The sequence below is a fragment of the Brevundimonas sp. Marseille-Q4549 genome (assembly GCF_976940555.1).
The window spans coordinates 941,857-1,051,559 of sequence record NZ_CDRHXG010000001.1 but is presented as its reverse complement, the minus strand read 5'-3'; the positions used below and the strand labels follow the sequence as shown (position 1 = coordinate 1,051,559).

Sequence of the window (109,703 nt, the reverse complement as noted above, 5' to 3'; positions counted from 1 at the left end):
CACCCCATGCCCACAGAACGCACGGTCGAACACCCTGACGGTCGCGTCGAGCGCATCACCGAAAACTCTGGTCCCACCGTGGTCGAACGGCGCGGCAGCGGCATGGGCGCCGTTGTCGCGTTGATCATCGGCCTCCTGGCCATCGTGGTGATCGGCTATTTCCTGATGAACATGAACCGCAACGACGCGATCGAATCCAACGCCGTCGCCGGCGCGGCCGAAAGCGTCGGCAACGCCGCCGACAACATCGGTCAGGCCGCCCGCGACGCCGTTCCGCCGGCCCAGTCTGCGCCGGCCCGCTAGGTAGACATGCCTAGGGCGCGGGCGGGCGCCAGTCGGGGCCCAGGGGCTCCAGCCCGTCCCGCGCCAGCCGGTCCAGCAGGCCGTCCGCCTCGGCCAACAGGCGCAGCGGCGCGATCGCCAGGGTGACGCCCGGCTCGGCCAGGGACCGGTCAACGGCCTGGGTCCAGACTTCGCGCAGCCGCGCCGACTGGCCCATCACCGACCAGTAGGAACAGGCGCTCACCGCCTGCTCCAGCGGCGAGGCCACGACGGCCTGAACCCGTCGCCGCCGCCAGTCCTCGGCCCGCTGCGCGCCCGCCTCCGGTCCGGCCTCGGCCGCCGCCACCGCCGCGACCATACAGCCGTCATAGGCTTCGGGCGGGGTGGTCAGGAAGCGGTCGATGATCTCGTCGCCCCGGAACACGCCGACAGGTTCGGCCGGCTTGCGACCCGCCCGCGCCGCCTTCCTGACGACCTCCGACACCGGCCGCGCCCGCCGGGCGTAGCCGCCCTGCTCCATCAGGTCCGACGACAGCATCAGGAAGCTCTGACGGCTGGGGCCCTGGCCCGTCACCCGCTCCAGCCGCGCCTCCAGCGCCGGCGGCAGATAGTCGGCGCTGGTCCGGTCGTCCGGCAGGCGCGTCAGGGTCCGCACCCGCCAGATCACCCGCCCCAGGTCCGCCAGCGACGCCCGTCCTTCCACGGGGAACAGCACCCGATCCGCCCGCTCGACCGCCGAAACCAGGGCGTCGGTGCGCCACTCCATATCGCGCGGCAGGCCGTCGATGGCGCCGACCAGGATCAGCACGCTGTCCCCGCGCCGCACCTCCCACATCGGCCCCTCGATCCGGCGCGCGGTGACGACGATGTCCTCCACCGTCTCGGCCGGCGCTTCCTGCGCCGCCAAAGGCGTCGCCGTCGCAAGGAAAACCGCAGCAATGATCAGTAGATGATTTCTCATTACATGACGGTAATACACTTTACTGTATTCGACGTAATGAAATCCCTGTAATGATGTCGTCGATTTAATCCACCTTGCCGCCTTGTAACTGGAGAACAGGGCTACGCCCCGGCACATCTCCCTTCGACAAATCGAGGGGAAATCGATGACCAAGACTTTTCTGATGGCCGGCACGGCCCTGTTCCTGACCGCCGGCGTGGCCTTCGCCGGCGAGGCGCCGCAGGTGGCCGAGGCGCCCGTGCCGACCGGCCCGACCAGCCAAGCGCCGCTGTCCGACGCTGCCCAACGCGGCGTCCTGGTCTTCACGCCCGATTTCTTCACCGCCCAGCGCCCCAACACCGCCCTGGACATGGTCAACCGGGTGCCGGGCTTCTCGGTCGACGACGGCTCGGGCGCGCGGGGCTTCGAAGGCGCGGTCGGCAATGTGCTGATCAACAACAACCGCCCGGCGTCCAAGAACGACTCCGGCTCCAACGTGCTGAGCCGGACGCCGGCCGGTCAGGTCGAACGCATCGAGCTGATCCGGGGCGGGGCCGCCGGCATCGACATGCAGGGCTTTTCGGTCGTCGTGAACGTCATCCTGAAGAAGGAAAGCAGCCGCCAGTCGATCCTGACCTGGAACACCACCCAGTTCGAAGGCGCGGGCCAGGACCTGTACGGCGGCAGCTATCAGTTCACCGCCCGCAACGGCGACCGCAGCTGGGGCGTGACCCTGTCCGACGGGATCAGCATGAGCGATTCCAACGGTCCCGGCCGCACGATCCGCCGCAACGCCGCCGGCGTCGTGATCCGCGACGAACTGACCGAGCAGGACGGCTATGGCGGCGGTAACTCGATCCGTGGCGCCTATGCCGGACCGCTGGCGGGCGGCAAGATCGACCTGACGGCCCGTTACGGGATCAACGACTGGCACGGCTCGAACCTTAGCCGCTCGGCGGCGACCTTCCGCGAAAGCCTCGACGATCAGGATTCCAAGGGCGGCGAGTTCGGCGCCACCTGGACCCGCGCCCTCAGCCCGCGCTTCAACCTGGAAACGCGGTTCATGCACGAGTTCGGCAGCTGGGACGGCCTGTCGACCTACAATGTCCGGATCAACGGCGCGGACGCGCCCGAGCAGCGTTTCGCCTATTCCGGCGACAATTCAGAGACCATCCTGCGCGCCATGGTGCGCCAGGAATGGTCGCCCAAGCTGACGGTCGAGACCGGCGCCGAAATCGCCTACAATATGCGCCAGACGGATCAGGCCTATAGCGAAGGCGGCGTCGCCATCCCCCTGCCCAGCGCCTCGGTCAAGGTCGAGGAGACGCGCGGCGAGGCCTTCTCCAAGGGCACCTGGCGGGTGCGGTCGAATCTGACGCTGGAGGCCGGCCTCCGGCTGGAAACCTCGACCATCAGTCAATCGGGCGACGCCGACCAGGAAAAGAGCTTCTTCTTCGCCAAGCCGCGCCTTCTGGCCACCTGGACGCCGCGTCCGAACAACCAGCTGCGTCTGCGCTTCGAGCGCGAGGTCGGGCAACTGGACTTCTCGGACTTCGCCGCCTCGGCCGACCTGAACTCCGAGAACGTCTATGGCGGCAACGTCAATCTGGTGCCCGAGCAGCGCTGGATCTCGGAAGTGGCCTACGAACGTCGCTTCTGGGGCGAGGGCATCGTCTCAATCGGCTATCGCCACGACCAGATCGTCGACGCCATCGACCGCATCCCCCTGGCCGACGGCCTGTCGGCGGTGGGCAACATCGGCGACGGCACGCTGGATCAGCTGTCGCTGAACGTCACCCTGCCCCTGACCAAACTGGGCGTGCCCGGCGCCCGTTTCACCTTCAAGAACGACTGGAATAAGACCGCTGTCACCGATCCGACGACGGGGCTGGAGCGGCCGATCTCCGGCGTTCGCGCCTCCCAGGCCAATGTCGGCTTCGAGCAGGACATCGCCAGCTGGAAGCTGCAGTGGGGCGTCAACTGGCTGCCGCGCCTGGGCCAGGGCAACTATTCGCCGGATCAGGTGTCGAAGTGGAGAGGGGCGAACTATTTCGAGTCCTTCGTGGAGTACAAGCCCAGCCCGACCCTGTCGCTGCGCGCCCAGCTGAACGTCTGGAACGACTTCACCCAGACCCGCACCGTCTTCGCCGACCGCCAGACCCGCGCCGTCCTGTTCACCGAGGACAGCGAAGTCGATCCCCGCACCTTCGTCTCGATCCGGGTGCGCAAGACCTTCTGACCGGGGCTTCGGCGCTAAAAGAAAAGGGCGGCTTCCGCGTGGACGCCGCCCTTTCCTTTTGATCGATCCGTCTTCTGGATCAGCCGACGGTGGAGGTCCGCGGCGCGGCGATGTTGCCGTCTTCCTGACCTCGATCGGTCAGATCGGGGCCGGGATGGTCGCCGCCGCTGTTGGCGCCATGCGACCAGCCCTTGATGAAGAAGCTGACCACGATGAAGGCCACGCCGATGCCCATGCCCCACATCCCCAGCATGCCGAACACCTCGAGCGAGGTGCGCAGCGCCGCGCCGGGGTTCAACACCTGACCGCCCACGGTTTCCGTTCCGGCCAGGCCGGCGATCCAGCCGCCGACATATTGGGCGATGGAGCTGGCCAGGAACCAGACGGCCATCATGAAGCTGACCACCTTGGCCATCGACAGTTTGGTGATCTCCGACAGGCCCACCGGCGACAGGAACAGCTCGCCCGTCGTGTGGAACAGATACAGCAGGCCCAACAGGATCAGCGGCATCTGGAAGGCCGAGTTGGCCATGCCGGCGCCCCACACCACCACCATGAAGCCCAGCCCCACCTGCAACAGGCCCAGACCGAACTTCATCGTCGGATTGGGATCCAGATTGCGCTTGGCCAGGAAGGCCCACAGCGCCGCCATGATCGGCGCGAAGATCAGGATGAAGCCGGCGTTGAACGACTGGGTCTGGGCGGCCGTGATGGTCGAGTCGATCCACAGGCCGCTGGGCGTGATGCCCGCCGCCGCCAGCTGCGCCGGCGTCCCGACCGTCATGCCCAGGAACTTGAAGGCGTGCGGGGTGATGGACAGGTCCACGTTCCGGTCGGCGAACAGGTTCAGCGAGGTGCCGGCCTGTTCGAACAGGGTGAAGAAGACCACCGAGCCGAAGATCAGCACCAGGGCCAGCATCATCCGCTCGCGCTGGGCCTTGCTCTCGCAGACCTTGACGATGACGTAGAGGATGAACAGCAGCGAGGCGACGGTGGCGGCGCCCAGCACCCAGCCCACCAGGGCGTTGCGCTGAACCATGAACCAGACCACGCCGACGCCCAGGATGCTGGCCAGATAGATCGACCATTCGCGGTTGATCGGACCCAGGACGGGCTTCTTCAGATCAGCCTCGGCCGGCGGCTCGCCCTTGCCTTGCAGCAGGGGCTTGCCCAGGACGAAGACGACCCAGCCCAGGGCCATGCCGACCCCGGCCAGGCCGAAGCCCGCCCACCAGCCGACCGTCTGGCCCAGAAGACCGCACAGGACGGCGGCCCAGAAGGCGCCCAGGTTGATGCCGTAATAGTAGAGGGTGAAGCCGGAATCGCGTCGCGGATCGCCCTGCGGATACAACTGCCCGACGATGGTGGAGATGTTCGGCTTCAGGAAGCCGACCCCCATGATGATCAGCGAAACCGCCAGATAGAAGACGTTCACGCCCGCCATGTCGCGGGTCGTCTCGATCTTGTAGTCGGCGGTCGGGATGACGGCCGGCAGGGTCGAGGTCGCCGGCAGGCCCTGTATGGCCAGGCCGTTCTCGGCCGGTTCGAACTTGTACTTCTGGCCGTCGATGACGATGGCCACCTCACGCGCCGCGCCGCGGCCTTCAGCGTCGATCTGATAGGTCTGGCCCGCATAGGTCAGGGTTTCCGTCGCCGGACGTCCCTCGAAGGCCATCATGCCGTGACCGGCGACCAGCAGAAGGGCGCCGAAGGCCACGGCCTTGCGCGTGCCGATGAAACGGTCGGCCATGATGCCGCCCAGCAGGGGCAGCAGATAGACCAGCGAGGTGTAGGAGCCGTAGGTCGACCCCGCCAGGGCGTCGTCGAACAGGAAGTGCTGCGTCAGGAAGAAGATCAGAATCCCGCGCATGCCGTAGTAGGAGAACCGCTCCCACATCTCGGCGAAGAACAGGATGATCAACCCTTTCGGATGGTTCTTCAGGATTTGAAGAAGCACGGGAACGCCCGTGGCGAGGGTGATGACCACCCCCAGAAGAATGACGATATTCATGCCTACCCTTTGTCATCGGGACCGTTCCGGTCCTCGGTCGCATTGAGAGGAGGCGAACGCGCGCCTCCCCGCCCCCGTGGCGAAGGGGTGAAAAGACCACCGGGTCCGTTGGTTTACAAGCGCTAACGCGACGTGACCGGTGGTCGCGGCGGCGCGCGCAATGAATTTACAACCTATGGATGTTTCACTTGGCGCAACCCCTGCAATGAAGGAGGCCGCCAATCCGGCGCGTGTTCATTATGGGATTTCGCCCCTTGTCCTTGCGACCGATCCGCCGATCCGACCATGAGGGGCTGAACCGCCTTCATCGCGCGGTGGGCTGGCCCGAGCGGTCGCCGGCGGGCTGGCGCTGGCTGGAGGACAATCCCGCGCGCCGGGATCTGGATGCGCCGATGGGCTGGGTCGTGACCGACGACGGGGATGAGCCGGCGGCCATGCTGGGCAATTTCGTGCAGCGGTTCCGGCTGGGCGCGCGCGCGCTGCACGGGGCCACGGGCTTCTCCATCATCGTGCCGCCCGAGCGCAAGGGCGCCAGCCGAGGCCTGATCCGCGCCTTCCTGGCCCAGCCGGGCCTGTTCGCCCGCTACACCTTCAACGCCAACGCCCGCTCGGCGCCGCTGTACAAGCTGTTCGGTCTGAAGCCCTGGCCCGACGCGACCCATGATCTGAAACTGTCGTGGATCGTCGATCGGTTGGCCTGCGCCCAGGGGCGGGCGTTGCGTCACCTCCTGGGGCGGACCTCGGCCGATACGGCCGCTCGGCTGGGCGAAAGGTTGATGAACCGGCGCCTGTTCCAGCCCGAGGCGTTGCGCCTGCCCCCCGACATCACGCCGCTGCGCGACCTGTCGGACGGATCGCCCTACGCGGACTTCTGGCGCGCCCTGTCGCAGGAGGATCGCCTGCTGGCGGACCGCAGCCCCGAGGTTCTGCGCTGGCGGCTGGCCGATCCCGACCTGACGACGCCGCCCGTGCTGCTGGCCTGCGTTCGGGACGGTCGGATCGTCGGCGTGGCCCAGGCCCTGATGACCAAGACCAGCCTGATCGAACCGCCCTGCCTGGATATTCTGGACCTGATCGCCCTGAACGACGCGCCCGACGCCGTCGCCCGGCTGGCCCGATGCCTGATCGACAATGCGCGGGGCCTGGGCGCGGCCAAGGCGCGACTGCAGATGGCGACTCCGGCCCTGCTGCAGGCTCTGGGCGACCTGGGCGAACAGGCGCGACGCGAGGGCGGCTGGGGCCACTGTCACGCCATCGTCGACGATCCGGCGCTGGCGGCCGCCTGGGCCCCCACGCCGTTCGACGGCGATTACGGCGTCTGTTCACGCCCCGTCCCCTTGCCGCGCGTCCGGCGCGGGACGGTTCGGGCGGCGACGCCCGCCGGCCGGGTTTCCAAGGCCTAGAGGGCTTGGGACCTCAGGGTCGGGCCTTCAGTTCGTCGCGGATCTCGATCAGCAACTGTTCGGTTGCGGTCGGGGCGGCGGGGGCGGCGTCCGGCTCGGCCGCCTGCTGACGGCGCAGCTTGTTGATCAGCTTCACCATCATGAAGATGACGAAGGCCACGATCACGAACTGGATCAGCACATTGATGAAGGCGCCGTATTCGATGACCGCCGGCGCCCCCTTCGGATTGGTCGGATTGACCGGCAGGGTGATCTTCAGATCGGCGAAGTCGATTCCGCCGATCAGCCAGCCGATGGGCGGCATGACGACCTGATCCACCAGGCTGGTGACGATCTTGCCGAACGCCCCGCCGATAATCACGCCGACGGCCAGGTCGACGACATTGCCCTTGACGGCGAACTCGCGGAATTCCGACAGCAAACCCATGACGCTCTCTCCAGTGTCGTATCGTGTGTGCGGCTTCGCGTCAGGCGTCGCCCGAGGCGTTCAGCCGCTCGCGCAGCTCCTTGCCGCTCTTGAAGAAGGGCACGGCCTTGGCCGGAACTTCGACGGTCTCGCCGGTGCGGGGATTTCGGCCCGCGCGCGCCGGGCGCGACCGCACCGAAAAGGCGCCGAAACCGCGCAGTTCGACCCGCCCGCCCTCGGCCAGGGCGCCGGTCATCTTGCCGAGGATGACGTTCACCAGCCGCTCGACCTCGGCGTGGGTGAGATGCGTGTTCTCCGCCGCCAGTTTCTCGATCAGTTCGGACTTGATCATCAGGCCCCCTTGCCAGCGTCCGACCGGCCGGGCATCGCCCGCCGCCGTCGGAAGGTGGCACCCTAACGCCCGGCGCGCGCATGAAAAAGCCCCCATCGACACCGCAACGCCCCCATGCGGCGCATTTCGTCGCCCATGAAGCAAGAAAAAGGGCGGCGGGATGTCTCCCGCCGCCCTTCGACAGCCTGCCCCTGCGGGCGAAGCCTTACTCCTTGGAGCCGGCGTTCTTCAGCGCGGCGCCCAGGATGTCGCCCAGCGAGGCGCCCGAATCGGACGATCCGAACTGTTCGATGGCTTCCTGCTCGTCCTTCATTTCCAGGGCCTTGATCGACACCGAGACGCGGCGCGAGGCCTTGTCGACGGCGGTGATCATGGCGTCGACGCGGTCGCCGACGGCGAAGCGTTCCGGACGTTGTTCGTTGCGGTCGCGCGACAGGTCCGACTTGCGGACAAAGGCCGTGACCGGCGCGTCGTCTTCACCGAACTTGACCTCGATGCCGCCCGACTCGATCGCCGTCACGGTGACGGTGATCTGCTGGCCGCGACGATAGGTGTCGCCCTCGCCGATCGGATCGCCGCCCAGCTGCTTGATGCCCAGCGAGACGCGTTCCTTCTCGACGTCGACGTCCAGGACCTTGGCCTTGACCATCTCACCCTTGCGGTAGCGCTGGATGGCTTCCTCGCCCGACACCGACCAGTCCAGGTCGGACAGGTGGACCATGCCGTCGATGTCGTTGTCCAGGCCGATGAACAGGCCGAACTCGGTGGCGTTCTTGACTTCGCCCTCGACGGTCGAACCGATCGGGTGGTTGGCGACGAAGGCGTCCCACGGATTGTCCTGCGCCTGCTTCAGGCCCAGCGAGATGCGGCGCTTGGAGGCGTCGACGTCCAGGACGACCACGTCCACTTCCTGAGAGGTGGAGACGATCTTGCCCGGATGGACGTTCTTCTTGGTCCAGGACATTTCCGAGACGTGCACCAGGCCCTCGACCCCGGCTTCCAGCTCCACGAAGGCGCCGTAGTCGGTGATGTTGGTGATGCGGCCCGTGTACTTGGCGCCGACCGGATACTTGGCTTCCACGCCGTCCCACGGGTCCGACTGCAGCTGCTTCATGCCCAGCGAGATGCGTTGGGTGTCCGGGTTGATCTTGACGATCTGGACCTTGACGGTGTCGCCGACGGCCAGAACCTGCGACGGGTGCGAGACGCGCTTCCACGACATGTCGGTGACGTGCAGCAGGCCGTCGATGCCGCCCAGGTCGACGAAGGCGCCGTAGTCGGTGATGTTCTTGACCACGCCTTCGCGGATTTCACCTTCTTGCAGCTGGCCGACCAGCTCGGTGCGCTGTTCGGCGCGGGCTTCTTCCAGGATGGCGCGACGCGAGACGACGATGTTGCCGCGCGGACGGTCCATCTTCAGGATGGCGAAGGGCTGTTCCTTGCCCATCAGCGGGCCGACGTCGCGGACCGGACGGATGTCGACTTGGCTGCCGGGCAGGAAGGCCGAGGCGCCGCCCAGGTCGACGGTGAAGCCGCCCTTGACGCGGCCGACGATCGCGCCGTTGACCGGCTGACCTTCGGCAAACACGACTTCCAGACGGGTCCAGGCTTCTTCGCGGCGGGCCTTGTCGCGGCTGATGACGGCTTCGCCCAGGGCGTTCTCGACGCGCTCCAGGTAGACCTCGACGTTGTCGCCGACCTTGGGCAGCTTGGCGTCTTCGCCCTGGCCGAATTCGCGCATGGCGATGCGGCCTTCGGTCTTCAGACCGACGTCGATGATGACGATGTCTTTTTCGATGCCGACGACGCGGCCGTGAACGACCTGGCCTTCGCCGAAGTCGCGGCCCGACAGTTGTTCGTCGAGCAGGGCGGCGAAATCGTCGCGGGTAGGATTGAGGGTGTCAGTCATGGAGCTGAGAAGCGTCCTGTAGGGGCTAGGGCGCGCGACCGCATGGCCCCGCGCACGGTGGATGTCAGGAAGGGTAGTCGGTCGTCAGATGCGAGGCCGGATCGACCAGAACGCCCGCGGAAGCCGAGGGTGGGTGCGTTGGATTTGCGAGGGAAGGATCAGAGATCCTGTTTCGCGCGCGCCGCCTCGACGATACGGCGGGCCGCATCGAAGGCGGCCTCTATACCCATGTCGGTCGTATCCAGCAAGACCGCGTCTTCGGCCTGGACCATCGGGGCCGCGCCGCGCCCGGCGTCGCGCTCGTCGCGCCGCTGGATGTCGGCCAGCATCGCCTCGAAGGAAATGTCGATCCCGCGCGCCGTCAGCTGCTTCCAGCGGCGGGTGGCCCGCACCTCGGGCGTGGCGGTCACGAACAGCTTGGCCGGGGCGTCCGGGGCGATGACAGTGCCGATGTCGCGCCCGTCCAGCACCGCCCCGCCCGCCTGGGCCGCGAACGCCTGCTGCAGGTCCAGAAGCGCAGCCCGCACGCCGGGAAAGCCCGCGACACGGCTGGCCGCCTCGCCCGCCTCGCCCGTGGTCAGGCGCGGATCGTCCGAAAGGCCCGACGCGTCCAGGCCGCGCGCGGCGGCGGTCGCCGCCGCCTCGTCGTCCAGCGAGCCGCCGTCCTGCAGCACCTTCAGCCCCACCGCCCGATACAGCAGCCCCGTGTCCAGGTGCGGCAGGCCGTAGGCCTTGGCCAGACGCGCGGCGATGGTCCCCTTGCCAGAGGCGGCCGGTCCGTCGACGGCGATGATCAGGGTCAAGCAGGTCTCCGCAGCGCAGGTCGCGCCTGTTGAATCGTCGTCCCGAAGGCGCGGGAGGGCGCACCAGATAGCGAGGATTGTCGCACCGATCCAGCCGCCGCCCCTAAGCCGTCCTCATCCGCCCCGTCCGAACAACCGCCTCAGGGCGATTCCCGCCAGCAGGATCGCCATGCCCGCGCTGATCAGGATCGCCGTCGCATAGAAGACGATCAGGCTCCAGAACATCATCGGGCGTCGGGCTAGATCGACGTCCGGCCCCTTGCGGTTGTTCAGCACCCCTATGTCCAGACCGTGCAGCACCTCGCGCGCGCCGATCACGCAGCCCCAGCCGATCAGGCCCGCGACCGCCAGGGCCACGAGCGCCCCAATCCAGCCGAACCTGCCCCGTCCGTTCACGTCCAGTCCCTCCACCGCACCAGCACCAGAACGGCAAAGGCCGCCAGTCCCAACCAGATCACCGAGGCGACGGCGTTCAACATCAGAGTCGAATAGTAGAAGACATCGCCATCGGCGCGCAGATGGACCACGCCCTGCCGGCCCTTGATCGCACCGCTCGCCAGACCCGACCAGACGATCCAGCCCGTCCATGCGGCCCCGCCCAGGCAGACCAGAAGCGCCAGAACCGCAAGGCCGCGCCGCAGGGCCTCGCGCATCCGCATCAGGCGATCCGGCCGCCCAGCCCGTTCATCATCGCGACGAAGCCGGGGAAGCTGGTGGCGATCATTTCGGGGTCCAGCACCGACACAGGCTGTTCGGCCGCCAGACCCAGGACCAGATGACTCATGGCGATGCGGTGGTCGTGGGCGGTCGCGACCGTGGCCCCGCCACGCACGGGTCCGCCGGCGACGAGGAAGCCTTCGGCCTCCTCCTCGACCTGAACGCCGCAGGCGCGCAGACCGTTGACCATCAGGGCGATGCGGTCGCTTTCCTTGACCCGCATTTCGCCGACGCCGCGCATGACGGTGACGCCCTCGGCAAAGGCGGCCGTCGCCGCCAGGATCGGATATTCGTCGATCATCGAGGCGGCGCGATCCTCGGGCACCACCACGCCCTTCAGTTGGGAATGGCGGGCGGTCATGTCGCCGACGTCCTCGCCCCCGGCCTGGCGGCGGTTATGGATGGTTAGGTCGGCGCCCATTTCGATCCAGGTGTCGAACAGGCCGGTGCGAAGCGTGTTCAGCATCACCCCCTCGACCGTCACCTCCGATCCCGGCGTGATCAGGCCCGCCGCCAGCGGGAAGGCGGCCGAAGACGGATCGCCCGGAACCGCCACATGGGTGCCCTTCAGCGGCTGACGCCCCTTCAGGGTGATCGTCCAGCCCTCGCCCCGATCCTCGACCAGAACTTCGGCGCCGAAGGCCCGCAGCATCCGCTCGGTGTGATCGCGGCTCTTTTCGGGCTCGGTCACGGTCGTCACGCCCTCGGCGTTCAGCCCCGCCAGCAGGATGGCCGACTTGATCTGGGCCGAGGCCACCGTCTGCACATAGTCGATCCCCTTCAGCGCCCCGCCGGTCAGGGCCACCGGCACCCGATCCTCGGCCGCCAGCCAGCCGAAGCGCGCGCCCATGTCGGCCAACGGCCCCGTCACCCGCTTCATCGGCCGTTTGCGAAGGCTGGCGTCCCCATCGAAGGTCGCCGTCAGCGGATAACCCGCCGCCGCCCCCATCAGAAGGCGCACCCCGGTTCCGGCGTTGCCGCAGTCGATCACGGACAAGGGCGTCTTGAACCCGCCCGCGCCGACGATGCGCCATTCGCCCTCGCCGGTCCGCTCGACCTTGGCGCCGAACGCCTCGACCGCGCGGGCGGTGGCCAGGACGTCGTCGCCCTCCAGCAATCCTTCCACCGTGGTCACGCCGGACGCCATGCCGCCCAGGATCATCGAGCGGTGCGACATCGATTTGTCGCCGGGCGCGCGCACGGTCCCGGCAAGCGGGGCGGAGCGGTGGGCGGTCAGTTGAGAGGTCATCTTGGCCCGCTTCAGGCTGGAGGACGGACAGGCGCGCGGGCGGCGCGTGAAGATGGCTTTTGACAGCGGCCCTAAGGGGTGGCAAGGGACCGCCCCGAATTCAACCCGTTGAAAGCATCCCACCGTGGCCAATCCCGAACTGGGCGCCAAACAGGTCTGCCCGAACTGCCAGGCGAAATTCTACGACCTGAACCGCCGCCCCGCCCACTGCCCCAAATGCGGCACGGACTTCGATCCCGAAGAGGCGCTGAAGCTGCGCAGCCGTCGCGCCCGTCCCGGCTATCCGTCCGACGACGAGGACACGGAAGACCAGGTCAAGGACAAGTCGGCCGACGGCGAAGAGGACGAGGAAGAGGACGTCCGCGCCCCGGAGATCGACGAGGAAGGTCATGAGCCGATCCTGACTCCGGACGACGACGACGATTCCCCGGCCGACGCCTCGGAAGAATCCGGCATGGGTTCGACCGACGGCGACGACGACGATCTGCTGGCCGACGATGACGACGACTCCGTCCCCTTCATCGAGGACGAGGACGACGACTCCCTGGAGGACGAGATCGCCAAGCCGACGCGCGACGACGACTGATGCTTTTTGGGGTGCGCCTATCGCGCTTCGCGCTGCTTGAGGCGCGGTAGGTTCAGCCTTCCGGGTAGCCCTTTCGCCTTGAAAAGGCTTCCGATTTTCACCCCTGGAAGCGGAGTGAAAATAAATGTCGAAACGGGCTTGATCGCAGAAAAGGCCTGACATAGTTTCCGCCGCCTCGCCGGGGGCCATCGCAAGATGAACCGGGCGATCCAGACCGCAAGGTCCGGGGCTTTAGCTCAGTTGGTAGAGCGCTTGCATGGCATGCAAGAGGTCAGCGGTTCGACTCCGCTAAGCTCCACCAGTTTCCTGAAACCCGGTTGCGAAAGCAGCCGGGTTTCTTTGCATCTGGACCTTGGACGTCTGGAACCTTGGCCGTTGGCCGAACGCTTGGGAGCCATGTCCGTTTCCATCGACAAATTGAACCTGGCGGCGCTGGAACAGTCTCAGGTGCTGCGCGTCGCGGGGATGAAGCTGACCCTCGGCGGGCTGGTCAGCGCGGCCGTGATCCTTCTGATCGCCTTCGCCGCCAGCTGGCTGGTGACGCGCGCCCTGCGCCGGGTGCGTGAACGGGCCGAACGCAGCCGCCAGGCCCTCTATCTGCTGGAGCGGCTGGCCAGTTACGCCATCATCGTCGTCGGCGTCATGTCGGCCCTGTCGGCGGCGGGGGTGAACCTGTCGTCCCTGGCGGTCTTCGCCGGCGCCCTGGGCATCGGCGTCGGCCTGGGCCTGCAAGGGGTGGTCAAGGAGTTCGTCTCGGGCCTGTTCCTGATCTTCGACCGGATGGTGTCGGTCGGCGACTATATCGAGATCGAGGACATCGGCATCCGCGGCGCCATCATGGAGATCGGTCCCCGCGCCACCCGCGTGCGCACCAACGACAACGTCAATGTCCTGGTGCCCAACTCGCGCTTCATCGAACAGCCCGTGACCAACTGGACGCTGAAGGGCGATACGCGCCGCATTCACGTCCCCTTCACCGTGGCCTATGGATCGGACCGGGGGTCGGTGCGCGACGCCGTGCTGAAGGCGGCCCAGGCCAGTCCCTTCACCCTGCCCGAGACAGAGGCGAGAAAAAGCCAGGTCTGGCTGGTGGCGTTCGGCGATCGGGGGCTGGCGTTCGAACTGGTGGTCTGGCCGACGCGCGAGGCGGTGAAACGCCCCGCCGCCATGCACGCGGCCTATACCTGGCTGATCGCCGACGCCCTGGATGCGGCGGGCATAGAGGCGCCGGTCAGCCAGACCGACCTGCGGCTGCGCAGCGCCTTTGGCCTGGAGGGCGACGCGGCCCTGAAACGGTTGGGCTATGGCGAGGGGCCGCCGCCCGCCGCCGTCGGTCCTGACAGCGGCGTCCGCACCGCCAACGACGCCGCCGACGACGTCATGGCCACCGAAGACGACGAGGAGACGCCGGAGACGACGCCAGCCCCGCCCTCGGGTCGTCAGGCCGGATAGGCCGCCTTGGCCTTCTGCCGCCAGGCGTGCAGCAGCGGCTCGGTATAGCCGTTGGGCTGGTTCACCCCGTCGAACACCAGGGCGCGCGCGCACTGGAAGGCCAGGCTGGCGTCGGGATCGGGCGCCATGGGCCGATACAGCGGATCGCCGGCGTTCTGGGCGTCCACCTTGGCCGCCATGCGCAGCAGCGCCGCCTCGACCTGATCGGCGGTGCAGACGCCGTGCAGCAGCCAGTTGGCCATGTGTTGCGAACTGATCCGCAGGGTGGCCCGGTCCTCCATCAGGCCGATGTCGTGGATGTCCGGCACCTTCGAGCAGCCGACGCCCTGATCGATCCAGCGCACCACATAGCCCAGCAATCCCTGGGCGTTGTTGTCCAGCTCGGCCGTCACCTCGTCCTCGGACCAGTTGGCCCCGTTGGCCAGGTGCGGCGTCAGCAGGGCCTCCAGCCCCGGCGTCGGCTGTTCGGCGACGGTCTTGCGCACCGCGAAGACGTCCACGGCGTGATAATGCAGCGCGTGCAGGGTCGCCGCCGTGGGCGAGGGCGTCCAGGCGGTGTTGGCGCCGGTCTTCGGGTGGCCGATCTTCTGCTCCAGCATGTCGGCCATGCGGTCGGGCGCCGCCCACATCCCCTTGCCGATCTGGGCCTTGCCCGACAGGCCGCATTCCAGGCCGATGGCGACGTTCCTCGCCTCATAGGCCGCGATCCAGGCGCTGGACTTGATGTCGGCCTTTCGCACCACCGGCCCGGCCTGCATGGCGGTGTGGATCTCGTCGCCGGTGCGGTCCAGAAAGCCGGTGTTGATGAAGACGATCCGGTCCTTCACCGCCTCTATGCAGGCCGCCAGATTGGCCGAGGTGCGCCGCTCCTCGTCCATCACCCCGACCTTGATCGTGTGGCGCGCCAGACCCAGCAGATCCTCCACCGCATCGAACAGCCGATCGGTGAAGGCGGCCTCCTCCGGGCCATGCATCTTGGGCTTGACGATATAGACCGACCCCGTGGCGCTGTTGCCGAACCCTCCGAGACCCTTGATGTCGTAAAGCGCGATCAGGCTGGTGACGACGGCGTCCATGATCCCTTCCGGCGCCTCGGACCCGTCGGGCAACAGGATGGCCGGCGTGGTCATCAGATGGCCGACGTTGCGCACGAACAGCAGCGACCGCCCCTTCAACGTCACCGCCGATCCGTCCGGCCCGGTCCAGGTCCGATCCGGCTCCAGGGCGCGGGTCAGGGTCTTGCCGCCCTTCTGGAAGCTTGCCGACAGATCGCCCTTCATCAGCCCCAGCCAGTTGCGATAGGCCGCAACCTTGTCGGCGGCGTCGACGGCGGCGACCGAATCCTCCAGATCGACGATGGTCGACAGGGCCGATTCCAGCACCACGTCCGCCAGGCCCGACGGATCGCCCCGCCCGACCGGATGGGTCCGGTCGATCACCAGTTCGATATGCAGTCCGTTGTTCTTCAGCAGGATGGACGTGGGCGCCGCCGCCTCTCCCGAAAAGCCGACGAACCGGGACGGGTCCTTCAGGGCCGGCGACAGGGCGCCGTCGATCACCGACCAGCCGGTCACATCCGCGTGCGATCCGTCCGCCAGCGGCGCGGCCTGATCCAGAAACGCCTTGGCCCTGGCCACGACCCGCGCGCCGCGCGCGGCGTCATAGCCGGCGCCCGTCGGCGGATCGCCCAGCGCATCGGTCCCGTAGAGCGCATCGTACAGACTGCCCCAGCGGGCGTTGGCGGCGTTCAGCAGGAAGCGCGCGTTCAGCACCGGCACCACCAGTTGCGGCCCGGCCATGTGGGCGATCTCTTCGTCCACCCCGGTCGTGCCGACCGTGAACGGCGCCGGCTCATCGGCCAGATAGCCGATCTGGCGCAGGAAGGCGGTGGAGGCGGCGACGTCATACGGCTGGCCCTTGCGGGCGCGATGCCAGTCGTCGATCTGGGCCTGCAGCCGGTCGCGCGTGGCCAGGAGGGCGCGGTTCTGGGGCGCGAACCGTTCGAACAGCGCCGCCGTCCCCGACCAAAAGCCCGCCGCGTCCAGACCCAGGCCCGCAAGCACCTCCTGCTCGATCAGGGCGATCAGTTCGCCCGCGACCTTCAGCCCGGCGCGATCTTCATGGGTCGTCATGGCGGCCTTTCCGGGCCCGAACCGAGCCCTTGTAACAATGCGTGATCAGCTAAGCCAAGGCGGCGTCGGTCCGCAAGGGTCACGTCGCGTCAGCCGTGTCGCTTTGTGAACAAGGCTTGCCGTCCAGACTTGCGACGGGGCGCGAAGACGTCATGATCGCCGTCATGTCCCTGCGTCGCTCCCTGGCCCTTCACGCCCCTCTGTACATCGCCCTGGTCGTGACCGGTCTGATCGCCGCGCTGGCGCCGATCGGCGGCGACGAACTGAACCGGTTGGCGATCGGTTGGGACGTAGGCGCGGCGGTCTTCGTCGGGGCCACCCTTTATCGTATGGCGCGCGCCGAGGGAGCCGACGCCATTCGGCGGCGCGCGGCCGCCCTCGACCAGACAGGTCGCCTGATCCTGCCCCTCAGCCTGCTGGCGGCGTCGGCCAGCATTGTCGTGGTGATCGGCGAGGCGATGCGGGGCGGCGCCTCGCCGATCGTCAGCGGGCTGTTGTCGTTGCTGACGGTGGCCCTGTCCTGGACCTTCATCCAGCTGATCTTCGCCCTGCATTACGCCCACGCCTTCTATCGCGCCGACGTGGACGACCAGGATCACGGCGGTCTGATCTTTCCGGGCGAGACCGAGCCGGACTACTGGGACTTCCTGCACTTCTCGCTGATTATCGGCGTGGCGTCCCAGACGGCCGATATCCAGATCGCCGACCGGAAGCTGCGCCGCCTGGCCAGCGTCCACAGCCTGACGGCCTTCACCTTCAACACCGTGATCCTGGCCCTGACGGTCAATCTGATGGTCGGGCTGCTGGGCAAGTGAGGCCCGTCGTCGGTGAGGATTGCTTAACCGCGTCCGTGAACGGGACTGCAAGCGCCGGCGCCTAATGTGGGTCCACGGACGACATCGCGTCCGCCCGTTCGAGCGTATTGCCCATGCTGTTTCTTCTGAACGACGTCGTGTTCGATCTGGACGAAGCCTGCCCGGTCACGCCCGCCGACGCCCGTCGGTTCGATCGGCTGGACTTCGACTATGTGCTGGCGCTGGGCTGCGAACTGTTCGCCGAAGACCCGCTGATGCACCGCAACGATCCTGAGCGGGCGCGCCGTCTGGCCTGGCTGATCGCCGACCGCAGCCCGGACGTGAACGCGGCCCTGTTCGCCGCCCCCGCCGCCGCCTGCGATCCCGACCTGGTCGAGCCGCGCTTCTGCGCCCTGCCCGCCGCCGTCATGGACCAGCTTCAGGCCAAGGGACGTCGCCTCAACGCGGTCGCCGCCGACCGCGCCGTCTGGAACCGCATGGCCGCCTGACCGGCGGCGTGCAGCCTGCCTACATCAGCCCGTTGAAGACGACGTGAACCAGCGTCGCCACAGCGATGATGAAGCCGAAACCGATCATGAGGCCCACGGCCGGATGCAACGGTCGCCCGTCGCGGCGTGTGTGGGCGACACGGTCCTGAGGATGGATCACAGCCATCGTTCGTTTCCCTTCCCTATGACCAGGTCGCCTTGGGTGTCCAAGCCGCCCTGGGCCGGCGTCGGGCTCTAACGGCCCGATCCTCTCGACGACCGGAGCATGACTCCGATAACCTCTCTTGGCGAGGGGTTATCGACCGATCGACACAGGCGTTTGAACTGGACCTGCTCCACTCCAGGCTGCAAGACTGCCGCGGGGTTGAATGGGGAGCATGCAAGGTGAAGAGACTTGCGTCGAGCGCCACGCTGGTTTGGGGAATGGTTATCGCCCTCGGCGCGTCGGCGGCGAAGGCGGAGTGGAAGCGGGCGGAAACGCCGCGCTTCATCGTTTACAGCGATGGCGATCAGGGCCAGTTGCGCGACGCGGCTTTACAATTGGAGCTGTTCGAAAGCGCCATGCGAATGGCGCACCGGATGGACCCATCCGGAAAACCCGCCCGCCGGATCGCCATCTATCTGGTGCGCGACCAGGCCGCCTTGAAACAGGTGGAGCCTGAACTGCGTGACGGGGTCGCCGGATTCTACCAGGCGACGGACGACGATATTTTCGCACTGGCAATCCGCGAACGGCGCGATCAGTCCACTCTACTGCACGAATACGCCCACCATTTCATGATGGGTTCGCTTACCGGAGGATTTCCGGCCTGGTTCGTCGAAGGCTATGCGGAGTATTTCGCCAACGCGGAAATCTCATCCCGGCGCGTCGTGGTGGGCGGCGTCAACCGCAACAGCGGCGAATGGCTGAACTACGCCAGCTGGATGCCGATGAATCTGCTGCTGACGCGCCGGCCGTTCGAATTCTCCGACTCCAACGCCGTAACCTCCTACTACGCCCAGTCCTGGCTTCTGGCGCACTGGTTCATATCGGACCCGGATCGGCTCAGGATGTTCTATGCCTATATGGCCAACCTCCGGCAGGGTCAGGAGCCCGTCGCGGCTATGGAAGCCGCGGTCGGCATGCCGATCGGTCGGTTGGAACGTGTGCAGCGGGATTATCTGCGCCAGAATTTCCGTGTCCAGGTCGCGACCAGCGACAACTTCCCGCGCCCGGACGTGCAGATCGCCTCTCTGTCTCCTGCCGAAAGCGATCTCCTCCTGTCAGGCCTGCGCCTGTCGTCGACCTTCGGCAAGGACGACGCCTTGTTGGCCGATATTCGCCGCAGGGCCGCCGCCTATCCCGACGACCCGTTCGCCATTCTGTTGTTGGCCCGTGCGGAACTTCGCCTGGGTGACAGGGCGGCGGCAAGGCGTCTGCTTTCGGCACGTCTGGATGAGGCGCCGGAGGATGCTGTCGCCTTGCGTCTCATGGGGGAAGCCGTCTGGGACGACGCCAAGGACAACGCCTCGGACCAGTTGACGCTGGTGCGCGAGGCCAGAGGCTATCTGGCCAAGGCCTACGCTCTTGAGCCGGACGACTATCGCACCCTCTATCTGCTGGCGGAGACGCGGCAGGTGTCTCCCGACTTTCCGTCGGACAACGATGTCGAGACGCTGCTCGCCGCGCTCGACCTGGCCCCGCAGTCGGCGTCGCTGAGGCTCTTCACCGCCCAGGCGCGCGCGAAACGCGGCGAGTATGACGCCGCAATCAACCTGCTTCAGCCCCTGGCGTCCAACCCGCACAGCAGTGGCGCGACCGTCTTGGCGCGCGGCCTGATCACGCGATACCAGCAGGCCATGGTCGAAAAGCCCTCCAACGAGGATGCAACCGACGATCCCGCACCCTCTGCCGGGTGACTTTCGGCGCGGGGCGGGGTAGTCGCGCGCCATGTCCTCATTGACCCTGCCCGAAGAAGCCGCGCGCCGGCGGACGTTCGCCATCATCGCCCACCCCGATGCGGGCAAGACGACCCTGACCGAACACATCCTGTTGGCCGGCGGGGCCATTCGGGCGGCGGGCGCGGTGCGGGCGCGGGGCGAGAACCGGCGCACGCGGTCGGACTGGATGAAGATCGAGAAGGAGCGCGGGATTTCCGTCAGCGCCTCGGTCATGACGTTCGAGCACGACGGCAAGATGTTCAACCTGCTGGACACGCCGGGGCACGAGGACTTTTCGGAAGACACCTATCGTACCCTGACAGCCGCCGACTGCGCCATCATGGTGCTGGACGCCGCCAAGGGGATCGAGCCGCAGACGCTGAAACTGTTCGAGGTCTGCCGCCTGCGCGACATTCCGATCATCACCTTCATCAACAAGCTGGACCGCGAGGCGCAGGACCCGATGGCCTTGCTGGACGACATCGCATCGCGCCTTCAGTTGGACCCTGCCCCGATCTGGTGGCCGGCCGAGAGCGGCAATCGCCTGCGCGGCATGGTCGAGGTCGGGACCGGCCGGTTCCAGCCCTATACCCGCAAGGCCGCCGGTTCGGCCGAAGACCCCGAACACCCCGCCGCCCTGCCGCTGGATCAGGCGGCTCAGTATTTCGAGGCGGGCGAGCAGGCTGATCTGGCCGAGGCGGTCGAACTGGTCGAGGGCGGCTATCCGGCGTTCGACCGGCAGGCCTTTCTGGAGGGCCATATGACCCCGGTGCTGTGGGGATCGGCGCTTCGCCACTTCGGCATCGACGAACTGCTGAAGGCCATCGGCGACTGGGCCCCGGCGCCCAAGGTCATGAAGGCCAGGAAGGAATTCCCGCCCGAGACCCGCAACGCCCCCGCCCCCGTCGAAACCGAGGTCGAGCCGGGATCGAACGAAGTCACCGGCTTCGTCTTCAAGGTCCAGGCGAACATGGACCCCAACCACCGCGACCGGATCGCCATGTTCCGCATGGCGTCAGGCGCCTTCAAGCGCGGCATGAAGCTGAAGGTGCAGAACACAGGCAAGTCGCTGTCGGTCAACGCCCCGATCATGTTCTTCGCCTCGGACCGGGAACTGGCCGACGACGCCTTTGCGGGCGACGTGATCGGCATTCCGAACCACGGGGTGCTGCGCGTCGGCGACAGCCTGTCGGAAAGCGGCGTGGTGCGGTTCGCGGGCCTGCCCAACTTCGCGCCGGAAATCCTGCAACGGGTCCGGGTCAAGGACCCGCTGAAGGCCAAACACCTGAAGAAGGCGCTGGAGGGTCTGGCCGAGGAAGGCGTGACCCAGCTGTTCCGGCCCGAGATCGGATCGGACTTCATCGTCGGCGCCGTGGGCCAGCTGCAGTTCGAGGTCATGGCCGACCGACTGGGCGAGGAATACGGTCTGGACGTCGTCTTCGAACCCAGCCCCTACGCCGAGGCGCGATGGATCGGCGGGACGGAGGCGGATGTCGAGGATTTCTCAGGAAAATACCGCCCGCAGATGGCGCGCGACATCGACCAGGCCCCCGTCTTCCTGGCCAAATCCAGCTGGGAGACCGGCTATGTCGGCGAGCGTTTCCCCAAGATCGCCTTCACCAAGACCAGGGAACGCGGCTGACCTTGGCCATATCGCCTTCCCTTCGCCACGCGGCGGCGCCATGGTCCGCCTGAGGTGAGGCGCAACCGCGCCGGAGAGACGATGATCGCACTGCTCGCCCTATCCAGCCTGGCTCTGGCGTTTCAGGCCACGCCCAGCGTCGGTCTGACCTCCTACGAGGAGGCGGTGCGCTGCGCCGGCGTGACCCAGGCGGCGTCCGAACTGGAGGGCGGCGAGAGCCGTCAAGGGCGCGCCCTCTACGACGCGGCCCTGTATTGGTCGCTGGCGGCCATGCAGGCCGGCGGCGCCTCTGGCCGCTCGCCCCAGGCCGCCGAGGCCGATCAGACCCGCGCCCGTATCGCCGCCGTGCGCCAGTTCAACACCGACGCCCGCGCCGCGCGCTCCGCGCTTCAGGCGTGTCGGCTTCGAACGCCGAACCTGGGGTGATCCGCCGCGCCCGAAGACATTGTCGATAAAGCCAAGTCGAACCCGCGCGGCGGCGCTGCGTTTGCAATGGTGATGCGAAGGGACGTCCGCCGTCCCGAAGCGGGATGACAGAGGTCCAGCGTATGTTCGAATTCGGCCGTGATCTTCGCAAAATCTTCGCCCAGGCGCGCGAGAGCGAAGACCTGGGCTGGGTCGAGCTGATCGGCGTCGACCTGTTGAAGATCGAGGCGCGTCGGGAGGCGACCGACGCCGGCCGCGTGTCCTGCCCTCGCCCTTTCCAGACCGAATGCCGCGCCGCCGCCCTGTGGCGCGACCACGCCCGCCGCACCGGCGCCGCCGACAGCCTGGCCCGCGCCGACCGTTGCGCCGACAGCCTGGTCCGCACGGCCGTGGGCGACGAACAGATCGCCGTCGCGGCCGTCTCGCGCGCGCAGGGTCTGATGCTGCGATTCGACCTGTGTGGCGACCCGGTCCATCTGGATCGCGCCCTTCAGACGGTGAACGCCGTCGCGCCGCCGCGAAAAACCCGACCGGCGGCCGCCCTGTCGGCCGTCCACGCTCGGATCAGCGCTCGCCGGGCCCGCGTGTCCGGCGAGCCCGAGGCCCTGTTGGACGCCGCCGCCCTGATGGACGTCGCCCGCCACGCCGGAGCGACCGAGGACGTCGATCTGCGCATGGACGCCGCCATGCTGGCGCTGGAGGCCGGGGTGCTGCAACGCGACGTACGCCTGCTGGACCAGGCCGGGCGCGACCTGGGCGAACTGGTGGAGGCGACGTCCCCCGATCATCGCCCGTTGACGCGGGCGCGCGCCCTGGCCCTGTGCGGCGCGGGGCTGGCGGCCCTGGCCAGCGTCGCCGGTCATGCCGAGGCCCAGGTGCAGGGTCGCATCCTGTTCGACGCCGCCGCCGACCAGTTCACCCCCGACCACAGTCCCCTGGACTGGGCCGCGATCCAGACCCTGCGCGCCGGCGACGACGCCCTGCCGATGATGGTTCTGGTCCAGGCCGAGACCCTGACCCAGGGCCAGGGGCTGATCGTCGGGGCCCTGGCCCGCGAACGGCGCGGCGCGCGCGAGGTCGCCCTGGCCGAAACCCTGGGCGATCGGGCCGGTCTGGACACGCTGGAACGACGTCTGCACGCGCGCATGGCGACGGCCGCGCCCCTGGACTGGGTCGCCGATCAGCTCGTCATGGGCGAGATCATGCTGGCGCGCCGCCGCCTGGGCGGCCCGGAACCGCGCAGCCTGGGCCTGATCCTGGCCGAGGCGGCCGGCACGGCGCGCGAGATGGGCGTGACCGTGCTTGCCGAACGCGCCGCCGCCCTTATGGGGCGCGGCTGACCGCGTCTCAGCCGCCCATGGCCACGAAGGCGCCGTTCAGGAAGCCGGGCTTGCCGTAGGCCATGCGCTGGCCGTCATCGGCCAGCACGCGGCCTCCGGCGGCCTCAAGAACGGCCTGGCCTGCCGCCGTGTCCCATTCCGAGGTCGGGCCGGTGCGCGGATAGGCGTCGAATCGCCCCTCGGCGATCAGACAGAATTTCAGCGAGGAATCCGTGCCCTGCCAATGGGCGCAGCCGTGACGGGCGGCCAGACGCGCCGCCTCCTCGTCCGTGACGCTGTGGCTCAAGAGGGCCATCCCCTCGGCCGGCCGGTCGCGCACGCGGATCGGCCGCCAATCCTCGCCCGCGTGGGCCTCGCCCGCCTGAAGAGCGCCGAACTGCCGGCGGAAAGCGCCGCCTTCGGGACGGTCGCTGCGCCAGGTCGTCGCCGTCGCGGGCGCCGTCACCACGCCCGCCACCGGATAGCCGGCGTGCATCAGGGCGATATTGACCGTGAAGGCCTCGCCCCCGCGCACGAAGCCGCGCGTGCCGTCCAGGGGATCGATCAGCCAGAACCAGTCCTGAACGGCGGTCGGAGCGCCGTCGGCGGCGACCGCCTCCTCCGCCACCGTCTGCACGCCGGGATAGAGGGTCTCCAACCGCTTCAGGATCAGGGCCTCGGCGGCGCGGTCGGCCTGCGTCACGGGGCTGTCGTCGGCCTTGGTCTCCACCGCCGTGTCGACCCGCCAATAGGGCAGGATCAGGCGCGCGGCCTCTTCGGCGATGTCGGCGATGGCCAGGGCCAGGGCGCCGGACTTCAGATCCTGGGCAAGGCGGTCGGTGTCGGGGGTCTTCATCGGCCGCTCGATAGACCATCGCGGCGGTTCCATGAACCGGCAAATCACGTCACGCTCGCCTGAGACACGAACTGTGACCCGAGCGCGCCAGCCATCATGATCCCGACCGACGCCGATCCCGCCGCCCCGCTCGATGCGCAAGCCTCCGGCTTGACTGCGTCCGACCTGCCGGTCGACGGCCCCGATCTGGCCGCCTTCATCGCCGGCAAGCTGTGCCACGACTTCATCAGCCCTTCGGGCGCCATCGTTTCCGGCCTGGACCTGATGCGCGATCCGACCGCCCAGGACATGCGCGACGACGCCCTGGCCCTGATCGAGCAGAGCGCCAGGAAGATGGTCGCCCTGGTCCATTTCGCCCGCGTCGCCTTCGGCGCGGCGACCGCCAGCGAACGCTTCACGGCGCGTGAACTGCACGATCTGGTGGCCGGCATGACCGATGGCGGCCGCGCTGCGCTGGACTGGCGCATCGCCGACGGCGAATTCTCGAAGCCCCAGGCCCGCGCCCTGGTGAATCTGGCCTATCTGACGGTCGGCGCCCTGCCCATGGGCGGAAACGCCGTAGTCCAGGCGCGCGCCGAAAACGGCCGGCTGACCATCGAGGGCGTGGCGGACGGCGCCCGCGCCCGACTTAAGCCCGAGGCCGTCGTCGGCCTGAAAGGCGAACGCTTGACCGGGGGCCTGGCAGGCCAGTGGATTCAACCCTACTGGCTGTGGCTGACCGCGACCCAGGCGGGCGGAACCCTGGACCTGACGGTCGAGGAGGGGCGGGTCGTCCTGACCGCAACCCTACCCGCCTGACGCCGTTTCCCAACGACTCGTTAACTGGGGTCTGGGATAGTAAAGGAGCCTGCGCCGGGCCGAAGCGGCCGCGCCGTTCGGGAGCCGAAGTTGGATTTCAGAACCTGCCTGATCGTCGACGACAGCCGGATCATCCGCAAGGTGGCCCGTCGCATCGTCGAGGGTCTGGGCTATGAGGTCGACGAGGCCGCCGACGGCGCCGAGGCCCTGGCCTATTGCACCGGCGTGATGCCGGACGTGCTGCTGATCGACTGGAACATGCCCGTGATGGACGGAATCAGCTTCCTGCGCCGCCTGCGCGCCCTGCCGGACGGCAAGCGGCCCAAGGTCCTGTTCTGCACCATCGAGACGCGGCCCGACCGCATCGCCGAGGCCCTGGCCGCCGGCGCCGACGACTATGTGATGAAGCCGTTCGACGGCGAGATCCTGCAGTCCAAGCTGGTGGAGGTCGGAGCGATCGCCGCATGACGCCGGAAGACTTCGACAAGCTGCAGGCCATCATGTCCACCCGCGCCGGTTATCGACTGACGCGGGATCGCATCCACCTGGCCGAGCACCGGCTGGGGCCGATCGCGCGGCGCGAAGGCTACGCCAATGTCGAGGCGCTCCTGGCCAATCTGTGGGCCAATCCGGTCGCATCCCTGGGCTGGGCCGTGATCGAGGCCCTGCTGAACGCCGAGACCTGGTTCCGTCGCGACCGCGCGCCGTTCGACGTCTTCGAAAACGAACTGCTGCCTGCCTTGAGCCGGGTGCGGCCCGATGGGATCGTCAGGGTCTGGTCCGCGGGCTGCTCGACCGGACAGGAAGCCTGGTCCCTGGCCATGTGTGGCCTGGAGACCCGAACCCAGTTGCATCTGGTCGCCACAGACCTGTCCCAGCGCGCCGTCGATAAGGCGCGTTCGGGCCTCTACACCGGCTTCGAGATCCAACGCGGCCTGACGGCGCGGACCATGCTGCGCTGGTTCGAACCGATGGAGGACCAGTGGATCGTCAAGCCGGAATTGGCCGACGCCGTTCGCTTCGGCCGCGCGAACCTGCTGGACGAGCCGGCCGACGACGCCCGCTTCGACATCATCTTCTGCCGCAATGTATTGTCCGACATGGAGCCGTCGCGCCGCGCCCGCGTACTGGACGGATTGGAGCGCCGGCTTGTCGATGACGGCTGCCTGTTCCTGGGCGCCGACGAACGGCTGGAAAGCGACACCGTGGCCTTCCGGGCCGTCAGCGGTCGGCGCGGCCTCTATGTGAAGGCCCCGTCCAGCCTGCGCCGCGCCGCCTGACGACCGGGCCGCGTCGCCGCGTCGCCGCGTCACGCCGCGTGCAATTCCTGCTTCACCCGTTCGGCCAGGGTCTTGATGTCCAGCGGCTTGGGCAGGAAGGACACGCCCGTTTCGTCCTGCAGCAGGTCCGAAAAGTCGCTCTCGGCATAGCCGGAGATGAACATCACCGGCGCGTCGCCCAGATAGGGACGGGCCTTCTTCAGCAGCGACGGCCCGTCCAGTCCCGGCATGATGACGTCGGAAATCAGCATGTCGATCTGGCCCGCGTGCTCCTCGGCCAGAAGCAGCGCCTCCTCGCCGTCGGCGGCCTCGATCACCTCATAGCCGCGCTGGCGCAGCAGGCGGGCGGCGATGCCGCGCACGGCGTCCTCGTCCTCGACGAACAGAATGCGGCCGGCGCCAGACAGGTCGCGCGGCGTCTTGGCCTTGACCTCGACCGGCTGGACCTCCGCCAGTTCCGCCTCGCCGGCCGCCGGCAGAAAGATGCGGAAGGCGGCGCCCGCGCCTTCGATGTTGCTGACCGAGACGTGACCGCCCGCCTGCTGGGCGATCCCATAGACGGTGGCCAGACCCATGCCCGTCCCCTCGTTCACCGCCTTGGTGGTGAAGAAGGGCTCGAAAATCTTGTCCAGCAGTTCGGGCGGCACGCCGGGGCCGGTGTCCGACACCTCGATCAAGGCGACCTCGTCGGTCGGAGCGTTCGCCCAGCCCAGGCCGCGCGCCTCATCGGCGGTCAGGCGGCGGGTGGTGATGGTCACGACGCCGGCGCCCGGTTCGACCACGCCGCGCATGGCGTCGCGGGCGTTGACGGCCAGGTTCATCACCGCCGTCTCCAACTGGCTCTTGTCCGCCAGGACCACCGGCAGGTCGCGGCCGTAGTCGGTTTCCAGCCGCACGTCCTCGCGCAACAGCCGTCTCAGCAGGATCGAGAACTCGCCCACCAGTTCGCCCAGGTCCAGCCGCTCGCGCCGCACGGTCGATTTGCGCGAGAAGGCCAGCAGCTTGCGCACCAGGTCCGCCGCCCGGATCGCCGTCTGGCGGATCTCGTTCAGCCCCTCGTAGGAGGGGTCGCCGACCGGGTGGCGTTCCAGAAGGCCCGACAGCTGAAGCTGGATGGCCGTCAGCAGATTGTTGAAGTCGTGGGCCACGCCCCCGGCCAACTGACCCACCGCCTGCATCTTCTGGGCTTGGGAAAGCTGAAGCTCCATCGATTTCTGGGACGAGACGTCGAACAGCCAGATGCGGCGCCTGTCGCCCTCGGCCGCCACATAGAGATGCAGCACCTTGTCGGGAAAGGCGCGCGCCACCAGTTCGATCGGCCCGGACGAGCCCGCCGCCAACTTGGCCCGCGCCTCGACGACGCCCGCCGGATCGAACAGATGGCCGAAGGCGGCGTCGCGCGCCGCGGCGGGGCCCGTCAGGACGGCCAGGGCCGGATTGGCCTCTTCCGCACGACCGGCGAACAGGTCTTCGCCCGCGATCACGGCGGAACCAAAGGGCGCGCCGGCGGCCATGGCGCGGGCCTCTCCGGTGGAGGCGGCGGCCGACTGGACCGGCAGGACCGGCAGGGGCAGCACCGCCTCGGGCGCCGCGCGCATCAGGAACCGGCCCTCGCCGGCGCGGCCGATCACCACCTCGACCTCCCGCGATCCGATCTGGACGATGGCGTGACCGGGATGGCCCTGCCGCGCCTGGGCGAAGGCCATGTAGAGGGCCTGGGCCGACTTGCCGCGCGGCAGGGCCGTGGTCGCGCCGTTCGCCTCGGCCCAGGCGGCGTTGAAGGCCAGGACCTGGCCCGAATCCCACACCAGGGCCGCCGGCTCGGCCATGGCGTCCAGCAGGTCGACAGCCGCGTCGCTGGACGGCTGGGCGTGGCCCGCCCGGCGAAAACCGAACAGGGCGATCAGGGCGATCAGCGCCAGGGTCAGGATCAGCACCATTCCCGGCGCCGAGGTCGGATTGGCGCGAAAGGCCGGATAGGCCAGGGCGGCGACCACGGTCACGACGCCGAACGCGATCAGGGCCGACAACAGATCGAACGACGGGCGTCGGGTGGACGTCATGCGGCCTCGCGAATCAGTAGGCTGATCATACGCTCAAATCCTGCCCAGGCCTTACCGACGCCGTCGGGACTGGAAGACGAAGCCGATGATCTTGGCGGCGGCGTCGAAATGTTCGCGGGGAATGACCTCGTCCACCTCGACCGTGGCGTAGAGGGCGCGGGCCAGGGGCACGTTCTCGACGATCGGCACGCCGTGCTCGGTCGCCACCTCCCGGATGCGCATCGCCAGGGCGTCGACCCCCTTGGCCACGCAGACCGGCGCCCCGTCGCCCTGGTCGGGCTCATAGCGCAGGGCCACCGAATAGTGGGTCGGGTTGGTGACGATGACGGTGGCCTTGGGCACATTGGCCATCATCCGCTGACGGCTGCGCTGCATGCGGATCTGTTTCAGCTTGGCCTTGACGTGGGGGTCGCCCTCGGACTGTTTGTAGTCTTCCTTCAGCTCTTCCTTGGTCATCCGCATCCGCTTGGCGAAGCGCATCTTCTGCCAGATGAAGTCGGCCCCCGCCGTCGCGCCCAGCAGGATGATGGCCGACACGAACAGCGACATGGCCATGTCCCGCGCCAGGGGCAGGATGGCCATCGGACTGACGGCCGCCAGATTGCCGAACTCGCGCGCATGGGGCTTCAGCACCATCCAGCAAACCACGCAGACGGCGACCAGTTTCAGGAAGGTCTTCAGGAACTGCACCAGACCGTCGGGGCCGAAGATGCGTTTGAACCCCTGCATCGGACTGACCGACGACCATTTGGGCTTCAGCTTCTCGGTCGTGAAGATCAGGCCGGACTGGGCCAGGTTTCCCCCCGCCCCGCCCAGGATGGTCGCCAGCATGACCGCCCCCAGGAAGGGCGCCACGGCCCAGACCGCCCGTACCATGATCTGGGCGCCTGCGCCCGAGTTCAGCACACCCAGCATCTGATGCGGTTCGGCGATGAAGGGCAGCATCTGCTCGGCGATGGACGAGGCGAACCATCCGCCCGCCATCAGTATGACCGCCGCCGCCCCCGCCAGGGACAGGACCTGGGCGACGTCCGGCGATTTGGCGACGTCGCCCTTCTTTCGCGCCTCCTCAAGCTTTCGCGGGGTCGCCTCTTCGGTTTTCGACTCGGGATCGGCGCCTTCAGCCACCGGCGCCTCCCCACGGACCGCCGAAGACGAAATACTCGGCCAGGCGGCGGTAGCGGTCGATGAAGACCGTGCCCAGGGCGCCCAGGCTCAGGGCGAAGATCGACAGACCCAGGATGACGCTCAGGGGCGCGGCGGCGAAATAGACCTGAAACGACGGCATGACCCGCGCCACCAGGCCCGAGGCCACGTTGAACACCAGGGCGAAGACCAGAACCGGCGCCGCCAGCTGCACCCCCAGAAGGAAGCTCTGGCCCAAGGTCCGCACCGCCATCTGGGCGAAGTCCGCCATGATCAGCGGCTTGGCCGGCGCGATCAGTTGGTAGGAGCCGACCAGTCCGCCGATGAACAGGTGATGGGTGTCGGTGGCGAACAGCAGGGTCACGCCCAACAGGGTCAGGAAGGCGGCGATGGTCGTGCCCGGCTGGGCCTGCATCGGATTGGCCGTCTGGGAAAAGCTGAGCGTGGTCTGCAGCGAGATGATTTCCCCCGCCGTGGTCAGGGCCGCCATGAACATCCGCAGCAACAGGCCGATCATCAGCCCGACCACCGCCTCGCGGATGATCCAGCCGACCATGGAGGCCAGGCTCTCGGGCAGGGGCGGCAGGGTGGTCCGCACCACCGGCCAGAGGGCCAGGGTGATCAGCAGCGCCAGCGACAGCCGCACGCGCGGCGGCACATAGGCCTCGCCGATGCCGGGGATCAGCATCAGGACCGCCCCGATCCGGGCGAAGATCAGCCCGCCGGCCCAGACCTGATCGGCGGTGGCGTAAGCCTCCACCTACATCCCCGCGATACGGGCGGCGATCTGGCGCATGAAGCCGCCCAGCAGCGCCCCCATCAACGGCAGGAAGACGATCAGGCTGATGAAAATGGCGATGATCTTGGGCGCATAGATCAGCGTCTGTTCCTGAATCTGCGTCAGGGCCTGGAACAGGCCGATGACCACGCCGACCACAAGGCCCACCAGCAGCACAGGCAGGCACAGCTGGATCGTCAGCCAGATGGCGTCGCGGCCAACATCCAGAACTTCCGCGCCGTTCATCGGCTTAACGCTCCCGCCAGATACTGGGCAGAAAATGCCGACAGGATGGTTAACGGGACGCTAAGAGGTCGGCCCTCACCCCCGGGCCGCCAGGGCGGGTGAAGTCTTCGCCGCCATGTCGGCCGCTCCCATCCCCGCCAGGACGCCGACGAGAAGCCCCACCCCGATGCTGAGCGCCGCGCCCGTCCAGCTCAGGAATATGGGCCAATGCCAGACGGCGCCCACCACGACCGCGCCCGCGAGCCCGGCGCACAAGCCGATCACGGAGGCCGTCGTGCCCAACAGAATCTGCTCCACCAGAAACTGCTTCCAGATATCGCGGCGCACGCCGCCAACCGCCAGTCGCAACGCTATTTCGCGCCGACGAGCCAGGGTCGTGGAGAAGGTCACGCCCGCATATCCCACGACGCAGGCGATCAGGGCGGCGGACGTGATCGTCACGAGAAGCCGGGTCAAAAGGCGCCGTTGAACATCTTGTTCCCGCACCAAGGCCGCCGGATCGTCGAACAGGAACGGCGCCTCGCGCGACAAGGGCACGCCCGCCAACTGGCGCATTATTCGGTCGGCCTCGTACCGGGCGTCCTCCATGTGGACGTCGGGCTCCATGAAAAACGTCAACCAGTCCGCATCGCGCAGAGCAGGAGGCGTTTCGGACGGCGAATCCGCCAGATACCGTCTCGCGGTGGCGAAAGGGGCGATGACCGCATCGGCGAACCGCGCAGCCGGCCGCGATCGACCTTCTCCCAGCACGCCGACGATCCGGCATTGGACGCCGCCGACGGTCAACCGCGAATCGAGCGTCTCGTCGCCGCGCGCCAGTTCTGCCGCCAGGGTCGGGCCGACCAGACACACGCGCGGCAATCCCAGCAGTTCCTGATCGGTGAACCACCGACCGCCCGCCAGGGGCGCATCGATTTCCTTCCGGTAGTCGCCCAGAACGCCATAGACGGGAACGATCCGGGTCTCGCGCGCGAACCGAATCGACGCGACGCCTTCGACCCAGGCCGCGGAGCTCTGGACGCCTTCCAGCGTCTCCAGCAGAACGGTCCGGTCGTTCAACGTTGGCGGACCATGCCGCGAGGGCGCGAACCGATTGGCGCGCACCACCAGCGCCCGACCGTAGTCGCCGAAAGCGAGGCGCTCCATCTGTTTGGAAAAACCTCCCAGTACGGACGCCGAAAAGGTCACGCAGGCCACGGCGACCGCCAAGGAGGTCACAAGCGCGACCGATCGCCATGGACGCGCCGTCACTCCCCATAAGGCTTGACCGAAGGCGCTCAAGCGTCGGACCCGACGATCCGGCCCCGCGCCATGGTCACGACACGGCTCGCGGCCTGGATCACGAGCGGATCGTGGCTTGCGCAGACCACAGTATGGCCCCGCGCGCACAGGTCGTTCAGGATTTCGACGACCCGGATCGAATTGTCTTCGTCCAACGAGGCCGTCGGCTCGTCGCAAATGAGCAGCGGCGGCGAGATGGCCAATATCCGCGCAAGCGCCGCTCGTTGCCGTTCGCCGCCCGACAGGCGTTCGACGGGCTGGTTCGTCCGTCCGCCCAGCCCCATCTCTTCCAGCAATCGCCGGCCGACCCGATTCCGTTCGGCCGCCGGACGGCCGCGATATTCAAGGGCGAGCGTGACGTTCGCCAGGGCGCTGAGGCCGTCGATCAGGCCTGCGTCCTGGAACAGAAAGCCGACCTGCCTTCGCCTGACCTTTTCCCAGTCTCTTGTCGACAGACCGTCGATGGACCGGCCCGCGAGCCGATAACGCCCCCTGGACGCGCGATCCAGGCAGCCGAGAATGTTCAGAAGCGTCGACTTTCCACAGCCCGACGGGCCGACCACCGTCACGAATTCGCCGACTTCGACCGACAGCGAACAGTTCGACAACGCCTGAACCACATCGCCGTCCCTTGCGGGGTAGTCGCGACAGATATCGACGGCTTCGACGATCGCGCCCTCATCGAGACCGCTCATCGGCTCCTCTCACGACGATCACCTCGCCCTTGGAGATGCCGCTCAGGATTTCGGCGTAGTCGCCCGCCTGCGCGCCGATGCGGACCTCTCTCTGTTCCAGCTTTCCATCCTTCAGCAGAAAGACCAACCGCGTTCCGTTCCTAATATGGCGGCCGTACTCCATGCCGTTGGCGGCCGCCCGGACGTAGGTCTCGTTGTTGTTGTATTCCTTCATGAGCTGTTTTCTTTGCGCGTCGGAAAGGGGCGCGACATAGCCGGGCGGGCGATAGGACAGGGCTTGCGCAGGCACGCGCAGGACGTTGCGGGAATCGGCCTGGATCAGTTCCACCGACGCCGTCATGCCGGGCGTCAACACCCCGGCTCGGTTGTCATAACGCGCCACGGCGCGATAGGAGACGAAACGGCCTTCGCGGATCGGCGCCGTTCCGATGCTTTCCAACGTCGCCTGGTTTCGGATGTCGGGAAAGGCGTCGACGGTGAACATGACCTGGCTGTCGGGTCCCACACGGGCGATGTCGGTCTCCGCGATCATGATCTCCAGCAACATGTCGGTGTCGGCGGCTTCGGTCTTGAAGAGCGGCCGCTCGTCCTCGGGCGCGACCCTTTGGCCCACCTTGGCGAGAACCAGCGTCACCTTGCCGTCCAGCGGCGCGCGGACATCGGACGTCTGCGCCTGGGCCGCGACGGACATCAGACGCGCCTGGGCCGCCTGGTGCTGGTTTCGCGCCCGATCCACGGCGGCTTGCGCACGTTGGGTTTCGACCTCCGCCGTTTCCACGGCCGCCGCGCTGACGAAGCCGCCGCGTTGCAGGGTTCGGCGACGGTCGAGGTCGAGACGGGCGGACCGCAGCGCGATTTGCGCCTCCTCAAGAGAGGCCGAGAACGATCTGGCGTTCGCAGACGCTTCCGCCTCGACCGCCGCTCGTCCGGGATCTTCCATGGTGGCCAGCACCTGGCCGGCCCTTACCGTCTGGCCTTCCGTGACCAGGACGGCGGTGATCACCCCCGCGCGGGACGCCCTGACGTCGGCCCCCGCCATGGACATCAGGGCGCCCGTCGCCGGTACGATATCCCTTATGTCGCCGACCGTGGCGACGAAGGTGACAAGGCCCGACTTCGTGGGCGCCTCTTCCTTCCTCGCGCAGGCGACGACGGAGCCCGCCAGCGCCGCCGCCAGGCAGATATTGAGCAAGAGGGTGCGCATCGCTCCTACTGCATGTCCGTCACAAAAGTGACGGCGGCAGGCGACCGCTCCACTAACCGCCATCCGGTCCGCTCCGACACCGCCCATTCGAACTCCGTCGCCGTCAATTCATCCGCCGCAGGCGGCGCCTGCACAGCGGGCAAGACAAGCCTGTATACGCGCACGGGTTCGCCGGAGATGACGCCGTAACCGTTTGCGATCGTTCGGCAATTCACGAACGTCACGGTGATCGTCGTATCCTGGGCGCGCTCTCCGAACTGGCCCGAGGCCGTATAGAGAATGGGATAGGTTTCCTTTTCGCCGACGGACAAGGTCGTCGGGTCCCGCCGGTCCGCCGTATAGGCGATCGACATCGCCGGCCCCGACAGGGGCAGCACGCCCGCCCGGATTCGCCGAACCTCCGGCGGCGTCGCCTGTCCGTCCGGCGTCACGATACGCTCGCCGTATTCCACCACGTCGCCTCGGACGACGCCGATCGCCTCCTCGCGCGTGACGCCCGGCTGGATTTCTCCCTTGTCGTTCGCCAGCGCATAGGTGAATTTCCGGCCAGCTTCAGGCGGGACATAGGCCTGGGCCTTTCCACAATCGCGTGGCGTATAGAAGACCGCCCCATCTCCCGACAATCGCGTCACCGCGGCTGGTTCCGGATTGGTCTTGCCGGGAGACGGCGCATCCACGCATCCCGCGCAGGTCAGAGCGACCGTCAGAACCGCACGTTTCACATCCGCCTCCCGGTTCCGGATTCACTTATCGGTCGACACCTCTCCCCCAGGTCCGCCCGCATCGACACAACGAACGTGGCAGACCATCCGGGCGCCTCACCACCGTAGGAGGAGGCCACACCCGTGTAAATAACCTTCCATACAACTTGAAATCCATCAAGCCGCGGTGGCCGCTGGCGCGATCTGCACCCGTCGGGGCGTTCGTCACCCAACATGCGCCCCCTCCCCTTTCGCCGTCGGCCCCGCTATGTAGCCCGCCATGACCGACGCTCCTCATGCTCCCAAGATTTCCCAGGCCGACGCCGAAGCCGCCGTCCGCACCCTGATCGAATGGGCCGGCGACGACCCCGACCGCGAGGGGCTGCTGGAAACGCCGTCGCGGGTGGCCAGGAGCTATCGCGAACTGTTCCAGGGTTATGAGGTCGATCCGCTCTCCTATCTGGAAAAGACCTTCGAAGAGACGGGCGGCTACGACCAGCTGGTGGTGCTGAAGGACATCCGCTTCGTCAGCTTCTGCGAACACCATATGCTGCCCGTGGTGGGCAAGGCGCACGTCGCCTATCTGCCGACCGACCGGGTCGTGGGCATCTCCAAGCTGGCGCGCGTGGTGCGCGGCTTCGCGCGGCGTCTGCAGATCCAGGAGAAGATGACCTCCGAGATCGCCGAGGCCATCCAGACCGTGCTTCGCCCCCACGGCGTCGGCGTGGTGATCGAGGCCGAGCATTCCTGCATGACCCTGCGCGGCGTCAATGCGCCCGGCGCCAGCCTGTCGACCAGCCACCTGATCGGCGTCGTGCGCGACGATCCCCGCACGCGCGAGGAATTCCTGCGTCTGGTCCGGGGCTGAGGATGCGCGGCCCGCATCTTGCGGGCCAGGGGTCCAAGGAGGCGTTCCCCATGCCCTGGACCCTGATTTCGACCCGGAATGAGACAGTCCGCATCGCGCGCGGCGGCTGGCTGGACGCCCTGCGTTTCATCGTGGCCTTCCTGATCATACTGCATCATTTCCAGGCCGCCGGCCCGATCCCACTGGCGCAGCTCGTCAATCCGATCTTCGAGCGCGGCGGTTTTCTTCTGACCAACTTCTTCCTGATCGACAGCGGCTATGTGCTGATGCGGGTCTATGGGGCGGCGGTGAACCAGCGGCGGATGTCCCCGACCGACTTCTTCCTGAAGCGGTTCCTGCGCGTCACCCCCGCCCATCTGATCATGGGCCTGTCGCTGGTCGTCCTGGTCGTGGTCGGCACGGCGGCCGGCTTCGCCCCTCGCAATCCGGAATGGTTCCGCTGGGACCAGCTGCCGGCCCAGTTGCTGCTGCTCCAGTCCTATGGCGTGCACGGCGGCCTGGGCTGGAACGCCCCGACCTGGTCCATCTCGGCCCTGATCGGCTGCTATCTGTGCTTTCCCTGGATCATTCGCGGCCTGATGCGGCTGGGGCCGTGGGCGGCGCTGGCGGCAGGCGTCGGCGTCTATCTGGCGGCCAATCAGCTGTGCTGGAGCCTTCTGGGCTATCCCGTCTATCAGATGCCGATGGGCTACGGCTTCATCCGCGCCCTGCCGTTGTTCTTCCTGGGCATGTGCCTGGCCTGGTTCGCCCAGAAGGTCTGGATCGCGCCGCGCCTGGCTGGCTGGGCGGGCGTCCTGGCCGCCGTCGGCTTCTTCGCCCTGGAACTGCACGACAAGCATGCGCTGATCGCCCTGACCCTGATCTCCGTCATCATCCTGGCCGCCGGCGCCGTGCCGGTGAAACGCCCATCCAAACTGGTCGAGACGGCGGCCATGGTCTCCTTCTCCATGTTCATCACCAACGAGGTGGTGCGCATCGCTTGGTTCGGCGTGGTCAACGCCGCCAGCGCCAAGCTGGCCCTGTCGACGCCGATCCAATGGGGTCTGTGGGTCCTGGGCGTGATGGCGGCGGTCGGTTTCGCCTTCGCCTTCCACTTCGCCATCGACAATCCGTTGCAGACCCGCATTCGCGCCTGGCTGAAGCGGCGCAGCGGCGGGCGGGCGACCACGCCGACCCTCCAGCCCGTCGTCTCCATCGACGGCTAGACCGCGATGTCCCGCGCGCTTGGCGTTTTCGCTTGCAGCGCCGGCGTTCACCTTTCATTAACCCTCTCGACGGCGTTGAGCCCGAGGTAGGAATGTTCGACAGCTTGTCCGCCGTCGGCCTCAAGGCGCCGGCCGCCCCGACCCCGCCCACCAGCGCCCAGGACTGGACGCCCCGCTATCGGCGCGGCCCCGGCTCCCTGTTCTGCAAGCGCGCGCTGGACATCGCGGTCTCGGGCCTGGTGCTTCTGGCCCTGTGGCCCGCCCTGGTTCTGATCGCCCTGGCCATCGTGCTGGAGACGCCCGGCCCGGCCCTGTTCCGCCAGCACCGCACCGGCAAGGACGGCCGCGTCTTCGTCATACTGAAGTTCCGCAGCATGACGGTGACGGAAGACGGCGACACGGTGCGCCACAGCTTCCGCCACGACCGCCGCGTCACCCGCGTCGGGGCCGTCCTGCGCGCCGCCAGCCTGGACGAGCTGCCCCAGCTGATCAATGTTCTGAAGGGGGACATGTCCCTGGTCGGGCCGCGCCCGCACGCCCTGGCGCACGATCGACACTACGCCGCCCTGCTGCCCGACTACGGCGCGCGGTTCGCCGTCCTGCCGGGGCTGACGGGCCTGGCCCAGGCCTCGGGTCTGCACGGCGAGATCCATCAGCTGGGCTGCATGGCCCGCCGGGTCCAGGCCGATGTCGCCTACGCCGCCGGCTGGTCGTTCCGCGACGATCTGATTCTGCTGGGGCGCACCGTCCCCGTCGTTCTGGCCCGCCTGACCGCCGATTGATCCCAGTATCGGTTTCGGCGTCGGAACCGCTTGATCTGGCCCCGTCTTGCTGCCTTGATCGCCAGCGTCGCCATGATCCGATGCTGGAGTTTCCTCGCGTGTCCGAACCTGAACTCTATCCTGTCCCGGCCGATGTCGCCGCCCGGGCGCACATGGACCGTCAGGCCTACGAGGCCGCCCGTATCGCCGCGCGCGAGACGCCCGACGCCTTCTGGGCCGAACAGGCCAAACGGCTGGACTGGATCAAGGCTCCGACGAAGATCAAGGACGTCTCCTTCAGGAAGGAAGACTTCCGCATCCGCTGGTTCGAGGACGGGGTGCTGAACGTTTCGGCCAACTGCATCGACCGACACCTGCCGCACCGCAAGGACGAGACGGCCATCATCTGGGAAGGCGACGATCCCGCCGACAGCCGCCGCATCACGTATGGCGAACTGCACGCCGAGGTGTGCCGCATGGCCAATGTGCTGAAGGCGCACGGGGCCAAGAAGGGCGACCGGATCACCCTGTATCTGCCGATGATCCCCGAGGCCGCCTACGCCATGCTGGCCTGCGCGCGGATCGGCGCCGTCCATTCGGTCGTGTTCGGCGGCTTTTCGCCCGACAGCCTGAGCGGCCGGATCGAGGACTGCGGCTCCAATCTGGTCATCACCGCCGACGAGGGCCTGCGCGGCGGCAAGCATGTTCCGCTGAAGGCCAATGTCGACGAGGCGCTGAAGAAGGTGAAGGTCGACACGGTCCTGGTCGTGCGCCGCACCGACCGCGACGTGCCGATGACCGAGGGGCGCGACTTCGACTATGGGCTGGAGGCGGCCAGGGCCGCCGCCGACTGCCCGCCCGAGCCGATGAACGCCGAGGACCCGCTGTTCATCCTCTACACCTCCGGCTCGACCGGAAAGCCCAAGGGGGTGCTGCACACCACGGGCGGCTATCTGTTCTGGGCCGCCTGGACGCACGAGATCGTCTTCGACTATCGCCCCGGCGAGGTCTTCTGGTGCACCGCCGACGTGGGCTGGGTCACGGGCCATTCGTACCTGGTCTATGGGCCGCTGGCGAACGCGGCGACGACCCTGATGTTCGAAGGGGTGCCCAACTATCCCGACGCCGGCCGGTTCTGGCAGGTGGTGGACAAGCACAAGGTCGAGATTTTCTACACCGCCCCCACGGCCCTGCGCGCCCTGATGCGCGAGGGCGACGGACCGGTGAAAGCCGCCTCGCGCGCCTCGCTGCGTCTACTCGGCACGGTGGGCGAGCCGATCAACCCGGAGGCCTGGCGCTGGTATCACGAGGTGGTCGGCGACGGCCGCTGCCCCATCGTGGACACCTGGTGGCAGACCGAGACGGGCGGCCATCTGATCACCCCCCTGCCCGGCGCCACGGACCTGAAGCCCGGCTCGGCGACCCTGCCCCTGCCGGGCGTCGAACTGCAGATCGTGGATGCAGAGGGTCAGGAACTGACCGGCGCCGTGTCGGGCAATCTGTGCATCACCGACAGCTGGCCGGGCCAGATGCGCACGGTCTATGGCGACGACCAGCGGTTCTTCGACACCTATTTCTCGACCTATCCGGGCCGGTATTTCACCGGCGACGGCTGCCGCCGGGACGAGGACGGCTACTACTGGATCACCGGCCGGGTGGACGACGTCATCAATGTGTCGGGCCACCGGATGGGCACCGCCGAGATCGAGAGCGCCCTGGTGCTGCACGACGTGGTCGCCGAGGCGGCCGTGGTCGGCTTCCCCCACGACATCAAGGGTCAGGGCATCTATGCCTATGTCACCCTGAACAACGGGGTTGAACCGACCGAGGATCTGAGGAAGGCCCTGGTCGCCCATGTTCGCCAGGAGATCGGCCCCATCGCCGCCCCCGACGTGATCCAGTGGGCGCCGGGCCTGCCCAAGACCCGATCCGGCAAGATCATGCGTCGCATCCTGCGCAAGATCGCCGAGAACGAGATCGGATCGCTGGGCGACACTTCGACCCTGGCCGACCCTTCGGTGGTGGACGATCTGGTCAGGAACCGCGCGGGGGCCTGACGCAGGATTGAGCAAAGGCCCGGGCTTCACCCCCGCGCCCGGGCGGCCTATCACCACTGCGCGCCCCGCAGCCCGAGTTCGCCATGCCCCGCTTCCTGTCCCGCCTGCCGATCGACGGCTATCTTCTGGCCCTGATCGGCATGGTGGTTCTGGCGGCGCTGCTGCCCGCTGCAGGTCAGGCCGCGGTGGTGCTGGACAGGGTGGTCAAGGTCGCCATCGCCCTGCTGTTCTTCCTGTACGGCGCGCGGATGTCGCCGGCCGCCATCGGCGCGGGCCTGATGCACTGGCGGCTTCAGGGCGCGATCTTCCTCAGCACCTTCCTGCTGTTTCCCCTGCTGGGTCTGGTCATCGTCTTTCTGATGCGCGGGTCGCTGCAGCCCGATCTGCTGACGGGGATGCTCTATCTGTGCCTGCTGCCGTCCACGGTGCAGTCGTCCATCGCCTTCACCTCCATCGCCAGGGGCAATGTGGCGGGCGCCCTGACCAGCGCCAGCCTGTCGAACCTGCTGGGCGTCATCATCACCCCCCTGCTGGTCGCCTGGCTGATCGGCGGGGCGGGCGGGGGCGTCCGCCTGCAGTCCATCCTGGACATCGGCCTGCAGATTCTGGCCCCCTTCGCCGTGGGCCAGCTGTTCCGTCCACTGCTGGTGGGCTGGCTGACGAAACACGCCAAACTGACCAGCATGGTCGACCGGGGTTCGATCCTGTTGATCGTCTACGCCGCCTTCAGCGAGGGCATGGTCGCGGGGGTCTGGTCGCAGGTTTCGCTGAGCGACCTGACCAAGGTTCTGGCGTTGAACATCGCGCTGCTGGGCATCGTCCTCAGCCTGACTCTGCTCGCGGGCCGCGCGCTTAAGTTCGACCGCGGCGACCGGATCGTCATCCTGTTCTGCGGATCGAAGAAGGGGCTGGCCGCCGGGGTTCCGATGGCCAGCATCCTGTTCGCCAGCGCCTCCGTGCCGCTGATCGTCCTGCCGATCATGCTGTTCCACCAGATTCAGCTGTTCGCCTGCACCATCATCGCCCAGCGTTACGCCCGCGAAGATGCGGCCCGCCTGAAGGACGAGCCGCAGGTCGGAACCATCTAGCCGTCCGCCAGGCTCGGCGTCTTAGCCTTGACCGATGCGCCGGCGCGGTTGGCGGCGCCCAGCAGGGCCTTCAGGGAGGCGGTGGCCACGTCCGGGTCCGTCGCCACGCCGAAGATGGCGCGACCGTCCGCCGTCCGACATTCGACATAGGCCGCCGCCTGGGCGTCGCCACCCTGGCCGATGGCGTGTTCGTGATAGTCCGCGATGTCCAGCGCCAGACCGCAGTCTTCGCGCAGGGCGTCCAGCACGCTGGACAGGAAGCCGTTGCCGCGCCCGGATATCCGGCGTTCCTCGCCGTTCAGGCGGATACGGCCGGTGAAGCGGCGCTCCCTGCCGGGCGCCGAGCGGCCCTCTTCATAGTCGATCAGGGCGAACGGGCCCTTGCCGCCGTCCGGCGCATAGACCGAGCGGAACACGTCCCAGATGTCGGCGGCGGTCAGTTCGCGCCCTACCTCGTCGGCATAGGCCTGGACGTGCTGGCTGAAATCGACCTGCATCCGCTTGGGCAGTTTCAGCCCCTTGTCCTGTTCCAGAACCCAGGCGAAGCCGCCCTTGCCCGACTGGGAGTTGACGCGGATCACCGCCTCGTAGGACCGGCCCAGATCGGCCGGGTCGATGGGCAGATAGGGCACGTTCCAGATCTGGTCGTTGCGCTGGGCCTGGGCGGCGAAGCCCTTCTTGATCGCGTCCTGGTGGCTGCCCGAGAAGGCGGTGAAGACCAGTTCCCCGGCATAGGGATGGCGCGGATGGACCGGCAGGGCGTTGCAGTGTTCGACCGTCTGGATCACCCCGTCCATGTCCGAGAAGTCCAGCCCCGGATCGACCCCCTGGGTGTAGAGATTCAGCGCCAGCGTCACCAGATCGACATTGCCTGTGCGCTCGCCATTGCCGAACAGACAACCCTCGACCCGATCCGCGCCGGCCATGACCGACAGCTCCGCCGCCGCCACGCCCGTGCCCCGGTCGTTGTGCGGGTGGACCGAGACGATCACGCTGTCGCGCCGCGAGATGTGGCGGCAGAACCATTCGACCTGGTCGGCATAGACGTTCGGCGTCGCCGCCTCGACCGTGGCCGGCAGGTTGATGATCAGCGGCTTTTCAGGCGTGGGCTCGATCACGTCCATCACCGCCTCGCAGACCTCCAGGCTGAAGTCCAGCTCGGCCGTGGAGAAGGTCTCGGGGCTGTATTCGAAGCGCCAGTCGGTGTCTGGGCGGCGTTCCGCCTGCTCGCGCATCCGGCTCATGCCCTCGACCGCGATGGCCTTCACCTGGTGGCGGTCCATGCCGAAGACGATCTGGCGCCAGGCCGGCGACACGGCGTTGTACATATGGACCACGGCGGTCCGCGCGCCCTCCAGGCTCTCGAACGAGCGGGCGATCAGGTCGGCCCGCGCCTGGGTCAGCACCTGCACCGTCACATCGTCCGGCACGGCGCCCGAACGGATCAGGCCGCTGATGAAGTCGAACTCGGTCGCCCCGGCCGACGGGAAGCCGATCTCGATCTCCTTGATCCCGATCTTCACCAGGAGGTCGAAGAAGCGCTGCTTCTTCTCGGCGTTCATCGGGTCGATCAGGGCCTGGTTGCCGTCGCGCATGTCGGTCGACAGCCAGCGCGGGGCCTTGTCGATGGTCCGGCCGGGCCACTGGCGATCCGGCAGGTCCACGACCGGAAAGGGGCGATATTTGATGGAGGGGTCGCGCAGCACCGTGCGTCTCCTGAACGTCTTGCGATCTTGAAAGGGTTTACGACAGCGTGTTCCGCCGCCGGGCAGCCGTCAGTCCCGGCGGCAGCCGATAAGTCGCAGACCCGCGCAAGAAGGCGCGCAGGGCGAAAGGCTCAGGAGCGAGGCGAAAGAATTTACCACGCCCAAGCCTATCAAGGATCGTCAGGAGAAACAATCCACCTGTAACCGACGATTTTCGGAAGAAGGCGACCGAGTGGAGCGGGCAGCGGGAATCGAACCCGCACGAGCAGCATGGGAAGCTGCCAGGCTACCACTACATCATGCCCGCATCGCGTCGGTCGGGGGCGGCGTGGACACGCCCTCGCCCGAACCCTTAGCCGTCCGCCGATCCCGGCTCAAGCACGATGCGTCATTGAACCGCTTCGACGTCCACGCCGCGCGCCTTCAACTGGGCCTGGACGCTGTCGGGGCCCGCCAGGTGAGCTGCGCCAACGGCGATGAAGGCCGTGCCCGAGCCCTGGAGCAGGGTCTGGATCTGGTTCGCCCAGTCGGTGTTCCGGTCGACCAGCAGCGCCTTGTAGAGGGCTGGAGAGTCGGTCTTCATCTCTTGGACCATCAGTCGTTCGATGGCCGGCACGTCGCCGCGCGCCCAGTCCGCCACCATCTCGTCCAGCTTGACCGTCGCCTCGTCGTAGTCCTTCAGCGTCTCGCGCAGGAAGGCCAGTTGCACGTCGTCGGGCAGGTCGGCCAGAATGCCGATCTGTTTGTCGATCGTCTCGAAGCCGTGGACCGGCTTTCCCGCCGCCTCGGCGCGCGCCTTCAGCACGATCTCCACGCCCGACTTGGGATCGTAGCCCGCCTTGACCAGGGGCGTGACCGACAGCATCAGCCCCGCGAACCACGGCCTGAAGTTGTCCATCTTCACCGCGTCCAGCCCCAGATCATGGGCGGCGTTTGCGAACAGGGTCAGTTCGCCCGTCGTCAGGGTGGTGGCGTTGCGATAGGTCGGCGACACGCCATACTGCTGGATCAACGGAACGATCGCCGCCTGGTCGTCCGGATTGCTGATCTCGAACCAGACGTCCGAGGCGCTGTCGAAGGCGGCCTTGACGCGGGGGCTCTCCCATCCGGTCGTCGGACGCAGCACATGGACCGATCCGAACAGATACAGGGTCGAATCCGCGTCCTTGACCACCCAGAGGGCCGGCCCCTGTCCCTGGATGGCGGGAACGGCGGCGGGAGCCTGGACCGGCGCCGTCGCGGCCTGGCGCGCCGAGGCCGGCATGGCCCCGGCGATCAGGGCGAAGCTTAGGGCCAGGCCGACGACGCCGCGCGCGACGATCGCCGCCGAGGTCTTGAGATGGGACGGAAGGGTCATGCGAAGCTCTTTCGGATCGGGATTGCGAAAAGGATCAGGTCAGCCCGCGTCGCACGCTGACGACCACGGATGCGATCAGATAGAAGGCCATCAGCACGGCGTAGATGTCCCAGGCCGTCAGGGCCGGGGCGAAGCCCAGCCGCTCGGCCGCCGCCCACAGGAACAGCACCCCCTGCCCCAGGAAGAACGTCACGGCCCCCGCCTCCAGCACCGTGCGGCGCACCAGTTCGTCGGCCTGCAGATAGACCCGCACGTTCAGCACCGTATGCAGCGCCATCAGAAGGCCGATGACGACGAACCCGAACAGGGGCGACAGGCCCGCCGCGCTGAAGACAGGCGGCAAGGTCAGCAGCAGGCCGGAAAAGCCGAAAACCAGCGCCTGACGCCGCGCCAGTCCGATCTCGGTCGGCGAGGCGTCGCCCTCCAGCCTGTACATCCGTCCCAGCCGCGCAGGGCTCAGGCTGGTGACAAGGGCCGCCGCCGACCCGAAGATCAGGCCGAAGGCGACCAGCAGGGCCAGTCCGTCGGCCCAGCCCAACCCGAGGTCGGAAAGCGAGGGTCCGCCGGGAAACGCGCGCGCCAGCAACCAGCCGACGCCGTATCCCGCCACGCCGAAGACGAAACCGACGATGACGAGGCGGGCCAAGGATCGAAGCCGGCGCGTCCCGCCGGCGGACGTCAGAGTCGTCATGACAGGCTTCCTTGTTCGAAAAAGATGGATTCGATGGGTTGTTCGAAGACGCGCGCGATCTTGAACGCCAGCGGCAGCGACGGGTCGTAACGGCCGGTTTCCAGGGCGTTGACCGTCTGGCGCGACACGCCCAGCCGTTCGGCCAGATGCGCCTGCGACCAGTCCCGTTCGGCGCGCAGAACCTTGAGACGATTGTTCATGGCTCAGCTCCTCATCCGCGCCAGCCACCACCACACCCAGACCAGGATATAGCCGATCAGCATGGGCGCGATCATCAGGGCCGCCCCGGCCGAGACATAGTCGACCGGCGCCGCGCCCGAGCCGATCCAGCCGGCGATCACCTCTCTCCAAGGGCCGCCCGACGCCAGGACCAGGCCCACGCCGCTGACGCACATGCCCGCCGTGCCGCCCCAGTACCAGGCCGCCTTGTGGGCCTCTCGCGCCGCCTCGTCGATGACACGCATCCATTCCGCGCCGATCCACAGCGCGCCCGCCATAAGGACAGCCGCGAAGACAGCGATGACGATCTGTTCGACCGCCTGGCCGTCGAACCAGCCCGCCTGACCGCCGTAGCCCGCAAGAACCCCGCTGACGAAACCGAACAGCAAGACGCCCCCGAAGGTGATCGCCGCCGCCCGTAGAACCGGCGTCCATTTCCGCATCGGTCAACATTCCTTGTCTAACTGACAAGGACCATTGTCATATACGCGCGCAGTTTGTCAAGCAGGCTTTCCAGCCCGACGATCAGCTTTCGGCGACGGGGGCGATCAGTTCCGGCCGGCTGACGGCGCGGGGCGCGGTCTCGACCGGCGCCAGTTCGGGCAGGGTCTTGCCTTCGTGGTCCACCTGCAGGTCTTCGAAACGGCGCGCCGCGACCATGACCTGGCTTTCCAGCGAACCGACGAACTGGTTGTATTTGCCCACCGCCGTGTCCAGCGCCCGACCAACGGCGACGGCGTGGCCGCCCATGACCGACAGCCGCTTGTAGAGTTCGCGCCCCAGGGCCGCGACCTTGTCGGCGTTGGCCGCCTGCTCCTCGGCCCGCCAGCCATAGGCCACGGCCTTGCACAGGGCGAACAGAGTCGACGGCGTGGCGATGACCACCCGCGATTCCATGGCGTTGGACAGCAGATCCGGCGCATGGTCCAGCGCCGTGGCCAGGAAGCTGTCGCCCGGCACGAACAGGACGACGAAGTCCGGGCTGGGCCGGAACTGGTCCTGATAGGCCTTTGACGACAACTGGCGCACATGGGTCTTCAGGCTGGCGGCGGTGCGCAGGCCGACGGATCGGACGCGCGCCTCCTCGTCGCCGTCCTCGTCGTCGAAGGCCAGTGGCACCTTGGCGTCGATCACAAACATGCCGCCGCCGGGCAAACGCACGATGAAGTCGGGCCGGTTCTGGCGTCCCTCGTCGTCGGCGCTGGAGGTCTGTTCGGTGAAGTCGAACCTTCCGGCCATGCCGGCGGCCTCCAGCACGTTGCGGCAGGTCTGCTCGCCCCAGCGGCCGCGCCGGCCGGTGTTGCCGCGCAGAGCCTCGGTCAGCTTGCGCGCCTCGTCGCGCGTCGCGGAAGACGCCGCCATCAGGGCCGCCAGCTGTTCGCGCAAGCCGCCCGTCTCTTCCGACCGGGTCTTCTCCAGTGCGGCGACATGTTCCTGGAATTTGGTCAGGGTGTCGGCGACGGGCTTCAACTGGGCGGCCATCCGCTCGCGCGCCAGCTGGTCCTGGGCGCGAAAGGTCTCGGTCGCGCGGTTGACCATCTGGTCGGCGACGGCCTGGGCCGACTGGGCGGCCTGGGCCTTCAGATATTCGTTCATCGTCGCGCGGCCTTCCTCGATCAGATCGATGCGCGCCTGGGCCGCCGCCAGTTCACCGCGCGTCCGCTGCCAGCCCATGAAGGCCCACAGAAAGCCGCCCCCAAGGGCGAGAGCCAGCACGGCGAGAAGGGGCGCGATCATGTTCATGCTCCGTTCCTAGCGGGAGTCGCGCCGGTTTAGAAGCGCGCGGTCGCGCCGCACGGCCCGATGCGGAACGGCGCCCTTTCGACGACGTTGGCCTTTGCACACGTTCACCACGCGAGAGGCCGTCATGACCCCGGAACAACCCCGCCGACACGACAAGGCCGCCGATGCGGTGCACGAGGGTCGCCCGGTGGACGCCGAACTGGTGCGCAGCGGCCGCAAGAACCCGCGCATCCTCGTGATCCTCGCCATATCGACCCTGACGGCCGCGATCCTGTTGCTGGGCCTTTGGCTTCTGACGAACGGGGTCTTCGATTCCAAGAATGTCGAAACCGGCCCCAAGGCCGCCGCGGCCGAAACCCAAGTCTTCGCGGACGACGGCCCGACCGCGCCGTCGAATTGAGCGCTCAGGCGGGTCGGCGCGCTCTCAGCGCCTGGACGATGGTGCCGTCGTCCAGCCAGTCCAGTTCACCGCCCACCGGCACGCCGCGCGCCAGGCTGGTGATCTCCACATCCGGCCCGGCGATCCGCTCGGCGACATAGTGGGCGGTCGTCTGGCCGTCGACCGTGGCTGGCAGGGCCAGGACCACCTCGCGCACCCCGCCGCCTCTCACGCGACCGACCAGTTCGGCGATCCGCAAATGCTCCGGCCCCACGCCGTCCAGGGCCGACAGCAGGCCGCCCAGGACGTGATATTTGCCGCGAAACGCGCCCGACCGCTCCATGGCCCACAGGGCGCCGGCCTCTTCCACTACGCAGATCAGGCCGTTGTCGCGCGCGCCGTCCGAACAGATGGCGCACGGGTCGCGGGTGTCGGGCGCGCCGCACACCGAACAGGACACAACCTTCTCGGCCGTCTCGGCCAGGGACGCCGCCAGCGGGACCAGGAGCTGCTCGCGGCGCTTCAGCAGGGCCAGGGCCGCCCGGCGGGCCGAGCGCGGCCCCAGTCCCGGCAGCTTGGCCAGAAGGGAGATCAGCCGTTCGATCTCCGGCCCGGCGGAGGCGGCCATCAGAACAGTTTCGGCATTCCGGGGATGTTCATCCCCGCCATCGGGCCGGCCGCTTCGCGCATCAGGGCGTTGTTCTGTTCGTCCAGCTTTCGCTTGGCGTCGGCGTGGGCCGCCACGATCAGGTCGGCCAGGATGTCGCCCTCGCCGGGCGTTAACAGGCTGTCGTCGATTCGGATCGCCGTGATCTCGCCCGGCCCCTTCAGAGCCACCGAGACCAGGCCGCCGCCCGAGGAGCCCTCGGCGGTGGTTTCGGCCATCCTGGCCTGGGCGTCCTGCAGCTTCTGCTGCATCGCCTGGGCCTGCTGCATCAGTTGGGTCAGATCTTTCATGCCTCCTAGATAGGGGCAAGACCGCGCCGACGACAGGGGTTTTCGGCATCTCTCGCAACAGGGCGCGTGTTCGGAAACGCAGCGTCGCCGTTCCTGACATTGAACGCGGCGGAACAGGCCTTAATTAGCTCCCGTTCTTGTTGCCGTTCAGATCAGGAGTTTCCGACATGGCCTATGACGCCCTCCCCGCCCGCGACGCCCCCCTGTCGGACGCCGCCCTGGCGCAGCTGTTCACAGAGGCGCGCACCCGCAACGCCTGGACCGACCGCCCGGTCGCACCCGAACTTCTGCGGAAACTCTATGACCTGACCAGGTTGGGCCCCACCGCCGTCAACGCCGGTCCCGCCCGTTTCGTCTTCGTCACCTCGCCCGAGGCCAAGGCCCGGCTGGCCCCGCTGATGAGCGAGGGCAACCGCGCCAAGACGCTGCAGGCGCCGGTGAACCTGATCCTGGGCCAGGACCTGGATTTCCACGATCATCTGCCGACCCTGTTCCCCCACGCCCCCGGCGCGCGCGACTGGTTCGCCGACGAGGCGGCCCGACGCGAGACGGCGTTTCGCAACGCCTCGCTTCAGGGCGGCTATCTGACCATTGCGGCGCGCGCCCTGGGCCTGGATGTCGGCCCCATGTGCGGCTTCGACGCGGCCGGGGTGAAGGCCGAGTTCTTTCCCGACAGCAATGTAGAGCCGAACTATATCCTGAACCTGGGCTATGGCTCGGACCAGGATCTCTATCCGCGCTCGCCCCGCCTGCCGTTCGAAACGGCGGCCCGCATCCTCTGAGACGGCGGCGGATCGGGCACGAAAAAGGGGCGGCCCGTCGGGCCGCCCCCGTCCGTTTTTCAGTCCGTTTCGCCGTCCGGCCGCGATCAGTGGTTCGCGGGCGCAGGGCTGGCGGCCGCCGGCGGAGCGGCGGGCGTCGTCTGGGTCGTGGCCGGGGCGGCAGCGCCTGCGGCGGCGGGCGCCGCGCCCGTCGCCTCGGTCGCAGCAGCGCCTTCCGCCGGAGCGGCCTCGCCGGCGGCGGGCGCGGCCCCCGGCTGACGCGCGGGATCGGGCGCGGGAATCGCATAGCCCGAAGAGCCCTGGGTCCGCAGCCAGGCGATCAGATTGATACGGGTCTGGGCGTCGCGGATGCCGGCGAACGACATCTTGGTGCCGGGGACGTATTTCGCCGGCGCGGTGATGAAGCTGTTCAGGGCGTCATAGGTCCAGGTCGGAACCTCGGCCTTGTGCTTGGTCATGGCGTCCGAATAGGCGAAGCCGGGCCGATGCTCGACCGGGCCGCCGACCACGCCCCACAGATTCGGACCGATCTTGTCGGCGCCCCCCTGATGGCCGTCATGGCAGGCCTGGCAGCGCGCGAAAGCGGCTTCGCCGGCGGCCAGGTCGGCGGTCGGCAGGACGGTGCCCCAATCCGGCGGCAGCTCGGCCGTCTCGCCGCCCGCCGCCTCTTCTGGCGCATCGACGAAATAGCCCATCTTCTTGGGAGGTTCGGAATGATAGATCAGGCCCGACGCCTGCTGGACCACCAGGATGACGAAGGCCGTCCCCAGCGCCGCGCCGAAAATCTTGTTCCACTTCAGATCGCCGCTCATGCGCCTGGTCTGCTCCCTCTGCCGCGCCGGGCCCCCGCGTGAACACGCCCCGGACATCTTCTTGCGTCGGCGTGTCTGGCACGGTAGCGCGGCCTTCGCAACCGCGCCCGCGCACGACGGGCCACCACCGGCGTCAGGGAAGTCGATGAATCCTTTGATAATGATACCCGCTCGCATGGCGGCGACGCGCCTGCCGAACAAGCCGTTGGCCGACATCGGCGGCCAGCCCATGATCGTGCGCGCCTATCGACAGGCCGAACTGTCGGGTCTTCCCGTCGTCGTCGCGGCCGGCGACCCAGAGATCGTCGAGGCGGTGGAAGCCGCCGGCGGCCGCGCCGTCCTGACCGATCCGGGCCTGCCCTCGGGCTCGGACCGCATCCGCGCCGCCGTGGACGCCATCGACCCGGAAGGCGATTTCGACGCCGTCATCAACGTCCAGGGCGACATGCCCTTCGCCAGTCCGGGCCTGGCCACGGCCTGCGCCGCCGTCCTGCACGGCGAACCCGCCTGCGACATCGCCACCCTGGTCGCGGTCGAGGCGGACGTCTCCGACCGGACCAATCCCGACGTGGTCAAGGCGGTTCTGGCGTTAGGGGACGCCGAGCGGCAGGGCCGCGCCCTCTATTTCACCCGATCGACCCTGTACGGCGACGCGCCGATCTGGCGCCACATCGGGGTCTACGGCTATCGCCGCGACGCCCTGAACCGCTTCTGCGCCGCGCCGCAGTCGCCGCTGGAGCGCCGCGAGAAGCTGGAGCAGCTGCGCGCCCTGGAGATGGGGATGCAGATCTGGGCCGCCGTCATCGACGAGGCCCCGCTGTCGGTCGACAATCCGGCGGACCTGGAGGCCGCGCGCCGGATCGCCGCCGGCTGAGGCCGACCGAAGCCGATCAGGCCTTCTTGACGAACTCGGTCCGCAGCACCAGGCCGCGCACCTTCTCGACATTGGCCTCGATCTCGTCGGGGTCGCTGGTCAGGCGGATGTTCTTGACCAGGGTTCCGCGCTTCAGCGTCACCCCGCCCGATCCCTTGACCTTCAGGTCCTTGATCAGGGTCACGTTGTCGCCGTCGGCCAGGAGATTGCCGTTGGAGTCCTTGGTCACGTCGTCGGTCATGGCCAAGCTTCTAGCGCCCGCTTTCGGGAATATCCATACGCCCTGTGCGGGATTTCGCCGTCAGGCGTCCGGCACGTTGGCTTCAAGTTCGTCCAGCCACGCCCGCGCATTCCCGTCCGAGGGGGCGCGCCAGTCGCCGCGCGGCGACAGCGACCCGCCCGTCACCACCTTGGGCCCGTTCGGCAGGGCCGAGCGTTTGAACTGGGCCGTCTGGAAGAAGCGGATCAGGAACTTCCGCAGCCAGCCCTTGATCGTCGCCAGATCGTATTCGACCTTCTCGTCGTCCGGCGTATTCGCCGGCCAATGCCCTGCGCCCGCATCGCCCCAGGCCTGATGCGCCAGGAAGGCGACCTTGGACGGCGCCATGCCGAACCGGCTGAGGTAGAACAGGAAGAAGTCGTTCAGCGCATAGGGGCCGACGGTCCCTTCCGTCGACTGGATCACCCCGTCTTTCGCAGGCACCAGTTCGGGCGAGATTTCGGTGTCCAGAATGGCGTGCAGGGTCTCGCGCGCGCCCGCGCCGATCAGGTCGCCCGCCGCCACCCAGCGGATCAGGTGCCGGATCAGGGTCTTCGCCACCCCGCCGTTGACGTTGTAGTGGCTCATGTGGTCGCCGACGCCATAGGTGGCCCAGCCCAGCGCCAGTTCCGACAGGTCGCCGGTCCCCAGGACGAACGCCTTGTTCTGGTTCGCCAGCCGGAACAGATAGTCGGTTCGCAGCCCCGCCTGCACATTCTCGAAGGTGATGTCGTGAACCGGCTGACCCTCGGCGTAGGGGTGGCCGATGTCCTTGAACATCTGTTCGGCGGCGGGGCGGATGTCGATCTCGGCGCCGGTGACGCCCAGCGTGTTCATCAGCGCCCAGGCGTTGGATTTCGTCCCGTCCGAGGTCGCGAACCCAGGCATCGTATAGGCCAGGATGCTGGTCCTCGGCAGGTCCAGCCGGTCGAAGGCGCGGCAGGCGACCAGCAGGGCCTGAGTGGAATCCAGCCCGCCGGACACGCCGATGACCAGCCGCTCGGCCCCCGTCGCCGTCATCCGACGCATCAGCCCCTGAACCTGGATGTTGAACGCCTCGTAGCAGTCCTGATCCAGCCGCCCGGCGTCGTCGGGCACGAAGGGGAAGCGGTCCAATGGTCGGATCAGTTCGCTGGCCTCATGGTCCTCGCGCGCCATGAAGGGCACGACCGTCGCCGCCTCGCCCTCATTCCTCGCACACTCCGCGAAGGTGCCGTTGCGCAGACGATCCAGCCCGATCCGGTCCACGTCCACGTCGGCCAGGGTCAGATGGTTCTCCAGGGCGAACCGCTCCCCTTCCGCCAGCTTCGCGCCCAGTTCATGGATCGTCGCCTGCCCGTCCCAGGCCAGGTCGGTGGTGCTCTCGCCCCAGCCCGAGGCGGCGAAGACATAGGCCGACAGCGTCCGCGCCGACTGGCTGGCGCTCAGCATCGCCCGCTCGTCCGCCTTGCCGATGACGATGTTGGACGCCGACAGGTTCAGGAGAATCCGCGCCCCCGCCAGAGCCGCGCGGGTCGAGGGCGGCAGCGGCGCCCAATAGTCCTCGCAGATCTCGACCGCGAAGACGAAGCCCGGCCGGTTCGCCGCCTCGAAGATCAGGCCCGGCGCGAAATCCACCGTCTCGCCGTTCAGCCGGATCACGTCCTCGGTCCGCGCCGTCGCCGGAGCGAACCAGCGTTTCTCGTAATATTCCCGATAGTTGGGCAGATAGGTCTTGGGCACGACGCCCAGCACCTGCCCCGCACCCAGCACCACGGCGCAGTTGAACAGGGCGTCGCCGTTGCGCAGAGGCGCCCCGACCACGGCGATAACGCCCGCGTCCGCCGTCGCCTCGGCCAGAACCGCGATCTGCCGCTCCACGGCCTCCAGCAGGGCCGCCTGCATATGCAGATCGTCGATCGCATAGGCCGACAGCGACAGCTCCGGAAACACCATCAGGTCCACGCCCTGCTCGCCCGCCTGGCGGATCAGGTCCAGATGCTCGGCCGCATTGGCCTTCGGATCGCCGACATGAACCACCGGACTGGCCGCCGCCACGCGAACGAAGCCGTGCGTCTTGGGCGAGAAGAAGGGATGGCTCTCGGTCATCGGATCGTCCGCATCACCCGGCCCGCGCCGGTCGCCCCTCTATAGCGGGTAATGGTCCAAGGCGGGAATGGGACAGGGCGTCGGGTTCGGCGCGACGCGACACGACGGATCGAAAGCCCGCCTTTCCTTCGCAGGCGGTCCCAAGCCGGCTACGCTTGGCCCTTGCGCTTCCCATCGATCAGCACCGCTTGCTGCCACCGGCTCGGGCGTTTGTCCGTGCGATGGATGCAGCCGGCCCAGCAACAGGGGCGCTTCTTGCCTTGCCGCAAATCTTCGGTCAGGCGGTCGATCCGGCGTTGTCGGGTCGCCTGTTGCTTGGCGTCGTCGACCCAACAGAGGAATTCGTTGCGGCCCAGCGGCGTCAGCCCGGCCCACAGCTCCAGCAACGTGGGATCGGCGCGCACGGCCGTCTCCAAGTCTGCATTCGCCTGATGTACCGTCCCTTGCGGGAAGTTGTCGCCCATCGCGTTCTCCATCGGCCTTAGCCTGCCCCATTGCGGCCCCGTCGCCAAATCCGCGCGCCTTGCGCCAGTATTTTCAATCCCTTGGCGCGCCACACCCGCAATCGATGCGGCGCCCCTTCCGTCTGGGTTAGACTGAGCCGCCTGACGAACCCGGCGGCGACGAAAGGCGCCAAATCGGACTATTCGGACTATTCGGACTGTTCGGACTCCTTTTTTCGAGTCCGATCCGAAACCTTGCGTCGGGGCGGGGTGGTTCGCCCCGATCCTTCTCCACGCGAATGCGGATGACGTCCGCCTTCGCCCCCGCTAAAGCCCTGTCATGACCGATACGCCGAAAAAGGGCTGGTTCCAGCGCCTGTCGCAGGGCCTGTCCCGCTCGTCCAAGCAGATGACCGATCAGGTCGTCGCCACCTTCGTCAAGGAGCCTCTGTCCGAGGCGTCGCTGGAGCAGCTGGAAGAGCATCTGCTGGAAAGCGACCTGGGGCCCGCCGCCTCGGCCCGGATCGTCGAGCGGTTCCGCGGGCTGAAGTTCGGCAAGGATGCGCCCGAACGCGAGGTCAAGGAGGCCCTGGCCGAGGCCGTGGCCGCCGAACTGTCGCCACGCCAGGCGACCTTCGATCCCTTGTCCGGCCCCAAACCCTATGTCGTCCTTTTCGTCGGGGTGAACGGCTCGGGCAAGACCACGACCCTGGGCAAGATCGCCGCCGATCTGACGGGCAAGGGCGCCAAGGTGATGATCGTCGCCGGCGACACCTTCCGCGCCGCCGCCCGCGAACAGCTGAAGGTCTGGGCCGAACGGGCCGGCGCCGATTTCGAAAGCCGCCGCGACGGCGCCGATGCGGCGGGCCTGGCCTTCGACGCCTATCAGAAGGCCAAAGCCGAAGGTTACGACGTCGTCCTGATCGACACGGCCGGCCGGCTTCAGAACAAGTCCGCCCTGATGGACGAACTGCTGAAGATCGTCCGCGTGCTGAAGAAGGTCGATCCCGAGGCGCCGCACGACACCCTGCTGGTGCTGGACGCCACGGTCGGCCGCAACGCCCTGGCCCAGGAGCAGATCTTCGGCCGCACCGCCTTCGTCACCGGCGTGGTCATGACCAAGCTGGACGGCACGGCGCGCGGCGGGGTGCTGGTGCCCGTGGCCCAGGCGTCCGACGCCCCCCTGATGCTGATCGGCGTCGGCGAGGGGGTGGAGGACCTGCAACCCTTCGACGCCCGCGCCTTCTCGCGCTCCCTGGTGGGATTGGACGACTGACATGACCGAGACGCCGAGAAAGGCCTCCAACATCCGCCAGGCCGTCGATTTCGGCGCCCTGGTCGCCTTCATGGCCGCCTATGCCGTCAACCGCTTCGCCCGCGGCCTGGACGGACAGGAAGCCCTGGTCCAGGCGACCTGGGTGCTGGTCGGCGCCTCTGCCATGGCGCTGATCGTCGGCTATGTGGTGGAGCGTCGTCTGGCGCCCCTGCCGCTGCTGACCGGCGGTTTCGCCCTGATCTTCGGCGTCCTGACCATCCTGTTCCACGACCCGAACCTGTTGAAGATCAAGCTGTCGATCCAGAACGGCCTGCTGGCGGTCGTGCTGCTGGGGTCGCTGCCGCTGAACCGCTATCCGTTCAAATATCTGCTGGGCGAGGCGATCCGCATCACCGACGCGGGCTGGCGCGGTCTGACCCTGCGCTACGGCCTCTATTTCGCGGCCGTCTGCATCGTGAACGAAGTGATCTGGCGCACCCAGTCGGACGACACCTGGGTCGCCTTCCGAGGAGGACTTTGGATCGCCTCGGCCGTCTTCGGCGTCTGGCAGGTCTTCTTCATCATGAAGCATCTGATCAAGGACGAGGAGCCCGCCCCCGTCTCGCCTGACCCCGGCCTCTGAGCGGCTCGCCTCCAGGACAAGTGTCGCAGAACCGACATGCATTCCCCGTCAAATCTTAAAGCGTCGATGATACGCGTTCGGACGAAACCGAGGGGGAGCGCGTCATGGTGAAGTCGGACGGCAAGGGCGGGTCCAAGCCCGGCAAGACGGCGCGGCGCGTCGGCCCTCTGGGCGCCTCGCCCAGCCATCTGATGCACCGGGCGCTTCAACTGGCGCTGGACATCTACGCCGAGGAATGCGGCGCCGACGGCCTGACCCAGCGCCAGTTCGCCGTGCTGGAGGCCGCCTCGCTGAAGGCCGGCCTGACTCAGACCGAACTGGTGCGGATGACCGGCATCGACCGCTCGACCCTGGCCGATCTGGTCACGCGGATGACGGCCAAGGGCCTGCTGGAGCGGGAACGCTCGACCCTGGACGCCCGCGCCAAGGCCGTGCGCCTGTCGCCCGAGGGCGCCGCCCGGCTGGAGGCCGCCCGCCCGCAGGTCGAGGCCGCCGACAAGCGCATCCTGTCCCTGCTGCCCAAGGGCCAGCGCGAGGTCTTCCTGGCCCAATTGGCCGAACTTGCCGCCGCCGCCGACGCCGCGCCCGACGCCGCCAAGGCCCAGGCCAAGGCCGAGAAGAAGGCGCTGAAGCTGGCCGAGAAAGAGGCCAGGAAGGTCGAAAAGGCGGCCCGCAAGGCCGACCGCCCCGCCAAGGTCAAGCGGCCCAAGCTGAAGGTCGTCGGCGCCGACCCGGAGCGCTGACCTCAGGGTCCTTTTCGCAGCCGCCGCGCATTGGCCGTCGCCGTCTTGTGAATGGGCGCCACGGCCTCGGCCTGGGCCTTCATCAGGGCGGCGTTGAGGGCCAGGGCCTGGCCCGCCGCCCTGCGCCACCAGCCGACCATGTAGCGCAACTGGGCCTCGGCCGCCGCCGCCGGGTCGCCCGCCGTCATCATGGCTTCGGCCGCGTCCAGAGCCTTGCTCCCTTCATCCAGCGCCGCCTGACCCAGACGCTGGCCGATGGCCCCCGCGCTGGCCGCCAGCGCCGCCGCAGAGGCCGCCGCCGCCTCGGCCTTCTCTGTCCCCATCAGGGACAGTTCGACCAGGTCCTGACCCTTGGGGTTGGTCATGTCCAACGCCATCCGGGTCGTGCGCGCGGCGATCACCTCGGCGGAGGCGGCCAGCAGTTCGGCGCCGACAACGGCGGGGTCGCGGCGGCGGGTCAGGGTCGGACCTCGGCGGCGAAGTCGGCCACGTCGCGCAGCAGGGCGGGCGCGGCGGCGTCGATGATCCGCTGGCCCTTCTCGGGACTGGCCTGGGCCGGGTCCGAGCCGATGCGGCCGTCGGGGAAGCGCGCGCGATAGTCTAGGGCGTCGCGGATCGGCCCGTTCGGCGCGATCCGGGGGCTGTAGTCGGCGCTCTTGATCCGGTCGGGATAGGCCGCCTGGGTCACGGCGATCTCCGACGGCGTGGCGTGCATGCCGTGGCCCGTGGGGAACAGGCTGTTGCACAGGCCGGTCACGCCCGGCAGGTCCCACCAGTTCCGCAGCTTCAGCACGAACGGCGGCGCCTCCTCCACGAAGCTCCACTCGGCGTAGATCTCAGAGAAGGTCGCCTCGATGGTGGCCACGTTCCCGCCGTGGCCGTTCAGGAAGTAGATGCGCTCGAACCCGTGCCGGCTCAGCGACGACACCCAGTCGGTGATGGCGCCCATGAAGGTGGAGGGACGCAGGGAGATGGTGCCGGCGAAGGCCAGATGGTGCTGGGCCATGCCGATGTTGAAGGTCGGCGCCACCGTCAGGGCCTCGTCCGTCCGTTCCGCCTCATGGGCGATGATCTCGGGGCACATCCAGTCGGTGCCCAGAAGCCCTGTCGGGCCGTGCTGCTCGTTGGAGCCGATGGGCACGACCACTGTCCTGGACAACGGCGTCCCCGAGGCCAGACGCGCCTCGATCTCGGGCCAGGCGGAAAGGTGGATCAACATGGGCGAACTCTCACGGCGAACTCCGGGGACGACGTCCGACTATGCGTCGGAAGCCGTCCTCGAAGCGACAGAAACCTTGGGGCCATAGGCGGCCATGAACAGGCGCACGGCGTTGCGGGCGCGACGGGCGCGACGGGCGGCCTCCAGTTGCGGAACGTTCAGCACGGCGCGCAGATGGGCGTGGCCCAGAACCATGCCGTTGAACATCTCGGCCGCATCCTCGGGTTCCGGCACGTCCAGCCGCCCGGCGCGCGTCTGCTCGGCCAGCCAGGCCGACAGCAGCTTCAGACTGCGCAGCGGGCCGCCTTCATAGACCGCCAGGGCGATGTCTGGGGCCTCGGCCGACATCAGGACCACGCCCCGCATCGAACCCACCTTGTCGGGACGGCAGACCCGCTCCAGCAGGCTGACGGCCAGGGCCTCCAGCACCTGCGCCGGTTCGCCGCTTCCCATCAGGGGCGCGACGATGGCGTCCGATCTCTGGTTGGCCAGGGCCTTGGCGATCTCGGCCTTGGAGGCGAAGCGGTTGTACAGGGTCTGTTTCGACACCCCGGCGACGCGCGCGATCTCCTCCATCGACACCGCCATGCCCTTGTCGGCGAACAGGGTCGCGGCGGCGTCCAGCACCGCCTCGCGCTTGCGTTCGTCGATCTGGCCCTGGCGGCGCGCCATCAGTGGACGTCGGACGGGGGCGCGCCCGTCGGCGCTCGCACGGGCTGGGCCAGAAGGGTGACGAAGGCCGCGCCCGCGCACATGACCGCCAACAGGGCGAAAGCGTCGCCGAAGGCCATGGTCGTCGCCTGTTTCTGCAGCATGCCGTAGACCGCCTTCAGCGCCGAGGCGGCCGGATCGATCGAGCCCGAGAACCGCTGGGCCATGCCGGCCAGCATGCCCCGCATCGCCTGGTCGCCCTGGCCGATGGCGCTGGTCAGTTCGGCCATGTGCAGGGCGGTGTTGGACGTCAGGCTGGTGTTCAGGATCGCCAGGCCGAAGGCGCCGCCGACGTTGCGCGACAGGTTCACGAGGCCCGAGGCGTTCTTGACCATTTGCGGCGGCAGGGTCGCCATCGTGACCTGCTGCGAAGCGATCATCGCCATCATGACCCCCACGCCCCGGAAGGCCTGGACCGAAGCGAAGTTCCAGAAGCCCCAGTCGTCGGTCACGAGACGCGCCTCCCACATGCCCCAGGCGCACATCATGAAGCCGCCGAACATCAGCACCCGCGCGTCCAGCTTGCGCACCAGCCGCCCCGCGAAGGGGCCGGTTGCGAACATGGCAAGGCCCGACACGACCATGGTCGTCCCGACCTCAGACGACGAGTATTGCAGCACCCCACCCAGGAACAGCGGCAACAGGAAGGTGCCGCCGAACAGGGCGAAACCGACGATGAAGGTCATGATCACCCCCACCAGGAAGTTGCGGTTGCCGAAGGCCCGCAACTCCACGATCGGCTGGCGATAGGTCAGGGAGCGCCAGACGAAGACCGGCCCGGCGACGGCCGCGACGACCGTCAGCATCAGGATCAGATTGTCCTCGAACCAGTCGTTCTTGGCGCCCTCCTCCAGCACGAACTGCATCGACATCAGGAAGGTCGCCATCAGGGCCAGGCCCCACCAGTCGAAGCCCTTGGCCAAGGACGGATCGCCCTTGTCGAAGGCGCCGTAGCGGCCGACCAGGAACAGGACGATCAGCCCCGGCCCCACATTGATGAAGAACAGCCAGCGCCAGCTCAGCCATTCGGTCAGGTGCCCGCCCAAGGTCGGACCGACGGTCGGGGCCAGGGTGACGATCAGCCCCATGACCACGCTGGCCGTGACCCGCCGCTCGGGAGGAAAGGCGGTGAAGGCCACGGCGAAGACCGTGGGGATCATGGCCCCGCCGACGAAGCCCTGGATGGCGCGGAACAGGATCATGGTGTCGATGGACGACGACAGGCCGGTGGCGATGCTCATCAGCACGAAACCGGCGCACGAAGCCAGGAACAGCCGCTGGGTGCCCCACAGCCGCGACAGGAACCCCGACAGGGGGATCATCACCACCTCGGGGATCAGATAGGCGGTCTGGATCCAGCTGATCTCGTCGGCCGAGGCGCCGACGCCGGCCTGGATCTGCGGCAGGGAGGCGGCGACGATCTGGATGTCCAGAATGGCCATGAACTGGCCTACCACCATGCCGGCGAAGCCCAGCAGCAGCATGGTCCAGTTGATCTCGGGCCGGCCCGCGACCGGCCCGCTGGAGGGCGCGACGGCGGCGCCGTCGGCCGGGGCGGCGGCGGTCACGGCCGTGCCGCCCCTTGGGTCGCGTCCAGGGTCGTGCCCGCGTTGTTCGCCGACGCGGGGGCGACCGTGCCGACCGCCTCTGCGAAGCTCTGGCCGCCCTGGCTCTTCAGATCGACCTTCACGTCCACCGACAGGCCAGGCCGCAGCACCAGACCGCGGTCGGCGCCGCTGAGGACGATGCGGACGGGCACCCGCTGGGTGATCTTGGTGAAGTTGCCGGTGGCGTTTTCGACCGGGATCAGGGCGAATTCGGCGCCCGTGGCGGGCGAGAAGCTGTCGACCCGGCCCTCGATCTTGCGACCGGGAAAGGCGTCGGCCGAAATTTCCACCGTCTGACCCAGGCGCACCTTGGCCAGCTGCGTCTCCTTGAAGTTGGCGACGATGTAGGTGTGGCTGAGCGGCACGATCGACAGCAGTTGCGCGCCGGGCGTGACGAACTGACCGGCGCGCACGCTGCGGGCGCCGACGACGCCGGCGACCGGCGCGCGGATCACGGTGCGCTCCAGCGCGATACGGGCCTGATCGACCACGGCCCGGGCCTGTTCGACGGCGGCGACGCTCTGCTGGCGGGTCGAGCCGAGGACGCCTGCCGTGCGCTGTTCGGCGACCAGAGCCGCCTGGGCCTGCTGCACGCTGGCGGCGGCGGTGGCGGCGGTGGCCCGCTCGGTCTGGATGCGTTGCTGCGAGACCCAGCCCTGCTGGGCCAGCTTGCCATAGCGGTCGACCTCGGCCTGGGCCAGGCCGGCCTGGGCGTGGGCCTGACTGACGGCGGCGGCGCGAGCGGCGATGGTCGCCTGCTCCTGATCGGCCTGGGCGTCGACATGGCCCACGGCGGCGACGGCGGCCTGAAGGTTCGCTTCGGCCTGGGCCAGTTGCGCCTTCTGGTCGGAATCGTCCAGGCGGACCAAGATCTGACCGGCCTCGACCCTCTGATTGTCGCCGACCAGCACCTCGACCACGCGGCCCGACAGCTGGGGGCTGACCAGGGTGGTGTCGGCCTGGACGAAGGCGTTGTCGGTGCTTTCCCACCGCTGGCCGTTAAGCCACCAGACCACCCCGCCCACGATCAGGACCAGGCCCACCAGGCCGGCGACGACCAGGGGCAGGCGTTTCTTCAGTTCAGGCGACATGAGACGTTCCGGGGAGGGTGCGGCGTTTTGAAGCGGGGCTAAAATGGACGCAACCGTCCAGAAATCAATGAGCCGCGAAAGAAAAACCCCAGCTGCGGCGCCCTTGACCCGCCCGGCCTCAACGGCGACAGCGGGGCCATGAAGCCGACCCGGCCAAAGACCCCCGCCGTCAGGCGCGCCAAACCCGCCGCCAAACGGCCCGCCGTCATGACCGGTGCGGCGATCCCGGTGTTGCGCTGGCCGCCGGACGAGGAACGGGTTGAAGCGATCTTCGAACGTCTGGCCGGGGTCATGCCCGATCCCAAGACCGAGCTGAACTTCTCCAACCCCTTCACCCTGGTCGTCGCCGTCGCCCTGTCGGCCCAGGCCACGGACGTGTCGGTGAACAAGGCCACCGATCGGCTGTTCCAGGTCGCCGACACGCCCGAAAAGATGCTGGCCCTGGGGGAAGAGGGGCTGATCCCCTACATCGCCTCCATCGGCCTGTATCGCGGCAAGGCCCGCAACGTCATCGCCCTGAGCCGCATCGTGCTGGAGGAGCATGGCGGCCAGGTTCCGCTGAACCGCGCCGATCTTCAGGCCCTGCCCGGCGTGGGGCGAAAGACCGCCTCGGTGGTGCTGAACGAGCTGGGGATCGAGGCGGCCATAGCCGTGGACACCCACGTCTTTCGCGTGTCGCACCGGCTGGGCCTGGCCAACGCCAGTACGCCCGACAAGGTGGAGGCGCAGTTGTTCGAGGTCGTGCCCGAGGAATGGCTGCCCAAGGCGCACCACTGGCTGATCCTGCACGGCCGCTACACCTGCACGGCGCGCAAGCCCAAATGCCTGTCGTGCCTGATCGCCGACCTGTGTCCGTCGCGGGCCGGGCTGATCGCCCTGGGCGAGACGGCCTAGGCTTTCAGGCGCGCCGCCACGGCGGCGGCGAAACCCGCGCCGTTGGCCGGATCATGGTCCAGATAGAAGTCCGGCTCGATCAGTTCGGCCTCCATCAGCACCCAGGCGCCCGCGTCGTCGCGCGCCATGTCGATGCGGGCGTAGAGCAGCGGCTCGGCGATCGCCGCCAGCACCTGTTCGGCCAGGGCCATCGCCTCGGCGTCCGGCGTCACGGTCCGGTACAGGCCGCCGAACTGCATCTGGATGCGGAAGTCGCCCGGCACGGGCCGCTTGTTGACCGCATGGCTGAACCGCCCGCCGAAGAACAGCAGCGAGGTCTCGCCCTCGGTCTCGATGGATTTCAGATAGGGCTGGATCATCGCCGCCCCCTCCGGCGCGTCCGTCATCGGCTGGCCCGGCGTCAGACGCAGGGTGCGGAACGCTCCGGCCGACACCGTCGGCTTGACGATCAGGACCGGCGCGCCCGTCTCGGCGAAGGCGGCGTCCACCTGGTCCTGCGTCACGCGGTCGGTCCAGCGCGTCGGCGGGATCGGCACCCCCTGATCCGCCAGCCGCGCCAGATAGGCCTTGTCGGAGTTCCAGCGCAGCACCTCGGCCGGATTGGCGAGCGGCAGACCCGCATGGCTCCACATCTCGCATCCCGCCAGCCAGAAGTCGTGATCGCGGTGATAGCCCCAGGCGATGACCGGCAGGATCAGGTCGTAGGGCTCAAGACCCGCCGCGTCCTTGACATGATCGGTCCAGGCGGTGGCCGTGACCGTCGCCCCCGTCCCCTCCAGCGTCGTCTTCAGACGCGCCAGCACTTCGGGCCAGCGACCGATGTAGGATTTGTCGGCGGGGTCGGGGGTCAGGATGGCGATGCGGGTCATACGCCCTGCCTATCGCACCGCGCCGATACATATAAGGGCTTCCTTATAGGTTTTCGAGTGACGCGCGCGCCTTCAACCGCTAAGGCGCGCCCATGACCCAGAACACCGCCCAATACGACGTCTGCGCCGTCGGCAACGCCATTGTCGACGTGCTTAGCCCCTGCGACGCCGCCTTTCTGACGGCGCAGGACCTTGCGCCCAACTCCATGCAGTTGGTCGACGCAGACCGCAGCGCCGCCTTGTATGACGCCATGGCGCCGGGGGTGGAGGCCTCGGGCGGATCGGCCGGCAACACGGTGGCGGGCGTCGGCGCGTTCGGCGGTCGCGCGGCCTATATCGGCAAGGTCGCCGACGACACCCTGGGCCAGGTCTTCACCCACGACATCCGCGCGGCGGGCGTGCATTTCGACACCCCGGTCCTGACCGGCGGGGCGGACAAGGGCTTCGGCACCGGCCGCTGCCTGATCAACGTCCTGCCGGACGGCGCGCGGACAATGGCGACCTTCCTGGGCGCTGCGAACCAGCTTTACGCCGACGACATCGACGAGGCCCTGATCGCGGCCAGCCAGATCGTCTATCTGGAAGGCTATCTGTTCGATCCCGCCCCGGCCCGCGCCGCCTTCGAGCGCGCCGCCGCCGCCGCCCACAAGGCAGGCCGCAAGGTCGCCATCACCCTGTCCGACACCTTCGTCGTCGCCCGCTGGCGCGCCGAACTTCTGAGCTTCATCGAACAGTCGGCCGATATCGTCCTGGCCAATGAGGCCGAACTGGGCGCCCTGTTCGAGACCGAGGATTTCGACGACGCCGCCGCCAGGCTGGCCGCCATCGTCGAGATCGCGGCCGTCACGCGCGGGGCCGAGGGCTCGGCCGTGATGCGCGGCGCCGAACGGGTGCTGGTCTCCGCCTTTCCGGTCGACAAGGTGATCGACACCACCGGCGCCGGCGACCAGTACGCCGCCGGCTTCCTCCTGGGCCTGGCGCGCGGTCTGACGCTGGAAGAGGCCGGCAAGCTGGGCTCGCTGGCCGCCAGCGAGGTCATCGCCCACTGGGGCCCGCGCCCCATGGTCAAGCTGGTCGATCTGGCCGCCCAGGCCGGCCTGAAGCTCTAGGTCTTCAGGCCGCGCAGGCCTCGAAGCCGCGGCGTAGTTCGGCCTCGTCCAGATCGCGGCCGATGAAGACAGCGCGGCTCCAGCGGCGTTCGGCGGCGCCCCATTCGCGCTGCAGATCGCCCTCCAGGATCATGTGCACGGCCTGGAAGACCAGGCGGCGGTCCTCGCCCTTCACGTCGATGATGCCCTTGGCGCGCAGGATGTTCTGGCCCTGCTCGCCCAGCAGACGGTCCAACCAGGCGGTGAACTTCGTCCCGTCCAGCGGGCGATCCAGCGACAGGGAAATCCCCTTGATGTCGTCCTGGTGCGCATGACCCCGCGCGCCGTGGCCGTGGTCATGATGATGATGATCATGACCGTGTTCGTGCCCGTGGTCATGATGATCGTGGCCGCAGTGTTCGTCGTGGACGTGGCCGTCCGCGCCGTGGGGCGGGTTCACCCAGTCCGGCTTCACCTCCAGAATGCGATCCAGATCGAAGGCGCCCAGGCCCAGCACCTGATCCAGCGGCACGTTCGATCGTTCCGCCCGCACGATGGGGGCCAAAGGGTTCAGACCACGCAGACGCGCCTCGACCGCGTCCAGTTCGTCAGCCGTCGCCAGATCGACCTTGTTCAGGATGATCCGGTCGGCGAAGGCCACCTGCTCGCGCGCCTCTTTCGAGTCGTCCAGTCGGGCCATCACGTGTTTGGCGTCGACCAGGGCGGTCACGCTGTCCAGCTGGGTCTTGGCCTTGACGTCCTCGTCCACGAAGAAGGTCTGGGCCACCGGACCGGGATCGGCCAGGCCGGTCGTTTCCACGATGATGGCGTCGAAGGCGGGCTTGCCGGGGCGTTGGCGCTTCATCAGGCCCGAAACGACGCGGATCAGGTCGCCGCGCACCGTGCAGCAGACGCAGCCGTTGTTCATTTCGAACACGTCCTCGTCGGCGCCGACCACCAGGTCGTTGTCGATCCCGATCTCGCCGAACTCGTTGACGATGACGGCGTAACGCTTGCCGTGGTCCTCGGTCAGGATCCGGTTCAGCAGCGTCGTCTTGCCTGCGCCCAGATAGCCGGTGAGCACGGTGACGGGAATCTTGCCCCCGGCGTTCCCAGAGGCAGCGGTGGTCGAGGCGGTGGCGGAGAGGGTGTCGGTCATGGCGGCTAGATGGCGGCTGATCCGCCGCTTGGGAAGGGGCTTCAGCCTTCCTCGGCCCAAGCCTTGATCAGATTGTGGGCGATGGCGAAGGGCGGGGGGGCCTGGATGGTCGGATGGTCGCCTGCGATCACCGCCCGCGCCTCGGCTCGGGTCAGCCAGGCCACGGCCTCCAGCTCGGTCTGGTCCGGGCGCGCCTGATCGTCCGAAACCTCTGCGATCAGGCCGATCATCAGCTGCGACGGAAACGGCCAGGGCTGGCTGGAGTGATAGGCGGTGGCGACGACGGTCAGGCCGGCTTCTTCTTTCACCTCACGGGCGCAGGCCTCCTCGATCGATTCGCCGGGTTCCAGAAAGCCGGCCAAGGCAGACATCCGCCCGGCGGGCCAGGCCGCCTGACGCCCCAGCAGGCAGATCGGCTCGGGCCCGCCCTCATAGACTGGCAGCATAATGGTGACAGGGTCGACGCGCGGGAAATGCTCGGTCCCGCAGGCCGGGCAGACCCGCTTCCAACCGCCCGAAGCCGTCTGGCTCAGCGTCCCGCAGTTGGCGCAGGATCCGTGTTTGCGCCGCCAGTCGAACAGGCTCTTGGCCCCGCCCGCCATGGCCGCGTCCGCCGCCGGCAGGACAGCCGCCGCCGCGCGCATCTCATGAAAGGCGCCCAGTCCCCTCAGCGGCCCCTCGGTCGGGTCGATGGACCCCTCGAACTCTATGGCGAAGACCGGCTCGTCCTTCCAAAGGCCCAGGAACAGGTCGCGGTCGCGCACCATGTCGCGCGCATGGGCCATCGACACCCAGGCCAGGCGCGGACCGTCCGGCCCCTCCTCGATCAAGGGACGCCCCTCCCACAGGATCATGGCCTGGGCGTAGGGCTTGGCGGCCTGTTCCGCGATCCAGTCGGGATCGTTGCGAAGGTCGCCCGCCCGGTCGAGCGGATTGCCGGCGAAGGTGTTCTGAAAGGCCATGCGACCTTGTAGCTCTTGATTCCATCGGCCGCACCCGTCATATCCCCGCTCGGAGATCGCGGGCGAAGGCTTCGCCAATCTGGTCAGGGCCGGAAGGCAGCAGCCACAACGAATTCCCCTTCGGGTCGCGGTCTCTACTTCTCCTTCTTTTTGGCGCTAACGCTCGCCGCGCGGCGGCTCGCTGCTTGAGCGCGCGCCGATGCGCGTTGTCGAGCGTCGCCGATTGTGAGACTGTCGGTATATGAAGTGGCTGTGGCTCATTGCGGCGTTGCCCTTGTACGCCTGTGGGTCGGCGCCCCCAGAGCCGCGCCATCAACTGACTGAAATCCGCATGCCTCCCGGGATGATGTGCAGTTTCGGCCTTTCCTACCGAAATCCGGCGGAGATTGGTTTGAACGCCGATGGAACTGTGGAAGTCTCCACCTCGTCCGGCGAGCGGCGGGTTCTCGCTTCGAAGGCCGAGATAGGACGAACACTTTATGCGTTCGGCGTTGACGTCGAGCAGCCGATCTATGTTCGAGCTGATGAGTCCGCTCGCTATCGCGAGGTCGAAACGATCATGCGCGATCTGTCGATGCGAGGCTATGCGCGTATAAGACTGAGGAACCTTCCCGTTTAGGTTCACCGCAACCGCCAAGGCTGGGACGCATCTTTTTCACAGGCGGCTGCTTCGCCCCGTCCTTTTGGCGCTGTAAGACTTCTCGCATGACGGACAACGACCCGAATCTTGACGGCCCGCCCTGGGAAGAGGACGAGGTCGTCGAACGCGACGAGAACACCGACGACATGTTCGGCGCGCCCGCTGCGGCGCCCGAGCCGGTCGCCCTCCCTGTCGTCCCGAAAACGGCTTCGGCCCAAACTGAGGCCCCCGCCGACGACGGCGCCGCCTATCAGGTGCTGGCGCGCAAATACCGTCCGCGCACCTTCGAGGATCTGATCGGGCAGGAGGCGATGGTGCGCACCCTGACCAACGCCTTTGCGACGGGTCGTATCGCCCACGCCTTCATGCTGACCGGGGTGCGAGGCGTCGGCAAGACCACGACCGCCCGCCTTCTGGCCCGCGCCCTGAACAACGAGACCGACACCATCGACCGCCCGTCGCTGGCCCTGACCGCCCACGGGCGGCACGACGCCGCCATCATGGCAGGCCAGCATATGGATGTGATGGAGATGGACGCGGCGTCGCACACCGGCGTCAACGACATCCGCGATATTCTGGAAAGCGTCCGCTATGCGCCGGTCGAGGCGCGCTACAAGGTCTATGTGCTGGACGAGGTCCACATGCTGTCGACGCAGGCGTTCAACGCCCTGCTGAAGACGCTGGAGGAGCCGCCGCCCCACGCCAAATTCATCTTCGCCACCACCGAAATCCGCAAGGTGCCGGTCACGATCCTGAGCCGGTGCCAGCGGTTCGACCTGCGCCGGGTCGAGCCGGAAATCCTGGTCGAGCATCTGGGGCGCGTCGCCGACCGCGAGGGCATGAAGATCGAGGGCGACGCCCTGGCCCTGATCTCGCGCGCGGCCGAAGGCTCGGTGCGCGACGGCCTGTCGCTGCTGGATCAGGCCCTGGTCCAGGCCGAGCGCGGCGAGATGGTGAAGACCGATACGGTGCGCGACATGCTGGGGCTGGCCGACCGGACCCAGACCATCGCCCTGTTCGAATCGATCATGGCTGGCCGCACGCCCGAGGCGTTGGAGAATTTCCGCACCCTTTACGGCTTCGGCGCCGATCCGGTGCAGGTGACGAACGACCTGCTGGAGCATTGCCACGCCGCATCGGTCGCCAAGATGCTGGGGCCGAACGCGACGCGCCTGCCCAATGATCAGGCGCAGAAGCTGGCGGCCCTGGGCGCGGCCATTCCGGCGGCGACCCTGTCGCGGACCTGGCAGATGCTGCTGAAGGCGCTGGACGAGGTGCGGCGCGCGCCCAATCCGGCCGATGCGGTCGAGATGGCTATCGTGCGCCTGGCCTACGCCGCCGACCTGCCGGGACCGGAAGAGGCGCTGAAGCGTCTGCAGTCGGGCGAACCGATGGGCGCCGGCGCCGGGCCACGCGGCGGCGGTGCTGGCATGGGCGGGGGCGGGGCCTCGGCCCAGCTGGCCGCCCGTCCCGTCATGGCCCCGGCCTTGCCCGATCCGCAGACCTTCGAACAGGTCGTGGCCCTGATCGGTCAGAAGCGCGAGGTCGGCCTGCAGATGGACGTGGAGCGGTTCGTCAAACCCGTCTCGTTCAAGCCCGGCGCCATCGTCTATGAAAGCGTCGAGGGCGCGCCCGTCGATCTGGCGCGGCGTCTGTCGGGCCGGCTGAAGGAATGGACGGGCCGAACCTGGCTGATCGCCGCCAACGGCCAGGGCGGCGGCGAAACCCTGATCGAACAGCAGAAGAAGGCCCGCGCCGCCGAACGCGAACAGGTCGAGGCCGACCCCTTCGTCAAGGCCGTGCTTCTGGCCTTCCCCGGCGCCAAGCTGGGCGAGATCAAGACCCTGGCCCCCACCGTCGTCACCCCCGAAATCCCCGACGCGTCCGAGGACGACGACGAGGACTGACGCGCCCTACCTCGGCGCGCGCTTGGCCAGGATGCGTTGCAGGGTGCGGCGGTGCATGCCCAGGCGACGCGCCGTTTCCGAGACATTGTGGTCGCACAGCTCATAGACGCGCTGGATATGCTCCCAGCGGACACGGTCGGCGCTCATGGGGTTTTCGGGCGGCTCGGGCGCGTCGCCGGTCGCCAGGAGGGCCTTGACCACGTCGTCGGCGTCGGCGGGCTTGGACAGGTAATCCACCGCCCCGGCCTTGACCGCCGCGACCGCCGTGGCGATGGCGCCGTAGCCGGTCAGCATGACGATGCGGGCGTCGGCGCGACGGTCGCGCACGGCCTCAACGATCTTCAGACCGTTGCCGTCCTCCAGCCGCATGTCCAGAACCGCAAAGGCCGGCGCCTTGTCGCGCAGCACCTGCGTCGCTTCGGCGACGGATTCGGCCGTCGTCACCTGAAAGCCTCTGGCCTCCAGCGCGCGACCCATGCGGGTGCGCAGGGCCTGGTCGTCGTCCAGCAGCAGCAGGGACTTGTCGGGCAGGGCGGCGATGCGGGTTTCAAGGTCTGACATTGATCTCTCCTGCCGTTCAAGTCGGGAGCGGTAGCGTCCGGGTCAAGGTCAAGGTTCCCCCTGCGACGCTTCGACCCAACCGCTCAGTGGGCCACTTCCAAAGCGGGACGGGCCCAGCGCACCGCCACGCGCGCGCCGCGGCCTGCCCCCTTGGCGTCCGACCGGGGAAGTCCTTGCCCGACGCTGACCGATCCGCCCGTCCGTTCCAGCAAGGTGCGGGCGATGAAGAAACCCAGGCCCATGCCGCCCTGGCTGGGGGCGATCGGGGCCTCGACCGGGGCGCGCCGCCGCGACGGGCGGGCCGCCGCCGCGATCTGGGCCGCCAGGGCCTGACGGGCCTTGCCCTGCGGCCGGCTGGTCACATAGGGCTCTCCCAGGCGGGGCAGGATGTCGCCGGCGAAGCCCGGCCCGTCGTCCAGAATGTCGATCTCGATCCAGCCGGCGTCGACCACCGCCTGGACCCGCACCGTGGAGGCGGCGAAGTCGGCGGCGTTCTCGACCAGGGCGGACAGGCCGTGCACCACCTCGGGCATCCGGCGCACGCGCGGGGCGGGCTGGCCCGGCGGCGTCTTGACCAGGACCTCGAACGCCAGGTCGAAGCCCCGGTGCGGTTCCACCACCTCCTCCAGCAGGGCCTTCAGCGCCACGTCGGCATAGAGGGCGTCGTCACCCTCGGGCTGCTGCGACAGCTGGGTCAGGATGCCCCGACACCGCTCGGCCTGCTGAAGGATCAGGGCCGCGTCCTCGGCCGCGTCGCTGTCGGGGGCCGAGGCGCGCTGCAGTTCCTTGGCCACCACCTGGATCGTCGCCAGCGGCGTGCCCAGTTCGTGCGCGGCCGCCGCCGCCAGACCGCCCAACGCCGCGAGCCTCTGCTCGCGTTGCAGCACGTCCTGAGTGGTGGCCAGGGCCAGCTCCAGCTTTTCGGCGTCGGCCGCCACGCGCCAGGCGTAGCCGGCGGTGAAGACCACCCCCGTCACCAGGGCCATGGCCATGCCCAGCCGATAGAGCAGCGGCAGGTGGAAATGCTCGTGCGCGCGCCACGGCAGGGGCGCGGACCAGAAGAAAAGCACCCCCACCGCCACCAGGGCCAGAAGCCCCAGGATCAGGGCCGGCCGCGCCGGCAGGGACGCCGCCGCGATCGTCACCGGCGCCACCAGCAACAGGCAGAAGGGGTTTTCCAGCCCCCCGGTCAGGGCCAGGAGCACGCCCAGCTGAAAGATGTCGAAGGCCAGGTGGATCGCGGTCTGGCGCCCGTCGGGCAGGCTGGCCTCCAGCCGGCGCACCCGCGCCATGGCCCCCACGTTGACCGCCGCGCTGAAGGCGATGACGATCAGGCACGGCCACAGCGGCAGCGGAAAATGAAGGCCCAGCGACGCGGTCAGCACCGCCGCGCTCTGTCCCAGGATCGTCAGCCAACGCAGCACGATCAGGGTCCGCAGGGAGAACCCCCGCCCCCGGCGCGGCGTGTCGCGCCAGCCGTCCAGCGGATCGGACGGGCGCGCGATACGGGGCGCGGACTGCGGCGCGATGCGGGCTTCTGTCGAGGTCACGACCCTTCTATAGACCGCTGCAGTCCGTTTCGTGAGAGGCCGTCATGCCGCGCCGTTCCATTCTGCTTTTCGCCGGCGCCTGCATCGCCATCGCCGCCGCCCTGGCCATCGTCACCGTGGTGGTGGTCGGCGGACGCGACCGCGCCGCCTCCGACGGCCAGGTCGCCGCCTCGGGCCAGCCCCTGGTCGGTGGCGACTTCACGCTGGTGAACCAGGACGGCCGAACGGTCGATCAGACCCTGCTGAACGGCAAATGGAGCCTGGTCTTCTTCGGCTTCACCTACTGCCCCGAATTCTGCCCGACCACCCTGGCCGAACTGGCCGCCGTGCAGCAGCAACTGGGCGACAAGGCCAAGGATCTGCAGATCGTCTTCATCAGCATCGACCCCCAGCGCGACACGCCCCGGCAGTTGAAGGACTATCTGTCGTCGGACGGCTTTCCCAAGGGGACCATCGGCCTGACGGGGACGCCGGAACAGGTGGCCCAGGCCGCCAAGGCCTATCGCGCCTTCTATCAGAAGGTCGGCGAGGGCGAGACCTATACGATGAACCACAGCCTGACCGTCTATCTGATGGGGCCGGACGGCCGGTTCCGCACGGCCGTCGCCTATGGCCTGGGGCCCGACAAGTCGACCAGGATCATCGAAGGCGCCATGGCGCGAGGCTGAGCCAAACCCCATAATCCTTTTGCAGGGCGACGCATTCTATGTTGCCCTGCACAAACGGCGTTCAGCCGTCACGGATCGTCATGCTCTACGCCTTTCACGAACTCGCCTATCAATCGGCCCTGCCGTTCCGGATCGGCGCCCAGATGGCCCGCCAGTTCTGGACCTCGCCGTTCAACCCGGCCTCGGACACCGCCATCGGCCGCACAGCCTACGCCTCGGCCGAACTGTTCGAGAGCGTCACCCGGCGCTATGGCAAGCCGGCCTGGCGTCTGGAGACCGTCGACATCGACGGCAAGCCGGTGCGCACCACCGAACAGGTGATCTGGCAAAGCCCCTGGTGCCGCCTGATCCGCTTCGCCCGCAACATCGGCGACCTGAAGCGCGCAGGAAAGCCGGCCGCCGGCCCCGCCGTCCTGATCGTCGCGCCCCTGTCAGGCCACTACGCCACCCTGCTGCGCGGCACGGTCGAAGCCTTCCTGCAGGACCACGACGTCTATGTGACCGACTGGATCAACGCCCGCCAGGTTCCCATGCTGGAGGGACGGTTCGACTTCTTCGACTACATCGACCACGTCCGCACGATGTTGGCCGAGGTGGGCGGACGTCCTCACGTCATCGGCGTGTGCCAGCCCGGCCCGCCCGTCCTGGCCGCCGCCGCCGTCATGGCCGAGGACGAGGATGAGAACCGCCCCGCCTCCATGACCTTCATGGGCTCGCCCATCGATGCGCGCCTGTCGCCGACCGTCACCAATCAGTTGGCCGAGGAAAAGCCCTTCACCTGGTTCAGGTCGAACATGATCCACACCGTGCCCCTGCCCTATCCGGGGTTCGGCCGACGGGTCTATCCGGGCTTCGTTCAGCTCTACAGCTTCATGTCGATGAACGAGGATCGTCACCGCGACGCCCACTGGAGCTATTTCAACAGCCTGATCGCCGGCGACGGCGACGGGGTGGAGAAGCACGAGGAATTCTACGACGAATATCTGTCGGTGCTGGACCTGACCGAGGAATTCTATCTCCAGACCATCGACATCGTCTTCCAGCAGCACCTGTTGCCGCGCGGCCTGCTGGAGCATCGCGGGCGACGAGTCGATCTGACCAAGATCGTCGACATCGGCCTGATGACGGTGGAGGGCGAGAAGGACGACATCTCCGGCGTCGGCCAGACCCAGGCTGCGCATGGCCTGTGTTCGACCATTCCCGACGACCGCCGCATTCTCTACGTCCAGCCGAAGGTGGGCCACTACGGCGTCTTCAACGGCCGGCGTTTCCGTGACGAGATATATCCGCGCGTGCGCGACTTCATCGCCCAGAACGAGGCCCTCATTGGCGTACCGCAACGGTCAGCGGCTGCCGCTTGACGACAAGGCCGGATCCGGGCCGACGCTGAGGCTGTCGGTCAATCCGCGCGCCCGACGCCTATCGGTGCGGATCGACGCGCGCGCCGGAGAGGCGGTGGTCGTCGCCCCGACCGAACGCGGCCTGGCCCAGGCCGTCGCCTTCGCCCGGACCAAGGGCGTCTGGATCGCCGAACGTCTGGCGGTCCGGCCGCAAGGGCGTCCGCTTGAGCCCGGACAGGTCATCGCCCTGCGCGGCCGGCCGGTGAGGCTGGAGGCGACGCCCGGCGCCGGGGCCGCGCGTCTGGTCGAGGACGGCGCCGTCATCCGATCCGGCGGCGAGGGCGAAGCCTACGCCCGCCGGATCGAGAATTTTCTGAAGCGCGAGGCGCGCCAGACCCTGATCGAGCGCACCGACTTCCATCTGCGAACCCTGGGCCAGAAGCCGGTGAAGGTGTCGATCGCCGACACCCGCTCGCGCTGGGGATCGTGCAGCCCGCACAACCGCACCATCCGCTATTCCTGGCGCGTCGTCATGGCCCCGCCGCCAGTCATCGATTACCTGGCCGCCCATGAGGTCGCCCATCTGGTCCACGCCGACCACAGCCCGGCCTATTGGGCCGTGGTCGAACGGCTGATCGGGGATCACCGCCCCTGGCGCAAATGGCTGCGAGACCACGGCGGCGCGCTTCACGCCGTGGGGCGCTAGGGTCAGAAGAACAGGGCTTCCGGCTTCTTCTCCGGCGCGGGTCGGCCTTCCGGAGGATAGCCGGGCTGGGGCGAGGTCGGGCGGACGACGGACTGTTTCGGATTTCCTGACGGCGCCGCGTTCTGGGGCGGATACTGCGGCTTTTCCTCGACATAGGGCTGGCCCTGTTCGGGATCGACCGGTTCGGCCGGCATGCCGCCGTCATTCAGGCCGCTGATCAGGTCGCCGACCGGATCGGGCGCGATCCAGCCCTCGGGCATGGGCGGGCCGTTGGGGATGGCCGGCGCGTTCAGGCGCGGCAGGGCCGCCGCCATGAAGCCGCGCCAGATGGCGGCGGGCGACGAACCACCTGTCACGCCGCGCATGGGAGTGTTGTCGTCCTTGCCCACCCAGACGGCGGCGACGAAGCCGCCGGTGTAGCCGACGAACCAGGCGTCCTTGTAATCCGAGGTCGTGCCCGACTTGCCCGCCAGATCGCGGCCCGGAATGGCCACGCTGCGGCCCGTGCCGGATGTCACCACGCCGCGAAGCATCTGGTTCATATAGTAGAGCGGCGGATTGTTGATGGCCTGGCCGACCTGGCCCGACGGGCGCTGATAGATGACCCGGCCCTGGGGCGTACGGATACGGCTGATGCCATAGGCCTGAACCCGCTCGCCGCCGTTGGCGAAGGCGTCATAGGCGGTGGCCATCTCGAGCGGAGACACCTCGACCGCGCCCAGGGCCATGGACGGCTCCAGTCCGATGCGGCTTTCGATGCCCAGCCGGCGGGCGGTGCGGGCCACGCTGTCGCGGCCGACCTGGTCGGCGATCTGTGCCGCCACCGTATTGGTCGACTGGGCCACCGCCTGGGCGATGGTCATCGGCCCGCTGAAGGTGCCCGAATAGTTCTTGGGCGACCAGTTGCCGATGGTGATCGGCTGATCCACCACAGGGCTCTGCGGCGTATAGCCGGCCTCCATCGCCGTCAGATAGACGAAGGGTTTCCAGGCCGAACCCGCCTGACGCCGCGCATCCACGGCGCGGTTGAACTGGCTGTCGGCGTAGGAGGCGCCGCCGATCATGGCCCGCACCCGGCCGTCGCCGTCCAGGGCGACCAGGGCCGCCTGCTGCACGCCCTTGCCGCCGTCGCGGTCCAGGATGCGGCGCACGGCGCGTTCGGCGTCCGTCTGCAGCGTCAGGTCCAGGGTGGTCTCCACCACCAGATCCTCAGTCGGTTCGCCGACCAGGCCGCGGATCGACTTGTCCAGCCAGTCGATGAAATACTGGGCGTGCTGGCTGGCCAGGGTGCGCGAGACGATGATGGGCTGGGTCACGGCCTGTTCGCGTTGCGCGGCGGTGATGACGCCCGCCTCCTCCATCTCGTTCAGGACGACGGTGGCGCGGGCGGCGGCGCGCTCGCTCTCGGACACCGGCGAATAGCGCGACGGCGCCTTCAGCAGCCCCGCCAGAAGGGCGGCCTCCCCGACCGTCAGGTTCTTGGCCGGCTTGTCGAAATAGCGTTGGGACGCCGCCTCGATCCCATAGGCGCCGGCGCCGAAATAGACCCGGTTCAGATAGAGGGCCAGGATCTCCTTCTTGGAGAATTTCATCTCCAGCCACACGGCCAGCATCAGTTCCTGAACCTTGCGACGCAGGTTCTGGTCGGGCGTCAGGAACAGGTTCTTGGCCAGTTGCTGCGTCAGGGTCGATCCGCCCTGCACCACCCGTCCGGCGCGCAGGTTGCGCACCATGGCCCGGGTCATGCCGATGGGGTCGAAGCCGGGGTGGTTGTAGAAGCGCCGGTCCTCGATGGCGATGAAAGCGGCCGGCACATAGTCAGGCAGGCTGTCCAGATCGGCCGGCGGCGCCATCTGGGTGCCGCGCGTCGCGATCAGCGCGCCGTTGCGGTCCAGATAGGTGATCGAGGGCTGGCGATCGACCTTGTACAGGCTGGAGGTGTCGGGCAGGCCGCGGGCGAAGACGGCGAAGAAGACGACCAGGAAGATCAGCCCCCACACCGCCAGCACCGCGCTCCAGTAGAACAGCCGCTTCCACCACGGCCGACGCGGCCTGGCGTCGCCCTGCTGCTGTCCGCCCCCGTAACCTGGACCCGCCATGTCTATCCTCAGATGCCGCGCACAGGCGGGTTGTCGCTTCGATCCTCTCTATCCGGATTGAAGCGCCGTCGAAACGGTCCCGCCGCCTTCACGCGAACGTGAGCGGCTATTTCGCCGAAAGAAAGGCGCGTCGCGCCAGCCACACGCCGGTCTCTGCCCCGTCGCACACGATGTCCAGACCAGCGGCCGACAGGATGGCGCGATAGGCCGCCGGATCCAGACTGGCGTGATACAGCGGCTGGACCCGCCACTCGCCGATCCTCTCCCCATGGGCATGGCCAGAGGTGAACATCAGACGCCCGCCCGGTGCGACGCGGCCAGCCAGTTCAGGCAGGACCGCCTGTTGGTCGTCGGGACTGAGGTGAAACAGGCTGTGCCAGGCCAGGACGCCGTCGAACGCGCCCTCGGGCAGACCCTGGCGCATGTCGCCCAGGCTCCACTCCCCTTGCGGCAGGGTCGCTGCGGCGTGGGCGATCAGGCCGGGCGAAGCATCCACCCCCCGCACCCGAAAGCCGCGCGCCAGAAGGGTCGCCCCCATCGGCCAACCCGATCCGCACCCCACATCCAGGACATGGGCTGCCGGGGCCAGACCGTCGCTGAACCGCCCGATCCACGTCGCCTCGTCCAGGCCGCCGCCGTCGCCGGGGTGCAGGACGGCGCCCCGGTCGGCGATCCAGTCGTCGGCCCGATCGCCGTACAGGCCGAGGATCCGTTCGGCGGACGGATGGGTCATCGCGCCAGGAAATCGTCCAGCGCGCCGTAAAAGGCCTGGGGCTGGTCGAACATGATGAAGTGGGCGCTGTCGTCAATCCGTTTCAGGGTCGCGCCCGGCAGGCCGGCGTAGGAGGCCTGATAGATGGTGTCGGTGATCTGGGGCGTCATGCGCGGATCGTTGAACTTCACGTACAGCACCTCGGTCGGGGCGGTGATCCGGGACAGTTCAGGACGCAGGTCAGTGGCGACCAGTTCGCGGAAGGCGGCGGCCGAGACCTTCTGATCGCTGTCGCGCATGTTCTGCAACGCCAGTTCGCGGCGGGCTTCGGTGTTGATCATGCCGGTGATGCTGGCCGTCGCCTGGGCGACATAGGCGTCGCGCGGGCTGTTGGCCTGGGCGGCCCAGATCTGGTCGGCGACGGGCGCCACCGTCTCGGCCGTCGCGCCGGGGGCTGCGAACATCGCGCCCATGAAGGGGATCATGTCCACCACCATCAGCCGCCCCACCTGATCGGGATGGCGCGCCGCCAGCATCAGGCCGATGGTCCCGCCCATCGAATGGCCGACGACGGCCGGCTTGGTCAGACCCTGCTCCTGGATATAGCGGGCGATCTCCTCGGCGACGGGGGCGGCCACAGGCGTGGGCGCCGATCCGGTCTGGGCGTTGCCGGCGGGCGGCGCCCCGGCGAAGCCATCGACCTGGATGCGGTGGATGCGCCAGCCCACGCCGTCCTGGGCGGCCAGATGGTCCACCGTCCCCTGCCAGATCTCGGGCGAGGAGCTGAGGCCGGGGATCAGGATGATGTCGCGCCCGTCCATGTCGCCATCGACCGTCACCCGGATGCGGTCCGACTGGAAGCCGGCGTGCGGACGGACGTGCGCATGACCCTGGCCGTTATGGGCTCCATGCCCGTCCTGAGCGACGGCGGCAGGCGCAGCGAAGATAAGGGCCGCGGCGGCGGCGCGCACGAGAAGATTGGTGATGGACATGGTGTGACTCCCCTTTGGATATCCCGCCTATGACGCTTATACTTTGCGTTGTAAAGAACTCTATATGTTGCGCAACGACAGAAGGCGCGCCACTCTGCTAGACAGGCGCCATGAAGCCTGACGCGCCCTTATCCGTCCAGTCCAACTCGCCGCCGCCCGTTGCCGCCAAGGCCCCTCCGACCGCCTTCGGCAAGGGGTTCGTGACAGACGCCTGGTATTTCGTCGCCTTGGGTCGCGACGTCGCGCCCGGCAGCCTGAAACGCCATGAGATCATGGGCGAGCCGGTGCTGATCGGCCGCACCCGCGCGGGCCAGGTCTATGCGATGCGCGACATCTGTCCCCACCGCGCCGCGCCCCTGTCGGCCGGCAAGCTGGTGGAGAAGCCCGGAGAGGGCGAGACGGTCGAATGTCCCTATCACGGCTGGCGCTTCCGCACCGACGGGGTCTGCGCCGCCATTCCGTCCCTGGTCGAAGATCAGGCGTTCGAGGCGAACCGCATCCGCGTGCGGTCCTATCCGGTGCGCGAAAGCCAGGGCCTGGTCTTTGTCTGGATGGCGTCGGACGCCCGCAATCCGTCGGAACCGGACCATGAGCCGCCGATCTTCCCCGGCGTGGTCGGCGGCGAGGCCAAGCTGGTCGAGGCGATGGATTTCGACAGCCACATCGACCACGCCGTCGTCGGCCTGATGGACCCCGCCCACGGCCCCTATGTCCATCAGCAATGGTGGTGGCGGTCCGAACATTCGATGCACGAAAAGGCCAAGGCCTTCGTGCCCACCGAGTTCGGCTGGGCCATGGCGCGCCACGCGCCGTCGTCGAACAGCCGCCTTTACAAGATCCTGGGCGGCGCGCCCGCGACCGAGATCACCTTCCGTCTGCCGGGCTTCCGCTGGGAGCATATTCAGGTCGGCGAGAAACAGGTGCTGGCCCTGACCTGCCTGACGCCGATCACCGAGACCAGGACGCGGATCACCCAGATCTTCTGGTCAGACCATTGGGTGTTCGACATCGCCAAGCCCTTCCTGCGGATGGGCGTCGTCGCCTTCCTGAAACAGGACGGCGGCATGGTGAACCTGCAGAACCAAGGCCTGCGCTACGACCCCGCCCTGATCTGGATCGACGACGCCGACAAACAGGCCAAATGGTATCAGCAGCTGAAGCGCGAATGGGCGAAGAGCCGCGCCGAGGACCGCCCCTTCGTCAATCCGATCGCGCCCGTGACCCTGCGCTGGAAGAGCTGATTTCCGGCTGCTCCCGACCGGGCCCGAGGGGGTTTCCGGCGGCATAACGCCGGCTTGCGACGGTTCCGTCCCCATGCCAAGTGGAGGCATGGATGAGGCCGCCGTGAAACAGAACGCTGCACAGGACTATGAGTTGAACCTGACGGACGGCGTGCGCGTCACGGCCTCCGGCGATCCCGCCTCTCCAGTCCTGAAGCGCTTCTTCGAAGGCTACGACCGGGCCTTCGTGCTGCCGGACGAGCGCGAGGACCTGTCCGGGTTCGAAACCTGCCTGGCGTTGAACCGGACCCATCGCCTCGCGCACGACCGCACCCAGTGCGAACTGGTCGCCGTGCTGGAAACCGAGGGCGGCGACTTGCTGGGCGGGGCGAACTTCCTGGCCACGACGATCAAGCGTGCGGGCGCGCCACCGGCTTCGGTCGCCCTGAACTACATCTATGTGGAGACGGCCGCGCGCGGACGCGGCCTGCTGCGACAGGCGCTTTCCGCCGTCCGGCGCCTGGCTCCGGCCGCCCTGGACATGGCGCCCGACGCCCCTTCGCCCGCGCTGTTCATCGAACAGAACGATCCCTTGCGTCTCACGTCGGACGAATACGCCGAGGATACGCGCCATTCGGGCCTGGATCAGGTGGATCGACTGGCGATCTGGGCGCGAGTCGGCGCGCGAGTCGTGGATTTTCCCTATGTGCAGCCGGCCCTGTCGGCGAGCCAGCACGCCGACGACGGCCTGATCTACGCCGCGATCGACTATCCGGGCGACGCGGTGGATGCGGGCCTGCTGCACGACCATCTGGAGAGCTTCTTCAACATCTCGGTCCTGAAAGGTCGGGCCGAACCGCCCGGCGGAGCGGCGGCGCGCCAGATCGCGGCCCTGGCGGGCCGGGTTGCGCCGGCGCCGCTGCTGGACATGGCGCCCGCCCTGAACTGGCTGAGGAGCGGACGCCCAACGACGGGTTTCGAAAGTTTTCGGGATTTGGCGAGAGGGGCGCGAGGCGGATGACGGCGCAGGCGGCAAGGGCGGCGGACACCTACGAATCGGCGAAATCCGGCACCATCTACTGGACGCTGTCCCTCTATATCGAGGCGGACCGGGCGGCCGCGGCCCTGGGGCTGAAGCCGGGGGCCCGGATCGGGCCCGAGACCTTTCGCCGGATGCAGAGAAGTCATCGGCCGTCCCTGGCCCTGGCCAACGCCATCGATGCCCTGATGAACGACATCGCCGACCGCGAAACCCAGGGCGAGGTGCAGGAATTCCTCCTGGCGGTCACGGACGAGGACGTCTCGGACATGGACGAGGCGGCAGCGGCGGCGCGCCGGTACGACGATCTCGTCTTCAAGATGCCCAAGTCCATATCCTGGACCACGGAAGGCGTCCGGTTCGAAGCCAGCCCTCCGGGCCTGGATCGAGAGCGCGAGGTCCAGCTGCGGCGCTTCTGGCTGTCCCACAACAACGGCGCGCTGAGCTACCATCTGAGCTTCAGCCACTTCTACGGGGCGTTCGAAGACGAAGCGCGCGGCGCCTGCTCCGGGTACGCCCCCTCCACCTACTACTTCCTCTCCCTGCTGCAGAAGTTGGCGGCCCCCAAGGAGTACGGCCTCGACGCCGATATCCTGGAGGACATCAACCGGAAGGCGGATCCCTATATCGACGTCTTCGATCCCGATCCCCTGGGCATAGATCCGCTCGACAACATCGAGGTGCGATACCGACCGCCCGGCGGCAAGGGACGCCAATGCAAGGTGGAGCGCTTCTGGCCTTTCGTCAGGACGATGTTCGAGGCCGACGCCGAAGTCCTGTTCGACCGCCTGGTCCGGACGGATCGCCTTCTTCCCAAGGACGAAACTGATCGCTTCACGCTGAAGATCAAGAAGGGCGGCTACACCGACGCTCTCGTCGAACTGGTCCCCTTCATCGAAGTGCCGGGACTGAAGGTGCCGAAATCCCGCTTCATGTTCATGCTTCACGACGAACGGTTCTTCGAGCGGCTGATGCCTCTCGACGCCGACCGGAAGGAGTCCGTGTCGCGCAAGGCCATGGTCCGGCAGGACTGCTACGAACCCTACGAGACGCGCATCAGCGCCCTGATGGACGAGGCGAGCCGACGCAGGAGTCGCTCCGTTCGCCTGGACGAAGACTACTGGACATGGGTCTGCACCCGGCCGGAGTACGACGCCGCCCTGGACGAAGGGGCCTTCGCTCGAGCTGTTCCCGACGTGCCGACGCACTATCTCCGAAGCGAACAAGATCCGCACTGGTCTCCGATCCGTCGTCTGGAAGAGGGAGACGAGACCGACAACCGACCCGCGCGAGATCCTCTGGACGAACTCGTGACCGCAATGCGCGCCGGCGAGTGTTTTCAACGCTACGCATTCGACGACAGGGCCCCTTCTCGGCCGCTGGCCGAACGCGCCCTTCCGGCGCCTGTGAAGCACCATATCCCCGCCTTCGAGGCGCACCGGGCCGACTGCCTGGACTATCTGTTCCTGGCGGGGTTCAACCAGAACATCATAGACTTCATGAACCAGGACACGTCGGAAATCCTGGACAGCATCGACCCGATCTATCCCGACAGTTCGGACCAATCCAGCGACCGCTTCTTCGTCCGCTACGCCAACCATCGGGCCATGATCACCTATGTGCCCAAAAGTCGCAGCCTGGAGACGGGCAACGACTATATCGGCGCCTGCCCCTACGCCTTCCTGATCCACGTCCTGGCCCTGCACAACGAATTCCTGGCCCGGTCGCACGAACAGAAGACCATGACCCGGATCGAGCGGATCGAAGCCCTGATCTACGGCAGGACCCCGCCGGCCACGCGCGCGATGGCCCTTCTCGAACAGCAGGAGGCGCTCGACGAGGACGACGATCTCAGCCGGGCGGAAATGGCCATCAACCAAGCTCGCCGAGTTCAGCCAGTACGAGCGGTTTCGCTACGCCAATCCGTTCCGCTACGAGACCGAGCGCGACGTGTTCAAGACGCTGGAGGAGCTTCGCGGCATCAGCCGCAAGAAGGAAGCCCTCGCCCTGGCCATCAAGAGCCTGGAAGACCACGCCAGCGACCTTTCACGGCGCCAGCAGGTCAAGCTGGAAGAACAGCGCAGGACCGAAGAGCAGGCCAGGAAAGATCGCGAGGACGAAGCGGCCCGACGCCAGAAGGCCGTCGACGAGGACGCCGCCCGACGCGGATTATGGCTGAACATCCTCCTCGGCATGACCGGCTTCTTCGGCGCCGGTCAGATGTTCTACTGGATCGGCGAAAAGGCGGCGGGGCCGGACGCGGGAGGGCCGCCGCATCCCACGGCGGTCGCCACGCTGTTCGGACACCTGACGCCGTCGGTCGCCGTCGGAAACGTCATCCTGGCGGGAACCGAAATCGTCATGACCCTGGCCCTGCTGCTGTTCCTGGCGATGCTCGGATACATCCTGTGGGACGCGCGCGGGCAGATCGCCGGGCTGTTCGCCGGCCTGTGGCGCAAGCTTCGCGGGGCGCCGACCGAAGCGGGTCGGCAGACGACCAAGCCCGGTTCGACGCCTGTCGGAACCGGGCTTGATTCATCGAAAGATTGAATAGGTTTAGCGCCGCGCCTTCTTGCGCTGGCCGGCCTTGCCCTTGGGGCGCGACAGGCGGACGACCTTGCGGGCGTTCTCTTCCGCCGTGGTGCGCACGGTGGGGATGGAGCGCGGGGCCAGGCCGTAGAGCGAGGCCATCGGGGCGTCCTCGACCGCGGCGATGTCGTGTTCGCCATAGCCGTTGAAGCCGGTCGACATGGCCACGCCATAGGCGCCCAGCATGCCGATCTCGATGAAGTCGCCTTCGCGCACATCGGCCGGCAGCCAGAACGGGCCGGGCATATGGTCGATGGAATCGCAGGTCGGACCATAGAACTGGAACGCCTTAAGATCGCCCGAGGCTTCGCCGTCCCGCACCAGCTTGGTCGGGAAGGGCCAGCGCGAATGGGTCGCGTCGAACAGCGAGCCGTAGGAGCCGTCGTTCAGATAAAGGGCGTCGCCCTTCCTCAGATCGACGCGGGCCAGGATCGACGAGGATTCGGCGACCAGCGCCCGGCCGGGCTCGCACCACAGTTCGGTCGTTTCCGACACCGGCATCTCGTTGAAGCCGCGATGGATGGCGTCGGCGTATTCGCTCATGTCCGGCGGGACCATGCCGGGATAGACCGACGGGAAGCCGCCGCCGACATCGACGATGTCCACGATGACGCCCGCACGGCTGATAGAGCGACCGACCTGGGCCATGGCGGCCTGGTAGGCGGTCGGGCGCATGCATTGCGAACCGACGTGGAACGAAACGCCCATCAGCCCGTCCTTGACCGCCTGGCGCGTGGCCAGGAGCAGGGCCGGCGCCTGATCGGACGAGACGCCGAACTTGCCCGAGAGGGTATAGGCTGCGCCGTCGGCCGAGACAGCCATGCGCACGACCAGATTCAGGTCGTCCGCGCCGCCGGTGGCGTCGAGGATCTTGTTCAGCTCTTCCACGCAGTCGAGCGAGAAGGTGCGAACGCCGTGGTCGAAATAGGCCTTGGTGATGGCCGACCGGCTCTTGACCGGATGCATGAAGGCCAGACGCACGTCGGCGCTGACCGAACGCACCAGTTCGATCTCGGCGATGGAGGCCACGTCGAAGCTGCGGACGCCCGACGCGATCAGGGTCTCGATGACCCAACGCGAGGGGTTCGCCTTCACCGCATAGAAGACGTCGGCGTTCAGATTATCCTGGAACCAGCGCGCCGCTACGGAAACCGAACGCGGCCGCACGAGGGCGACGGGACGTTCAGGAGGCCGCTCACGGACCAGGTCCAGGGGAAGCTGGTACGTGCGCAATTCACGTAACCCCCTGCTAATTGTTAACCCAGACCGGCGTTAGCAGCGCGTAACGGTTAGACCTACGGGGTCCGCCGGAAGGGGCGATATGGGGGTCTGGGCCTGTCATGTAAAGGGGTTTTTTCGTGGCGGACCCGTCGAGGACGCCGAAGCCCTGAGGCGGGAGCGTCGATGCGCGATTTCGCGCCCAGATCTCACACCCGATCTCGCGCTCTAGCGAAATGACGCGGTCCATGCGATTAAGACTTGCCCAAACGCGCCTGTCGCGTCATGCGGCGCCTCTTCGCCACAGCTTCTCAGCGAGTTCATGAGTTCATCCGCAGCCGCCGTCGCCCCCGGGCTAGTCCTGGCGCGTGACGTGTCGAAGACCTTCGGATCGCGAAAGGCGCTCAACGGCGTCTCGGTCGAGATCGCCTCGGGCGAAATGGTCGCCCTGATTGGACCGTCCGGATCCGGCAAGTCCACCCTGCTTCGTTCGATCACGGGCCTGCAGTCGATCGACCCCGGCAAGGGAACCATCCAGGTCTTCGGCGAGACGGTGCAGAAGGACGGCCGCGTCACCGGCGCCGTGCGCAAGGCGCGCGGCAAGCTGGGCATGATCTTCCAGCAGTTCAACCTGGTTGGGCGTCTGAGCCTGTTCTCCAACGTCATGCTGGGCGCACTGGGACGTCTGCCGTCCTGGCAGGGCCTCTTGGGCCTATGGCCCCAGGCGGACAAGGACAAGGCCATGGCGGCCCTGCACCGCGTCGGCGTCAGCGACTATGCGGCCCAGCGCGCCAACACCCTGTCGGGCGGCCAGCAGCAGCGCGGCGCCATCGCCCGCGCCATCGTGCAAGGCGCCAAGGCCATTCTGGCCGACGAGCCGGTCGCCTCTCTGGACCCCGTCTCAGCCCGCAAGGTCATGGAATTGCTGGTCGAGTTGAACCAGCGCGACGGCATGGGGGTGATCGTCACCCTGCACCAGGTCGACTACGCCATCCGCTACTGCGAGCGCGTCATCGCCCTGCAGGGCGGCAAGATCGTCTATGACGGTCCGTCCACGGGCCTGGATCAACAGCGCCTGATCGCAATCTACGGTCCCGAATTCGAGGACGCGTTCTGGGAGACCAAGGCATGAGCCTGTCCCGTCGTTTCATCTCCAAGACCCTGGCCGGCGTCGGCGCCGCCGTGCTGGTCGCCGGGCTGTCGGCCTGTGGCGGCGGCGAAAAGAAGCCGACCGGCGCGCCAAGCGAGATCACCTTCTCCATCCTGTCGGCGGAAGGCCAGGCCTCGGCCGGCCCGCTGTGGCAGCCGCTGCTGGACGACATGTCCAAGGCCATCGGCGTGCCGGTGAAGCCCTATTTCGGGTCGAACTACACGGTTCTGGTCGAGGCCATGCGCGGCAACCACACCCAGGTCGGCTGGTTCTCGGCCAAGCCCGAGGTGGAAGCCATCGACCGCGCCAAGGCCGAGGTCATCGCCCGCACCGTCAACCGCGAGGGTCTGGACAGCTACCAGTCGACCCTGATCGTGCGTAAGGGCTCGGGCATCACGCTGGACAAGGTCGTGGCCTGCGGCAAGCAGTACAATTTCGGCATCGGCGACGCCCAGTCGACCTCGGGCACGCTGGCGCCGCTGACCTATTTCTTCAATCCTCGCGGCATCACGCCGTCGCAGTGCTTCAAGACCGTGCGCTCGGCCAACCACCAGGCCAACGCCTTCGGCGTGGCGACCGGCGTGATCGACGTGGCCACCTCCAACAGCGTGAACACCCTGTTCATGCGCAAGGAGAACCCGCAGCTGGCCGCCCAGATCGAGGACATCTGGACCTCGCCCCCCATCCCCGAAAGCGGCATCGTGGTGCGCGAGGACCTGGACCCGGCGCTGAAGGAAAAGATCCGCAGCTTCTTCCTGGGCTATGGCCAGGGCCAGGGCCCGGAGGCCGACCGTCAGCGCCAGATTCTGGCGGCGCTGGAATATTCGCGCTTCGCCGCCGCCGACGACAGCTATCTGGACCCCATCCGCGAGATGATCGCCGACCAGAAGCTGGGCGAGGCCCGCGCCAAGGGCGACAAGGCCGGCGCCGAAGCCGCTGAACGCGAACTGCAACGCCTGCGCGCCAAGCACGAGGTCCAGCCTTGAGCGCAGCGTCTTCCCTGACGACGGCGATCCCCGCCGCGCCGCGCAAGTCGGCCCTGGCCTGGGCCGCCGACCTGCTGGTCTGGGGCGGCGTCGCCGTCGTCCTGCTCTACAGCGTCAAGGCCGTGGACCTGGGCAACATCTCGCGCCTGTTCGCCGGCAACGAGAGCACGCGCCTGTTCGCCCACGACCTGATGCGGCCCGACTTCTCCGACTGGAAGATGTTCGTCGCCAAGATGTGGGAGACGATCCAGATCGCCCTGTGGGGCACCTTCCTGGCCGTCATCCTGGGCATCCCCCTGGGGCTGGCCGCCGCCCGCAATATCGCCCCGCAATGGGTGGTGACGCCCGTGCGCTGGATCATGAATCTGCTGCGCTCGATCCCCGATCTGGTGATCGGCCTGCTGTTCGTGACCGCCGTCGGCCTGGGACCGCTGGCGGGCGTCCTGGCCATCACCCTGAACACGGCCGGCGTCCTGGCCAAACTGTTCTCGGAAGCCGTGGAATCCATCGACAAGGGTCCGGTCGAGGGCGTGCGCGCCACCGGCGCCGGCAAGCTGCACGAGATCGTCTGGGGCGTCCTGCCCCAGGTCGCGCCCCTGTGGACCTCTTTCGCGCTCTACCGTTTCGAATCCAACAGCCGGTCCGCGACCGTCCTGGGCCTGATCGGCGCGGGCGGCATCGGCCAGGTGCTGTTCGACAGCATGAACGCCTTCGATTTCCGCGCCGTCTCGGCCATCGTGATCATCGTGGTGATCGCCGTGACCCTGATCGACACCCTGTCGCAGATCATGCGTCGCCGCCTGCTGTAAGCGACCGGACACCGACGGAAAACCGTCACAAACCCGTCGGGCCGATTGTCATAATCCTCTGCTCTAAGCGTCGCGAAATCGACGCTCAGGGAGAGCCTTTGATGACCCGTGGATTGAAACTGGCGGCCTCAACGGCCGTTCTCCTGGCCCTGGCGGCCTGTGGAGACGGCGGCGGCGGAAGCGCCTCCAACGCCCGATCGGGCGTCTGGGCCGCCGGATCGTCGACCGTCTTCCCCTTCGCCACCCGCGTCGCCGAGAACTTCGCCCGCACCTCGGGCGGCGCCGCGCCGCGCGTCGAGTCCCTGGGGACCGGGGGCGGCATCCAGGCCTTCTGCCAGGGCGTCGGCCCGACCACGCCCGACATCGCCAACGCCTCGCGGCCGATGAAACAGTCCGAGTTCGACCTGTGCGCCAAGAACGGTGTCACCGACATCGTCGAGATCAAGATCGGTTTCGACGGCATCGTCATCGCCACCGCCCGCAACGGCAACGGCTTCAACTTCGAGCTGAACGACCTCTATGAAGGCCTGGCCAAGCAAGTGCCCGGCCCCAACGGGACCTTCATCGCCAACCCGGCCAAGACCTGGAACGAGGTGAACAAGGGCCTGCCGGTCCAGCGCATCCAGGTCTATGGCCCGCCGCCCACCTCGGGCACGCGCGACGCTTTTCTGGAACTGGGCATGACGCCGGGCGCCAAGCTGGTGCCGGGGGTAAAGGCCATCGAGGGCGACAAGGAACGGTTCGAGGCCATCGCCCACACCCTGCGTGAGGACGGCGCCTGGATCGACTCGGGCGAGAACGACAACGCCATCGTCCAGACCCTGACCCGCACGCCGGGATCGCTGGGCGTGTTCGGCTATTCCTTCCTGGAACAGAACCTGGACACGGTGAAGGCCGAGACCATCGACGGCGTCTCGCCCACCGCCGACACCATCGCCAGCGGGGAATACCCCCTGTCGCGCAGCCTCTACATCTATGTGAAGAAGGCCCATATCGGCGTCATCCCCGGCCTGCAGCAGTTCGTGCAGGAGTTCCTGTCGGAAGGCGCGGCCGGCAAGGGCGGCTATCTGGCCGACCGCGGCCTGATTCCCCTGCCCGAAGACCAGCTGGCCGCCCAGCGCGCCGTCGCTTCGGCCCTGACGCCGATGCAGCGTCCCGCCAAATAAGGGCGGGAACCGACAGTTCAGTCCGCTCCTTCTTTCGCCGGCCGCGCTTCAACTTACGCGGATCAGGCCCTAGAAGGGGCGGAACAGCTGTCAGGATTCAGTGATGACCTCTACGCCCGCGCGTCTGCGCAAGGCCGTTCTGCCCGTCGCGGGCCTCGGCACCCGCGTTCTTCCAGGCACCAAGACGACGCCGAAGGAACTGCTGAACGTCGTCGACCGGCCGATCCTGTCCTACATCGTCGAAGAGGCGCGCGAGGCGGGGATCGAGCATATCGTCTTCGTCACCGGCCGCTCCAAGGAAGCGATCGAGGACTATTTCGATCACCAGATCGAGCTGGAAGCCCAGCTGGAGGCCAAGGGCAAGACCGAGATCCTGGCGGCGATGAACGCCGAACTGGCGCGCCCCGGCGAGATGAGCTTCACGCGCCAGATGCAACCCAAGGGTCTGGGCCACGCCGTCTGGTGCGCGCGCGACATCATCGGCCATGAGCCGTTCGCCGTCATCCTGCCCGACGTCATCGTCGATGGCCAGCCGGGCGCGCTGAAGCAACTGGTCGAGGTCTATGCCGAGACGGGGGGCAATCTGATCGGGGTGGAATCGGTCGACATCGAACAGGCCCACAAATACGGCATCGTCGATCCCGCCGCTCGCGAAGGCAACCGCATCACCATGAAGGGGATGGTGGAAAAGCCCGCCCCCGGCACGGCGCCGTCCAATCTGTCGATCGCGGGACGCTATATCCTGCAGCCGGAAATCTTCGATCTTCTGGCGACCCAGGAGCGGGGCGCCGGCAACGAGATACAGCTGACCGACGCCATGGCCCGGCTGATGGACACCCAGGCCTTCACCGCCGTCGAATACGCCGGCGTGACCCACGACTGCGGCGACAAGATCGGCCTGCTGCGCGCCAACGTCGCCCTGGCCCTGAAACGCGCCGACCTGGGCGAGGCTGCCCGGGCGGCGGTTTCGGCCCTGCTGTAAAGCCCCACGCCCCCACCCCTCCCTTGCTGTGGAGGGGTGGGGGCGTTGAGCCTGCCGCCCGGCCCTGCTAACCCTCCGGCAAATCATCAGGAGACACACAATGGCGACGAGCGAAGGCTGGGACATGCCCACCGGAGACCTCATGAAGGGCAAGAAGGGCCTGATCATGGGGGTCGCGAACTCCAGCTCCATCGCCTGGGGCATTGCATCGCAACTGGCCGCCCAGGGCGCTGAACTGGCCTTCACCTATCTGGGCGAAAGCCTGGAGCGCCGGGTGCGCCCACTGGCCGAAAGCGTCGGCGCCAAACTGCTGATCCAGGCCGACGTCACCGACGACGCCTCGATGGACAAGGCGTTCGAGGAGCTGGAGAAGGAATTCGGCACGATCGACTTCGTCGTCCACTCGGTCGCCTTCGCCAACAAGGACGAGTTGAAAGGCTCGTTCGTCGACAACACCACGCGCGACAGCTTCCTCTTGGCCATGAACATCTCGGCCTTCAGCTTCGTGGACGTGGCCAAGCGTTCGGCAAAGCTGATGCCCAACGGCGGCTCGATGATCACCCTGACCTATCTGGGATCGGAGCGGGTCATTCCGAACTACAACACCATGGGCGTGGCCAAGGCCGCGCTGGAGGCCGCGACCCGCTACATCGCGCGCGACCTGGGGCCGAAGAACATCCGCGTCAACGCCATCTCGGCGGGCGCCATGCGGACCCTGTCGCTGGCGGGGATTTCAGGCGGACGGGGGCTGCATTCCAAGTCGGCCCAGTTCTCGCTGATCAAGGAAGAGACGTCGATGGAAGGCGTCGCGGGCGCCGCCCTGTGGCTGTGTTCGGACCTGGGCCGTTCGACCACGGGCGAAGTCGTCCACGTCGATGCGGGCTTCCACGCCGTCGGCCTGCCGGAAGATATCGAGGGCTGATCCCGCCGGATCGATGCACAACAAGGGGCCGCCGGACCATCCGGCGGCCCTTTTTGCTTTCGGGGGGGCAGCGCCCCGCCTATCCCTTGGGCCATGAAGACGCCACCCCTGCCCCCGCCCGCCAGCTCCTCCGCCGCCGCCGTGGCCACGGTCGTCGGTTTCGGCGGCACGGTCGCCCTGGTCGTTCAGGCGGGACAGGCGCTGGGGGCCAACCCCGCCCAGATAACTTCGATGGTGACGGCCCTGTGCCTGGGGATCGGTCTGCCGGGGATACTGCTGAGCTGGCGGTTCAGGATGCCGGTCGTCCTGGCCTGGTCCACGCCGGGGGCGGCGCTGCTGGCGGCCTCCACGCTCGGCCTGGGGTGGGCCAACGCTGTCGGCGCCTTCGTCGTCGCGGCCCTGTTGATGGTGCTGACGGGACTGCTGCCCGCGCTGGGGCGGCTGGCGCAGAAGATACCCGCCTCGGTCGCCTCGGCCATGCTGGCGGGCGTGCTGCTGCCCTTTGTCCTGAGACTGTTCAAGGTGGCGCCGGAAGAGATGGGCCTGGCGGTCGGCTTGCTAATCGTCTTCATCGTCACGCGGCGGATGTGGCCCGCCTGGAGCCTGCCTGCCGTCCTGGTCGCCGCCTTTGCCGTTTTAGCCTTCAGGGGGCAGATCGGCCTGCCGCCGGGGACAGGCCTGTTCGGCGGGCTGGGGCCGGTCATGCCCGTCTTCGACTGGAGGATCGCGGTCAGCCTGGGTCTGCCGCTGTTTCTTGTCACGCTGGCCTCGCAGAACCTGCCGGGGCTGGTGGTGCTGAGGGCGGCGGGCTACGCGCCGCCCGCCAACCGGCTGATCCTCGCCACCGGCCTGACCAGCCTGATCGCCGCCCCGTTCGGCGCCCACGGGGTCAATCTGGCCGCGATTACCGCCGCCCTGTGCACAGGCCCGGACGCCCATCCCGATCCGGCCCGGCGGTGGGTCGTGGGCGTGATCTACGGCGGATTCTATGTCGTTGTGGCGTTGTTCGCGGCGCCTCTTGCGGGACTGTTCATCGCCATGCCGCCTGCGGTTCTGGCCATCATAACAGGGCTGGCGCTGATCGCGCCCCTGACAGGGGCGCTGGGGGCCATGCTGGCCAGGCCGGACGAACGGGAAGCCGCCGTCCTGACCTTCGCCGCCACGGGGTCGGGCGTCGCCCTGTTCGGGATCGGCTCCGCCTTCTGGGGTCTGGTCGTGGGGTTCGCCGCTCTGGCGGCGATGCGCTGGATCAGACCGAGGGCCTGACCCAGCGAGCAGTCGCATTCTAGTCGCGCAAAGAGGCCGGAACCTGACCGCCGTTTTCGGCCAGCTTCTGCCAGACCGCCTTGGACAGGGCGATGTTCTGTTCGGCCGAGCCGTGTTCACCGGCGTGGACGTTCAGCTCCTCGGCCAGCTCCTTGCGGGCCGCCAAGCTGGAATCCAGGTCCAGCAGCTTCAGCAGATCGACGATGGAGGTGCGCCAGTTGCCGCCGCCGCCCTTGGACGCCGCTAGATCGACCAGGACCGCCTCGACATCGACAGACGCCGCAGGCGCGGCCGTCGGAGTCGGCGCTGGGGTTGGAGCGGCCTGGGCCGAGGGCGCCGGGGCCGGCGCTTGCGGCTTGTGGCCAGTGATCTTGTTCCAGATGGACGAGAAGATACCCATGGGTCGCGTTCCTTGAAGTTGAACTTGGATAATGCTCAGCTGCTGCGACGGTTCAGTGACGGGCCGGAATCTCCAGGCCACGCTGGACCGCCGGTCGGGCAAGGCCCCGCTCCAGCCAGGCCGCCACCTGCGGAAAGTCCTTGAAACCCACGATCTCTGCGGCCTCGTAAAAGCCGACGAGATTGCGGACCCACCCCAAAGTGGCGATGTCGGCGATGGAGTAATCGTCCATGATCCAGTCGCGGGCGTGGCCGTCTTCGCCCGCCAGACGCCCCTCCAGCACGCCCAGCAGACGGCGGCTTTCAGCGACGTAGCGGTCGCGGGGACGCTTGTCCTCGAAGTCACGACCGGCGAATTTGTGGAAGAAGCCCAGTTGGCCGAACATCGGGCCGATCGCGCCCATCTGGAACATCAGCCACTGGATCGTCTGATAGCGGACAGCGGGATCGGTCGACAGGAAACGGCCGGACTTCTCGGCCAGATAGATCAGAATGGCGCCGGACTCGAACAAGGCCAGGGGCTGACTGTCGGGACCATTGGGATCGAGGATGGCGGGGATCTTGCCGTTCGGATTCAACGACAGAAACTCGGCCCCCCAGGTTTCGTTCTTGGTGATGTCCACCAGATGCGGCTCGTACGGCAGAGCGATCTCCTCCAGCATGATCGACACCTTGACCCCGTTGGGCGTCGGCAGCGAATAGAGTTGCAGCCGGTCGGGATGCCGGGCCGGCCAGCGGCGGGTGATCGGAAAGTCGGACAGGTCGTTCATGGCGGGCCTCTGCGGTTTTCGAAGCCTTGATGTCGGGAGGCGACTTGCGTTTGGCAACCGCCACAGGCTCTGTTTGATCGCGCGCTTGTGTCTGGAACCGCACGCGCAGGGGCGCCAGCTTGGCCGTGACCGCTGGCCGGTCGCACACAGGGAGACGCTTGATGGCGCACAAGTTCGAAATCTACAAGGACAAGGCGGGAGAGTTCCGCGTCCGTTTCAAACACAATTCCGAGACCATGTTCTCGACCGAGGGCTACGCCTCCAAGGCGTCCGCCCAGAAAGCCATCGATTCGATCAAGAAGAACGGGCCGGACGCGCCGGTCGAGGACAACAGCTAGTCGGGCTCGCGCTCGCCCACCTCGGTCGGCGGCACAGCCAGAAGCCAGCCGTCGGCGAGGTGGAGCTCGGGCGCCGCCTCGCGCGTGAATGGCAGATACCAGGTTGGGCCGTCGACGACGGGAGAGATCTCCAGCATGTCGTCGGCGCCGAAATTCTGGACCGACTTGACCCGTCCCAGAACGCCGCCGTCCACCCCGCGCGCCTCCAGGCCGATCAGATCGGCCAGATAGAACTCATCCTCCTCGGGCTCGGGAAAGCGGTCGCGGGGGACATACAGCTTCAGGCCCCGCAGGGCGTCGGCCTCCTCCTTGGTGGCGATTTCCCTGGCGCGGCCGACGACCCCGTTCTTGTCGGGCCGCGCGGCGGTCAGGGTCAGTCCCACCGAGCCGTCGGCGCGCAGCAAGGGGCCGTATTGCGTCAGCGCCAGGGGATCGGCGGTGAAGGCGGTCACGCGCACCTCGCCCCGCACGCCGAAGCCGCCGCCGACCTGGCCGACGAGGATCAATCTGCTGTCCTTGGTCATGCGCTGTTTCCTGCCATGCCTGGCCCCCAAAAGAAAAGCAGCGCCCGTCAGGACGCTGCTTTCCCAATCCGAATTTCGTCACGTCCCCAAAGGACCGCGACGCTGCCGAAAGCCTTAGTTCTCGGCGGTTTCCTCGGCGGCGGCTTCAGCGGCCGGAGCCTCTTCAGCGGCGGCTTCGGCCTGGGCTTCTTCAGCAGCCGGGGCGTTCTTGGCGGCTTCGGCGGCGGCGGCGGCCTCTTCCTTGGCGCGGGCGGCGGCTTCAGCGGCCTCGACCTTGGCGGCGGCTTCGGCTTCCAGGCGGTCGGCTTCGCGCTGGGCGCGTTCGGCGGCGCGCTCTTGCGCCTTCTTGCCCGGAGCGCCCTTGTTCGGGTTGTTGGACTGGGTCCACTTGACCTTCTGGCCCAGGGTCTCGTCCTGCGACAGGAAGCGGGCGACGCGGTCGGTCGGCTGGGCGCCCTTGCCCAGCCATTCGGCGATGCGCTCGACCTTCAGGGCGACGCGCGGTTGGGCGCCGTCCTTGGGCAGCATCGGGTTGTAGCTGCCGACCTTCTCGATGAACTTGCCGTCGCGCGGAGCGTGCGAGTCGGCGACGACGATGTGGTAGTAGGGGCGCTTCTTGGCGCCGCCGCGGGCCAGACGAATCTTCAGCATTTTCAGTCTCTTTCTAGATCAATTCTTCTTGGGGAAGCCCGGCAGGCCCGGAAGCCCCCCCGGCAGGTTCGGAAGTTGTCCGCCCAGGCCCGCCAAGCGGTCCTGCACGGCCTTCAGCTCGTCGGCGCTGGGCTCGGCCATCTTGCCGCCGCCCAGAGCCTTCAGACGGGCCATGTCCGGCCCGCCCATTCCACCGCCGCCGAGACCGCCCAGCATGGCGGCCATCTGCTGCATCTTCCTGGGTCCGCCGCGCGCCATCGACTTGACCATGTCGGCCATCTGGCGGTGCTGTTTCAGAACCCGGTTCACGTCCTGCACATCGACGCCCGCGCCCGCCGCGATCCGCTTCTTGCGGCTGGCGTTCAGCAGGTCCGGCTTCTTGCGCTCGGCCTTGGTCATGGACGAGATGATGGCTTCCTGACGCAGGATCATGCGGTCGTCGATGCCGCTGTCGGCCATCTGGTTCTTCATCTTCGCCACGCCGGGCAGCATGCCCATGATGCCCTGAAGACCGCCCATCCGCTTCATCCGCTGAAGCTGGCCGGCCAGGTCGTCCAGATCGAACTGACCCTTGGCCAGTTTGCGGGCCATCTTCTCGGCCTTGGCCTGGTCCAGATCCTGGCTCGCCTTTTCGACCAGGGCGACGATATCGCCCTGCCCCAGGATGCGGCCGGCGACGCGGCGGGCGTCGAACACATCCAGCGCATCGACCTTTTCGCCGGCGCCCAGATATTTGATCGGCAGGCCGGTGACGGCCCGCATCGACAGCATGGCGCCGCCGCGACCGTCGCCGTCGGCGCGGGTCAGGACCAGGCCGGTCAGGGGCAGGCGCTCGTGGAAGGCCTTGGCGGTGCGGACGGCGTCCTGACCCGTCAGGCTGTCGGCGACCAGCAGGGTCTCGACGGGCTTGGCGATGTCGGCGACCTCGGCCACCTCGTTCATCAGCCCTTCGTCCAGGGTGATGCGGCCGGCGGTGTCCAGGATGAGGACGTCGAAGCCCTGAAGCTTGGCGGCGGTCAGGGCGCGTTTGGTGATCTGGACCGCGCTTTCGCCCGCCACGATGGGCAGGGTCGCGACCTCGATCTGCTTGCCCAGGGTGGCCAGCTGCTCCATCGCGGCCGGACGGCGCGTATCGAGCGAGGCCATCATGACCTTCTTGCGATCGAACTTGGTCAGACGCAGCGCCAGCTTGGCCGAGGTCGTGGTCTTGCCCGACCCCTGCAGGCCGGCCATCAGCACGACGGCGGGCGGATTGGCGTTGGTGTTGAGGGGGACCGGCTCTTCGCCGCCCAGCATCTCGGTCAGGCCGTCATAGACGATCTTGACCACCTGATCGGCCGGCTTGACCGAGCGGATGACCTCTTCGCCGGTCGCGCGCTCGGTGGCGAAGGCGATGAATTCCTTGACGACCGGCAGGGCGACGTCGGCCTCGAGCAGGGCCACGCGCACTTCGCGCATCGCCTCGGCGACATCCTTTTCGGACAGGGCGCCGCGCCCGGTGATCCGGTCGAAGACGCCTGTCAGCCGCTCGTTCAGAGCCTCGAACATTCACTACCTCATATCGACGGGTGAAACGGCTCCATACGACAACGGCCCCCGGCGACGATCACGTCGGCGGAGGGTTCTCGCCGGGCTCGTTCTCTTTTGCGGGCTATCGGCCTTGCGGCCTACTTGAGCCCGAATGGGCTGTGCTCAAGCAGCGCGGAGCGCGGTAGCACGACAAAAAAGCTGTCGTCCCGGTGGAGACGCGAGGTTCACTTGCGTCGGAAGCGGCGGCTTATGACGGAAAACGAAGCCGAAAGCAACCGGAACGGCACGCGCCCTCCGGCGCCCAAGACGGACCTCAGGGCTTGTCCGGCGTTTCAGTCGACGGCGCTTCCGTCGGCTTGGCGGCCGCGCCCGGCTCCGTGACCACGATTCCGGCCGGGGCCGGCGACAGTTTGGACAGGTCGCCGCCCGCGCGCAGGACGTCCAGGGCGCGTTCCAACTGATAGTCCTTGTCCTTGGGGAAGTCTTCGCCCGGCGCCTCGCGCGGGATGTGCGGTCCCTTGCGTTCGGCCCCGATGGAGGCGTCCAGCGCCGTGGCGTAGGCGGCTTCCGAATAGATGAAGCTGGAGCGCGAGACGATGCGCGCCTCGGCCTCGTTGCGGGCCACCTCCAGATCCGGCTCGATGCCGATCTTCTGGATGGAGGCGCCCGACGGGGTGTAGTAGCGCGCCGTCGTGATCGACAGGGCGCCGTCCTGCCCCTGACGCAGCGGGATCACGGTCTGGACCGACCCCTTGCCGAAGCTGGTCAGGCCCACGATGGTCGCGCGCTGATGATCCTTCAGGGCGCCGGCGACGATTTCCGACGCCGAGGCCGAGCCGTAGTTGACCAGAACGACCAGCGGCAGGCCGCCGGTGATGTCGCCCGGCTTGGCCGAATAGCGCTGGATTTGCTCAGGCTTCCGGCCCCGCTGGCTGACGATCTCGCCGCGCTCCAGGAAGGCGTCGGACACGTCGATGGCGGCGTTCAGCAGGCCGCCGCCATTGTTGCGCAGGTCCAGGACATAGCCCTTCACGCCCGGCTTCTCGGTCTTGATCTTGGCGATGGCCTCGTTCAGCTCGCGGCCGGTGTTCTCGTTGAAGGTCGAGACGCGCAGATAGCCGAAGTCGCCCTCGACCCGGCCCGTCACCGACTGCACCTTGATGACCTCGCGCGTCAAGGTGACTTCCAGCGGGTCGGAGCCGTCGCGCAGGAAGGTCACCTTCACGCTGGTGCCGACCGGGCCGCGCAGCTTTTCGGAGACCTGGCTGACGGTCAGGCCCGCCGCGTTCTGTCCCTCGATGGCCGAGATGACGTCGCCCGCCTGGACGCCGGCCTTGGCGGCCGGGCTGTCGTCCATGGGCGAGATGACCTTCACCATGCCGCCGTCGGCGCTGATGGTCAGGCCGACCCCCGAATACTGGCCTTCCGTGCGTTCGCGCAGTTCGTCGTAGTTGGACGGCGGCAGATAGTTGGAGTGGGGGTCCAGCGCCGTCATCATGCCGGCCAGGGCGGCCTCGATCAGCTTCTTGTTGTCGACCGGGACGACATAGACCTTCTCGACGATGCCGACGACGTCGCCGAACAGTTCCAGCATGCGGAAGGTTTCGTTGCGCGGCGTCTGGCTGGACACGGCGGCGGCCGAGCCGCCCAGCACGAGCGCGGCGCAGCCGACGAGAAGCAGTTTACGCATTCGGTCTCTTTCGGTCGGGCCGATCATGGCGCCCGTTCTAAATGCAAGGCCCCGAAGACACGACGGAATCGTGGCGACGCGGCGTCAAACCGATAAAATCAGCGTCAGGGCGGAAAGCAAGGCGCGATTGCGGATCAGGCCGTGCGGAAGGTCTTTTCCCAGGCTCAGCGCAGCCAGGGGCCGGGGTCGATCGGCCGTTCCTCGCGCCGCAATTCGAAATAGACGTCGCCGCCCGGTCCGCTGCGACCCAGGGGCTGACCGTCCGAGACCCGCGCGTCCGACGCCACGTCCACGCTCTCCAGACCCGCGATCACGGCGCGCCAGCCGGGCCCGAGATCCAGGATCACCACCTCGCCCCAGCCGGTCAGAGGGCCGGCGTAGGCCACCTTGGCGTCGGCAGGCGCGCGCACCGTCGTCCGATCCGCACGCCAGCGCCAGCCGGGCGTCCCCTCGCCCCAGGTCTGGCTGGGGGCGCCCGCGACCGGCGGACTGAGGCGGCTGCGTCCGGCGGGCAGGCGCGCCGGCGGGACCTCCGTCTCGTCGGCCTTGGGCACGGCGCCGCCCAGGTCGCGGATACGCTTCTCCAGCGCCGCCGCCGCGCGTTCGGAGGCGCGAGCCTCGGCGTTCAGAACGGCGGTCAGGGCGGTCTTGCGCGCCGTCAGGTCCTCGATCTGGGCGCGCCGGTCGCCCTGGGCGCTCTCGGTCGTCAGCAGCCGTTCGGACGACAGCACCGCCAGCCGCCGGATGCGCATGATCTCGGCCTGACGCTCGTCCAGGGCCTTGGCCCGCGCCTCCAGCTCGGGCGTCATGGCCTTCAGGATGATGGAGGCGCGCACCGTGTCGATGGCCTTGTCCGCCGGCACCAGCAGGGGCGGGGGCGGGCGGCGGCTCATCATCTGCAGGGCGCTGAGCAGTCGGGCCTGGGCGCCGCGCTCACGGGCCAGCCCCGTCACCAGTTCGGCCTCGCGCTCGCTGAGCTGGCGCAGCCGGGCGCGCTGCTCCTCGATCTGGCGATCGTCTCGCGTTTGATCGACCCGCAGGCCGGTCAGGCGGCGCTCCAGCTGGGCCAGTTCGGTTCTGGCGGCCTCGGCGTCGGCGCGCAGGCGACGCGCGCGCACGGCCTCGTCGCGGTATTCTGCCTGCAGGCGCGGCAATTCGCCCTCGGGCGCCTGACGCCCCACGGCCGGCGCGGCGCAGACGAAGCCCATCAGCAGGGCGAGGGAAAGGGGAACCGCGCGACGCATCTCAATCGCGATGATAGGGCGATCCGGCCAGAATGGTCACGGCCCGATACAGCTGTTCGACCAGCATGGCCCGCGCCAGGGCGTGGGGCCAGGTCTGCGGCCCGAAGGCCAGGGTCGAGGACGCCGCCTGACGCACGCTGGCGTCAAGCCCGTCCGCCCCGCCGATGGCGAAGACCAGGCGCCGCTCGCCCTGGTCGCGCAGGCGGGCGATATGGTCGGCGAAGGCGCGCGAGGAATAGGCCTTTCCGCGTTCGTCGCAGGCGATCAGATGCGCGCCCTCGGCGGCGGCCAGAATCAGTTCCGCCTCCGGCGCCTTGCCCGGCTTTCTCGGCTCCAGGTCGATCAGCTCCAGCGGCCCCAGGCCCAGGGCGCGCCCGGCCAGGGTGGCCCGCCGGGCGTAGTCGTCGGCCAGGGCCGCTTCCGGCCCGCGACCGGGCCGGCCGATGGCGACGACGCCCAGCTTCATAAGGGCCGCCTCAGGGGATCAGTCGCGCGCGGTGCGGTGGGCGGAATCCACCGCCCAGATCTTTTCGATATTGTAGAAGGTGCGCACTTCGGGGCGGAACAGGTGGATGATCACATCGCCCGCGTCGATCAGAACCCAGTCGCAGTGCGGCAGCCCCTCGACCCGGGCCTTGCCCAGGCCGTGCTCCTTCAGGGTGCGCAGCAGGTGGTCGGCGATGGCGCCGACGTGGCGGTGCGACCGGCCGGAAGCGACGATCATGGCGTCGGCCATGGCGCTCTTGCCCTTCAGGTCGATGAGGACGATGTCCTGGGCCTTGTCCTCGTCGAGGCGGCTCAGCACGGCTTCTTCCAGAGGGGTCGAGCCGATGGGGCGCGGCGCGGAATCGCCGAACGCCGAGCCGGCGTCGTCGAAATCAGGGCCGTCTTCGGAATGCAGAGGTTCGATGGCGTCCATCTCGTGCTCCGTGTTCGAAACGGCGGCGTCTTGCGTATCGTACGCGGGCGAGGGGGTCAGCGGAGGGCTCCGGGAGCGTTGACTAAAGCGGACCCTTAGCACGGATGGGGCGGAACGTGAACCGCCGGCCCGATCACGACCCCGCGCGAGACGGCTTGGCGGTTCGGATGTTGGTCGAGGACAGGGGATTCAGCGGCGCCGTCAGATAGGTCCAGGCGGGCGCCGACAGGCTGGGCAACAGCCCCGCCTGCTCGGCTGGAATTCGGAAGCCGGCGAACCGCGCGGCCGCCGGCGCCGTGCGGCTGTCCAGCAGCGAGCCGGGCCGGGCGATCACCGCCACCGGCATCAGCCGCATGATGTCGGTCCAGCCGCGCCAGCGGTGGAAGTCGGCCAGATTGTCCGACCCCATCAGCCAGACGAACCGCACGCCCGGATGGCGCGCGACCAGAAGGCGCAACGTATCGACCGTCCACACCACCCCGGCCCGCGTCTCGAAGTCGGAAACGACCATGGACGGTCCGTGCGCCTGAAGCCGGGCAGAGGCCATGCGCTGAGCCAGGGGCGCGCTGTGACGGGCGTCCTTCAGCGGATTCTGCGGAGAGACCAGCCAGACCACCCGGTCCAGGCCCAGGCGCCGCATCGCCGTCTCGGCCACATGAGTATGGCCTTCGTGGGCCGGATTGAAGGAGCCGCCGAACAGACCGACCTTCATCCCCGGCGTCAGGATCAGCCCGTCGCGCAACGCCCCCGAACGGGGACCGGCGCTTCGCGGCGCGGGACCGGCATGGAAAAAGGACAAGGAGACGTCTCGGCGGTTATGCTCAGCAGGGCCGTATCATGGGGCGCGGACCCTGTCCCCGGTTTATCGTCCCGGAACGGAAAAGGCGCTCAGACTGCCGCCTCGAACAGGGCGTCGCGGGCCACCTCGGCGTGGGTCATGGGAAACAGGTGGCCGCCGCCCGCGACCGTCTCGACCGAGACATTCGGCAGACCCCGCGGATGGCGCGGCAGATGGGTCAGAGCGCCGTGCTCGGCCTTCAGGATACGCACCGGCCCGCCGTAGCGGCGCAGGGCCCGCCACGGATCGTGCGCCTGGGCGGCGTAGTTGGCGGCCTCCCACGCCGGAGCCGCGCTCAGCGTCAGACCGTCGGGCGTTTCGACCAGCCCTTCGGACAGATAGTCGGCCAACACCCCGTCCGGCCAACCCTTGAAGGCGCCCCGACCTCGATAGGCGGCCATGGCCTGGTCGCGGCTGTCGAACAGGCTGCGACGCCGCAGGGTCGCGCGGGCGATGGGAATGCCGCCCATCAGACGGTGGGCGAAGGGCAGGTTGAAGGCGAGGACCGCCGCGCGCTTCCAGATGACGGGATCGAACAGCACCAGGCTGGAGACCCGGTCCGGTCGTTCGGCGGCGGCCAGCAGCGAAGCGGTTCCCCCCATCGAATGGCCGGCCAGGACCACCGGCGGTCCGTCCAGCGTCTCCATCAGGGCCAGAAGATCGTCGCGATGATCGCGCCAGCTGGTCTTGGGCCGCGCGAAGGTGGGCAGGGTCGACCGGCCGTGTCCACGCAGGTCCGGCGCCCAGATGCGCAGCGAAGACGCCAGGGGCGACAGCAGGCTGCGGTAGGTGGCGGCGTTGAAACCGTTGGCGTGCGAGAAGATCAGATCGACCGGCCGCGCCGGATCGCCGAAGTCCAAAACCGCCATCTCGCCCGCGCCCCACCGATTGTCGATGGGGACGCTGAGGCGGCGCGGCGGCGTCAACAGGGCCGCGTCCATGATCAGGCGGCCGCTCGACAGGCCTGGCAGCGGCCGTGCGCCTCGATCGTGGTGCGCGCGATCTCGTAGCCGGCGACGGCGGCGGCGGCGTCGATGGCCCCTCGATCAGGGCCGTGCACCTCGCGCGTCGCGCCGCAACAGTCGCAGATCAGAAAAGCCGCCGCATGGCCCGCCGCGCCGTGCGGCCCGTCCGCGTGGCCAGCGCAGGCGACATAGGCGCTGATGGAGGCGATGCGGTGCGCCATGCCCTGACGCTCCAGAAACTCCAGGGCGCGATAGACGGTGGGCGGCTTGGCGGCCTGGCCGTCGGCCCCGAACCGGGCGATCAGGTCATAGGCCTTGACCGGTTCTCCGGTCTCCAGAAGCAGCGACAGCACCCGCCGGCGCGGCGCGGTCATCCGCTCCCCGGCCTGCGACAGGCGCGTCTCGGCGGCGTCCAGCGCCTGCGACAGCGCAGACCCGTGCAGGCCGGAACGGGCGTGATCGTGATCGCAGACGGTGCTCATGACGCCACAGCTAATGTCTGGACGGCTCGGCCGCAACAGAACACGGCTTGACGTCATGTGACGTTATCTCATAACAGAATCGTTCTCTTCCCCAAAAGGCTACGCCCCCATGCGTCCCATCCGCATTTCGCGCCCCCTCCTCCTGTCCGCCTGCGCCTGGACCGTCCTGGGGGCCGCCGCCCACGCCCAGACGGTTTCCGCCAATTCCGCTCCCGCCCAGGTCGACGACGTGATCGTCACCGCCACCCCCTATGGCGTGACCCAGCGCGCGACCACCATCGCCACCGACGTCCTGAACGACCAGGACCTGGCCCAGGCCCCCGCCGTCTCGCTGGGCGATCTGGTCAACGGCCTGCCGGGCGTGCGCTCGACCGACTTCGCGCCCGGGGCCAGCCGTCCGGTCATTCGCGGCCTATCCGGCCCGCGCGTCCAGGTTCTGACCAACGGCCTGGGTCAGATCGACGCCAGTTCAGTCTCGCCCGACCACGCCGTCGCCACCGATCCGGGCGAGGCGCACCGCATCGAGATCGTGCGCGGCCCCGCGACCCTGGTCTACGGCGGTTCGGCCATCGGCGGCGTCGTCAACATCATCGACGACCGCATTCCCGAGAAACTGCCGGAAGGCGGGTTGGAAGGCCGCGTCTCGACGCAATATTCCACAGTGGACAACGGCCGCGGCGCCTCGGGCCACGCCACCGTCGGAGCGGGCAATTTCGCCTTCAACATCAGTGGCGTGACGCGCCAGACCGACGACTACCGCATCCCCTCCTCGCCCATATCCCAGGCCCTGGCCGATGCGGAGGGCGTGGCGCGCGAGGACGCCGACAAACAGCCCAACAGCTGGTCCAAGCTGAACGCCTGGGGCCTGGGCGGCTCCTACATCGGCGACAAGGGATTCGTCGGCGTCTCCTACAAGAAGACCGAAAGCGAGTACGGCACGGTCGCCGAACCCGAGGTCTTCATCAACCTGGAGCAGGAACGCTGGGACGCCCGAGGCGAATACCGCTTCGACGCCGGCCCCTTCGCCAAGGTGCGCGCCTCCTACGGCCATGCCGACTACACCCACACAGAGTTCGAGGGTCCCGGCCAGCCTGGCACCATCTTCAACTCGGACGGTTGGGAGACGCGTGGCGAACTGGTCCAGCGCGCCCGTGACGGATGGAACGGCGCCGTCGGCGTCCAGGCCCTGGAGCGCAACTTCGAGGCCATCGGCGAGGAAGCCTTCGTCCCGACCACCAAGATCGACGAACAGGGCCTCTATACCGTCCAGCGTTACGACCATGACCGCTACGGCTTCGAGGGCGGCCTGCGCTTCGACCGCCGCACCCTCAGCGCCGTGCCGCTGGGCGAAACCGCCCAGGTCGAGCGCAAATTCGACAACTGGTCGGCGTCGGCCGCCGCCTTCCTGCGCCCGCAGGCCGGCCTGTTCCTGGGCCTCAGCCTGTCGCGCACCGAACGCGCGCCTAGCGAGGTCGAACTGTTCGCCGACGGCGTCCATATCGCCACCGCCGCCTATGAGACCGGCGACCGCAATCTGGACAGCGAAAAGGTCACGACCCTGGAGGGCACGGTCCATTACGACCGCGGGCCGCTGACCACCGACCTGCATCTCTATCGCGCCTGGTACGACGGCTTCATCGACGAGCGTCGCACGGGCGCCGATTTTCTGACCGACGAAGGCGAGACCTTCCCGGTCTATCGGTTCGTCCAGACCGGCGCTGACTTCTACGGCTTCGAAGCCGAAGCGTCTTACGCCCTGTGGCAGGCGGGCGAGAGCAAGTTGTCGCTGGAAGGCGCGGCCGATTATGTCCGGGCCGACACCGACCTGGGGCCGGCCGCCCGCATTCCGCCCTGGTCGGCGACCGCCCGCCTGGCCTGGACCTCCACCCTGTGGGATCTGGCCGGCGAAGTCCGCCGCGTCGGCGAGCAGGACCGGGTCACGGAGGGCGAACTGCCGACCAAAGGCTATACGATGGTCAATCTGCGCGGCGCCGTCCGTCCCTTCGCGGACCGCAACATCACCCTCTTCGCCGAGGGTCACAACCTGACGGACCAGGAAGCGCGCGAGCACGCCTCCTTCCTGAAGGACATCGCGCCCCTGCCGGGTCGCAATCTGCGCGTGGGCGTGACCTACGCCTTCTGAGGCGGCCCTTCGACGGCGTGGCGGGGCCAGTCTCCGCCGCGCCGTTTGCCGCTCGGGCGGCCATGGGCTAGAAGGCGCGCCTCTTTCCACTCCTAAAGCGTCTGGCTTTCATGACCGACACGAACAATTCGCCGCTCGAAGGCGCCGTTCTCTTCTATTCGAACCCCGAGCCGCTGGACCCCGCGCTGCACGGCGCGCTGGGCGTCAATCCGACCGACAAGCCCTACGCCTTCGTGAGTCAGACGAACATCGTGCCCTTGACGGTCACGGAATTCGCCGCCGCCGCCCTGTCCTATCCGATCATCTTCACTGGCGAGAACCGCCAGCCGGTCGTGGTCATGGGCCTGCGCCAGGGTGAAAACCTGTATGTGTCCGACGCCGGAGACTTCCGCGCCGACGCCTATATTCCCGCCTACGTGCGCCGCTATCCGTTCGTCTTCGCCGACGACAAACAGAACCAGCGCCTGATCCTGTGCATCGACCGCGGCGCCGAGATCGTGGCCGAGGGCGGCCAGAACCCGCTGTTCGTCGATGGGCAGCCCAGCGACTACACCAATATGGCGATGGATTTCTGCAACAACTTCGAGCAGGAGCGCCTGCGCACCGAAAGCTTCGTGCAGCTGCTGAAGGACCTGGACCTGCTGGACATCCGCGAGGCCGCCTTCACCCCGCGCAACCCCGACGGCACGCCCGGCGAGCCGCAGAAGCTGGCCGAATATTACGCCGTGTCGGAAGACAGGTTGAAGGCCCTGCCGGCCGAGAAGCTGGCCGAACTGCGCGACAACGGCGCCCTGGGTCAGATCTACGCCCACCTGGTGTCGCTGCTGGGCTGGGACCGCCTGATCGCCCTGGCCTTCCAGCGCCAGGCTGAGGCTCCGGCGTCGGTCAACTAAAGACCGGTTCGCGTCCAGACAAGAAAGGCCCCGCCGGTCCGCCGACGGGGCCTTTTTTCGTATCGGGGCGCGCTTTTCAGCGGCGCGAGAAGACGGCGCGGGTCAGGCAGGAGAAAATCAGCCGCCCGCCTTCGTCCAGCAGGTCGTGCTGGGCGATGACGATGCCCTTCTCGTCGCCGACCGGGTCCTTGCCCATAACCGTCATCCGGCCGCGCAGCAGTTCGCCCGCCGGCGGATTGCGCATGTAGCGCAGGCCGTCGACCGCCAGCACCTTGGTCTGGGCCCAGGCGCCGGCCTTTTCCACGGCCAGGCGGCTCCACAAGGCGTAGATCATGGCGTCGGGCGCGCCATAGGCGGTGTCCCACCCCGGCGCGAACCGCTCCACGAAGGCGTCCAGCGCGGCCTGATCGACCGCGCAGGCGCCCAGCGGCACGACCTGCCCTGTTTCCAGATCCTCGAAATGGACCAGCAGCGGGTCGCTCATGGAAATCCTCAGGCCGGTTCTTCGGAGACGCGAACCAGAAGCTTGCCGTCATGATCGCCGGTGAACAAGCGGTTCAGCGAAGAGACCGCCCCTTCCAGGCCGTCATCGACGTGGACCTTCCACTTCACCTTTCCTTCGGCCAGCCACGGCCCCATCTCGGCGACCATCTCGCGGGCGCGGCCGGCGTAGTCCAGCACCAGGAAGCCCTGGACGTTCAGACGATGGGTGATGATCCGGCCGAAGTTCGGCGCGGGCGGCGCCTTGGTCGCATTGTAGGACGACACCAGGCCGCACACCGCCATCCGCCCGTGCACCTTCAGGCGATTGAACACGGCGATCATGATGTCGCCACCGACGTTCTCGAAATTCAGGTCGATCCCATCGGGCGCCAGCCGGTCCAGCGCCACGCCGACATCCTCGTTCTTGTAGTCGATGGCCGCGTCGAAGCCGAGGTCGTCGGTCAACCAGGCGCATTTCTCGGGTCCGCCGGCGATGCCGATGACGCGACAGCCGCGCTGTTTGGCGATCTGACCGGCGATGGAGCCGACCGCCCCGGCGGCCGCCGAGATGACCAGGGTCTCCCCTTCCTTGGCCTTCAGCACGTCGGTCACGCCGAAATAGGCGGTCAGGCCCGTCATCCCCAGCACCGACATATTGGCGGTCAGCGGCAGGCCCGGCGCACGATGGACAGGGCGCACGCCCTGTTCATGGACCACGGCGTAATCCGCCCAGCCGCCCGACAGAGGCGACACGATATCCCCGACCTTGAAACGGTCGGACCGGCTTTGCTCGACCACGCCCAGGGTCAGGCCGCGCATGACCTCGCCCAACCCCACCGGCGGCAGATAGCCCTCGGCGTCGTTCATCCAGGTGCGGTTGGTGGGATCGAGCGACAGATAGAGGGTGCGGACCAGCACCTCGGACTCCTTCAGGTCCGGGATCGGGCTTTCGACCAGTTCGAGGTCTCCGGGCTGGATCAGCCCTTTCGGCCGCTGGCGCAGCACCCACTGGCGGTTCGTCTTGGTCATGGCGTCGTCTCCGTGCGTTTTCTTTGAGAACGATCCTGCCGCACCTCGGGCGCGCGGTCGATACGGCCGTGAAGAAAAAGGCGGTCCTTTCGGACCGCCTTCGAAGTGGCATCATCGAGAATGAGGTGCGGAAGGCGGCCGATCGGCTTTCGTCGATCAAGTCGGGGGCGTATCCGCCTCCGCATGCCGATAACGGCGACGGCTCGATCCGGTTCCCGCGTCCGATCCTGTTTTCGACGGCGCGCCTCAGGCGGCTTCCTTCTGGCGCGACGGGTGGAAGAACAGGGCCTGACTGATCGCCGCCTTCACCGTTTCCGGCTGGAAGGGCTTGGTGATCAGGAAGGTCGGCTCGGGCCGTTCCCCGGTCAGCAGGCGCTCGGGGAAGGCGGTGATGAAGATCACCGGCACGTCGATCCGCTTCAGTATGTCCTTCACGGCGTCGATGCCCGACGAACCGTCGGCCAGCTGGATGTCGGCCAGGACCAGGCCCGGCTTGTGACGCGACACGGCCTCGACCGCCTCGTCATAGGTGGTGGCGGCGCCCGTGACGCGGTGGCCCAGTTCCTTCACCAGGCTCTGGATGTCGGCGGAGATGATGGCCTCGTCCTCGATCACCAGGACGTCGGTGGCCAGTTCGGCGTCGATGTCCGACTGGGCGTCGGCGATCAGACGTTCGATCTCGCGCGGGTCGGCCGACAGGATCTGGGCGGCTTCCGACGGGGTGAACCCTTCCAGCGCCGTCAGCAGGAAGGCCTGGCGTGAGCGCGGCGCGATCCGCATCAGGCGACGCGAGGCGTCGTCGCGCACCTCGACGTCAGAGGCGTCTTCCAGCTGGGCGCCGGTCGAGGACCAGATGGCGTGGAACACATGGTACAGCGCCACGCGAGGCGTCATGTCCGGCGACAGCTGCTGCTCGCCGGCGGCCAAGGCCTCCAGCGCCACGCGCACGTAATTGTCTCCGGTCGCCTGATCGCCGGTTAGCGCGCGCGCATAACGACGGACATAAGGCAGGTGCGGCGCAAGTCTGGCCAGAAGGCTCATTATCGATAGTCCCCGACATACGGCCCCTATACGGAGGGGCGCTACAGTTTCGGCAAACGTATCAAATGCATCACGGTTCCGCCCTACGGAATAAGCTTGAGCATAAAATCCCAAAATGGGAGGAACCCGCCCGGCAAGGGCACGTTATCGGCCCTACATCATCTGCGAAAAGTTCGGTGGGCGGTATTCCTTCAATGATTGACTCCTCAGACTCCTCGCGGCCCGTCGCCGGCAAGACGCAGGGAGCCGGGCTGGAGGAAGCCCGCCTCCGCCAGCAGGCGATCGGTGTGAAGCTGCGCCACATGTTCGACGAGGTGGTCAATGAGCCGGTGCCGGACGAATTCCTGGAAATCCTGAAGCGCGCCGACGCCAAGGCGTCCGGCGGTGACGCATGAGCGCCCGCCTGGGCGCAGAGCCCAAACCGCCGTCGGCCGATGACAACGCCTTCAAGACAGAGCTGGTGGCGCTGATCCCGCACCTGCGCGCCTTCGCGCGCACCCTGACCGGCGATCCGACCGCCGCCGACGACCTGGCGCAGGACGCCATGATGAAGGCCTGGGACGCCCGCGCCAGCTATCAGATGGGCACCAACATGAAGGCCTGGACCTTCATGATCCTGCGCAACCAGTTCTATTCCGAGAAACGTCGGTCATGGCGCCAGTCGCAGCTGGACCAGGAGGCGGCCGAACGCACCCTGGTCGCCGTCGACGACCCCGAGGCGCCGGTCGCCCTGGACGAACTGCGCCAGGCCCTGAAGACGCTGCCGGAAGAACAGCGCGAAGCCCTTATCCTGGTCGGCGCGGGCGGCTTCGCCTACGAGGAGGCGGCCGAAATCTGCGGCTGCGCCGTCGGCACGGTGAAAAGCCGGGTCAGCCGCGCGCGCCGCGCCCTTCAGGCGGCCTTGGAAAAGGGCGGCTACAGCCGGGACGGCCAGGCCGCCGGCGAGGCCATGCGCTCCATCCTGGGTGAGGCCGACAGGCTGGCCGGTTCCCGGTCCTGACGACCGGTGGCGGACGCGAGCCGATCCGAAGACGCGGTCCCGGTCGTCCGTTTCGGCCGAAAATGGAACACGCCCCGGTTTCAGGGCATCCGCTTCCGCCTGGGCATGGCCATGGCCCTCGCCCTGCTGCCGATCTTCGTGCTCAGCCTGATCCAGACCCAGGCCGACTTCCGCGAACAGCGGGTGCAGCGGCAGGTCGACCTGCAGCTGGCGGCCGAACGCAGCGCCACCAACGCCAAGTCCAGGCTGGACAGCGCGCAGGTTCTTCTGCGCGCGCTCAGTCCCGACGCCCTGGGCCCCTATTGCGCGCCGCGCCTCGCCGCCCTGGTCGACCAACTGGAAGGGTATGAGGGGCTCTATCGCCTAAGCCCGACAGGCGAGGCGGTCTGCGCCTCCGGCCGCTCCGACGGCCGGCCGTCCGCCCTGTCGCCGGCGACCGGATCCGACTGGTTCCGCCGGCTGCGCGACGGAGAGGGCCTGGTCGTGGTGCGGGCGCCGGCGGGCGCGGGTTATCCCTCGGCACTGATCGTCGCCATCCGCTCGGAGCGACCGATGGGGCGGTTCGACGGCGCGATGGCGGCCGTCATTCCCCTGTCGTCCCTGCAGCCCGACACCACCGACGCCGCCCTGCCCGCCGGGTCGGAAGCCGCCCTGACCGATAGCGAAGGCCGCATCCTGATCGCCAGCCATCCCGACGCCATGCGCCTGTCCGGCGGCCGCGACGTGTCCGGCTGGGTGGATCGCGCACGGGATCAGGGCTCGGCGGTGTTCGAGGCGGTGGACAGCCGGGGGCACCGGCGCGACTACGCCGGCGCGGTCCTGGCCAGCGGCGACATCTATGTGCTGCTGTCCGCGCCCGCGCCCGGCCTTCTGTCCTGGGCGCGCCTGAATCCCATCGGAGCCCTTCTCCTGCCGCTGGGGGCCTGGCTGACCGCCTTCGCAGCGGTCATGCTGCTGTCCGAGCGGATATTCATCCGCTGGCTGGACTATCTGGAGCGGATCGCCGCCATCTACGCCAAGGGACGGTTCTCGGTGCGCCCGCTTCAGGCCATGAACGCCCCGTCCGAAATCCGCACCCTGGCCCGCACCCTGGACGAAATGGCCGAGGCCATCACCGTCCGCGATCAGGAGCTGAACGCCTCACTGGCCGAGAAGGACGCGCTGATGCGCGAGATCCATCACCGGGTGAAGAACAATCTTCAGATCATTTCGTCCCTGCTGTCGATGCAGCAGCGCGGCGTGACCGATCCGGCGGCGAAGGCGGCTCTGGGCGACACGCGCCAGCGCATCTCGGCCCTGGCCCTGATCTACCGCACCCTCTACCAGAGCGACGACATCCGCCACGCCGACGCCCGCGACTTCCTGACTGAACTGGTCGGACAGCTGATCGCCGCCGACGCCGGTCGCGGGCATCTTGTGCTCAGTTCGGTCCAGGCCGATTCCCTCTATGTCGATCCCGACAAGCTGGCGCCCCTGGCCCTGTGGCTGGTCGAGGCGGTCAGCAACGCCCAGAAGCACGCCTTCGCCGGGCGAGGCGGCGAACTGAAGGTCCGCTTCAAGGTCAATGGCGACACCAGCACCCTGGAAGTCGAGGACGACGGCCCCGGCGCATCGGACGCCGCCGAAGCCGGGGTGGGCCGCACCCTGATGGGCGCCTTCGCCAAACAGCTGCGCGGCGAGGCGGAAATGGTCGAATCGCCCTCTGGCGGCACGACGGCCCGCATGACCTTCGTCACGCCCGAGGCCCTGATCCCCAACGATCCCGCCGACAAGGCCGGAACCGCAACGCAGAGCTTGCGTTAGAAGGCCGAACCGGCGCGTCGCGTCGGCAAATTGGAGAGTTCACATGCGCAAGATCTTCGTTCTGGCCGCTGTCGCCGCCGCCCTGACCACCGCCGCCTGCAACACGATCGCCGGCGTCGGCCGCGACACCCAGGCCGCCGGCCAGGCCGTGACCGGCGCCGCCAACGACGCCAAGCACTGATCGTTCACGGGACGGCGACCGCCGCTCCCTGACGATACCCAAGGCCCCGTCTCCCGGCGGGGCCTTTTTGCTTTTTCGACCCGATTTCTGGAGATCGCCGTGACCCCTGCCGCCCGCGACGCCGGCCTGTCCCTCCTGCGCCAACACGCCCTGATCGCCGGGGAGCTGATCGCGGCGAACGGCGCCGGGGTGGCGGTGGACAATCCCGCAGACGGGGCCCTGCTGGGCCATGTGCCCGATCTGGGCGCCGCCGAGACGAAGCGGGCCGTCGCCGCCGCCGTGGACGCCTTCACCGACTGGTCGCGCGGCGATCCGCATGAACGTGCGGCCTTCCTGCGGGCCTGGGCCGCGCTGATCGACGAGAACACCGAGGCCCTGGGCGCCCTGTGCGCCCTAGAGAACGGCAAACCCTTCGAAGAGGCCAAGGGCGAGATCGCCTACGCCAACGGCTTCATCAAATGGTTCGCCGGCGAGGCCGAACGCCTGATCGGCGAAACCCAAGACAGCCCCCTGGGCCATCTGATCCTGACCTATCGGGAGGCGGTCGGCCCCTGCGCCCTGATCACGCCGTGGAACTTCCCCGCCGCCATGCTGACGCGGAAGCTGGGCCCCGCCTTCGCCGCCGGCTGCACCGCCGTGGTCAAGCCGGCCAGCCAGACGCCGTTCACCGCCATCGCCCTTGCCGAGTTGGCCTATCGGGCCGGTCTACCCGCCGGCGCCCTATCCATCGTGACCGGCGAGGCCGCCGTCATAGGCAAGGCCCTGTGCGACAGCCCCGACATCCGCAAGCTCAGCTTCACCGGCTCGACCGGCGTGGGCCGCAAGCTGGCGGAACAGTGCGCCCCCACCCTGAAGCGTGTGTCGATGGAGCTGGGCGGCGCCGCGCCCCTGGTCGTCTTCGCCGACGCCGATCTGGACCTTGCGGTCGCCGAGACCATCAAGGGCAAGTTCCGCAACTCGGGTCAGACCTGCGTCTGTCCCAACCGGGTCTATGTCGAGCGTCCGGTCGCCGAGGCCTTCGCCGAGAAACTGGCGGCCCAGGTCGCCCGCCTCCCGGTGGGGGATGCGTTCCAGCCCGGCGTCAAGGTCGGCCCGCTGATCGACGACAAGGCCCTCGATAAGGTCGAACGCCACGTCGCCGCGATCCAGGCGGACGGCGGCCGCATCCTGACGGGCGGCGCGCGTCATGCGCTGGGCGGCCGCTTCTTCCAGCCGACCGTGACCCTGGGCGGCGACGACCGCCTGTTCCGCGAGGAGGAGACCTTCGGCCCCATGGTCCCGGTCTTTCCCTTCGACACCGAGGCCGAGGCGCTGGAAAAGGCCGACGCCAGCGAATTCGGCCTAGCCTCCTATCTGTTCACCCGCGACCTGGATCGAGCCATGCGGTTCAGCCGCCGCATCGAGGCCGGCATGTGCGGCGTCAACACCGGCCTGATCTCCACCCCCGTCGCCCCCTTCGGCGGGGTCAAACAGTCCGGCTACGGCCGCGAGGGCTCGATCCACGGCATCGACGAATATGTGAACGTTAAGACCGTCACCCTGGCGCTGAAGTCGGCCTGACTGTGGTCAGGGCTGATTGAAGACGATGG

112 protein-coding genes, 2 tRNA genes and 1 other RNA gene (1 of these 115 running past the window's edge) are annotated in these 109,703 nt (G+C 68.0%); 52 read left to right on the top strand and 63 right to left on the bottom strand.

The features are described from left to right. Positions 1–6: 6 nt before the first annotated feature. Positions 7–303, top strand: a complete 297-nt coding sequence (locus ACWPV3_RS05290) for a hypothetical protein (protein WP_292088043.1) — start codon at positions 7–9, stop codon at positions 301–303. 10 nt (positions 304–313) lie between these two features. On the opposite strand, the gene ACWPV3_RS05285 is transcribed toward ACWPV3_RS05290, so the two are convergent. Next, the gene (locus tag ACWPV3_RS05285; protein WP_453977109.1) at positions 314–1,189 is read right to left on the bottom strand and encodes a TraB/GumN family protein; all 876 of its coding nucleotides are present in this window, start codon (positions 1,187–1,189) and stop codon (positions 314–316) included. Positions 1,190–1,388: 199 nt separating this feature from the next. On the opposite strand from ACWPV3_RS05285, the gene ACWPV3_RS05280 reads away from it, so the two are divergent. Further along, positions 1,389–3,461 (top strand): TonB-dependent receptor plug domain-containing protein, encoded by a 2,073-nt coding sequence (locus tag ACWPV3_RS05280; RefSeq protein ID WP_453977108.1) that lies wholly within the window; start codon positions 1,389–1,391, stop codon positions 3,459–3,461. 79 nt (positions 3,462–3,540) lie between these two features. On the opposite strand, the gene ACWPV3_RS05275 is transcribed toward ACWPV3_RS05280, so the two are convergent. Then, positions 3,541–5,472 carry a peptide MFS transporter gene (locus ACWPV3_RS05275; RefSeq protein WP_453977107.1) on the bottom strand — a complete coding sequence of 644 codons (1,932 nt, stop codon included), beginning with the start codon at positions 5,470–5,472 and terminating at the stop codon, positions 3,541–3,543. A gap of 254 nt (positions 5,473–5,726) precedes the next feature. Between ACWPV3_RS05275 and ACWPV3_RS05270 the strand changes: the two genes are divergently transcribed. Further along, on the top strand, positions 5,727–6,875 hold the full coding sequence (locus tag ACWPV3_RS05270) for an N-acetyltransferase (protein WP_453977106.1): 1,149 nt from the start codon (positions 5,727–5,729) through the stop codon (positions 6,873–6,875). 13 nt (positions 6,876–6,888) lie between these two features. Here the strand turns inward: ACWPV3_RS05270 and mscL are convergent, their stop codons facing one another. The 7 genes from mscL to aroA all read right to left on the bottom strand — a co-directional run bounded on the left by mscL (position 6,889) and on the right by aroA (position 12,311). Then, on the bottom strand, positions 6,889–7,302 hold the full coding sequence (gene mscL, locus ACWPV3_RS05265) for a large-conductance mechanosensitive channel protein MscL (protein ID WP_313452706.1): 414 nt from the start codon (positions 7,300–7,302) through the stop codon (positions 6,889–6,891). A gap of 40 nt (positions 7,303–7,342) precedes the next feature. Further along, positions 7,343–7,633, bottom strand: coding sequence for an integration host factor subunit beta (locus ACWPV3_RS05260; RefSeq protein WP_292088056.1), 291 nt, complete (start codon positions 7,631–7,633; stop codon positions 7,343–7,345). A gap of 205 nt (positions 7,634–7,838) precedes the next feature. Next, the gene (rpsA, locus tag ACWPV3_RS05255; RefSeq protein WP_292088059.1) at positions 7,839–9,542 is read right to left on the bottom strand and encodes a 30S ribosomal protein S1; all 1,704 of its coding nucleotides are present in this window, start codon (positions 9,540–9,542) and stop codon (positions 7,839–7,841) included. A 158-nt stretch (positions 9,543–9,700) separates the two neighbouring features. Then, positions 9,701–10,345, bottom strand: a complete 645-nt coding sequence (cmk, locus tag ACWPV3_RS05250) for a (d)CMP kinase (protein WP_453977105.1) — start codon at positions 10,343–10,345, stop codon at positions 9,701–9,703. 114 nt (positions 10,346–10,459) lie between these two features. Continuing rightward, on the bottom strand, positions 10,460–10,741 hold the full coding sequence (locus tag ACWPV3_RS05245) for a hypothetical protein (protein ID WP_313452703.1): 282 nt from the start codon (positions 10,739–10,741) through the stop codon (positions 10,460–10,462). Next, on the bottom strand, positions 10,738–11,004 hold the full coding sequence (locus ACWPV3_RS05240; RefSeq protein WP_453977104.1) for a hypothetical protein: 267 nt from the start codon (positions 11,002–11,004) through the stop codon (positions 10,738–10,740). Before ACWPV3_RS05240 ends, ACWPV3_RS05245 begins: the two co-directional genes overlap by 4 nt. Further along, positions 11,004–12,311 carry a 3-phosphoshikimate 1-carboxyvinyltransferase gene (aroA, locus tag ACWPV3_RS05235; protein ID WP_453977103.1) on the bottom strand — a complete coding sequence of 436 codons (1,308 nt, stop codon included), beginning with the start codon at positions 12,309–12,311 and terminating at the stop codon, positions 11,004–11,006. Before aroA ends, ACWPV3_RS05240 begins: the two co-directional genes overlap by 1 nt. A 124-nt stretch (positions 12,312–12,435) precedes the next feature. Here aroA and ACWPV3_RS05230 point away from each other — a divergent pair, with 124 nt between their 5' ends. The 3 genes from ACWPV3_RS05230 (at position 12,436) to ACWPV3_RS05220 (ending at position 14,349) form a co-directional block, all read left to right on the top strand. Next, complete coding sequence (locus tag ACWPV3_RS05230; RefSeq protein WP_312736000.1) at positions 12,436–12,897, top strand: TIGR02300 family protein; 462 nt, start codon at positions 12,436–12,438, stop codon at positions 12,895–12,897. 225 nt (positions 12,898–13,122) lie between these two features. Next, positions 13,123–13,198: transfer RNA gene (locus ACWPV3_RS05225), tRNA-Ala, on the top strand. Positions 13,199–13,293: 95 nt separating this feature from the next. Beyond that, positions 13,294–14,349: a mechanosensitive ion channel family protein gene (locus ACWPV3_RS05220; RefSeq protein WP_453977102.1), complete on the top strand. Its 1,056-nt coding sequence runs from the start codon at positions 13,294–13,296 to the stop codon at positions 14,347–14,349. Here the strand turns inward: ACWPV3_RS05220 and ACWPV3_RS05215 are convergent. Next, the gene (locus tag ACWPV3_RS05215; RefSeq protein ID WP_453977101.1) at positions 14,337–16,481 is read right to left on the bottom strand and encodes a malate synthase G; all 2,145 of its coding nucleotides are present in this window, start codon (positions 16,479–16,481) and stop codon (positions 14,337–14,339) included. The two genes, ACWPV3_RS05220 and ACWPV3_RS05215, sit on opposite strands and share 13 nt — an antisense overlap. A gap of 164 nt (positions 16,482–16,645) precedes the next feature. Between ACWPV3_RS05215 and ACWPV3_RS05210 the strand changes: the two genes are divergently transcribed. Beyond that, a complete protein-coding gene (locus tag ACWPV3_RS05210; protein ID WP_292086048.1) occupies positions 16,646–17,296 on the top strand; it encodes a DUF1345 domain-containing protein in 651 nt (216 codons plus the stop codon). Positions 17,297–17,409: 113 nt separating this feature from the next. After that, positions 17,410–17,784: a hypothetical protein gene (locus tag ACWPV3_RS05205; protein WP_292086049.1), complete on the top strand. Its 375-nt coding sequence runs from the start codon at positions 17,410–17,412 to the stop codon at positions 17,782–17,784. Between the two features lie 19 nt (positions 17,785–17,803). Here the strand turns inward: ACWPV3_RS05205 and ACWPV3_RS05200 are convergent, their stop codons facing one another. Then, complete coding sequence (locus tag ACWPV3_RS05200; protein WP_292086050.1) at positions 17,804–17,950, bottom strand: hypothetical protein; 147 nt, start codon at positions 17,948–17,950, stop codon at positions 17,804–17,806. Positions 17,951–18,207: 257 nt separating this feature from the next. On the opposite strand from ACWPV3_RS05200, the gene ACWPV3_RS05195 reads away from it, so the two are divergent. The 4 genes from ACWPV3_RS05195 (at position 18,208) to ACWPV3_RS05180 (ending at position 23,112) form a co-directional block, all read left to right on the top strand. Further along, positions 18,208–19,683: a hypothetical protein gene (locus ACWPV3_RS05195; protein ID WP_453977100.1), complete on the top strand. Its 1,476-nt coding sequence runs from the start codon at positions 18,208–18,210 to the stop codon at positions 19,681–19,683. Positions 19,684–19,714: 31 nt separating this feature from the next. Next, positions 19,715–21,346 (top strand): peptide chain release factor 3, encoded by a 1,632-nt coding sequence (locus ACWPV3_RS05190; RefSeq protein WP_453977099.1) that lies wholly within the window; start codon positions 19,715–19,717, stop codon positions 21,344–21,346. A gap of 81 nt (positions 21,347–21,427) precedes the next feature. Then, positions 21,428–21,772, top strand: a complete 345-nt coding sequence (locus tag ACWPV3_RS05185; protein WP_453977098.1) for a hypothetical protein — start codon at positions 21,428–21,430, stop codon at positions 21,770–21,772. A 122-nt stretch (positions 21,773–21,894) separates the two neighbouring features. Next, positions 21,895–23,112, top strand: a complete 1,218-nt coding sequence (locus ACWPV3_RS05180; RefSeq protein WP_312736710.1) for a hypothetical protein — start codon at positions 21,895–21,897, stop codon at positions 23,110–23,112. 7 nt (positions 23,113–23,119) lie between these two features. Here the strand turns inward: ACWPV3_RS05180 and cysQ are convergent, their stop codons facing one another. Beyond that, complete coding sequence (cysQ, locus tag ACWPV3_RS05175; RefSeq protein WP_453977097.1) at positions 23,120–23,947, bottom strand: 3'(2'),5'-bisphosphate nucleotidase CysQ; 828 nt, start codon at positions 23,945–23,947, stop codon at positions 23,120–23,122. Between the two features lie 96 nt (positions 23,948–24,043). Between cysQ and chpT the strand changes: the two genes are divergently transcribed. The 3 genes from chpT (at position 24,044) to ACWPV3_RS05160 (ending at position 26,025) form a co-directional block, all read left to right on the top strand. After that, entirely contained in the window at positions 24,044–24,745 is a 702-nt protein-coding gene (chpT, locus tag ACWPV3_RS05170) for a histidine phosphotransferase ChpT (protein ID WP_453977096.1), read from the top strand. Positions 24,746–24,835: 90 nt separating this feature from the next. Further along, complete coding sequence (locus ACWPV3_RS05165; RefSeq protein WP_292086057.1) at positions 24,836–25,213, top strand: response regulator; 378 nt, start codon at positions 24,836–24,838, stop codon at positions 25,211–25,213. After that, positions 25,210–26,025, top strand: a complete 816-nt coding sequence (locus tag ACWPV3_RS05160) for a CheR family methyltransferase (protein ID WP_292086058.1) — start codon at positions 25,210–25,212, stop codon at positions 26,023–26,025. The genes ACWPV3_RS05165 and ACWPV3_RS05160 overlap by 4 nt, the downstream gene beginning before the upstream one ends. Positions 26,026–26,054: 29 nt before the next feature. On the opposite strand, the gene cckA is transcribed toward ACWPV3_RS05160, so the two are convergent. The 8 genes from cckA to ACWPV3_RS05120 form a co-directional block, all read right to left on the bottom strand. Then, positions 26,055–28,088 (bottom strand): cell cycle histidine kinase CckA, encoded by a 2,034-nt coding sequence (gene cckA, locus ACWPV3_RS05155; protein WP_453977095.1) that lies wholly within the window; start codon positions 28,086–28,088, stop codon positions 26,055–26,057. 51 nt (positions 28,089–28,139) lie between these two features. Then, positions 28,140–29,216 carry a flagellar biosynthesis protein FlhB gene (gene flhB, locus ACWPV3_RS05150; protein WP_453977094.1) on the bottom strand — a complete coding sequence of 359 codons (1,077 nt, stop codon included), beginning with the start codon at positions 29,214–29,216 and terminating at the stop codon, positions 28,140–28,142. Next, on the bottom strand, positions 29,209–29,994 hold the full coding sequence (gene fliR, locus ACWPV3_RS05145; RefSeq protein ID WP_292086061.1) for a flagellar biosynthetic protein FliR: 786 nt from the start codon (positions 29,992–29,994) through the stop codon (positions 29,209–29,211). The genes flhB and fliR overlap by 8 nt, the downstream gene beginning before the upstream one ends. Next, positions 29,995–30,258 carry a flagellar biosynthesis protein FliQ gene (fliQ, locus tag ACWPV3_RS05140; protein ID WP_292086062.1) on the bottom strand — a complete coding sequence of 88 codons (264 nt, stop codon included), beginning with the start codon at positions 30,256–30,258 and terminating at the stop codon, positions 29,995–29,997. It lies immediately after the preceding gene. Positions 30,259–30,333: 75 nt separating this feature from the next. Next, the gene (locus tag ACWPV3_RS05135; RefSeq protein WP_453977093.1) at positions 30,334–31,476 is read right to left on the bottom strand and encodes an ABC transporter permease; all 1,143 of its coding nucleotides are present in this window, start codon (positions 31,474–31,476) and stop codon (positions 30,334–30,336) included. A 59-nt stretch (positions 31,477–31,535) separates the two neighbouring features. Next, positions 31,536–32,234 carry an ABC transporter ATP-binding protein gene (locus tag ACWPV3_RS05130; RefSeq protein ID WP_313452064.1) on the bottom strand — a complete coding sequence of 233 codons (699 nt, stop codon included), beginning with the start codon at positions 32,232–32,234 and terminating at the stop codon, positions 31,536–31,538. After that, entirely contained in the window at positions 32,218–33,438 is a 1,221-nt protein-coding gene (locus ACWPV3_RS05125; protein WP_453977092.1) for an efflux RND transporter periplasmic adaptor subunit, read from the bottom strand. Before ACWPV3_RS05125 ends, ACWPV3_RS05130 begins: the two co-directional genes overlap by 17 nt. A gap of 5 nt (positions 33,439–33,443) precedes the next feature. Next, entirely contained in the window at positions 33,444–34,160 is a 717-nt protein-coding gene (locus ACWPV3_RS05120; RefSeq protein WP_453977091.1) for a hypothetical protein, read from the bottom strand. Positions 34,161–34,419: 259 nt separating this feature from the next. Between ACWPV3_RS05120 and folE the strand changes: the two genes are divergently transcribed. The 5 genes from folE to ACWPV3_RS05095 all read left to right on the top strand — a co-directional run bounded on the left by folE (position 34,420) and on the right by ACWPV3_RS05095 (position 40,118). Then, complete coding sequence (folE, locus tag ACWPV3_RS05115) at positions 34,420–35,007, top strand: GTP cyclohydrolase I FolE (RefSeq protein ID WP_453977090.1); 588 nt, start codon at positions 34,420–34,422, stop codon at positions 35,005–35,007. 50 nt (positions 35,008–35,057) lie between these two features. After that, positions 35,058–36,212: an acyltransferase family protein gene (locus ACWPV3_RS05110; RefSeq protein WP_453977089.1), complete on the top strand. Its 1,155-nt coding sequence runs from the start codon at positions 35,058–35,060 to the stop codon at positions 36,210–36,212. 92 nt (positions 36,213–36,304) lie between these two features. Continuing rightward, the gene (locus tag ACWPV3_RS05105; RefSeq protein ID WP_292086071.1) at positions 36,305–36,994 is read left to right on the top strand and encodes a sugar transferase; all 690 of its coding nucleotides are present in this window, start codon (positions 36,305–36,307) and stop codon (positions 36,992–36,994) included. An 80-nt stretch (positions 36,995–37,074) separates the two neighbouring features. Further along, positions 37,075–39,030: an acetate--CoA ligase gene (gene acs, locus ACWPV3_RS05100; protein ID WP_453977088.1), complete on the top strand. Its 1,956-nt coding sequence runs from the start codon at positions 37,075–37,077 to the stop codon at positions 39,028–39,030. An 83-nt stretch (positions 39,031–39,113) separates the two neighbouring features. Continuing rightward, a complete protein-coding gene (locus ACWPV3_RS05095; protein ID WP_453977087.1) occupies positions 39,114–40,118 on the top strand; it encodes a bile acid:sodium symporter family protein in 1,005 nt (334 codons plus the stop codon). On the opposite strand, the gene leuA is transcribed toward ACWPV3_RS05095, so the two are convergent. From leuA to ACWPV3_RS05060, 7 genes are all read right to left on the bottom strand, one after another. Then, positions 40,115–41,824, bottom strand: a complete 1,710-nt coding sequence (gene leuA / locus ACWPV3_RS05090; protein WP_453977086.1) for a 2-isopropylmalate synthase — start codon at positions 41,822–41,824, stop codon at positions 40,115–40,117. The two genes, ACWPV3_RS05095 and leuA, sit on opposite strands and share 4 nt — an antisense overlap. Before the next feature lie 233 nt (positions 41,825–42,057). Next, positions 42,058–42,131, bottom strand: a tRNA-Gly gene (locus tag ACWPV3_RS05085). 81 nt (positions 42,132–42,212) lie between these two features. Continuing rightward, positions 42,213–43,181: a TraB/GumN family protein gene (locus tag ACWPV3_RS05080; protein ID WP_453977085.1), complete on the bottom strand. Its 969-nt coding sequence runs from the start codon at positions 43,179–43,181 to the stop codon at positions 42,213–42,215. 34 nt (positions 43,182–43,215) lie between these two features. Beyond that, positions 43,216–43,872 carry a hypothetical protein gene (locus ACWPV3_RS05075; RefSeq protein WP_453977084.1) on the bottom strand — a complete coding sequence of 219 codons (657 nt, stop codon included), beginning with the start codon at positions 43,870–43,872 and terminating at the stop codon, positions 43,216–43,218. Beyond that, positions 43,869–44,072 (bottom strand): helix-turn-helix transcriptional regulator, encoded by a 204-nt coding sequence (locus tag ACWPV3_RS05070; RefSeq protein WP_312736138.1) that lies wholly within the window; start codon positions 44,070–44,072, stop codon positions 43,869–43,871. The genes ACWPV3_RS05075 and ACWPV3_RS05070 overlap by 4 nt, the downstream gene beginning before the upstream one ends. A gap of 3 nt (positions 44,073–44,075) precedes the next feature. Next, positions 44,076–44,534 (bottom strand): hypothetical protein, encoded by a 459-nt coding sequence (locus tag ACWPV3_RS05065; protein WP_453977083.1) that lies wholly within the window; start codon positions 44,532–44,534, stop codon positions 44,076–44,078. A gap of 82 nt (positions 44,535–44,616) precedes the next feature. Continuing rightward, entirely contained in the window at positions 44,617–45,834 is a 1,218-nt protein-coding gene (locus ACWPV3_RS05060) for a DNA recombination protein RmuC (protein ID WP_453977082.1), read from the bottom strand. A 124-nt stretch (positions 45,835–45,958) separates the two neighbouring features. Between ACWPV3_RS05060 and ACWPV3_RS05055 the strand changes: the two genes are divergently transcribed. Beyond that, a complete protein-coding gene (locus ACWPV3_RS05055; RefSeq protein WP_313452051.1) occupies positions 45,959–46,234 on the top strand; it encodes a hypothetical protein in 276 nt (91 codons plus the stop codon). Positions 46,235–46,238: 4 nt separating this feature from the next. On the opposite strand, the gene recR is transcribed toward ACWPV3_RS05055, so the two are convergent. Together recR and ACWPV3_RS05045 are read right to left on the bottom strand one after the other, a co-directional pair. Further along, positions 46,239–46,841, bottom strand: coding sequence for a recombination mediator RecR (gene recR, locus ACWPV3_RS05050; protein ID WP_453977081.1), 603 nt, complete (start codon positions 46,839–46,841; stop codon positions 46,239–46,241). Continuing rightward, positions 46,841–47,170, bottom strand: coding sequence for a YbaB/EbfC family nucleoid-associated protein (locus ACWPV3_RS05045; protein ID WP_292086086.1), 330 nt, complete (start codon positions 47,168–47,170; stop codon positions 46,841–46,843). Before ACWPV3_RS05045 ends, recR begins: the two co-directional genes overlap by 1 nt. A 167-nt stretch (positions 47,171–47,337) precedes the next feature. Between ACWPV3_RS05045 and ACWPV3_RS05040 the strand changes: the two genes are divergently transcribed. Continuing rightward, on the top strand, positions 47,338–47,952 hold the full coding sequence (locus ACWPV3_RS05040; RefSeq protein ID WP_453977080.1) for a malonic semialdehyde reductase: 615 nt from the start codon (positions 47,338–47,340) through the stop codon (positions 47,950–47,952). An 86-nt stretch (positions 47,953–48,038) separates the two neighbouring features. Here ACWPV3_RS05040 and ACWPV3_RS05035 read toward each other — a convergent pair whose 3' ends face one another. Next, positions 48,039–48,764 (bottom strand): c-type cytochrome, encoded by a 726-nt coding sequence (locus ACWPV3_RS05035; protein ID WP_453977079.1) that lies wholly within the window; start codon positions 48,762–48,764, stop codon positions 48,039–48,041. 145 nt (positions 48,765–48,909) lie between these two features. On the opposite strand from ACWPV3_RS05035, the gene ACWPV3_RS05030 reads away from it, so the two are divergent. After that, the gene (locus ACWPV3_RS05030) at positions 48,910–49,638 is read left to right on the top strand and encodes a 3-deoxy-manno-octulosonate cytidylyltransferase (RefSeq protein WP_453977078.1); all 729 of its coding nucleotides are present in this window, start codon (positions 48,910–48,912) and stop codon (positions 49,636–49,638) included. Positions 49,639–49,654: 16 nt separating this feature from the next. On the opposite strand, the gene ACWPV3_RS05025 is transcribed toward ACWPV3_RS05030, so the two are convergent. From ACWPV3_RS05025 to ACWPV3_RS05015, 3 genes are all read right to left on the bottom strand, one after another. Then, a complete protein-coding gene (locus ACWPV3_RS05025) occupies positions 49,655–49,879 on the bottom strand; it encodes an alkylphosphonate utilization protein (protein WP_453977077.1) in 225 nt (74 codons plus the stop codon). Between the two features lie 60 nt (positions 49,880–49,939). Beyond that, on the bottom strand, positions 49,940–51,985 hold the full coding sequence (locus tag ACWPV3_RS05020) for an NAD(+) synthase (protein ID WP_453977076.1): 2,046 nt from the start codon (positions 51,983–51,985) through the stop codon (positions 49,940–49,942). Between the two features lie 149 nt (positions 51,986–52,134). After that, positions 52,135–52,449, bottom strand: a complete 315-nt coding sequence (locus ACWPV3_RS05015; protein ID WP_292086094.1) for a YdeI/OmpD-associated family protein — start codon at positions 52,447–52,449, stop codon at positions 52,135–52,137. A 319-nt stretch (positions 52,450–52,768) separates the two neighbouring features. Here ACWPV3_RS05015 and ftsY point away from each other — a divergent pair, with 319 nt between their 5' ends. The 3 genes from ftsY to ACWPV3_RS05000 all read left to right on the top strand — a co-directional run bounded on the left by ftsY (position 52,769) and on the right by ACWPV3_RS05000 (position 55,069). Continuing rightward, positions 52,769–53,704, top strand: coding sequence for a signal recognition particle-docking protein FtsY (gene ftsY / locus ACWPV3_RS05010; protein WP_453977075.1), 936 nt, complete (start codon positions 52,769–52,771; stop codon positions 53,702–53,704). 1 nt (position 53,705) lies between these two features. Further along, positions 53,706–54,326: an inner membrane-spanning protein YciB gene (locus tag ACWPV3_RS05005; protein ID WP_453977074.1), complete on the top strand. Its 621-nt coding sequence runs from the start codon at positions 53,706–53,708 to the stop codon at positions 54,324–54,326. Positions 54,327–54,430: 104 nt separating this feature from the next. Continuing rightward, positions 54,431–55,069 carry a MarR family winged helix-turn-helix transcriptional regulator gene (locus ACWPV3_RS05000; protein ID WP_453977073.1) on the top strand — a complete coding sequence of 213 codons (639 nt, stop codon included), beginning with the start codon at positions 54,431–54,433 and terminating at the stop codon, positions 55,067–55,069. Between the two features lie 2 nt (positions 55,070–55,071). Here ACWPV3_RS05000 and ACWPV3_RS04995 read toward each other — a convergent pair whose 3' ends face one another. The 5 genes from ACWPV3_RS04995 to ACWPV3_RS04975 form a co-directional block, all read right to left on the bottom strand. Next, positions 55,072–55,434: a phasin family protein gene (locus tag ACWPV3_RS04995; RefSeq protein ID WP_453977072.1), complete on the bottom strand. Its 363-nt coding sequence runs from the start codon at positions 55,432–55,434 to the stop codon at positions 55,072–55,074. A gap of 92 nt (positions 55,435–55,526) precedes the next feature. Beyond that, positions 55,527–56,288: a creatininase family protein gene (locus ACWPV3_RS04990; RefSeq protein ID WP_453977071.1), complete on the bottom strand. Its 762-nt coding sequence runs from the start codon at positions 56,286–56,288 to the stop codon at positions 55,527–55,529. Positions 56,289–56,327: 39 nt separating this feature from the next. Further along, a complete protein-coding gene (locus tag ACWPV3_RS04985; RefSeq protein ID WP_453977070.1) occupies positions 56,328–56,960 on the bottom strand; it encodes a TetR/AcrR family transcriptional regulator in 633 nt (210 codons plus the stop codon). Then, positions 56,960–58,567 carry a DHA2 family efflux MFS transporter permease subunit gene (locus ACWPV3_RS04980; RefSeq protein ID WP_453977069.1) on the bottom strand — a complete coding sequence of 536 codons (1,608 nt, stop codon included), beginning with the start codon at positions 58,565–58,567 and terminating at the stop codon, positions 56,960–56,962. Before ACWPV3_RS04980 ends, ACWPV3_RS04985 begins: the two co-directional genes overlap by 1 nt. Then, on the bottom strand, positions 58,564–59,697 hold the full coding sequence (locus tag ACWPV3_RS04975; protein WP_312736110.1) for an HlyD family secretion protein: 1,134 nt from the start codon (positions 59,695–59,697) through the stop codon (positions 58,564–58,566). The genes ACWPV3_RS04980 and ACWPV3_RS04975 overlap by 4 nt, the downstream gene beginning before the upstream one ends. 138 nt (positions 59,698–59,835) lie before the next feature. Here ACWPV3_RS04975 and nth point away from each other — a divergent pair, with 138 nt between their 5' ends. Further along, positions 59,836–60,591 carry an endonuclease III gene (gene nth / locus ACWPV3_RS04970; RefSeq protein WP_313454706.1) on the top strand — a complete coding sequence of 252 codons (756 nt, stop codon included), beginning with the start codon at positions 59,836–59,838 and terminating at the stop codon, positions 60,589–60,591. Here nth and ACWPV3_RS04965 read toward each other — a convergent pair. Then, the gene (locus tag ACWPV3_RS04965; RefSeq protein WP_453977068.1) at positions 60,588–61,460 is read right to left on the bottom strand and encodes an ATP-grasp domain-containing protein; all 873 of its coding nucleotides are present in this window, start codon (positions 61,458–61,460) and stop codon (positions 60,588–60,590) included. The genes nth and ACWPV3_RS04965 overlap by 4 nt on opposite strands. A 92-nt stretch (positions 61,461–61,552) precedes the next feature. On the opposite strand from ACWPV3_RS04965, the gene ACWPV3_RS04960 reads away from it, so the two are divergent. Beyond that, entirely contained in the window at positions 61,553–62,569 is a 1,017-nt protein-coding gene (locus tag ACWPV3_RS04960; protein ID WP_453977067.1) for an adenosine kinase, read from the top strand. Positions 62,570–62,573: 4 nt separating this feature from the next. Here ACWPV3_RS04960 and ACWPV3_RS04955 read toward each other — a convergent pair whose 3' ends face one another. Both ACWPV3_RS04955 and nudC read right to left on the bottom strand, forming a co-directional pair. Then, complete coding sequence (locus tag ACWPV3_RS04955) at positions 62,574–63,707, bottom strand: CobW family GTP-binding protein (protein ID WP_453977066.1); 1,134 nt, start codon at positions 63,705–63,707, stop codon at positions 62,574–62,576. Positions 63,708–63,748: 41 nt separating this feature from the next. Next, a complete protein-coding gene (gene nudC / locus ACWPV3_RS04950; protein ID WP_453977065.1) occupies positions 63,749–64,669 on the bottom strand; it encodes an NAD(+) diphosphatase in 921 nt (306 codons plus the stop codon). 48 nt (positions 64,670–64,717) lie between these two features. On the opposite strand from nudC, the gene ffs reads away from it, so the two are divergent. From ffs to ACWPV3_RS04935, 3 genes are all read left to right on the top strand, one after another. After that, positions 64,718–64,811: signal recognition particle sRNA small type (gene ffs / locus ACWPV3_RS04945), an RNA gene on the top strand. 99 nt (positions 64,812–64,910) lie between these two features. After that, positions 64,911–65,288, top strand: coding sequence for a hypothetical protein (locus ACWPV3_RS04940; RefSeq protein WP_312736102.1), 378 nt, complete (start codon positions 64,911–64,913; stop codon positions 65,286–65,288). A gap of 86 nt (positions 65,289–65,374) precedes the next feature. Next, entirely contained in the window at positions 65,375–67,216 is a 1,842-nt protein-coding gene (locus tag ACWPV3_RS04935; protein WP_453977064.1) for a DNA polymerase III subunit gamma/tau, read from the top strand. A gap of 6 nt (positions 67,217–67,222) precedes the next feature. On the opposite strand, the gene ACWPV3_RS04930 is transcribed toward ACWPV3_RS04935, so the two are convergent. Together ACWPV3_RS04930 and ACWPV3_RS04925 are read right to left on the bottom strand one after the other, a co-directional pair. Continuing rightward, positions 67,223–67,777, bottom strand: a complete 555-nt coding sequence (locus tag ACWPV3_RS04930; protein ID WP_292086111.1) for an ActR/PrrA/RegA family redox response regulator transcription factor — start codon at positions 67,775–67,777, stop codon at positions 67,223–67,225. Positions 67,778–67,860: 83 nt separating this feature from the next. Further along, on the bottom strand, positions 67,861–69,327 hold the full coding sequence (locus tag ACWPV3_RS04925) for an ActS/PrrB/RegB family redox-sensitive histidine kinase (protein WP_453977063.1): 1,467 nt from the start codon (positions 69,325–69,327) through the stop codon (positions 67,861–67,863). A 44-nt stretch (positions 69,328–69,371) separates the two neighbouring features. Here ACWPV3_RS04925 and ACWPV3_RS04920 point away from each other — a divergent pair, with 44 nt between their 5' ends. The 3 genes from ACWPV3_RS04920 (at position 69,372) to ACWPV3_RS04910 (ending at position 72,041) form a co-directional block, all read left to right on the top strand. Then, positions 69,372–69,995: an SCO family protein gene (locus tag ACWPV3_RS04920; protein ID WP_292086113.1), complete on the top strand. Its 624-nt coding sequence runs from the start codon at positions 69,372–69,374 to the stop codon at positions 69,993–69,995. An 80-nt stretch (positions 69,996–70,075) separates the two neighbouring features. Next, a complete protein-coding gene (locus tag ACWPV3_RS04915; RefSeq protein WP_453977062.1) occupies positions 70,076–71,356 on the top strand; it encodes a polyhydroxyalkanoate depolymerase in 1,281 nt (426 codons plus the stop codon). Further along, complete coding sequence (locus ACWPV3_RS04910; protein WP_453977061.1) at positions 71,322–72,041, top strand: M48 family metallopeptidase; 720 nt, start codon at positions 71,322–71,324, stop codon at positions 72,039–72,041. Before ACWPV3_RS04915 ends, ACWPV3_RS04910 begins: the two co-directional genes overlap by 35 nt. Positions 72,042–72,043: 2 nt before the next feature. Here the strand turns inward: ACWPV3_RS04910 and ACWPV3_RS04905 are convergent, their stop codons facing one another. The 3 genes from ACWPV3_RS04905 to ACWPV3_RS04895 form a co-directional block, all read right to left on the bottom strand. Then, positions 72,044–74,140, bottom strand: a complete 2,097-nt coding sequence (locus ACWPV3_RS04905) for a PBP1A family penicillin-binding protein (RefSeq protein ID WP_453977060.1) — start codon at positions 74,138–74,140, stop codon at positions 72,044–72,046. A gap of 106 nt (positions 74,141–74,246) precedes the next feature. Next, positions 74,247–74,873 (bottom strand): class I SAM-dependent methyltransferase, encoded by a 627-nt coding sequence (locus ACWPV3_RS04900; protein WP_453977059.1) that lies wholly within the window; start codon positions 74,871–74,873, stop codon positions 74,247–74,249. Further along, positions 74,870–75,844 carry an alpha/beta fold hydrolase gene (locus ACWPV3_RS04895; protein ID WP_292086118.1) on the bottom strand — a complete coding sequence of 325 codons (975 nt, stop codon included), beginning with the start codon at positions 75,842–75,844 and terminating at the stop codon, positions 74,870–74,872. Before ACWPV3_RS04895 ends, ACWPV3_RS04900 begins: the two co-directional genes overlap by 4 nt. A gap of 110 nt (positions 75,845–75,954) precedes the next feature. On the opposite strand from ACWPV3_RS04895, the gene ACWPV3_RS04890 reads away from it, so the two are divergent. From ACWPV3_RS04890 to ACWPV3_RS04880, 3 genes are all read left to right on the top strand, one after another. Continuing rightward, positions 75,955–77,085: an aromatic ring-hydroxylating oxygenase subunit alpha gene (locus ACWPV3_RS04890; RefSeq protein ID WP_453977058.1), complete on the top strand. Its 1,131-nt coding sequence runs from the start codon at positions 75,955–75,957 to the stop codon at positions 77,083–77,085. A gap of 88 nt (positions 77,086–77,173) precedes the next feature. Further along, positions 77,174–78,085, top strand: coding sequence for a hypothetical protein (locus ACWPV3_RS04885; protein ID WP_453977057.1), 912 nt, complete (start codon positions 77,174–77,176; stop codon positions 78,083–78,085). Then, complete coding sequence (locus tag ACWPV3_RS04880) at positions 78,082–80,637, top strand: hypothetical protein (protein ID WP_453977056.1); 2,556 nt, start codon at positions 78,082–78,084, stop codon at positions 80,635–80,637. The genes ACWPV3_RS04885 and ACWPV3_RS04880 overlap by 4 nt, the downstream gene beginning before the upstream one ends. 22 nt (positions 80,638–80,659) lie before the next feature. Here ACWPV3_RS04880 and ACWPV3_RS04875 read toward each other — a convergent pair whose 3' ends face one another. Then, positions 80,660–81,925, bottom strand: a complete 1,266-nt coding sequence (locus ACWPV3_RS04875) for a type III PLP-dependent enzyme (RefSeq protein ID WP_292086122.1) — start codon at positions 81,923–81,925, stop codon at positions 80,660–80,662. 307 nt (positions 81,926–82,232) lie between these two features. On the opposite strand from ACWPV3_RS04875, the gene phnC reads away from it, so the two are divergent. From phnC to ACWPV3_RS04840, 7 genes are all read left to right on the top strand, one after another. Beyond that, positions 82,233–83,042, top strand: coding sequence for a phosphonate ABC transporter ATP-binding protein (gene phnC, locus ACWPV3_RS04870; protein WP_292086123.1), 810 nt, complete (start codon positions 82,233–82,235; stop codon positions 83,040–83,042). Continuing rightward, a complete protein-coding gene (phnD, locus tag ACWPV3_RS04865; RefSeq protein ID WP_292086124.1) occupies positions 83,039–84,046 on the top strand; it encodes a phosphate/phosphite/phosphonate ABC transporter substrate-binding protein in 1,008 nt (335 codons plus the stop codon). The genes phnC and phnD overlap by 4 nt, the downstream gene beginning before the upstream one ends. Beyond that, positions 84,043–84,855, top strand: coding sequence for a phosphonate ABC transporter, permease protein PhnE (phnE, locus tag ACWPV3_RS04860; RefSeq protein WP_292086125.1), 813 nt, complete (start codon positions 84,043–84,045; stop codon positions 84,853–84,855). Before phnD ends, phnE begins: the two co-directional genes overlap by 4 nt. 101 nt (positions 84,856–84,956) lie before the next feature. Beyond that, entirely contained in the window at positions 84,957–86,021 is a 1,065-nt protein-coding gene (locus ACWPV3_RS04855; RefSeq protein WP_292086126.1) for a substrate-binding domain-containing protein, read from the top strand. A 103-nt stretch (positions 86,022–86,124) separates the two neighbouring features. After that, positions 86,125–87,003: a UTP--glucose-1-phosphate uridylyltransferase GalU gene (galU, locus tag ACWPV3_RS04850; RefSeq protein ID WP_453977055.1), complete on the top strand. Its 879-nt coding sequence runs from the start codon at positions 86,125–86,127 to the stop codon at positions 87,001–87,003. 124 nt (positions 87,004–87,127) lie between these two features. Then, positions 87,128–87,925 (top strand): enoyl-ACP reductase FabI, encoded by a 798-nt coding sequence (locus ACWPV3_RS04845; protein ID WP_292086248.1) that lies wholly within the window; start codon positions 87,128–87,130, stop codon positions 87,923–87,925. Between the two features lie 93 nt (positions 87,926–88,018). Continuing rightward, positions 88,019–89,191 (top strand): benzoate/H(+) symporter BenE family transporter, encoded by a 1,173-nt coding sequence (locus tag ACWPV3_RS04840; protein WP_453977054.1) that lies wholly within the window; start codon positions 88,019–88,021, stop codon positions 89,189–89,191. Positions 89,192–89,210: 19 nt separating this feature from the next. Here ACWPV3_RS04840 and ACWPV3_RS04835 read toward each other — a convergent pair whose 3' ends face one another. Both ACWPV3_RS04835 and ACWPV3_RS04830 read right to left on the bottom strand, forming a co-directional pair. Beyond that, the gene (locus ACWPV3_RS04835; RefSeq protein WP_292086129.1) at positions 89,211–89,591 is read right to left on the bottom strand and encodes a DUF3597 family protein; all 381 of its coding nucleotides are present in this window, start codon (positions 89,589–89,591) and stop codon (positions 89,211–89,213) included. Positions 89,592–89,643: 52 nt separating this feature from the next. Beyond that, the gene (locus ACWPV3_RS04830) at positions 89,644–90,360 is read right to left on the bottom strand and encodes a glutathione S-transferase N-terminal domain-containing protein (protein ID WP_292086130.1); all 717 of its coding nucleotides are present in this window, start codon (positions 90,358–90,360) and stop codon (positions 89,644–89,646) included. A 161-nt stretch (positions 90,361–90,521) separates the two neighbouring features. Between ACWPV3_RS04830 and ACWPV3_RS04825 the strand changes: the two genes are divergently transcribed. Beyond that, complete coding sequence (locus ACWPV3_RS04825; protein WP_453977053.1) at positions 90,522–90,698, top strand: YegP family protein; 177 nt, start codon at positions 90,522–90,524, stop codon at positions 90,696–90,698. On the opposite strand, the gene rimM is transcribed toward ACWPV3_RS04825, so the two are convergent. From rimM to ACWPV3_RS04775, 10 genes are all read right to left on the bottom strand, one after another. Then, entirely contained in the window at positions 90,695–91,222 is a 528-nt protein-coding gene (rimM, locus tag ACWPV3_RS04820) for a ribosome maturation factor RimM (protein ID WP_292086133.1), read from the bottom strand. The two genes, ACWPV3_RS04825 and rimM, sit on opposite strands and share 4 nt — an antisense overlap. A 114-nt stretch (positions 91,223–91,336) precedes the next feature. Next, positions 91,337–91,873 (bottom strand): 30S ribosomal protein S16, encoded by a 537-nt coding sequence (rpsP, locus tag ACWPV3_RS04815; protein ID WP_453977052.1) that lies wholly within the window; start codon positions 91,871–91,873, stop codon positions 91,337–91,339. Positions 91,874–91,891: 18 nt separating this feature from the next. Then, positions 91,892–93,421, bottom strand: coding sequence for a signal recognition particle protein (gene ffh / locus ACWPV3_RS04810; RefSeq protein ID WP_453977051.1), 1,530 nt, complete (start codon positions 93,419–93,421; stop codon positions 91,892–91,894). A 295-nt stretch (positions 93,422–93,716) separates the two neighbouring features. Then, on the bottom strand, positions 93,717–95,093 hold the full coding sequence (locus tag ACWPV3_RS04805) for a S41 family peptidase (RefSeq protein ID WP_453977050.1): 1,377 nt from the start codon (positions 95,091–95,093) through the stop codon (positions 93,717–93,719). Positions 95,094–95,257: 164 nt separating this feature from the next. After that, positions 95,258–96,337: a murein hydrolase activator EnvC family protein gene (locus tag ACWPV3_RS04800; RefSeq protein WP_453977049.1), complete on the bottom strand. Its 1,080-nt coding sequence runs from the start codon at positions 96,335–96,337 to the stop codon at positions 95,258–95,260. 1 nt (position 96,338) lies between these two features. Beyond that, positions 96,339–96,803, bottom strand: coding sequence for a 23S rRNA (pseudouridine(1915)-N(3))-methyltransferase RlmH (rlmH, locus tag ACWPV3_RS04795; RefSeq protein ID WP_453977048.1), 465 nt, complete (start codon positions 96,801–96,803; stop codon positions 96,339–96,341). A gap of 18 nt (positions 96,804–96,821) precedes the next feature. Then, complete coding sequence (rsfS, locus tag ACWPV3_RS04790; protein WP_292086139.1) at positions 96,822–97,256, bottom strand: ribosome silencing factor; 435 nt, start codon at positions 97,254–97,256, stop codon at positions 96,822–96,824. A 133-nt stretch (positions 97,257–97,389) separates the two neighbouring features. Beyond that, a complete protein-coding gene (locus ACWPV3_RS04785; protein ID WP_453978503.1) occupies positions 97,390–97,986 on the bottom strand; it encodes a nicotinate-nucleotide adenylyltransferase in 597 nt (198 codons plus the stop codon). Positions 97,987–98,144: 158 nt separating this feature from the next. Continuing rightward, positions 98,145–99,035 (bottom strand): alpha/beta fold hydrolase, encoded by an 891-nt coding sequence (locus ACWPV3_RS04780; RefSeq protein ID WP_453977047.1) that lies wholly within the window; start codon positions 99,033–99,035, stop codon positions 98,145–98,147. 2 nt (positions 99,036–99,037) lie between these two features. Then, positions 99,038–99,541: a Fur family transcriptional regulator gene (locus ACWPV3_RS04775; protein ID WP_312736387.1), complete on the bottom strand. Its 504-nt coding sequence runs from the start codon at positions 99,539–99,541 to the stop codon at positions 99,038–99,040. A 109-nt stretch (positions 99,542–99,650) separates the two neighbouring features. Here ACWPV3_RS04775 and ACWPV3_RS04770 point away from each other — a divergent pair, with 109 nt between their 5' ends. Both ACWPV3_RS04770 and ACWPV3_RS04765 read left to right on the top strand, forming a co-directional pair. Next, positions 99,651–101,684 carry a TonB-dependent receptor gene (locus ACWPV3_RS04770; RefSeq protein ID WP_453977046.1) on the top strand — a complete coding sequence of 678 codons (2,034 nt, stop codon included), beginning with the start codon at positions 99,651–99,653 and terminating at the stop codon, positions 101,682–101,684. A 110-nt stretch (positions 101,685–101,794) separates the two neighbouring features. Further along, a complete protein-coding gene (locus tag ACWPV3_RS04765) occupies positions 101,795–102,577 on the top strand; it encodes a SapC family protein (protein ID WP_453977045.1) in 783 nt (260 codons plus the stop codon). Positions 102,578–102,653: 76 nt separating this feature from the next. Here ACWPV3_RS04765 and ACWPV3_RS04760 read toward each other — a convergent pair whose 3' ends face one another. From ACWPV3_RS04760 to phyR, 3 genes are all read right to left on the bottom strand, one after another. Beyond that, positions 102,654–103,061, bottom strand: coding sequence for a hotdog family protein (locus ACWPV3_RS04760; RefSeq protein ID WP_292086146.1), 408 nt, complete (start codon positions 103,059–103,061; stop codon positions 102,654–102,656). Positions 103,062–103,069: 8 nt separating this feature from the next. Continuing rightward, positions 103,070–104,089 carry an NADP-dependent oxidoreductase gene (locus tag ACWPV3_RS04755; RefSeq protein WP_313454568.1) on the bottom strand — a complete coding sequence of 340 codons (1,020 nt, stop codon included), beginning with the start codon at positions 104,087–104,089 and terminating at the stop codon, positions 103,070–103,072. 246 nt (positions 104,090–104,335) lie between these two features. Further along, positions 104,336–105,130, bottom strand: coding sequence for an anti-anti sigma factor/receiver protein PhyR (gene phyR, locus ACWPV3_RS04750; RefSeq protein ID WP_292086148.1), 795 nt, complete (start codon positions 105,128–105,130; stop codon positions 104,336–104,338). Between the two features lie 194 nt (positions 105,131–105,324). On the opposite strand from phyR, the gene nepR reads away from it, so the two are divergent. From nepR to ACWPV3_RS04725, 5 genes are all read left to right on the top strand, one after another. Further along, positions 105,325–105,525: an anti-sigma T factor NepR gene (nepR, locus tag ACWPV3_RS04745; protein ID WP_313454570.1), complete on the top strand. Its 201-nt coding sequence runs from the start codon at positions 105,325–105,327 to the stop codon at positions 105,523–105,525. Further along, positions 105,522–106,130: a sigma-70 family RNA polymerase sigma factor gene (locus ACWPV3_RS04740; protein ID WP_292086149.1), complete on the top strand. Its 609-nt coding sequence runs from the start codon at positions 105,522–105,524 to the stop codon at positions 106,128–106,130. Before nepR ends, ACWPV3_RS04740 begins: the two co-directional genes overlap by 4 nt. Positions 106,131–106,235: 105 nt before the next feature. After that, positions 106,236–107,933: a sensor histidine kinase PhyK gene (gene phyK / locus ACWPV3_RS04735; protein ID WP_453978502.1), complete on the top strand. Its 1,698-nt coding sequence runs from the start codon at positions 106,236–106,238 to the stop codon at positions 107,931–107,933. 43 nt (positions 107,934–107,976) lie between these two features. Then, entirely contained in the window at positions 107,977–108,114 is a 138-nt protein-coding gene (locus tag ACWPV3_RS04730) for an entericidin A/B family lipoprotein (protein ID WP_292086150.1), read from the top strand. Between the two features lie 99 nt (positions 108,115–108,213). Continuing rightward, positions 108,214–109,674 (top strand): NAD-dependent succinate-semialdehyde dehydrogenase, encoded by a 1,461-nt coding sequence (locus ACWPV3_RS04725; protein WP_453977044.1) that lies wholly within the window; start codon positions 108,214–108,216, stop codon positions 109,672–109,674. Between the two features lie 6 nt (positions 109,675–109,680). Here ACWPV3_RS04725 and ACWPV3_RS04720 read toward each other — a convergent pair whose 3' ends face one another. After that, positions 109,681–109,703, bottom strand: partial view of a VOC family protein gene (locus ACWPV3_RS04720; protein WP_313454344.1) — the 3' portion only. It continues 364 nt past the right edge of the window; the window shows 23 of its 387 coding nt (coding positions 365–387); the start codon falls outside the window, past its right edge; its stop codon occupies positions 109,681–109,683.

Coding starts and splice junctions, on each gene's coding strand:
- ACWPV3_RS05290 (WP_292088043.1), top strand. CDS start 7: ATGCCCACAGAACGCACGGTCGAACACCCTGACGGTCGCGTCGAGCGC.
- ACWPV3_RS05280 (WP_453977108.1), top strand. CDS start 1,389: ATGACCAAGACTTTTCTGATGGCCGGCACGGCCCTGTTCCTGACCGCC.
- ACWPV3_RS05275 (WP_453977107.1), bottom strand. CDS start 5,472: ATGAATATCGTCATTCTTCTGGGGGTGGTCATCACCCTCGCCACGGGC.
- mscL (WP_313452706.1), bottom strand. CDS start 7,302: ATGGGTTTGCTGTCGGAATTCCGCGAGTTCGCCGTCAAGGGCAATGTC.
- ACWPV3_RS05260 (WP_292088056.1), bottom strand. CDS start 7,633: ATGATCAAGTCCGAACTGATCGAGAAACTGGCGGCGGAGAACACGCAT.
- rpsA (WP_292088059.1), bottom strand. CDS start 9,542: ATGACTGACACCCTCAATCCTACCCGCGACGATTTCGCCGCCCTGCTC.
- ACWPV3_RS05240 (WP_453977104.1), bottom strand. CDS start 11,004: ATGCGGATGCGCGAGGCCCTGCGGCGCGGCCTTGCGGTTCTGGCGCTT.
- aroA (WP_453977103.1), bottom strand. CDS start 12,311: ATGACCTCTCAACTGACCGCCCACCGCTCCGCCCCGCTTGCCGGGACC.
- ACWPV3_RS05220 (WP_453977102.1), top strand. CDS start 13,294: ATGTCCGTTTCCATCGACAAATTGAACCTGGCGGCGCTGGAACAGTCT.
- ACWPV3_RS05215 (WP_453977101.1), bottom strand. CDS start 16,481: ATGACGACCCATGAAGATCGCGCCGGGCTGAAGGTCGCGGGCGAACTG.
- ACWPV3_RS05210 (WP_292086048.1), top strand. CDS start 16,646: ATGTCCCTGCGTCGCTCCCTGGCCCTTCACGCCCCTCTGTACATCGCC.
- ACWPV3_RS05205 (WP_292086049.1), top strand. CDS start 17,410: ATGCTGTTTCTTCTGAACGACGTCGTGTTCGATCTGGACGAAGCCTGC.
- ACWPV3_RS05200 (WP_292086050.1), bottom strand. CDS start 17,950: ATGGCTGTGATCCATCCTCAGGACCGTGTCGCCCACACACGCCGCGAC.
- ACWPV3_RS05195 (WP_453977100.1), top strand. CDS start 18,208: ATGGTTATCGCCCTCGGCGCGTCGGCGGCGAAGGCGGAGTGGAAGCGG.
- ACWPV3_RS05190 (WP_453977099.1), top strand. CDS start 19,715: ATGTCCTCATTGACCCTGCCCGAAGAAGCCGCGCGCCGGCGGACGTTC.
- ACWPV3_RS05185 (WP_453977098.1), top strand. CDS start 21,428: ATGATCGCACTGCTCGCCCTATCCAGCCTGGCTCTGGCGTTTCAGGCC.
- ACWPV3_RS05180 (WP_312736710.1), top strand. CDS start 21,895: ATGTTCGAATTCGGCCGTGATCTTCGCAAAATCTTCGCCCAGGCGCGC.
- cysQ (WP_453977097.1), bottom strand. CDS start 23,947: ATGAAGACCCCCGACACCGACCGCCTTGCCCAGGATCTGAAGTCCGGC.
- chpT (WP_453977096.1), top strand. CDS start 24,044: ATGATCCCGACCGACGCCGATCCCGCCGCCCCGCTCGATGCGCAAGCC.
- ACWPV3_RS05160 (WP_292086058.1), top strand. CDS start 25,210: ATGACGCCGGAAGACTTCGACAAGCTGCAGGCCATCATGTCCACCCGC.
- cckA (WP_453977095.1), bottom strand. CDS start 28,088: ATGACGTCCACCCGACGCCCGTCGTTCGATCTGTTGTCGGCCCTGATC.
- fliQ (WP_292086062.1), bottom strand. CDS start 30,258: ATGAACGGCGCGGAAGTTCTGGATGTTGGCCGCGACGCCATCTGGCTG.
- ACWPV3_RS05130 (WP_313452064.1), bottom strand. CDS start 32,234: ATGAGCGGTCTCGATGAGGGCGCGATCGTCGAAGCCGTCGATATCTGT.
- ACWPV3_RS05125 (WP_453977092.1), bottom strand. CDS start 33,438: ATGCGCACCCTCTTGCTCAATATCTGCCTGGCGGCGGCGCTGGCGGGC.
- folE (WP_453977090.1), top strand. CDS start 34,420: ATGACCGACGCTCCTCATGCTCCCAAGATTTCCCAGGCCGACGCCGAA.
- ACWPV3_RS05110 (WP_453977089.1), top strand. CDS start 35,058: ATGCCCTGGACCCTGATTTCGACCCGGAATGAGACAGTCCGCATCGCG.
- ACWPV3_RS05105 (WP_292086071.1), top strand. CDS start 36,305: ATGTTCGACAGCTTGTCCGCCGTCGGCCTCAAGGCGCCGGCCGCCCCG.
- acs (WP_453977088.1), top strand. CDS start 37,075: ATGCTGGAGTTTCCTCGCGTGTCCGAACCTGAACTCTATCCTGTCCCG.
- ACWPV3_RS05095 (WP_453977087.1), top strand. CDS start 39,114: ATGCCCCGCTTCCTGTCCCGCCTGCCGATCGACGGCTATCTTCTGGCC.
- ACWPV3_RS05080 (WP_453977085.1), bottom strand. CDS start 43,181: ATGACCCTTCCGTCCCATCTCAAGACCTCGGCGGCGATCGTCGCGCGC.
- ACWPV3_RS05075 (WP_453977084.1), bottom strand. CDS start 43,872: ATGACGACTCTGACGTCCGCCGGCGGGACGCGCCGGCTTCGATCCTTG.
- ACWPV3_RS05070 (WP_312736138.1), bottom strand. CDS start 44,072: ATGAACAATCGTCTCAAGGTTCTGCGCGCCGAACGGGACTGGTCGCAG.
- ACWPV3_RS05065 (WP_453977083.1), bottom strand. CDS start 44,534: ATGCGGAAATGGACGCCGGTTCTACGGGCGGCGGCGATCACCTTCGGG.
- ACWPV3_RS05060 (WP_453977082.1), bottom strand. CDS start 45,834: ATGAACATGATCGCGCCCCTTCTCGCCGTGCTGGCTCTCGCCCTTGGG.
- ACWPV3_RS05055 (WP_313452051.1), top strand. CDS start 45,959: ATGACCCCGGAACAACCCCGCCGACACGACAAGGCCGCCGATGCGGTG.
- recR (WP_453977081.1), bottom strand. CDS start 46,841: ATGGCCGCCTCCGCCGGGCCGGAGATCGAACGGCTGATCTCCCTTCTG.
- ACWPV3_RS05045 (WP_292086086.1), bottom strand. CDS start 47,170: ATGAAAGATCTGACCCAACTGATGCAGCAGGCCCAGGCGATGCAGCAG.
- ACWPV3_RS05040 (WP_453977080.1), top strand. CDS start 47,338: ATGGCCTATGACGCCCTCCCCGCCCGCGACGCCCCCCTGTCGGACGCC.
- ACWPV3_RS05035 (WP_453977079.1), bottom strand. CDS start 48,764: ATGAGCGGCGATCTGAAGTGGAACAAGATTTTCGGCGCGGCGCTGGGG.
- ACWPV3_RS05030 (WP_453977078.1), top strand. CDS start 48,910: ATGAATCCTTTGATAATGATACCCGCTCGCATGGCGGCGACGCGCCTG.
- ACWPV3_RS05025 (WP_453977077.1), bottom strand. CDS start 49,879: ATGACCGACGACGTGACCAAGGACTCCAACGGCAATCTCCTGGCCGAC.
- ACWPV3_RS05020 (WP_453977076.1), bottom strand. CDS start 51,985: ATGACCGAGAGCCATCCCTTCTTCTCGCCCAAGACGCACGGCTTCGTT.
- ACWPV3_RS05015 (WP_292086094.1), bottom strand. CDS start 52,449: ATGGGCGACAACTTCCCGCAAGGGACGGTACATCAGGCGAATGCAGAC.
- ftsY (WP_453977075.1), top strand. CDS start 52,769: ATGACCGATACGCCGAAAAAGGGCTGGTTCCAGCGCCTGTCGCAGGGC.
- ACWPV3_RS05005 (WP_453977074.1), top strand. CDS start 53,706: ATGACCGAGACGCCGAGAAAGGCCTCCAACATCCGCCAGGCCGTCGAT.
- ACWPV3_RS05000 (WP_453977073.1), top strand. CDS start 54,431: ATGGTGAAGTCGGACGGCAAGGGCGGGTCCAAGCCCGGCAAGACGGCG.
- ACWPV3_RS04995 (WP_453977072.1), bottom strand. CDS start 55,434: ATGACCAACCCCAAGGGTCAGGACCTGGTCGAACTGTCCCTGATGGGG.
- ACWPV3_RS04990 (WP_453977071.1), bottom strand. CDS start 56,288: ATGTTGATCCACCTTTCCGCCTGGCCCGAGATCGAGGCGCGTCTGGCC.
- ACWPV3_RS04985 (WP_453977070.1), bottom strand. CDS start 56,960: ATGGCGCGCCGCCAGGGCCAGATCGACGAACGCAAGCGCGAGGCGGTG.
- ACWPV3_RS04975 (WP_312736110.1), bottom strand. CDS start 59,697: ATGTCGCCTGAACTGAAGAAACGCCTGCCCCTGGTCGTCGCCGGCCTG.
- nth (WP_313454706.1), top strand. CDS start 59,836: ATGAAGCCGACCCGGCCAAAGACCCCCGCCGTCAGGCGCGCCAAACCC.
- ACWPV3_RS04965 (WP_453977068.1), bottom strand. CDS start 61,460: ATGACCCGCATCGCCATCCTGACCCCCGACCCCGCCGACAAATCCTAC.
- ACWPV3_RS04960 (WP_453977067.1), top strand. CDS start 61,553: ATGACCCAGAACACCGCCCAATACGACGTCTGCGCCGTCGGCAACGCC.
- ACWPV3_RS04955 (WP_453977066.1), bottom strand. CDS start 63,707: ATGACCGACACCCTCTCCGCCACCGCCTCGACCACCGCTGCCTCTGGG.
- nudC (WP_453977065.1), bottom strand. CDS start 64,669: ATGGCCTTTCAGAACACCTTCGCCGGCAATCCGCTCGACCGGGCGGGC.
- ACWPV3_RS04940 (WP_312736102.1), top strand. CDS start 64,911: ATGAAGTGGCTGTGGCTCATTGCGGCGTTGCCCTTGTACGCCTGTGGG.
- ACWPV3_RS04935 (WP_453977064.1), top strand. CDS start 65,375: ATGACGGACAACGACCCGAATCTTGACGGCCCGCCCTGGGAAGAGGAC.
- ACWPV3_RS04930 (WP_292086111.1), bottom strand. CDS start 67,777: ATGTCAGACCTTGAAACCCGCATCGCCGCCCTGCCCGACAAGTCCCTG.
- ACWPV3_RS04920 (WP_292086113.1), top strand. CDS start 69,372: ATGCCGCGCCGTTCCATTCTGCTTTTCGCCGGCGCCTGCATCGCCATC.
- ACWPV3_RS04915 (WP_453977062.1), top strand. CDS start 70,076: ATGCTCTACGCCTTTCACGAACTCGCCTATCAATCGGCCCTGCCGTTC.
- ACWPV3_RS04905 (WP_453977060.1), bottom strand. CDS start 74,140: ATGGCGGGTCCAGGTTACGGGGGCGGACAGCAGCAGGGCGACGCCAGG.
- ACWPV3_RS04900 (WP_453977059.1), bottom strand. CDS start 74,873: ATGACCCATCCGTCCGCCGAACGGATCCTCGGCCTGTACGGCGATCGG.
- ACWPV3_RS04895 (WP_292086118.1), bottom strand. CDS start 75,844: ATGTCCATCACCAATCTTCTCGTGCGCGCCGCCGCCGCGGCCCTTATC.
- ACWPV3_RS04890 (WP_453977058.1), top strand. CDS start 75,955: ATGAAGCCTGACGCGCCCTTATCCGTCCAGTCCAACTCGCCGCCGCCC.
- ACWPV3_RS04885 (WP_453977057.1), top strand. CDS start 77,174: ATGGATGAGGCCGCCGTGAAACAGAACGCTGCACAGGACTATGAGTTG.
- ACWPV3_RS04880 (WP_453977056.1), top strand. CDS start 78,082: ATGACGGCGCAGGCGGCAAGGGCGGCGGACACCTACGAATCGGCGAAA.
- phnC (WP_292086123.1), top strand. CDS start 82,233: ATGAGTTCATCCGCAGCCGCCGTCGCCCCCGGGCTAGTCCTGGCGCGT.
- phnD (WP_292086124.1), top strand. CDS start 83,039: ATGAGCCTGTCCCGTCGTTTCATCTCCAAGACCCTGGCCGGCGTCGGC.
- ACWPV3_RS04855 (WP_292086126.1), top strand. CDS start 84,957: ATGACCCGTGGATTGAAACTGGCGGCCTCAACGGCCGTTCTCCTGGCC.
- galU (WP_453977055.1), top strand. CDS start 86,125: ATGACCTCTACGCCCGCGCGTCTGCGCAAGGCCGTTCTGCCCGTCGCG.
- ACWPV3_RS04845 (WP_292086248.1), top strand. CDS start 87,128: ATGCCCACCGGAGACCTCATGAAGGGCAAGAAGGGCCTGATCATGGGG.
- ACWPV3_RS04840 (WP_453977054.1), top strand. CDS start 88,019: ATGAAGACGCCACCCCTGCCCCCGCCCGCCAGCTCCTCCGCCGCCGCC.
- ACWPV3_RS04835 (WP_292086129.1), bottom strand. CDS start 89,591: ATGGGTATCTTCTCGTCCATCTGGAACAAGATCACTGGCCACAAGCCG.
- ACWPV3_RS04830 (WP_292086130.1), bottom strand. CDS start 90,360: ATGAACGACCTGTCCGACTTTCCGATCACCCGCCGCTGGCCGGCCCGG.
- ACWPV3_RS04825 (WP_453977053.1), top strand. CDS start 90,522: ATGGCGCACAAGTTCGAAATCTACAAGGACAAGGCGGGAGAGTTCCGC.
- rimM (WP_292086133.1), bottom strand. CDS start 91,222: ATGACCAAGGACAGCAGATTGATCCTCGTCGGCCAGGTCGGCGGCGGC.
- rpsP (WP_453977052.1), bottom strand. CDS start 91,873: ATGCTGAAGATTCGTCTGGCCCGCGGCGGCGCCAAGAAGCGCCCCTAC.
- ffh (WP_453977051.1), bottom strand. CDS start 93,421: ATGTTCGAGGCTCTGAACGAGCGGCTGACAGGCGTCTTCGACCGGATC.
- ACWPV3_RS04805 (WP_453977050.1), bottom strand. CDS start 95,093: ATGCGTAAACTGCTTCTCGTCGGCTGCGCCGCGCTCGTGCTGGGCGGC.
- ACWPV3_RS04800 (WP_453977049.1), bottom strand. CDS start 96,337: ATGCGTCGCGCGGTTCCCCTTTCCCTCGCCCTGCTGATGGGCTTCGTC.
- rlmH (WP_453977048.1), bottom strand. CDS start 96,803: ATGAAGCTGGGCGTCGTCGCCATCGGCCGGCCCGGTCGCGGGCCGGAA.
- rsfS (WP_292086139.1), bottom strand. CDS start 97,256: ATGGACGCCATCGAACCTCTGCATTCCGAAGACGGCCCTGATTTCGAC.
- ACWPV3_RS04780 (WP_453977047.1), bottom strand. CDS start 99,035: ATGGACGCGGCCCTGTTGACGCCGCCGCGCCGCCTCAGCGTCCCCATC.
- ACWPV3_RS04775 (WP_312736387.1), bottom strand. CDS start 99,541: ATGAGCACCGTCTGCGATCACGATCACGCCCGTTCCGGCCTGCACGGG.
- ACWPV3_RS04770 (WP_453977046.1), top strand. CDS start 99,651: ATGCGTCCCATCCGCATTTCGCGCCCCCTCCTCCTGTCCGCCTGCGCC.
- ACWPV3_RS04765 (WP_453977045.1), top strand. CDS start 101,795: ATGACCGACACGAACAATTCGCCGCTCGAAGGCGCCGTTCTCTTCTAT.
- ACWPV3_RS04760 (WP_292086146.1), bottom strand. CDS start 103,061: ATGAGCGACCCGCTGCTGGTCCATTTCGAGGATCTGGAAACAGGGCAG.
- ACWPV3_RS04755 (WP_313454568.1), bottom strand. CDS start 104,089: ATGACCAAGACGAACCGCCAGTGGGTGCTGCGCCAGCGGCCGAAAGGG.
- phyR (WP_292086148.1), bottom strand. CDS start 105,130: ATGAGCCTTCTGGCCAGACTTGCGCCGCACCTGCCTTATGTCCGTCGT.
- nepR (WP_313454570.1), top strand. CDS start 105,325: ATGATTGACTCCTCAGACTCCTCGCGGCCCGTCGCCGGCAAGACGCAG.
- ACWPV3_RS04740 (WP_292086149.1), top strand. CDS start 105,522: ATGAGCGCCCGCCTGGGCGCAGAGCCCAAACCGCCGTCGGCCGATGAC.
- phyK (WP_453978502.1), top strand. CDS start 106,236: ATGGCCATGGCCCTCGCCCTGCTGCCGATCTTCGTGCTCAGCCTGATC.
- ACWPV3_RS04730 (WP_292086150.1), top strand. CDS start 107,977: ATGCGCAAGATCTTCGTTCTGGCCGCTGTCGCCGCCGCCCTGACCACC.